General features: G+C 62.6%; 95 protein-coding genes and 2 pseudogenes (2 of these 97 cut by a window edge). 48 read left to right on the top strand and 49 right to left on the bottom strand.

Annotated elements, in window-relative coordinates; translation table 11 throughout:
- The 9 genes from IZU87_RS04790 to IZU87_RS04750 form a co-directional block, all read right to left on the bottom strand.
- Positions 1-442, bottom strand: the 5' portion of a protein-coding gene (locus IZU87_RS04790) for an Lrp/AsnC family transcriptional regulator (protein WP_043332694.1). 11 nt of this gene lie to the left of the window's left edge; only the first 442 of its 453 coding nucleotides appear in the window; the start codon lies at positions 440-442; its stop codon lies off the left edge, out of view.
- A 178-nt stretch (positions 443-620) separates the two neighbouring features.
- Positions 621-2,273 carry a bifunctional UDP-sugar hydrolase/5'-nucleotidase UshA gene (gene ushA / locus IZU87_RS04785; protein WP_213113857.1) on the bottom strand — a complete coding sequence of 551 codons (1,653 nt, stop codon included), beginning with the start codon at positions 2,271-2,273 and terminating at the stop codon, positions 621-623.
- 357 nt (positions 2,274-2,630) lie between these two features.
- Positions 2,631-4,061: a uracil-xanthine permease family protein gene (locus IZU87_RS04780; protein WP_213113840.1), complete on the bottom strand. Its 1,431-nt coding sequence runs from the start codon at positions 4,059-4,061 to the stop codon at positions 2,631-2,633.
- 269 nt (positions 4,062-4,330) lie between these two features.
- Entirely contained in the window at positions 4,331-4,639 is a 309-nt protein-coding gene (locus IZU87_RS04775) for a putative quinol monooxygenase (protein WP_131431992.1), read from the bottom strand.
- 173 nt (positions 4,640-4,812) lie between these two features.
- Positions 4,813-5,451, bottom strand: a complete 639-nt coding sequence (gene nfsB, locus IZU87_RS04770) for an oxygen-insensitive NAD(P)H nitroreductase (protein WP_213113839.1) — start codon at positions 5,449-5,451, stop codon at positions 4,813-4,815.
- 187 nt (positions 5,452-5,638) lie between these two features.
- Positions 5,639-7,225, bottom strand: coding sequence for a guanine deaminase (gene guaD / locus IZU87_RS04765; RefSeq protein WP_249330437.1), 1,587 nt, complete (start codon positions 7,223-7,225; stop codon positions 5,639-5,641).
- A complete protein-coding gene (gene xdhC, locus IZU87_RS04760; RefSeq protein WP_249330436.1) occupies positions 7,225-8,232 on the bottom strand; it encodes a xanthine dehydrogenase accessory protein XdhC in 1,008 nt (335 codons plus the stop codon). Before xdhC ends, guaD begins: the two co-directional genes overlap by 1 nt.
- The gene (gene xdhB, locus IZU87_RS04755; RefSeq protein ID WP_213113838.1) at positions 8,229-10,643 is read right to left on the bottom strand and encodes a xanthine dehydrogenase molybdopterin binding subunit; all 2,415 of its coding nucleotides are present in this window, start codon (positions 10,641-10,643) and stop codon (positions 8,229-8,231) included. The genes xdhC and xdhB overlap by 4 nt, the downstream gene beginning before the upstream one ends.
- Entirely contained in the window at positions 10,621-12,153 is a 1,533-nt protein-coding gene (locus IZU87_RS04750) for a xanthine dehydrogenase small subunit (RefSeq protein WP_213113837.1), read from the bottom strand. Before IZU87_RS04750 ends, xdhB begins: the two co-directional genes overlap by 23 nt.
- Positions 12,154-12,533: 380 nt before the next feature.
- Here IZU87_RS04750 and IZU87_RS04745 point away from each other — a divergent pair, with 380 nt between their 5' ends.
- Positions 12,534-13,217 (top strand): TetR family transcriptional regulator C-terminal domain-containing protein, encoded by a 684-nt coding sequence (locus IZU87_RS04745; RefSeq protein ID WP_054556074.1) that lies wholly within the window; start codon positions 12,534-12,536, stop codon positions 13,215-13,217.
- 238 nt (positions 13,218-13,455) lie between these two features.
- Here the strand turns inward: IZU87_RS04745 and IZU87_RS04740 are convergent, their stop codons facing one another.
- Positions 13,456-14,061, bottom strand: a complete 606-nt coding sequence (locus tag IZU87_RS04740; RefSeq protein ID WP_213113836.1) for a hypothetical protein — start codon at positions 14,059-14,061, stop codon at positions 13,456-13,458.
- A complete protein-coding gene (locus IZU87_RS04735) occupies positions 14,058-14,489 on the bottom strand; it encodes a hypothetical protein (RefSeq protein ID WP_213113835.1) in 432 nt (143 codons plus the stop codon). Before IZU87_RS04735 ends, IZU87_RS04740 begins: the two co-directional genes overlap by 4 nt.
- Before the next feature lie 373 nt (positions 14,490-14,862).
- Between IZU87_RS04735 and IZU87_RS04730 the strand changes: the two genes are divergently transcribed.
- The 6 genes from IZU87_RS04730 (at position 14,863) to IZU87_RS04705 (ending at position 20,886) form a co-directional block, all read left to right on the top strand.
- Positions 14,863-15,846 carry a MurR/RpiR family transcriptional regulator gene (locus IZU87_RS04730; RefSeq protein WP_213113834.1) on the top strand — a complete coding sequence of 328 codons (984 nt, stop codon included), beginning with the start codon at positions 14,863-14,865 and terminating at the stop codon, positions 15,844-15,846.
- Positions 15,847-16,454: 608 nt separating this feature from the next.
- The gene (locus tag IZU87_RS04725; RefSeq protein WP_213113833.1) at positions 16,455-17,309 is read left to right on the top strand and encodes a transporter substrate-binding domain-containing protein; all 855 of its coding nucleotides are present in this window, start codon (positions 16,455-16,457) and stop codon (positions 17,307-17,309) included.
- Between the two features lie 46 nt (positions 17,310-17,355).
- Positions 17,356-18,081, top strand: a complete 726-nt coding sequence (locus IZU87_RS04720; protein WP_107334855.1) for an amino acid ABC transporter permease — start codon at positions 17,356-17,358, stop codon at positions 18,079-18,081.
- Entirely contained in the window at positions 18,078-18,731 is a 654-nt protein-coding gene (locus tag IZU87_RS04715; protein ID WP_077376658.1) for an amino acid ABC transporter permease, read from the top strand. The genes IZU87_RS04720 and IZU87_RS04715 overlap by 4 nt, the downstream gene beginning before the upstream one ends.
- The gene (locus IZU87_RS04710; protein WP_213113832.1) at positions 18,715-19,533 is read left to right on the top strand and encodes an amino acid ABC transporter ATP-binding protein; all 819 of its coding nucleotides are present in this window, start codon (positions 18,715-18,717) and stop codon (positions 19,531-19,533) included. The genes IZU87_RS04715 and IZU87_RS04710 overlap by 17 nt, the downstream gene beginning before the upstream one ends.
- Before the next feature lie 60 nt (positions 19,534-19,593).
- Entirely contained in the window at positions 19,594-20,886 is a 1,293-nt protein-coding gene (locus IZU87_RS04705; RefSeq protein WP_349305160.1) for an amidase family protein, read from the top strand.
- Between the two features lie 131 nt (positions 20,887-21,017).
- Here IZU87_RS04705 and puuE read toward each other — a convergent pair whose 3' ends face one another.
- The 3 genes from puuE to IZU87_RS04690 all read right to left on the bottom strand — a co-directional run bounded on the left by puuE (position 21,018) and on the right by IZU87_RS04690 (position 26,829).
- Positions 21,018-21,971, bottom strand: coding sequence for an allantoinase PuuE (gene puuE / locus IZU87_RS04700; protein WP_213113830.1), 954 nt, complete (start codon positions 21,969-21,971; stop codon positions 21,018-21,020).
- Between the two features lie 137 nt (positions 21,972-22,108).
- Complete coding sequence (locus tag IZU87_RS04695; protein WP_213113829.1) at positions 22,109-24,946, bottom strand: ATP-dependent DNA helicase; 2,838 nt, start codon at positions 24,944-24,946, stop codon at positions 22,109-22,111.
- The gene (locus IZU87_RS04690) at positions 24,943-26,829 is read right to left on the bottom strand and encodes a VRR-NUC domain-containing protein (protein ID WP_213113828.1); all 1,887 of its coding nucleotides are present in this window, start codon (positions 26,827-26,829) and stop codon (positions 24,943-24,945) included. The genes IZU87_RS04695 and IZU87_RS04690 overlap by 4 nt, the downstream gene beginning before the upstream one ends.
- 291 nt (positions 26,830-27,120) lie before the next feature.
- On the opposite strand from IZU87_RS04690, the gene IZU87_RS04685 reads away from it, so the two are divergent.
- Positions 27,121-27,843 carry a DUF3581 family protein gene (locus tag IZU87_RS04685; protein ID WP_213113827.1) on the top strand — a complete coding sequence of 241 codons (723 nt, stop codon included), beginning with the start codon at positions 27,121-27,123 and terminating at the stop codon, positions 27,841-27,843.
- Between the two features lie 209 nt (positions 27,844-28,052).
- On the opposite strand, the gene selD is transcribed toward IZU87_RS04685, so the two are convergent.
- Positions 28,053-30,416, bottom strand: coding sequence for a selenide, water dikinase SelD (gene selD, locus IZU87_RS04680; RefSeq protein WP_213113826.1), 2,364 nt, complete (start codon positions 30,414-30,416; stop codon positions 28,053-28,055).
- A 145-nt stretch (positions 30,417-30,561) separates the two neighbouring features.
- On the opposite strand from selD, the gene IZU87_RS04675 reads away from it, so the two are divergent.
- Positions 30,562-31,203 (top strand): ACP phosphodiesterase, encoded by a 642-nt coding sequence (locus IZU87_RS04675; protein ID WP_213113825.1) that lies wholly within the window; start codon positions 30,562-30,564, stop codon positions 31,201-31,203.
- Positions 31,204-31,223: 20 nt separating this feature from the next.
- Here IZU87_RS04675 and IZU87_RS04670 read toward each other — a convergent pair whose 3' ends face one another.
- From IZU87_RS04670 to IZU87_RS04615, 12 genes are all read right to left on the bottom strand, one after another.
- A complete protein-coding gene (locus IZU87_RS04670) occupies positions 31,224-32,030 on the bottom strand; it encodes a carbonic anhydrase (RefSeq protein ID WP_213113824.1) in 807 nt (268 codons plus the stop codon).
- A gap of 205 nt (positions 32,031-32,235) precedes the next feature.
- Positions 32,236-33,555, bottom strand: coding sequence for a molybdopterin molybdotransferase MoeA (locus IZU87_RS04665; RefSeq protein ID WP_213113823.1), 1,320 nt, complete (start codon positions 33,553-33,555; stop codon positions 32,236-32,238).
- Positions 33,545-34,075 (bottom strand): molybdenum cofactor biosynthesis protein B, encoded by a 531-nt coding sequence (moaB, locus tag IZU87_RS04660; protein ID WP_043333541.1) that lies wholly within the window; start codon positions 34,073-34,075, stop codon positions 33,545-33,547. The genes IZU87_RS04665 and moaB overlap by 11 nt, the downstream gene beginning before the upstream one ends.
- Before the next feature lie 2 nt (positions 34,076-34,077).
- Complete coding sequence (locus IZU87_RS04655) at positions 34,078-34,422, bottom strand: DUF1244 domain-containing protein (RefSeq protein ID WP_213113822.1); 345 nt, start codon at positions 34,420-34,422, stop codon at positions 34,078-34,080.
- A gap of 279 nt (positions 34,423-34,701) precedes the next feature.
- Positions 34,702-35,748: a formate dehydrogenase subunit gamma gene (locus IZU87_RS04650; protein WP_213113821.1), complete on the bottom strand. Its 1,047-nt coding sequence runs from the start codon at positions 35,746-35,748 to the stop codon at positions 34,702-34,704.
- 9 nt (positions 35,749-35,757) lie between these two features.
- Positions 35,758-36,417, bottom strand: a complete 660-nt coding sequence (gene fdh3B, locus IZU87_RS04645; RefSeq protein WP_043333544.1) for a formate dehydrogenase FDH3 subunit beta — start codon at positions 36,415-36,417, stop codon at positions 35,758-35,760.
- Positions 36,418-36,547: 130 nt separating this feature from the next.
- Positions 36,548-39,394: a molybdopterin-dependent oxidoreductase gene (locus IZU87_RS04640; RefSeq protein WP_082388779.1), complete on the bottom strand. Its 2,847-nt coding sequence runs from the start codon at positions 39,392-39,394 to the stop codon at positions 36,548-36,550.
- Between the two features lie 214 nt (positions 39,395-39,608).
- Positions 39,609-39,836 (bottom strand): twin-arginine translocation pathway signal, encoded by a 228-nt coding sequence (locus IZU87_RS04635; protein ID WP_107334842.1) that lies wholly within the window; start codon positions 39,834-39,836, stop codon positions 39,609-39,611.
- Between the two features lie 85 nt (positions 39,837-39,921).
- Entirely contained in the window at positions 39,922-40,698 is a 777-nt protein-coding gene (locus IZU87_RS04630) for a TorD/DmsD family molecular chaperone (protein ID WP_213113820.1), read from the bottom strand.
- 4 nt (positions 40,699-40,702) lie between these two features.
- Positions 40,703-42,619 (bottom strand): 4Fe-4S dicluster domain-containing protein, encoded by a 1,917-nt coding sequence (locus tag IZU87_RS04625; RefSeq protein WP_213113819.1) that lies wholly within the window; start codon positions 42,617-42,619, stop codon positions 40,703-40,705.
- Between the two features lie 520 nt (positions 42,620-43,139).
- On the bottom strand, positions 43,140-43,937 hold the full coding sequence (locus IZU87_RS04620; protein WP_213113818.1) for a DUF3306 domain-containing protein: 798 nt from the start codon (positions 43,935-43,937) through the stop codon (positions 43,140-43,142).
- The gene (locus IZU87_RS04615; protein ID WP_175088729.1) at positions 43,934-44,491 is read right to left on the bottom strand and encodes a DUF3305 domain-containing protein; all 558 of its coding nucleotides are present in this window, start codon (positions 44,489-44,491) and stop codon (positions 43,934-43,936) included. Before IZU87_RS04615 ends, IZU87_RS04620 begins: the two co-directional genes overlap by 4 nt.
- 208 nt (positions 44,492-44,699) lie before the next feature.
- On the opposite strand from IZU87_RS04615, the gene IZU87_RS04610 reads away from it, so the two are divergent.
- A complete protein-coding gene (locus tag IZU87_RS04610) occupies positions 44,700-45,635 on the top strand; it encodes a formate dehydrogenase accessory sulfurtransferase FdhD (RefSeq protein WP_175088852.1) in 936 nt (311 codons plus the stop codon).
- The gene (locus IZU87_RS04605; RefSeq protein ID WP_175088730.1) at positions 45,635-46,684 is read left to right on the top strand and encodes a substrate-binding domain-containing protein; all 1,050 of its coding nucleotides are present in this window, start codon (positions 45,635-45,637) and stop codon (positions 46,682-46,684) included. Before IZU87_RS04610 ends, IZU87_RS04605 begins: the two co-directional genes overlap by 1 nt.
- A 308-nt stretch (positions 46,685-46,992) precedes the next feature.
- Here IZU87_RS04605 and IZU87_RS04600 read toward each other — a convergent pair whose 3' ends face one another.
- Positions 46,993-47,631, bottom strand: coding sequence for a helix-turn-helix domain-containing protein (locus IZU87_RS04600; protein ID WP_043333550.1), 639 nt, complete (start codon positions 47,629-47,631; stop codon positions 46,993-46,995).
- 572 nt (positions 47,632-48,203) lie between these two features.
- Positions 48,204-49,136, bottom strand: a pseudogene (locus IZU87_RS04595) (histone deacetylase family protein); the annotation flags it as partial.
- A gap of 201 nt (positions 49,137-49,337) precedes the next feature.
- On the opposite strand from IZU87_RS04595, the gene IZU87_RS04585 reads away from it, so the two are divergent.
- The 4 genes from IZU87_RS04585 (at position 49,338) to IZU87_RS04570 (ending at position 56,026) form a co-directional block, all read left to right on the top strand.
- Positions 49,338-52,427, top strand: a complete 3,090-nt coding sequence (locus tag IZU87_RS04585; RefSeq protein ID WP_249330435.1) for a bifunctional acetate--CoA ligase family protein/GNAT family N-acetyltransferase — start codon at positions 49,338-49,340, stop codon at positions 52,425-52,427.
- A gap of 464 nt (positions 52,428-52,891) precedes the next feature.
- A complete protein-coding gene (locus IZU87_RS04580; protein ID WP_043333554.1) occupies positions 52,892-54,100 on the top strand; it encodes a quaternary amine ABC transporter ATP-binding protein in 1,209 nt (402 codons plus the stop codon).
- Complete coding sequence (locus tag IZU87_RS04575; RefSeq protein WP_213113817.1) at positions 54,097-54,954, top strand: ABC transporter permease; 858 nt, start codon at positions 54,097-54,099, stop codon at positions 54,952-54,954. Before IZU87_RS04580 ends, IZU87_RS04575 begins: the two co-directional genes overlap by 4 nt.
- 151 nt (positions 54,955-55,105) lie before the next feature.
- Positions 55,106-56,026, top strand: a complete 921-nt coding sequence (locus IZU87_RS04570) for a glycine betaine ABC transporter substrate-binding protein (RefSeq protein ID WP_249330434.1) — start codon at positions 55,106-55,108, stop codon at positions 56,024-56,026.
- A gap of 170 nt (positions 56,027-56,196) precedes the next feature.
- On the opposite strand, the gene IZU87_RS04565 is transcribed toward IZU87_RS04570, so the two are convergent.
- From IZU87_RS04565 to IZU87_RS04545, 5 genes are all read right to left on the bottom strand, one after another.
- Positions 56,197-56,868 (bottom strand): RluA family pseudouridine synthase, encoded by a 672-nt coding sequence (locus tag IZU87_RS04565; protein WP_213113816.1) that lies wholly within the window; start codon positions 56,866-56,868, stop codon positions 56,197-56,199.
- Between the two features lie 82 nt (positions 56,869-56,950).
- Positions 56,951-57,478 carry a hypothetical protein gene (locus IZU87_RS04560; RefSeq protein ID WP_213113815.1) on the bottom strand — a complete coding sequence of 176 codons (528 nt, stop codon included), beginning with the start codon at positions 57,476-57,478 and terminating at the stop codon, positions 56,951-56,953.
- Between the two features lie 394 nt (positions 57,479-57,872).
- Positions 57,873-58,523 (bottom strand): pyridoxamine 5'-phosphate oxidase, encoded by a 651-nt coding sequence (pdxH, locus tag IZU87_RS04555; protein ID WP_043333565.1) that lies wholly within the window; start codon positions 58,521-58,523, stop codon positions 57,873-57,875.
- Positions 58,524-58,593: 70 nt separating this feature from the next.
- Positions 58,594-58,968, bottom strand: a complete 375-nt coding sequence (locus IZU87_RS04550; RefSeq protein WP_213113814.1) for a branched-chain amino acid transporter permease — start codon at positions 58,966-58,968, stop codon at positions 58,594-58,596.
- Positions 58,965-59,855 (bottom strand): AzlC family ABC transporter permease, encoded by an 891-nt coding sequence (locus tag IZU87_RS04545; protein ID WP_213113813.1) that lies wholly within the window; start codon positions 59,853-59,855, stop codon positions 58,965-58,967. Before IZU87_RS04545 ends, IZU87_RS04550 begins: the two co-directional genes overlap by 4 nt.
- A gap of 339 nt (positions 59,856-60,194) precedes the next feature.
- Between IZU87_RS04545 and IZU87_RS04540 the strand changes: the two genes are divergently transcribed.
- Positions 60,195-60,953: a cytochrome b/b6 domain-containing protein gene (locus IZU87_RS04540; RefSeq protein ID WP_213113812.1), complete on the top strand. Its 759-nt coding sequence runs from the start codon at positions 60,195-60,197 to the stop codon at positions 60,951-60,953.
- A gap of 124 nt (positions 60,954-61,077) precedes the next feature.
- On the opposite strand, the gene IZU87_RS04535 is transcribed toward IZU87_RS04540, so the two are convergent.
- The 4 genes from IZU87_RS04535 to IZU87_RS04520 all read right to left on the bottom strand — a co-directional run bounded on the left by IZU87_RS04535 (position 61,078) and on the right by IZU87_RS04520 (position 63,277).
- Entirely contained in the window at positions 61,078-61,566 is a 489-nt protein-coding gene (locus IZU87_RS04535) for a c-type cytochrome (protein WP_213113811.1), read from the bottom strand.
- A 234-nt stretch (positions 61,567-61,800) separates the two neighbouring features.
- Positions 61,801-62,208 carry a DUF2069 domain-containing protein gene (locus IZU87_RS04530; RefSeq protein ID WP_213113810.1) on the bottom strand — a complete coding sequence of 136 codons (408 nt, stop codon included), beginning with the start codon at positions 62,206-62,208 and terminating at the stop codon, positions 61,801-61,803.
- Positions 62,209-62,841, bottom strand: a complete 633-nt coding sequence (gene wrbA / locus IZU87_RS04525) for an NAD(P)H:quinone oxidoreductase (protein WP_043333572.1) — start codon at positions 62,839-62,841, stop codon at positions 62,209-62,211. It abuts the gene before it with no gap.
- A gap of 76 nt (positions 62,842-62,917) precedes the next feature.
- Positions 62,918-63,277, bottom strand: a complete 360-nt coding sequence (locus tag IZU87_RS04520; protein ID WP_043333573.1) for an arsenate reductase family protein — start codon at positions 63,275-63,277, stop codon at positions 62,918-62,920.
- A 105-nt stretch (positions 63,278-63,382) separates the two neighbouring features.
- On the opposite strand from IZU87_RS04520, the gene IZU87_RS04515 reads away from it, so the two are divergent.
- The 6 genes from IZU87_RS04515 (at position 63,383) to smrA (ending at position 69,899) form a co-directional block, all read left to right on the top strand.
- Positions 63,383-64,666 (top strand): YihY family inner membrane protein, encoded by a 1,284-nt coding sequence (locus tag IZU87_RS04515; RefSeq protein WP_213113809.1) that lies wholly within the window; start codon positions 63,383-63,385, stop codon positions 64,664-64,666.
- A gap of 567 nt (positions 64,667-65,233) precedes the next feature.
- On the top strand, positions 65,234-66,367 hold the full coding sequence (gene potA / locus IZU87_RS04510) for a spermidine/putrescine ABC transporter ATP-binding protein PotA (protein WP_213113808.1): 1,134 nt from the start codon (positions 65,234-65,236) through the stop codon (positions 66,365-66,367).
- Entirely contained in the window at positions 66,364-67,245 is an 882-nt protein-coding gene (gene potB, locus IZU87_RS04505; RefSeq protein ID WP_043333577.1) for a spermidine/putrescine ABC transporter permease PotB, read from the top strand. Before potA ends, potB begins: the two co-directional genes overlap by 4 nt.
- Positions 67,242-68,024 (top strand): spermidine/putrescine ABC transporter permease PotC, encoded by a 783-nt coding sequence (gene potC, locus IZU87_RS04500; RefSeq protein WP_043333579.1) that lies wholly within the window; start codon positions 67,242-67,244, stop codon positions 68,022-68,024. Before potB ends, potC begins: the two co-directional genes overlap by 4 nt.
- Position 68,025: 1 nt before the next feature.
- Positions 68,026-69,102: an extracellular solute-binding protein gene (locus IZU87_RS04495; RefSeq protein WP_197738736.1), complete on the top strand. Its 1,077-nt coding sequence runs from the start codon at positions 68,026-68,028 to the stop codon at positions 69,100-69,102.
- Between the two features lie 155 nt (positions 69,103-69,257).
- A complete protein-coding gene (gene smrA / locus IZU87_RS04490; protein ID WP_283248869.1) occupies positions 69,258-69,899 on the top strand; it encodes a DNA endonuclease SmrA in 642 nt (213 codons plus the stop codon).
- A gap of 193 nt (positions 69,900-70,092) precedes the next feature.
- Here smrA and IZU87_RS04485 read toward each other — a convergent pair whose 3' ends face one another.
- Complete coding sequence (locus tag IZU87_RS04485) at positions 70,093-70,650, bottom strand: hypothetical protein (protein WP_213113807.1); 558 nt, start codon at positions 70,648-70,650, stop codon at positions 70,093-70,095.
- A 267-nt stretch (positions 70,651-70,917) separates the two neighbouring features.
- Between IZU87_RS04485 and IZU87_RS04480 the strand changes: the two genes are divergently transcribed.
- The 3 genes from IZU87_RS04480 to IZU87_RS04470 all read left to right on the top strand — a co-directional run bounded on the left by IZU87_RS04480 (position 70,918) and on the right by IZU87_RS04470 (position 77,426).
- A complete protein-coding gene (locus tag IZU87_RS04480; RefSeq protein ID WP_213113806.1) occupies positions 70,918-72,945 on the top strand; it encodes a BCCT family transporter in 2,028 nt (675 codons plus the stop codon).
- A gap of 512 nt (positions 72,946-73,457) precedes the next feature.
- On the top strand, positions 73,458-75,173 hold the full coding sequence (locus IZU87_RS04475; protein WP_213113852.1) for a BCCT family transporter: 1,716 nt from the start codon (positions 73,458-73,460) through the stop codon (positions 75,171-75,173).
- Positions 75,174-75,761: 588 nt separating this feature from the next.
- Positions 75,762-77,426, top strand: a complete 1,665-nt coding sequence (locus IZU87_RS04470) for an AMP-binding protein (protein ID WP_213113851.1) — start codon at positions 75,762-75,764, stop codon at positions 77,424-77,426.
- Between the two features lie 154 nt (positions 77,427-77,580).
- On the opposite strand, the gene IZU87_RS04465 is transcribed toward IZU87_RS04470, so the two are convergent.
- Positions 77,581-78,837, bottom strand: coding sequence for a dicarboxylate/amino acid:cation symporter (locus IZU87_RS04465; protein WP_175088739.1), 1,257 nt, complete (start codon positions 78,835-78,837; stop codon positions 77,581-77,583).
- A gap of 558 nt (positions 78,838-79,395) precedes the next feature.
- On the opposite strand from IZU87_RS04465, the gene IZU87_RS04460 reads away from it, so the two are divergent.
- From IZU87_RS04460 to IZU87_RS04445, 5 genes and pseudogenes are all read left to right on the top strand, one after another.
- Positions 79,396-80,712, top strand: a complete 1,317-nt coding sequence (locus IZU87_RS04460; RefSeq protein ID WP_474373025.1) for a thiamine pyrophosphate-dependent dehydrogenase E1 component subunit alpha — start codon at positions 79,396-79,398, stop codon at positions 80,710-80,712.
- Positions 80,713-80,861: 149 nt separating this feature from the next.
- Positions 80,862-81,830: an alpha-ketoacid dehydrogenase subunit beta gene (locus IZU87_RS04455; RefSeq protein ID WP_213113805.1), complete on the top strand. Its 969-nt coding sequence runs from the start codon at positions 80,862-80,864 to the stop codon at positions 81,828-81,830.
- A 12-nt stretch (positions 81,831-81,842) separates the two neighbouring features.
- Positions 81,843-82,010: pseudogene (locus tag IZU87_RS18125) on the top strand (biotin/lipoyl-containing protein); the annotation flags it as partial.
- A gap of 306 nt (positions 82,011-82,316) precedes the next feature.
- Positions 82,317-83,669, top strand: a complete 1,353-nt coding sequence (locus IZU87_RS04450; RefSeq protein WP_474373024.1) for a 2-oxo acid dehydrogenase subunit E2 — start codon at positions 82,317-82,319, stop codon at positions 83,667-83,669.
- A 40-nt stretch (positions 83,670-83,709) separates the two neighbouring features.
- A complete protein-coding gene (locus IZU87_RS04445; RefSeq protein ID WP_213113803.1) occupies positions 83,710-85,620 on the top strand; it encodes a protein kinase domain-containing protein in 1,911 nt (636 codons plus the stop codon).
- 127 nt (positions 85,621-85,747) lie between these two features.
- Here the strand turns inward: IZU87_RS04445 and IZU87_RS04440 are convergent, their stop codons facing one another.
- Positions 85,748-87,157, bottom strand: a complete 1,410-nt coding sequence (locus IZU87_RS04440) for an aspartate ammonia-lyase (RefSeq protein WP_249330440.1) — start codon at positions 87,155-87,157, stop codon at positions 85,748-85,750.
- Between the two features lie 321 nt (positions 87,158-87,478).
- On the opposite strand from IZU87_RS04440, the gene IZU87_RS04435 reads away from it, so the two are divergent.
- Positions 87,479-88,411 carry a LysR substrate-binding domain-containing protein gene (locus IZU87_RS04435; RefSeq protein WP_054556694.1) on the top strand — a complete coding sequence of 311 codons (933 nt, stop codon included), beginning with the start codon at positions 87,479-87,481 and terminating at the stop codon, positions 88,409-88,411.
- Positions 88,412-88,567: 156 nt separating this feature from the next.
- On the opposite strand, the gene IZU87_RS04430 is transcribed toward IZU87_RS04435, so the two are convergent.
- From IZU87_RS04430 to IZU87_RS04420, 3 genes are all read right to left on the bottom strand, one after another.
- On the bottom strand, positions 88,568-89,722 hold the full coding sequence (locus IZU87_RS04430) for a bifunctional nicotinamide-nucleotide adenylyltransferase/Nudix hydroxylase (protein ID WP_107334817.1): 1,155 nt from the start codon (positions 89,720-89,722) through the stop codon (positions 88,568-88,570).
- A gap of 373 nt (positions 89,723-90,095) precedes the next feature.
- On the bottom strand, positions 90,096-91,049 hold the full coding sequence (locus IZU87_RS04425; RefSeq protein ID WP_131432025.1) for a nucleoside hydrolase: 954 nt from the start codon (positions 91,047-91,049) through the stop codon (positions 90,096-90,098).
- Positions 91,050-91,192: 143 nt separating this feature from the next.
- Positions 91,193-92,113: a ribokinase gene (locus tag IZU87_RS04420; RefSeq protein WP_213113801.1), complete on the bottom strand. Its 921-nt coding sequence runs from the start codon at positions 92,111-92,113 to the stop codon at positions 91,193-91,195.
- Between the two features lie 170 nt (positions 92,114-92,283).
- Between IZU87_RS04420 and IZU87_RS04415 the strand changes: the two genes are divergently transcribed.
- Entirely contained in the window at positions 92,284-94,116 is a 1,833-nt protein-coding gene (locus tag IZU87_RS04415; RefSeq protein WP_213113800.1) for a PDC sensor domain-containing protein, read from the top strand.
- Between the two features lie 217 nt (positions 94,117-94,333).
- Here IZU87_RS04415 and IZU87_RS04410 read toward each other — a convergent pair whose 3' ends face one another.
- Positions 94,334-95,386: a D-2-hydroxyacid dehydrogenase gene (locus IZU87_RS04410; protein WP_213113799.1), complete on the bottom strand. Its 1,053-nt coding sequence runs from the start codon at positions 95,384-95,386 to the stop codon at positions 94,334-94,336.
- A gap of 319 nt (positions 95,387-95,705) precedes the next feature.
- Between IZU87_RS04410 and IZU87_RS04405 the strand changes: the two genes are divergently transcribed.
- The 13 genes from IZU87_RS04405 (at position 95,706) to IZU87_RS04345 (ending at position 107,612) form a co-directional block, all read left to right on the top strand.
- The gene (locus tag IZU87_RS04405) at positions 95,706-95,930 is read left to right on the top strand and encodes an FmdB family zinc ribbon protein (protein WP_043333602.1); all 225 of its coding nucleotides are present in this window, start codon (positions 95,706-95,708) and stop codon (positions 95,928-95,930) included.
- Between the two features lie 147 nt (positions 95,931-96,077).
- Positions 96,078-97,865: an aspartate--tRNA ligase gene (aspS, locus tag IZU87_RS04400; protein ID WP_043333603.1), complete on the top strand. Its 1,788-nt coding sequence runs from the start codon at positions 96,078-96,080 to the stop codon at positions 97,863-97,865.
- A gap of 280 nt (positions 97,866-98,145) precedes the next feature.
- Positions 98,146-98,724 carry a crossover junction endodeoxyribonuclease RuvC gene (ruvC, locus tag IZU87_RS04395; RefSeq protein ID WP_213113798.1) on the top strand — a complete coding sequence of 193 codons (579 nt, stop codon included), beginning with the start codon at positions 98,146-98,148 and terminating at the stop codon, positions 98,722-98,724.
- A gap of 312 nt (positions 98,725-99,036) precedes the next feature.
- The gene (ruvA, locus tag IZU87_RS04390) at positions 99,037-99,651 is read left to right on the top strand and encodes a Holliday junction branch migration protein RuvA (RefSeq protein WP_043333607.1); all 615 of its coding nucleotides are present in this window, start codon (positions 99,037-99,039) and stop codon (positions 99,649-99,651) included.
- Positions 99,652-99,891: 240 nt separating this feature from the next.
- Positions 99,892-100,935, top strand: coding sequence for a Holliday junction branch migration DNA helicase RuvB (gene ruvB, locus IZU87_RS04385; RefSeq protein WP_043333609.1), 1,044 nt, complete (start codon positions 99,892-99,894; stop codon positions 100,933-100,935).
- Positions 100,932-101,366 carry a tol-pal system-associated acyl-CoA thioesterase gene (gene ybgC / locus IZU87_RS04380; protein WP_213113797.1) on the top strand — a complete coding sequence of 145 codons (435 nt, stop codon included), beginning with the start codon at positions 100,932-100,934 and terminating at the stop codon, positions 101,364-101,366. The genes ruvB and ybgC overlap by 4 nt, the downstream gene beginning before the upstream one ends.
- A gap of 135 nt (positions 101,367-101,501) precedes the next feature.
- On the top strand, positions 101,502-102,179 hold the full coding sequence (tolQ, locus tag IZU87_RS04375) for a protein TolQ (RefSeq protein WP_107336548.1): 678 nt from the start codon (positions 101,502-101,504) through the stop codon (positions 102,177-102,179).
- A 14-nt stretch (positions 102,180-102,193) separates the two neighbouring features.
- Entirely contained in the window at positions 102,194-102,640 is a 447-nt protein-coding gene (gene tolR, locus IZU87_RS04370; RefSeq protein WP_054556687.1) for a protein TolR, read from the top strand.
- Positions 102,641-102,643: 3 nt separating this feature from the next.
- Complete coding sequence (gene tolA / locus IZU87_RS04365) at positions 102,644-103,843, top strand: cell envelope integrity protein TolA (protein ID WP_213113796.1); 1,200 nt, start codon at positions 102,644-102,646, stop codon at positions 103,841-103,843.
- Positions 103,840-105,132, top strand: coding sequence for a Tol-Pal system beta propeller repeat protein TolB (gene tolB / locus IZU87_RS04360; RefSeq protein WP_213113795.1), 1,293 nt, complete (start codon positions 103,840-103,842; stop codon positions 105,130-105,132). Before tolA ends, tolB begins: the two co-directional genes overlap by 4 nt.
- 70 nt (positions 105,133-105,202) lie before the next feature.
- Complete coding sequence (pal, locus tag IZU87_RS04355; RefSeq protein ID WP_054556684.1) at positions 105,203-105,712, top strand: peptidoglycan-associated lipoprotein Pal; 510 nt, start codon at positions 105,203-105,205, stop codon at positions 105,710-105,712.
- A 138-nt stretch (positions 105,713-105,850) separates the two neighbouring features.
- The gene (gene ybgF / locus IZU87_RS04350; RefSeq protein ID WP_213113794.1) at positions 105,851-106,636 is read left to right on the top strand and encodes a tol-pal system protein YbgF; all 786 of its coding nucleotides are present in this window, start codon (positions 105,851-105,853) and stop codon (positions 106,634-106,636) included.
- 211 nt (positions 106,637-106,847) lie between these two features.
- The gene (locus tag IZU87_RS04345; RefSeq protein WP_213113793.1) at positions 106,848-107,612 is read left to right on the top strand and encodes a YciK family oxidoreductase; all 765 of its coding nucleotides are present in this window, start codon (positions 106,848-106,850) and stop codon (positions 107,610-107,612) included.
- A gap of 197 nt (positions 107,613-107,809) precedes the next feature.
- Here the strand turns inward: IZU87_RS04345 and IZU87_RS04340 are convergent, their stop codons facing one another.
- The gene (locus IZU87_RS04340; protein WP_213113849.1) at positions 107,810-108,490 is read right to left on the bottom strand and encodes an HAD-IA family hydrolase; all 681 of its coding nucleotides are present in this window, start codon (positions 108,488-108,490) and stop codon (positions 107,810-107,812) included.
- 2 nt (positions 108,491-108,492) lie between these two features.
- Positions 108,493-109,254, bottom strand: coding sequence for a bifunctional 2-polyprenyl-6-hydroxyphenol methylase/3-demethylubiquinol 3-O-methyltransferase UbiG (ubiG, locus tag IZU87_RS04335; RefSeq protein ID WP_197738737.1), 762 nt, complete (start codon positions 109,252-109,254; stop codon positions 108,493-108,495).
- A gap of 225 nt (positions 109,255-109,479) precedes the next feature.
- On the opposite strand from ubiG, the gene mtnA reads away from it, so the two are divergent.
- The 3 genes from mtnA to IZU87_RS04320 all read left to right on the top strand — a co-directional run bounded on the left by mtnA (position 109,480) and on the right by IZU87_RS04320 (position 113,024).
- Positions 109,480-110,664 (top strand): S-methyl-5-thioribose-1-phosphate isomerase, encoded by a 1,185-nt coding sequence (gene mtnA, locus IZU87_RS04330; RefSeq protein ID WP_213113792.1) that lies wholly within the window; start codon positions 109,480-109,482, stop codon positions 110,662-110,664.
- A 185-nt stretch (positions 110,665-110,849) separates the two neighbouring features.
- A complete protein-coding gene (galU, locus tag IZU87_RS04325) occupies positions 110,850-111,734 on the top strand; it encodes a UTP--glucose-1-phosphate uridylyltransferase GalU (protein WP_054556681.1) in 885 nt (294 codons plus the stop codon).
- A 3-nt stretch (positions 111,735-111,737) separates the two neighbouring features.
- On the top strand, positions 111,738-113,024 hold the full coding sequence (locus IZU87_RS04320) for a nucleotide sugar dehydrogenase (RefSeq protein ID WP_175088760.1): 1,287 nt from the start codon (positions 111,738-111,740) through the stop codon (positions 113,022-113,024).
- A 210-nt stretch (positions 113,025-113,234) separates the two neighbouring features.
- Here IZU87_RS04320 and IZU87_RS04315 read toward each other — a convergent pair whose 3' ends face one another.
- Positions 113,235-114,362 carry an alcohol dehydrogenase family protein gene (locus IZU87_RS04315; RefSeq protein WP_213113791.1) on the bottom strand — a complete coding sequence of 376 codons (1,128 nt, stop codon included), beginning with the start codon at positions 114,360-114,362 and terminating at the stop codon, positions 113,235-113,237.
- Between the two features lie 439 nt (positions 114,363-114,801).
- A protein-coding gene (locus tag IZU87_RS04310) for a superoxide dismutase (protein ID WP_043334256.1) crosses the window boundary here: on the bottom strand, positions 114,802-115,343 show its 3' portion. Its footprint extends 43 nt past the window's final position; 542 of the gene's 585 nt are visible here — the last part of the coding sequence; its start codon lies beyond the right edge, outside the window; its stop codon occupies positions 114,802-114,804.

Genomic DNA, 115,343 nt, shown 5'->3' with positions numbered 1-115,343 from the left:
CGCCGCCACGCCGGTGCTTCACGCGCGTCATCAGCGACTTGCAGTCGACGGAGAGAATCTCGTCGCGATTGAAGATATGCGCGCGCACGAAGGCATCGAAGGCCTCGTAGCTGTCGGTGAGGGTGTGGATGTGCAGGCTTTTCAGATCGCTCATGATATAGAGGCTGACCACCTCGACGCAGGCGGAAAGCTCCTCGGCGATGCGTTCGATGGCACTGGGGGCGACCGTCAGATCCACGAAGGTGGAGATGCCCTTGCCGAGCTTGTCGGGGTTGATGACGGCGGTGAACTGTTCGATCACGCCGCTCTCGACCAGCGCCTGGACGCGGCTGCGTGCATGGGCTCGCGAAATGCCGAGCTTGCGGGCGATATCGGCGTAGGACATGCGACCGTCCTTGATCAGCAGGTTGAGCAGCTCACTGTCGGTGCGGTTGAGGTTCATGGGCCAGGGTCTCGACGGTCTTTGTTGTAGTGGTGCGCATGCCTTATCAAACCTGTGCGATCCGCACTTGTATAGTCCGACTTCCACCTCTGGCGAGGATATTCCGGCTCTGGAAACCACAACGGGACGCCAAGGCGTCCCGTTGTTATGTGCATGTTTAGAGCAGAAGCCTCAAGCGTCACTGATAGACGATCTCGCCCTGGGGCGCGTATGCCGCGACGTCGATCGGGCTCTGCTCGGCAAGGTAGGCCTTGAGCACATCGGCATCGACGAAGCCGGTATCCAGGTAACCCGGCAGGTCAGTGACCTTCGGATAGCCATCCCCGCCGGCGGCATTGAAGCTCGGGACGGTGAAGCGATACTGCGCGTCCATGGCCAATGCCTGGCCCTGAATCATCACCTCGGAGACGCTGCCTTCCTCGCGATTGACGCGCAGGCTGACGCCGGCGAACTGGGCATAGGCGCCGGAGTCCACCGGTTGGGTGGCCACCGCCTCGAGATACTCGAGCACCTCGCTACCTGACATGGTCACGACCCCCACGGTGTTGCCGAAGGGCAGCACGGTCAGCACATCCTTGTAGGTGATCTCGCCCGCGGGCAGGGAGGCGCGCACGCCACCTGCGTTCATCACGCCGAAGTCGGCCTTGCCGGCCTGCATGGCGGCGGTGGCGATCAGACGTCCTAGGTTGGTCTGGGCAAAGCGCACCACATCGCGATCACCTTCCAGCTTGCCGTTGCTCTGTGCGACCGTGACGTTGAGCTGCGCCTGGCCCTTTTCCTGATAGGGGCGCAGGAATTCGCGCAGTTCGCTGTCCTCGGCAATTTCCTCCGCGACCAGCACCTTCCTGCGCTCGCCATTCTCCTCGACGGTCTTCTTGAGATTCACCGGAATCAGCTGATAGTTGACCATGGTCAGCTCGCCATTGCGGAACTCGTAATCGGCGCGTCCCACGTACTTGCCCCATTCATGCGCCTGCACGATGTAGGTGCCGTTCTGGCGGTCCGGCTGGCAATCATCGCCGGGCGCAAAGTCCGCCATCCGGTTGGCGCCCTCCATGCAGACCGGCTCCTGGGAGTGGCCTCCGACAATCATGTCCAGTTCGCCGTAGGGCAGATAGCGCGCCAGTGAGACATCGCCCGGCGCATTGATGCCATGCTCGGCATTCTGATAGTGGCCCATGTGGGTGACGGCGAAGATCAGGTCCGGCTGCTCATGCTCGTTGAGCTCCTCGATGGCCTTGCGCGCCTCTTCCTTGGGGTCACGGAAATCGAGATTGCTGAAGTATTCGGGATTGCCGATGCGCACGGTGTCTTCGGTGGTCAGGCCGATCACCGCGATCTGGATGCCATGCTCATCGAAGATCTTCCAGGGCTCGAACAGGCGCTCGCCGGTGGTCTTGTCATAGATGTTGGCGGCCAGCATCGGGAAGTCGGCCCAGTCGCGCTGCTTGAGCAGCACCTCCAGCGGGTTGTCGAATTCATGGTTGCCCACCGCCATGGCGTCGTAGCCGATGCGATTCATGCCCTTGAAGTCGGGTTCGGCCTGCTGGAGATCGGATTCCGGCACGCCGGTGTTGATGTCGCCACCCGACAGCAGCAGCACGCTGCCGCCTGCGGACTCCACCTCGGCGCGGATGCGGTCGACCAGCGTCTTGCGCGCCGACATGCCGTATTCGCCATCACTGCTCTGCCAGAAGCGACCGTGGTGGTCGTTGGTGTGCAGCACCGTCAGGTGGTAGGTGGTGTCGGCCTGCCATTCATGGCCCGCCTGGCTGGCACAGGCACTCAGGGTGCTGAGCAGTGCAGCCCCCAGCAGGGCCTTCAGCGCCATGCGCGAGCGAGGGGACGCGCACAAGCCCGGCGCATTTGATGAGGTGGGTCGAGTATTCAGCATGAGCGATACGTTCCTTGTGTCTGGCTCCGAGGCGCAATGGCGCGTTCCAACCTGTGAGTGCTGACTGTCAGGGTACTGATTGTAAGAGTACTGATTGTAAGGGTGTTGATGTGAAAGTGCTGATGTAAGGAAGACGGCAGGGTGACCGATGGCAAGGATCACCGCTGAGCGAGTCTGCCTTGCCATTGTGGAGATTGGATGACCGACACACGAAGTGAGAACTTTCTAGACCGACATGAAAAAACCGGCCAATGATGCGCCGGTTCTTTCATGTCTCATTGTTGTGCCTGTGGGTCAGGCGTGTTCCTGGTCCGCGTTGATGCTGTCGGTGGACTCACGCTCACTCGCTCTGGGATTGAACACCTCGGCGTCTTCCATCTTCGGCAGCAGCAGCTCGGCGATGATGGCGGTCAGGCCGCCCATGGTGATCGGCGAGCGCAGCGCATCGGCGAAGGCGCCCGGAATGGCGTTCAGCACATCCGGCACCATGCCGACGCCAAGCCCCAGCCCCAGGGCCAGCGCGATGATCATCATCTCGCGACGCCCGATGGGCTGCGCCATCAGGATGCGGATGCCGGACACCGCGATCAGCGCGAACATCAGCGTGGTGGTGGCACCGAGCACCGGGCGCGGCATCTGGGTCAGCAGGGTGGCGATGAAGGGCGACAGGCCCAGCAGCAGCAGGAAGCCGGCCACGTAGCGGCCCACATGGCGGCTGGCGATGCCGGTCAGCTGGATCACGCCGGTGTTCTGGCTGAAGGTGGTGTTGGGGAAGGTGCCGGCCAGCGCGCCGAGTGCGGAATTCAGGCCATCGCCCAGCACGCCGCCGCGCAGACGCTTCTGGTGCAGCTCATCATCCACGGCGAGACCCGAGGCGCGTGCGCTGCCGGTGAGGTCACCGACGGTCTCGATGGCGGTGATCATGAAGATGAAGGCCACCGGCAGGAAGGCGGCCAGCGAGAAATCGAAGCCGGTATTCAGGGTCGCCGGATGTGGCAGGGCCAGCAGGGCGGCATCGGCCAGCTGCGGCGAATCATAGAGGCCACCGATGGCGGCGATGATGCAGCCGACGGCCATGCCGATGAAGATGGAGGCGATTCTCAGCCACGGATGACGCGAGACCTGGCAGGCCAACACCGTGATCAGCACACAACCGGCCAGTGCCAGATTGGCAGGTGCACCGAAGTCCTCGGCGCCGAAGCCGCCGCCGATGTCCGTCATGCCGACCTGGATCAGGCTCAGGCCGATCAGCATCACCACCACGCCGGTGACTACGGGCGTGATGACCCGCTTGAGCCACGGCAGCACCGTACCCAGCGCCATCTCGATCAGGCTGCCCGCCAGGCAGGTGCCGAACAGCACCGCCAGTACCTGTTCGTCACTGGCATTCTGTGATCGAGCGATCAATCCGGCGGTGATCAGCGCGGACACGAAGCTGAAGCTGGTGCCCTGTATGCTCAACAGCCCTGAGCCGAACGGGCCGATGCGCTGGGACTGGATCCAGGTGGCGACACCGGAGACCACCAGTGCCATCGACAGCAGGCTGGCGGTGTAGGCATCGAGGCCCAGCGCGCTGGTGATGATCAATGTCGGTGCAATGATACCGGCCAGACTGGCCAATAGATGCTGGGCGCCGGCGAGTGCCGAGATGGGGACCGACGGGCAGCTTTCGAGGCCGAGCAGTGGTTCGTCGATCCCCTTGGAATCGGAAGAGGATTGGCTCATGTGACGCTCCTTGTTCTGCTCGCGGTGCAATGGCGGAAATGGTGTCGGGCACTGGAGTGTTCAGCGCGGGCAGTCAATTATAAGCAAGATGTGAACCAAGTTCAGTGCACGTATCGATTTTTCCATCACTTGTTGCGTGCCGCGCGGCCAGCCAGCGGATGAGCAAGCCCGTGTGCCACAAATGCAAGATCCCCGCCGGGCGTGAAGCCCGGCGGGGATCTATCTGCGCTCTCGCGGCGCCTTGTCTGAGCGAAAGTAAGCTCAGCGGCTCAGGGCGTCAGCAGGCGCTGGATCTTGAGGCCGATCTCGCCTTCCGAAAAGGCCCCCAGGAAGCCTTGGAAGTGCTCGGATGCCACGTGGGCTTCCAGCGCTTCTTCATCCCACCATTCCTCCAGTACCACGAAGTCGCCTTCCGGTACCGGCTCGCCTTCCTCGACCTGCTTGTCTACCGCGAAGAGTTCATATTGCAGACACCCCTTGTCGGACTGACTCTTTTCGACCAGGTCGGCGAGAATGTCACGGGCCTTTTCCTGCTGGTCGGCGGGGAAAGTCAGAGTCGCGATAAGCTTGAGAGACATGGCATGAATCCTTTAGTGAGCGAAAATGATGACGAGTGAAGCCGATGCCCCACGTGACCGGCAGACGATGGGACATGAGCAGAAACGGTGTCATGTCCGATGTGCGGTTGCAATGCGGCCGGCACGGGTCCCCTCGGGTGAATGCGATGGCCGCCGCTCGATGACACCTGCGCTTACAGGCGAGTGAAGATCTCGTCTGCCGGCAGACGGGACTTGGGCAGCTCGGCATTGAAGTCGTCAGCGGCGCGGTAACCCAGGCTCACGGCGACCAGGGCATTGAAGCCTTTCTCGCGCAGGCCGAATTCCGCATCCAGCGCTACCGGGTCGATGCCTTCCAGCGGCACCGCATCGATGTTCAGGCTGGAGGCTGCATACAGCAGGCTGCCGTAGTTGAGGTAAACCTGCTTGTCCATCCAGTGCTGCAGGTCCTTGAGGTCATGACGGTGCAGGTCGGTGAACAGACGACGCACGCCGTCCATCTTCTTGAAGCGGCCATCAGACGCTTCGGTGTCCAGCAGGTGGTTCAGGTAGTCGTCGTCCATGGTGGAGCGAGTGCAGAACAGCACGACGTGAGACGCATTGGTGATCTTCGGCGAGTTGAAGGCGTACTTGTCATCGGTACCCGCACGAGCGAAGCGCTGCTTGGCATCGTCAGATTCCAGCACCAGGAAGTGCCACGGCTGGGAGTTGACGCTGGAGGCGCTCAGGCGCATCACGTTTTCCAGTTCCTGCCAGTCGGCGGCGCTGATCTTGCGTGCCGGATCGAAGGCCTTGGTGGAATAACGACGTTGCATGATGGCGGTGGGAGTCATGATGATGGTCCTCGTAGTGGCAGGCCAGTCGCTGAGCGTCCATGACCTTTTGGAAGAAGATGTCGCCATCATAGCGAGTGGATTCAGCGTTGAGTATCCGCGTTGCGCGCATCTTTAAGATGAAAAAATGGCACCAATCCAGAGGATTGGTGCCATATGTCAATTACTTGTCATCGCTGTGATGCTTTCATGGCATTAATGCTGCGACAGGCTCTCTGGGTGGCGTATCAGAAGAAGCACTCAGCATGAGGCCGTTCAGTTTGCAGCACTGGCCCGCCACATGGACTTCGCGTATCACGCGGTCGTCGCCCAGCATCATCAGCGCGAACAGCACCTCCTGCAGCGACACCTGGCTGGGCTGACCCCAGCGAGTGCGCCGTGCCAGCAAGGGCGTGGCGGCGGGGTCGAGCACGATGACATCGGCTTCCATGCCCGGACGCAGGTTGCCGACCTTGTCTTGCAAACGCATGGCGCGCGCATTGCCCAGCGTCAGTTGATAGAAGCCCTGCCAGGGTGTCAGCGGTTGATTGGCGCGTGACGCGAGCCCCGTTACATCATGGGCGACCGCGCCGTGAAGCTGACCGACCTGATAGGCGGCCTTGAGGCTCTCCAGCTGACACAGGCTGGAGCCACCGCCGACATCGGTGGCGATGCTGATGTTCATACCCAGGGCGCGGGCACTGGCGCGATCGAAGAGTCCGCTGCCGAGAAACAGGTTGGAGGTCGGGCAGAAGGCGATGCTGGCGCCCTGATCCGCGATGCGCTGTCGCATGCCATCGTCTAGGTGGATACCGTGGGCGAAGGTGGTGCGCTCATGGCTCAGCCCGACATCCTCATAGACCGCCAGATAATCCCAAGCGTCGGGGAACAGCTCGGCGACCCACTTCACCTCATCGAGATTCTCGGCCAGGTGGGTCTGCAGGTGCAGGTCCGGCTGGCTCTTGAGCAGTTGGCCGGCAGCCTCGAGTTGCTTGGGCGTGGAGGTCGGCGCGAAGCGCGGCGTCAGCACATAGCCGAGGCGGTCACGCCCGTGCCAATCGGCGATCAGGCGCTCATCGTCCTTGAGCGCGGCGACTCCGGAGTCCAGCAGCTCGGGCGGGGCGTTGCGGTCCATCATCACGCGCCCGGCGTGTACGCGCATGTCGCGCGCCCGGGCAGCCCGGAACAGGGCATCGGCACTGCTGGCATGTGAGGTGGCGAACACCTGGGCGCTGGTCGAACCATGACACAGCAGCGCATCGAGGAAGGCATCGGCGACCTCGGCGGCATGTGCGGGGTCGGCGAAGCGCTGCTCGGCAGGGAAGGTGTAGGTATTCAGCCAATCGATCAGGCAGTGGCCGTAGCTTGCGATGATATCCAGCTGCGGGAAGTGCACATGGGTATCGATGAAGCCCGGCATCATCAGACCTTCGACATTGCGCGGCGGAGACAGGCGCATCAACTCGCCCACGGCCTCATGCCGGGCAAGCGAGTGATGATCCCCCACGGCGACCACATGGCCTGCATGCATCACCAGCAGCGCATCGGCGTAGTGTTCGACGGCGCGTGCCAGGGTCGCCGCCATGTCAGAGGCTCGTGTGTCTCCCTTATCGTTGCCATCGCTCGAGGCCGCCTCACTCAGCATGGCGTCTTCAGGGTCGGCGACGAAATGCAGCAGTGCTCCGCGCAGCAGGCTGACGCAGGAAGCGTCCTTGGCGGCCGAGCGCAGGGCTGCCGTCAGGCGCTGCTCGTCCAGGTGGCAGGCCGCAGTCTGCGACGTGTCTTGGTCAGTCATCATTCGGCCTTCTGTGTCGTTTCTGTCTGGTGCATCGCGTCAGGAGCAAAACGGGCGCGCAGCTGGCGGGCACCCTGACGCGTCAGTCCATGGCTGTCCAGTGACGCGCCATGTCCGGTGGCCTTGTCGGACGAGTTCAAGGCCGCTTCGTCACTGCGCCGCGCCTCGATCTGCAGCAGTTCCGCGACAACGCCAATCGCGATCTCCTCAGGGCGTTTGCCGGGAATGCCGGGCACGCCGATCGGGCAGCGAACGCGGGCGATCTGATGCTCCGCGAGATCGCCGCGCAGGCGCTGGCGAAAGCGCGCCCACTTGCTGCTGGAACCGATCAGCCCCAACGACGCCAGGTCATCTCGTGGTGCGAGCGCGGCGACCAGCGCCTGGTCCTCGACATGGTCATGGGTCAATACCAGCACATGGCTTCCCGCCATCACGGGTAGTGATTCACTGGCGGGCGCGGCTTTCGCGGTCGGCGGCTCGGTCAGGATATTGAACGCCTGACGCGCTACACGCCCCTCACAACCCGCGGGGGTCGTAGCGGCCGCGAGCTGCTCGGGGCGTGAGTCCCGCCAGTCGATCTGCCAGCCCAGAGGTGCCAGCAGCGTGACGATCGCTTGTCCGACATGGCCGGCGCCGAACAGGGCCAGCCGTGGCGCAAGCGCCGGGTAAAGCTCGATCAGCACCTGCACATGGCCGCCGCAGCATTGCTGGGCATGCTGGCCGAGCGCGATTTCCTCGAGCAGGCAACCTGACTGTCCTCGGGCCAGCCTCTCGCGGGCGCGCTCCACTACCAGCTGCTCCAGCCGACCACCGCCGAGGCTGTCGTGCAGTGTATCGGGGGTGATAAGCATCTTGCTGCCGGCACCACGCGGGGCAGAGCCCGCCACCGTCACCACGGTGGCCAGTGCATGTGCCGTCAGCGCTGCCTGAGCCTCGGCGAGCGCCTGATACCAGCGGCCGGTCGCGCCACTCTTTGCATTCATGACGGCACTCTTGTCGGCACTCATGACGGCACCTGCGTTGGCTCTGCGCCAGCAGTGTCGTGCTGCTCCTGCCAGTCACGCTGTTCGCGCGCCGCCAGCATCACCCGCTCCGGCGTAGCCGGGGTATCCAGGCGCACCGCGCGGCGATAGTCGGTCAGCGAGGCCAGTGCATCGCGCAACGCCGCCCACACGCTGATGGCGAGCATGAAGGGCGGCTCGCCGACCGCCTTGGAGCGGTAGATGCTGGCGGCCGAGTTGGGGTGCCCCTCCAGCAGGCGTACCTTGAGCGCGCCGGCCGGCACGTCACTGATCGTCGGAATCTTGTAGGTCGCCGGGCCATCGGTGAGCAGCCGGCCATCCTCGTTCCACTTGAGCTCCTCCGTCGTCAGCCAGCCCATGCCCTGCACGAAGCCGCCCTCGATCTGGCCGATGTCGATGGCCGGATTGAGCGAATCACCGACATCATGCAGGATCTCGGCGCTTTCCAGACGGTATTCACCACTCAGCGTATCGACGACCACTTCGCACAGCGCCGCGCCGAAGGCGTAGTAATAGAAGGGGTGACCGGTGCCGCTGGCGCGATCGTAATGGATATCCGGGGTGGCATAGAAGCCTTTCTCGGACAGTGAGATGCGTTCCAGATACGCCGCCTGGATCAGTTCTCCCCAGGTCATCAGCACACCACTCGGTCCATGCAGCTCGCCATCCGTGAGACTCAGGCTGACGCGTGGCTGGGCGAGATGCTCGGCGGCGAAGTCGAGCAGGCGCATCTTGAGGCGCAGGCAGGCATCACGCGTCGCCATGCCGTTGAGGTCCGCGCCGGAGCTTGCCGCCGTTGGTGAGGTGTTGGGCACCTTGTCGGTGCGGGTGGCGGTGATGCGCACCTTGTCCACGCTCAGCCCCAGTTCACGCGCCGCGACCTGGGTGATCTTGGTGTGCAGGCCCTGGCCCATCTCGGTGCCGCCGTGATTCACCTGCACGCTGCCATCGGTGTAGACATGCACCAGGGCGCCTGCCTGATTGAGGTGCTTGGCGGTGAAGGAGATGCCGAACTTGACCGGTGTCAGCGCCAGCCCCTTCCTGACCACCGGATTGGCGGCATTGAAGGCACGTATCTCGGCGCGGCGCGTCCAGTAGCGGCCACTGTCCTCGAGCTGATCGATCAGGGTCGCCAGCAGCGGGTGCTGATTGACGTGTTGGCCATAGTGCGTGGTCTCACGGCCTTCGCAGTAGAGATTGCGCTTGCGGATCTCCAGCGGGTCACGCCCCAGACGCCGGGCGATATCCTCCATCGCGGATTCGACCGCCAACATGCCCTGAGGGCCGCCAAAACCGCGGAAGGCGGTATTGGACGCCACATTGGTGCGTGCGCGAATGCCGCGCACGTGGGCATTGCCCAGGTAGTAGGCGTTGTCGGCATGGAACATGGCGCGATCGACGATGGCATCCGACAGGTCCGGCGAGTGGCCACAGTCGCCGGTCAGCTCGATGATGGCGGACTCGATGCGCCCGCTGTCATCGACTCCGAATTCATAGCGATGGTGGAAAGGGTGGCGCTTGCCGGTCAGGCGCATGTCATCTGCGCGTGCCAGTCGCAGGCGTGCCGCGCGGCCGGTGCGCCGGGCGATCATCGCGGCCAGACAGGCCACCGGCGCGGCCTGGGTTTCCTTGCCGCCGAAGCCGCCCCCCATGCGGCGGGTCTCCACCGTGATGGCGTGGAAGGGCACGCCGAGCACTTCGGCAATCAGCTTCTGAACTTCGCTGGGGTGCTGGGAGGAGCTGTGCACCAGCATCTCGTCATCTTCGCCGGGCAAGGCCAGTGCGGCCTGACTCTCCAGATAGAAGTGTTCCTGGCCGCCGCTTTCCAGCTCACCGCTCAATTGCCAGGCGGATTTGGCGAGTTTGGTGCTGATGCTGTCGAGATCGCCGGCGCGACCATTGGCAAGCCGTGCCTGGGTGTGGGTCGGGCGCACCAGATCACCGCGGCTGGCCGCCTCGCGCGGGTCCAGGCACACCGGCAGGGGCGTGGTGGCGACCTTGGCCAGTCGCGCGGCCTGACGTGCCGCGCGCTCGCTGTCGGCGGCGACCACGAAGAGTGCCTGACCATGATGGCTGATGATGTCACTGACCAGCAGTGGGTCGCCGGGGAAGACCGGTCCCACATCGCTGTGACCGGGGATGTCGGCGGCGCTGAGCACGCAGACCACGCCGGGGGCACGGCGTACCGCTTCGATATCCAGCGCATCCAGAGTGGCGTGCGCGACCTCACTCATGCCGATGGCCAGATGCAGCGTGCCGGTGGGCAGCGGCAGGTCATCCACATACCGCGCCGAACCGCTGACATGGCGCTGGGCGCTTTCATGCTGACGTGACTGGAGAATGGGGGCGGCCGGCGCGGCGCTGGCGTCGGACTCAAGGCTGTGCAAGGTACACATCGAGGCTCTCCAGTGGCGTGAGGGAGGTCGTGGGCTGGCGCTCATTCAGGATGCGCTGGGCCACGCGGGGAATCAGATGGCTGGCGGCCAGCAGGCGATATTCGCGTGAACCGCGCACGTCACTGAGCGGTGAGAAATCGGCCTGCACGGCCTGCTCGATCTGCTGGCGAGTCTGCGTCGTCAGTCTGGCGGGCGTGAGAGATTCCAGCGCTTGCAGCGTCAGCAGTGCTTCCAGGTGAGGGGCGCGGGCCGGAACCCCGGCCATGCCGCCGAAGGCCACCCGCCAGTATTGCGCGCGCCCGCTGGCATCACGCCGCCAGGCGAAGACGCCGAGCAGGGTGGAGATGTCGTCGTCACGCCGCTTGGACAGCTTGTGCACCGCCAGCCGCTGGTTGTGCAGCGGACGTGGCAGGAAGACGGAGTGGATGATCTCGTCCGGCATCAGCTGGGTGCGCTTGTAGTCGAGGAAGTAGTCCTCGAGCTTCAGAATGCGCTCATTGTCCTGGCTCATCAGCTGGATATAGGCGTCCAGCGCGATCAGCAGCGGCGGCATGTCCCCGATGGGCGAGGCATTGCCGATATTGCCACCCAGGGTGCCACGATGACGGATCTGTTCACTGCCCAGCCGCGTGAGCAGCTCCGCGCCATCCGGGTAATGTTCTTGCAGCAGTGGCATCAGCTGGTGATAGCTGACCGCGGCCCCGATCCACCAGCCTGCCTGACCGGCGTGCTCACCTTCCTCTATCTTGCCGAGCGCCGCGACCTGGGTGGTGTCGATCAAGGCCGGGAAGTCGCGCAGGCGCTGGGTGTGCTCCAGCATCAGGTCCGTGCCACCGGCGATCAGCGCGGCATCCGGGCGCTCGGCGCGCAGCGCCAGCAGGGCCTGCAAGGTGACCGGCCGATAGAAGCGGCCGGCGTCTCGCTCATCATCAGGGGCGGTGTCGTGCTGCGCCTCCTCTGTACTCACGCGAGCGTCCAGCAGGCTGGCTGGCCCGAATTCGCCTTGCAGCAGACGGTGAGCGGCCTCGCGGATCGGGCGATAGCCAGTGCAACGACACAGGTTGCCGCCCAGTGCATGGTCGATCATGGTATCGCGCTGTCTGGCATCGATCACTTCGCCCTGATCGACCTGGCGCTGATGGCGGACATGCAGCACCGCAAGGCTCATGGCGATGCCCGGGGTGCAGAAGCCACATTGACTGGCATGGGTGCTGACCAATGCCTGCTGCACCGCCGAGAGAGTTGGTGTCTGGCTGGCATCCGCCAGACCCTCGACGGTGATCAAGTCGCAGCCGGCCAGCTGGTGGGCGGGCATCAGGCAGGCATTGGCGGTGCTCACATTGTGGCCCGGCCCCTGCAAGGCAATGGTGCAGGCGCCGCAGTCGCCGGAGGCACAGCCTTCCTTGGTGCCGTCTTGCCCAAGTGAGGTGCGCAGCACTTCGAGTACGCTCGTTCCCGGTGCAGGTGAGGGCAGTCGGCACGCGCGCCCGTTCAAGGTGAAGTCGATCATGCGGGCATCCTGTCAGGTCGTATTGTCATTGTGGTGCCTTGTTGCGTACAGCGGGCTTCCAACGCTCAAGTCCTCTGTTCTACGCTGCCAGCGGGCCTGTTCTATCCAGGCGGCGAGCGTCGGTCTGCAGGCTGTTGTCTCTATCAATGTAACAGGTCGTATTGTGATTCCTGCAAGAATCTGACCAAATGGTCAGTGCATGTTGTGGTATTTTGTTCACCGGTGTCTCAACGGGCTGTTTTCACTGCTGTTCCAACGCCACGTGATAGTCGCTTGACCAGAGCCTCCTGCTTGCGTACATCGCCGCTGACAGGCGAGACAGACAGGGGGCTGTCGCCAAGAGACTCGAATGCTCTTTTCTGACCTGATGAGTGATGCCGATGCCCGCGGATTCTCCTTCTTCCCTTTACGCTGAAGTCCGTCGTACCCGTAGCGCGGAATTGAGCGTGCCGCCTGCCAGCTCTCCGCGTGAGCAAGCCGAGAGCCGCATTCTCGAGGCCGCCGAATGCGTATTCGCCTGTCACGGTTATCGCGGCAGCACCTTGAAGCAGATTGCGGAAGTGGCTGAGTTGCCCAAGGCCAATCTGCTCTATTACTTCGGCTCCAAGGAGAAGCTCTACGTTCACCTGCTGGAGCAGACCCTGACGCGCTGGAATGCTTCGCTCGAGGATATCTCGCCCGACGATGAGCCGCGTGAGGTGCTGGAAGCGCTGGTGCGCGTCAAGCTCAAGCTGGCACGCCAGGCACCGCAGGCCTCGCGCCTGTTCGCGGCGGAGGTGATCAGCGGGGCACCTTTCCTGCGCGATTATCTCAGTGGCGACCTGCGTGACTGGGTACAGGCGCGCTGTGATGTCATGAAGGCCTGGATGGCCGCGGGCAAACTGCGTGAGGCGGAGCCGATGTGGGTGATCTACCTCATCTGGTCCACCACTCAGCATTACGCGGATTTCGCCGCCCAGATCGATCAGCTGGGGGGAGCGCCGCAGAGCGATGAAGACTGGGAGCAGCTGGCGGATTTCGTGGCCAGCACGCTATGTGATGGTCTGTGCCCGCGACAGTCATGAGCGGCATGAGCGGCATGAGCGGCATGAGCGGCTGTGCGGCTGTGCGGCATGAGCGGCTGAGCGGCTGAGCGCTTGAACCGGCGGGTTCAGCGCTCTGCCAGTCGCCTGTTGTTTGTTGTCTGTTCTCACAGCCTCGCCGCACAGCAAAAAGCCCGCCCCGGATTCCGGGGCGGGCTTTTGGGTTGTTGCGTCGCTATTGCGTCATTCTGGAAATGTGAAGGATAAGGCCATCAGGCGATCAGCTTGCCATCTCCAAGGGCATGCTAGCATCGCGATCCAGCACGGCTTCTTCCTCTTGCTTGGCCCCCGACAACTCGGCTTTCTCCAATTGAGAGATGTCACAGTGTTGATGCATCTGCCAGCCATCGCGGGCATCGTCGGCCAGATAGATCAGCGCGGCATCGGCGCTGGCCCACAGACGCGCGAGGTCACGTTGGTGGCGGGTGCGGTTGGCCAGCGGCAGCGCATCGGCGGTGACCACCACCACCGGCGCCTTGCGCAGCCAGCGCGGCGCATGGCTCGGCCAGCTGTGGTGCACGGCGTCCAGCCAGGGCGCCTGGGGATGGCCGGGCGATGACTGCCAGCGCCAGCCACGCCCGACTTCGGTGATCCCGCGCGCCGTCCAGATCAGGCTGCGGCGCGGCAGCTGCGCCTCCAGGCTTTTCAGCAATGCATCGTCGCTATCCGTCAGCGGCTGGATGCCTCCTGACATCATGCTCAGGTACTCGCCAGCATGCTGGCCGGCGGTCAGTTCCAGCTTGATGCGAGGCGCCTGGGCGAGGGCGATGCTGTTCTCCAGCGGTATGTGCATGCCGCATTCCATGCCGATGGTATAGACGCTCATGCCAGCATTCCTCGACGCGTCATGCTCTGACGCAGCAGGGTGTGGTGACGGTGCATCGCCTCCCAGTCAGCGTGAGCCTTGTGATTGATATCAGGGTTGAAGACGGCTTTCTGCTGCGCGATGGGCGATGCTGTCGGAGTCAATGTCTCGGCTGAGGTCTGGGCTGCCACTGCCGAGGCGGCAATGTCAGCCTGGCTGCGCGTGTCATGGGCCGGTGAAGGCGTCGTGGGGGCCGCCGTTGTCTTCAGGCTCAGCGGCGGTGCCTCGTAGCCCATCGCCATCACGCCCAGCAATTGAGCGGACTGGGCATTGGCGACATCCTGGGTGGCGCTACCAGAGCGCGGCAAGAGGGTGAATGTCTGTGTCGTGACCTTGGCTGTCATGGCTCGGCAGGTATCGAGGAGGGCAGTCATCGTTGAGGTGGCCATGAGAATGCTCCTTGCGCATCGCGAGCGCTTTATCGGGAATATTGCAGTCCGGCAAGGGTCGTTGGCGTTACTGCGCGGCGTATGACCTGTCGGCTGGCTAGTCTTGATCAAGCGGCTTGCGTGCCGTTTTGATGTGATGAACAGTAAAAACAGTCGCTTGTGTCTGTTGCGCGGTGCGGATGGTTGGCGTCGTGCAGCGCTTGAGGGCGTCAGAGGCGTTCAGGATTAGGAAAAAGCGCTCATCGCGAGGGTTACGCCTTTCGTCTATGCACTGTCAGTCAGCACCTGGCCCAGGCTTTGCACTGTATTGATGCAATCGTTGATGCAATCGTTGCTCTGCGCTCACGCAGAATCTTTTCAGGAGTGTGTCTTCATGCCACGAGCGCCCATAGATCACAGCGCGCCCCCCGAGGATGACGTGGCCGGTGAATCCCGGGCAGTGCACCCGGATGGGGAAGCGCCTGCCCCCGTTGCCGATGCCGATGCCACCGTCAGTCTCGCTCGCCATGCCGCAAGGCAGGGCACCAGGAGCCTGAGTCTGCATCAGCGACTGACCCGTTCGCTTGAGGAGCTCACCCCGAATGAGCAGCGCATCGCGCGCTTTCTGCTCGCGCATCAGGATGAACTGGCGCTATACAACGCCGCGGAACTGTCACGTCTGACCGACGTTTCCAAGGCGACGGTCAGCCGCCTGTTCCGCCGCCTCGGCTATCAGGATTTCCGTGAGGCGCGGGACCAGGCGCGCAGTCTGCGCCAATCCGGTGTGCCGGTGGCGGCAGCGCCGACGGCAGACCATCACCAGCGTCACTATGAGCAGGAGTGTCGCAACCTGCGTCAGGCACTGGCGGCGCTGGACATGCTCGACATGGAGGCCTTGAGCAGCGCTCTGGCCAAGGCCGAGCGGCTGCAGATCATCGGCTTTCGCAATGCCTATCCACTGGCGCTGCACCTGCGCCAGCAGTTGCTGCAGCTACGCGAGCAGGTGGCGGTGCTGCCGCAACCCGGCCAATCGCTCGGCGAGGAGGTCGCACGCCTGGGCGCCGATGACGCCGTGGTGGTTTTCGCCATGCGCCGGCGACCGCAGGGGCTGGCACGATTGCTTGAATGGCTGGGGCAGGCGCCCTGTACGGTGCTGCTGGTCTGCGATGACAGCCTGAGCACCATCCCCGCCGGTATCGAGCATGTTCTGCGCTGCCCGTTGGACAGCGTCAGCGCCTTCGACAGCTACGCCGCAGCCATGAGCCAGATCAATCTGCTGGCCACGCAACTGCTGCATGACGATCTCGTCGGTGGGCGCAGTCAGATACGCCGCGTGACCGATACCTTCGATGCGCTGGAGGAACTGGGCGACGGCTGATCGTACAGCTTGAAGTGCTCCTGCCTTTCCTTTCTCCCTCTCTATCCCCCTGTGGGCCGCCAGCCTTGCTTCTGATCTGTGCGGCGGCCCGATTCGACTCGCCGCGCTCTGCGCACCCGCAGGGCGCATATGCCTGCCTGACTGCACCATCTGCTGCCATGTCGCTGGTGTCGGCGCCCTGATCTCGCCGCCCGTCGAGGCCACCATCCTCGATTTCGCCTCCCGCAGGTGTGTATCGCTTCTTCTCCTTTCCATTCGCTGTTTGGCTTGCATGCCTGTGCTCAAGCGCGTTCTCAGGCCCCTGCTCGGGCGTGTGAGCCGCAGGTGACTCTGCGCTGCCTGCAACTCGATCACCTGATTGAGCATCTAGCGCAAGCCTTTGGCACACCTGTTGCAAAGATTGATAAGGGAATCACTTGTTTCATTGGTCAGGTTCTGAAGGCGAATGGGACAGCGAGTCATTGGATCTGACTCGGCGAGACACTCGGCAAGAAGCACGGCGGGACGATCAACAACAACCAACAACAATCTACTGCCGCAAGGCACCAGGCGCATGACGAGTCGTTCTCGTATCAGCGCCTGGCATTGACGGATACCGGAGTCGACCGATGAGCAAGCGTCACGAGAGCAAGGCCCAGCAGCGCGCCACACGGACAGGCAACAAGCAGCGTCTTGGCAACTGGGTCCGCAAGGGAATATTGCTGGCCCTGTGGGGCACGTTGGCGTCTACCGCCCTGAGCGCACACGCGGATGCACTGAGTGACATCAAAGATAGCGGGGTGTTGAAAGTGGCGGTGCCCCAGGACTTCCCGCCCTTCGGCTCGGTCGGCCCGGACCTCAAGCCGCGTGGCTACGATATCGACATGGCGCGCTATCTGGCAGACGAGATGGATGTGAAGCTTGAGCTGGTGCCGGTCACCTCGGCCAATCGCATCCCTTATCTACAGACCCGCAAGGTCGATCTGGTGATCTCGAGCCTGGGCAAGAATCCCGAGCGTGAGAAGGCGATCGATTTTTCCGATGCCTATGCGCCGTTCTTCCTAGGCGTGTTCGGCGAGAAGGACAGTGAGGTGGACTCCGCGCAAGGACTGAGCGAGAAGACCATCGGCGTGACACGTGGCTCGGTGGAAGACATGGAGCTCAGCAAGGTGGCACCGGAATCGACCACCGTGAAGCGCTTCGAAGACAACAACACGACCTTGTCGGCCTTCCTGTCAGGGCAGGTCGAGATGATCGCCACCGGCAATCTCGTCACCGCCGCCATCGCCGAGCGCAATCCTGCCCGCGTGCCGGTCAGCGTGCTGCCGCTCAAAAATTCTCCCTGCTATGTGGGCATGCGTCATGACTCGCCGGCGCTCAAGGCGCGCGTGAATGAGCTGATCGCCCAGGGAATCGAGGATGGCACGCTCAATACGCTCTCCGAGATCTGGTTCAAGGCGCCGCTGCCGTCACTGGATGCCTGAATCGAGACGTCACACGTCTGATCCCTGTGCCCGTGAGGCTTGATCGATGAACTATCTCCCGGATTTCCCGCGCCTGTTGCCGTATCTGCCCGACCTGATGGCCGGGCTGATGACGACGGTCTGGCTGACGGCACTGACCACCACGCTGGGGATACTCGGCGCGGTGCTGTGTGTCTGGCAGCGCCATCGTGCGCCGACCAGCCTCTTCAGCCGGCTGCTGGGCATGCTGGTGGAGCTGCTGCGCAACACGCCCTTCATCGTCCAGCTGTTCTTCATCTTCTTCGGTCTGCCGGCGCTGGGGCTGTCACTCAGTGCCGAGATGGCTGCGGTAATCGCGATGACACTCAACCTGGCGGCCTACAGCAGTGAAATCCTGCGTGCCGGGGTCGATGCCACCGGTCGCGGCCAGTGGGAAGCCGGGCGGGCACTGGGGCTTACCCGCTGGCAGAGCTATCGCCATGTGGTGCTGATGCCGGCGCTGGAACGCATGTATCCGGCGCTGACCAGCCAGTGCGTGATCGTGATGCTGGGTTCCGCCGTGGTCTCCCAGATCAGCGTGGCGGACCTGACCTTCGCGGCCAACTTCATCCAGTCACGTACCTTCCTGAGCTTCGAGAGCTATGTGGTGACGGCAGGCATGTACCTGCTATTGGCCATCGCGATGCGCGCCTTGCTCAACCGCATCGGGCGTCGCCTGTTCGGCTTTCGCCACCTGACGCCGGCCCCGCGTAGCCGTCTGTCCTCCCCTGTCCTGAAAGAGGCCCACTCATGATCGACTTCACGCTGTGGGACATTCTGCGCAACCTGTTGCTGGCGGCGCGCTGGACACTGGCGCTGTCCCTGATCGCCTTCATCGGCGGCAGTCTGGTCGGGCTGGCGCTGACCTTTCTGCGCCTGACCCGCTGGCCGGGGGCGGCGCTCTTCTGTCGTCTCTATACCGAGCTGTTCCAGGGCACGCCGCTGTTGATGCAGTTGTTCCTGGCCTTCTTCGGCGTGGCGGTCTTCGGGCTGGATGTCTCGGCCTGGACGGCGGCGGCCGTGGCGCTGACGCTGTTCAGCAGTGCCTTCCTGCATGACATCTGGCGCGGCTGTGTCGAGGCGGTGCCCAAGGGGCAGTGGGAAGGGGCGCGGGTGCTGGGGCTCGGCTACCTGAAGACCATGCGCCACATCATCCTGCCGCAGGCGCTGCGCATGGCCATCGCGCCGACCGTCGGCTTCTCGGTACAGATCATCAAGGGTACTGCGCTTGCCTCGGTGATCGGCTTCGTCGAGCTGACCAAGGCCGGCACCATGCTCAACAACGCCACCCTGGAACCCTTCACCGTCTTCGCGCTGGTTGCGTTGCTGTATTTCGCCATGTGCTATCCGCTGTCGCGGCTGGCTCGCCACCTGGAGGCACGTCTCAATGTCACTGCTCGCTGAAGTTTCTGCGCTGGATAGCGCCTCATCCGACGTCTCAGTTACCGACAGCGCCCCTGTCTCCGAGAAGGCCAAGGCGCCTCTGGTCAGCCTGTCGGCGCTGACCAAGTCCTTCGGCGATCTGCCGGTCCTCAAGGGGATCGATCTCGAGGTGCGCCCGGGGGAGGTGGTGTCGATCATCGGGCGCAGCGGTTCCGGAAAGAGCACCTTGCTGCGCTGTATCAACCAGCTCGAACAGCATGACGGCGGCGCCATTCATGTCGCCGGCAAGTTGCTGGACGGTAGCGAGATGGACGCCGCCGCCCTGGCGCAGGATGTCGGCATGGTGTTCCAGAGCTTCAATCTGTTTCCCCACAAGCGCGTCGGCGAGAACGTGATGCTGGCACCGATGCTGGTCAAGGGCGTCGCCCGGGATGTCGCCGAGCGCGAGGCCCGCGAGATGCTGGCCAAGGTCGGGCTGGGGGAGAAATTCGATGCCTGGCCGAGTCAGCTCTCCGGTGGTCAGCAGCAGCGGGTGGCGATCGCGCGGGCCCTGGCGATGCACCCCAAGGTGCTGCTTTGCGATGAGATCACCTCGGCGCTGGATCCGGAACTGGTCGGCGATGTGCTCAAGGTGCTGGAACAGCTCAAGCGTGAGGGCATGACGCTGATTCTGGTCACCCATGAGATGAATTTCGCCCGCGATGTGGGTGATCGCGTGATCTTCATGCACCAGGGGCGTGTGCATGAGTCGGGCGACCCCGCGACACTGTTCGCCAATCCGGCCACGGAAGAGCTGCGCCAGTTCCTCGGCGCGGTGCTATGAGTGCAGCGTCTTGAGCGTGCAGCGGTGGACCACATCATGAGTCGAAAGGAGTCGCTCCCAGTGGACAAGCGTATCTATGTAGCGCCGGCACGTTTCTCGGGGCCGCGGGGACAGGGGGGGCAGGAAGAAGGCCCGCTGAATGGCCTGCGACTGGTGGTCAAGGACCTGTTCGCGATCAAGGGCGAGCGCATCGGCCAGGGCAATCCTGACCTGCTGGCCAGCGCCCCTATCGAGCGGCAGACGGCACCTGCTGTCCTCGCGCTTCAGCAGGCGGGGGCCGATTATCGGGCCCGCACTACCACCGATGAGCTGGCCTACAGCCTCAATGGCACCAACGGCCATTTCGGCACGCCGCAGAACCCACGTGCGCCGCTGAGATTGCCGGGCGGCTCGAGCGTGGGCTCTGCGGTGGCGGTGGCGCGCGGCGAGGCGGAGATCGGGCTGGGCACCGATACCGGCGGCTCCATCCGCGTGCCGTCCAGTTACTGCGGGCTTTACGGGCTGCGCCCGACCCATGGCCGTATCAGCATGACCGGGCTCAAGCCGCTGGCGTCGCGCTTCGACACCGTCGGCTGGATGACGCGGGATCTGGCGACGCTGACGCAGGTCAGTGAGGTGCTGATACCGGAAACGACAGCCACCCGACTGCCTGCGCGCATCATCCTGCTGGTACCGGAAGGGCTGGCCGCGGGGCCTTATCAGCGCCTGCTCGGGCCGCTGTCCCGGCGTCTTGAGTCGCTCGGCTTTCAGTGCGAGCGGCGCATGCTGAGCCAGGCCTTCATGGCACGCGCCAGTGAAGCCTTCCGGATTCTGCAGGGCTGCGAGATTCGGCGTACGCACCAGGCGTGGTTGAATACGCCAGAGCAGGGGCCCGAATCGCGTTGGCCGCGCCTCAACCCGGATATCGCGGCGCGTCTCAAATGGTGCATGACGCTCAGCGATAGCGACGAGCAGGCAGCAGAAGCCAAGGCAGATACCGTTCGCCGCTGGTATCGCCAGCAGCTGGCGGCCAGTCATGAGGGCGGAGAGACTGCCTGCGAAGATGGCAGTGCGGCTGCCCATACCCAGGCGGAGGCCACCAGCGAGGCGGTCTTCGTGCTGCCCACCACGCCGGGCGCCTCACCGCTGCTGGGTGCAAGCCTTGAGGTGATGGAGGCCTATCGTCATCGTCTGATGGGGCTCACCGCGCTGGCGGGCTTGAATGGTGCGCCGCAGCTGAGTCTGCCGTGGCTGACCGATGACGCTGCGCGCCTGCCGGAGGAGGCTGCACCACCGCCCTGGGGCGTCTCGTTGATGGGCCTGCCGGGCCGCGATGAGAGCCTGCTGGCATTGGCCCGCATGTTGGAAGACTGACCAGCATGTTGGAGAACTGACCAGCGCTGCCTTGCATGTGCGATGGCAGACATTGTCTGGAGTTGAACAGAAACGCCGCATCCCGAAAGGGCTGCGGCGTTTCTGGTGATGGCGCTTGAAGGGATGGTTAGTCAGCTGGCGGGGGTATAGGGATGCTCGCGTTGCCAGTGCTCGGCGATATCGATGCGTCGCGTGATCCATACCTTGTCATGCGATTGGACGTAGTCGAGGAAGCGCTTCAGTGCCGCGAAGCGTCCCGGGCGGCCGGCGATCCGACAGTGCAGCCCGACGGAGAGCATCTTGGGCGTGGTGTCGCCCTCGGCATAGAGCACATCGAAGGCATCGCGCAGGTACTGGAAGAAGTCCTCGCCGTTGTTGAAGCCCTGGGCGCTGGCGAAGCGCATGTCATTGGTATCCAGGGTGTAGGGCACGACCAGATGCGGCACCTGCTCGCCATTGGCGGTGGTCACCTCCATCCACAGTGGCAGGTCATCGCCGTAGTAATCACTGTCGTAGGTGAAACCTCCGTGTTCCACCACCAGCCGGCGGGTATTGGGGCTGTCACGTCCGGTATACCAGCCCTGCGGCGCATGGCCGACCAGCTCGCGATAGCTTTCCACCGCGCGTTCCAGGTGGGCGCGCTCATGGGCTTCATCCATGTGCTGATAATGAATCCAGCGCCAGCCATGACTGGCGATCTCGTGACCATCCGCCAGGAAGCGTGCGACCAGATCCGGATGGCGCGCCAACGCCATGCCGACCCCGAAGACGGTCAGCGGCAACTCGCGGCGCTTGAATTCATCCAGAATCCGCCACACGCCACTGCGCGAGCCATATTCGTAGATCGACTCCATACTCATGTGCCGCGCGGGGTAGGCCTCGGCACCGATGATCTCGGAGAGAAACTTCTCGCTCTCGCTATCGCCGTGCAGCAGGCAGTTCTCGCCGCCTTCCTCGTAGTTGAGCACGAACTGGACCGCGATCTTCGCGCCACCCGGCCAGTTGGCATGCGGTGGCGTGTCGGCATAACCGATCAGGTCACGCGGATACTCATCGCCCCACAGGGCATTGTCGGTGTCTGGCATCGTGCGGCTTCCTTGCGGGTGGATAACGAAGACAAGAGCGTAATGAAGAGCGAAATGAAGACCCAATCACTCTCCATTGATGTGCAGGCTTTGTGCCATCACGGCGCATGGTGGCGACGTCACGCTTCCAGCCCGGATCAATTCGTCGGTGTCCACCAGCGTGGCAGCAACCGTGCGACTTCCGGGCGCATGAAGCGGTCATCGATCAAGTGGATCACGCCCTGATCCTGCTCGCTGCGAATCACTCGGCCGGCAGCCTGCACCACTCTGGTGAGCCCCGGGTACAGATAGGTGCAGTCATCGGCATTCAAGGGCTGGATGACCGGGTGCGGTGTACGCGTATCGTCGCGTGAGTCGCCTTCAGCCTGTTGCGGTTGGCTACGCCGCTGAGCGTCGTTGTCGAGCCACGTGGCAAGACGCTGCTTGAGCGCTTCATTCTCGGGGCTGAAACCGGCCAGTCCCAGGGTGGCGATGAAGGCCCCGATCAGACGCGAGCCGGGCAGATCGATCCCTTCGCCGAAGACGCCACCCAGTACCGCGAAGCCGATGCCTTGGCCCTCGGGCGTGAAGCGCTGAATGAAGCCGGTGCGCTCAGCCTCCGTCATGGCGCGGGTCTGGCGCCATTGGGGAATCTCCGGCGCCAGCTGTTGCAGGGTGCTGGCGACCTGCTCCAGATAGACGAAGCTCGAGAAGAACGCCAGATAGTTGCCCGGGCGTTGCCGGTATTGGCCTGCCATCAGCTCGGCGATCGGCCGACAGGAGGCGTCGCGATCCCGCAGGCGTGTCGAGATCCGATGACGACTGACCTGGACCTGGGTCGCGGTGAAGGGGGAGTCGACACTCAGCCAGACGGCATCGTCCGCCAGACCCAGCAGGCGATGGTGATAGGCCGGTGGATTGAGCGTGGCCGAGAACAACAGGGTGGCGTGACTGGTGCGCAGGCGGGGTGCCAGCCACGGCGCCGGGCTGACGCAGCGCAGTCGCGGCTGGATCTGGCGCACGCTGCGCCCGCGGGCCTTGCGTGGCCGGGCTGCTGCCCCTGCTTCTGCTCCTGCATCCGATGCTGCGCCGGAACTCGAGCTTGAATCGCTGGCGAGTGATGCCTGCCGCGCGGGGGGCGTGGCGGCGAGTTCGACCTCGAACAGCGAGTGATCGCCGAAGCCTTCGGCGAGTCGCGCCAGAGTCAATGCCGCGAAGTAGGCCTCCATCATCTCGGCATCGGGTTCCACACGGCGCCTGGCCGTGGAGGGGGGCGAGCCGGAGTCTGTCGTTGCAGTGCCTGTATCGTCAGCACTCGGAGCAGTAGAGGAGGCATCGCTTGCGATCAGGCCCAACTGTTCGGGGGCTTGTGTGGCGGTGGCTCTCGCTGGCTGTTGCCTGACCGCAGCAGGGGATGCGGCCTTGTCAGGCTCTGCCAGCCAGTCACCCATCGCGCCGGCCCACTGGCTCAAGGCCTTGAGGAAGTCGCCGGGCAGAGCCTCCAGCGCAAGGCGCTGCGCCTTGCGGCCTTCGTCCTTGCTATCGACCTTGCTTGCCTGTGTAGCGCCGTCAGTACCCTGCTCGAGCTGCTCCAGCGCGCGCCATTGGCGAGCCAGCGCGCGTGAGGCCGAGCGCAGCGGGGCCGGATGGCCGGTGCGGCTCAACTGCTTGAGCAGAAAGTGGAACTGGCGCGCGTCGAGCTCGGTGCTGTACATGCCGCGTGCGCGCTCGATGAGATTGTGGCTCTCATCGACCAGTACCACCGTGCGCCAGTCATTTGCCTGGGTCAGGGCGAACAGAAGCGCATGACTGTCGAAGTAATGGTTGTGGTCACCGATGATGATATCCGCCCAGCGCGAGAGTTCCTGGGCGAGAAAATAGGGGCAGATGTCGTGGGCCAGGGCATGGCAGCGTGTCGTCGCCAGACTCAGTGGCCGTTGGTCGCCGAGCGCGGCGTCGCGCGCTGCGGGCAGGCGATCATAGAACCCGCGCGCCAGCGGGCATGACTCGCCATGACAGGCGAGGGTCGGGTGCTCGCAGGTCTTGCTGCGCGCGCCCAGTTCCAGAATGCGCAGCGGTGTCGTCGGTGTCTTTTCCTGGCCCTCGCTGTCATCAGCGGCTGGTGCCAAGGTGGCCAGCGCGTCGAGTGCCAACGCGCGCCCCGGGGTGCGGGCGGTGAGGTAGAAGAGCCTATCCGTGCCGCTTGCGGGCATCGCGCGCAGTGCCGGATACAGCGTCGCCAGCGTCTTGCCGGTGCCGGTCGGCGCTTCGGCCAGCAGCTCGCGGCCGGTCATCACCGCCTTGTAGGCATGCTCGGCCAGCTGGCGTTGGCCGGGGCGCCAACTGGACCACGGAAAGGCCAGGCGGCTCAGCGCGCTGTCGCGGGCGCTGCGATGGGCCAGCTCATTAGCGGCGAATTCGCTGAAGCGTGCCGCCAGACGTGTCAGCTCCGTCTCCAGCGCCTCTCGGCTCCACCAGGCTTCCAGACGCTGCTCATCATGCTGCGGCTGGCCTTTTTTGGGGCCAGTCTGCTCGTCCTGCTCATCCTTGTTGCCCTTGGTGCCCCTGGGCGCCTCCGCCGCGATGTCCAGATAGATCAGCGCCAGCGTGATGCCTTCGAGGTCTCGGCTGCGACACATCAGGGCACCGTAGACGCGCGCCTGGGCCCAGTGCAGGGCGCGATGGTGTGCGGGCTGACGGGAGAGGTCGCCGCGATGGGTCTTGATCTCCTCGAGGCAGTTGCGCTTGGGATCATAGCCATCGGCGCGCCCACGGATGGTCAGATTGCCGATGTCACCGCTGAGCGAGATCTCGCTTTCATAGTCCTTTCCGCGTCGGCGCACGACACGTTGGTGACCACGGATGCCCTGCTGGGCAGTGGGCGATGGCGTGAAGCGCAGGTCCAGATCGCCCTTGCGCGCGGCAAAGGCACACAGTTCACGCACCGCGATCCGGTAGCGTCCGGGCTCAGCGTGGGTCTCGTCTGCCTTGGTCATGATGCAGGAGGTGCCTTGTGCTCGGAGGATTTACCCTGCGAGGCTTCGGTCGCGCTCAGCCATTCGACTCGACATTCCAGCGCCGGCATCGCATGGCGTGCGAACAGGGCCAGCCATTGACGCTGGTTGTCCTGCAGGCGGTCAGTGGGCGCCTTTACCTCGATCAGTCGATAACGGTCGCTGTTGTGTTCGGGGAAGAACTGGATCAGGTCTGGCAGGCCGGCACGATGTTCGCGAGGGTTAGCCAACAGGTGGCGGAAACAAGCTTCCAGATGCGCGGGCGGGATGCAGTCCAGTGCGTGGTTCAGCAGTTCCTCGCTCAATAGCTCCCAGTGCACGAAGGGTGCTTGAATGCCCTGTTTCTGCTGATGGCGTTCACGGATCACCGTCCGGTAGCTGTCCTCCTTCAGACGCGCGAAGCAGGTTTCGAAAGCGGCCTGGCGGCGGCTTACGAAGTCAGGGCGATAAAGGTCCGCTGGGCCGGTATGGAAGGCGTGGAAGAAGGCCCCCGGCAAGGGGGCGAACAGCACCTCCCAGCACAGCAGGGTGAAGAGCGCGGGGATCAGGCCATTCTCGACATAAAAGACCGGTGCCTCGGGCGTGGCCAAGGCATGGGCGGCCGCGCGCTCGACGCCGTGGATGCCGGCCGCCGCAGAGGTGGCAAGATCGGGCACCGTGAGGGTGATCTGTGGCGTGGTCGGCGCCTTGGCGCGTCTGGGCGCGGGCAATCCGAGGCCACGACACAGACGCGGCAGGGCGCGTTCGAGGGCCAGCTGCTCGTCCAGCGTGATCTCGGCGCGCGCCAATCGCTCGCTGGCCAGCGCGTGGGCTGTGCTGATATCGCCAGACAGCTCCAGCGCTCTCACCCGGCGCGGCATGGCACGCGGGACATACGCGGAGTCCTCGAGACAGGCGTACTGGCGGGCAGCCGCCTGATGCCAGCCCTGACGCTCGGCGTCGCGGGCTAGCGAGAAGCGCAGGCGGTCACGCCGCTGCGCCAGCCAGGCATTGGCACGATCATCAATAGCGCGCCCGTCAGTGGCACGAGCGTCAGTGAGCTGATGAGACGCGGACGGCTCAGCGGGGATCTCGTCTGCCGCAGCAGACGGCGTCGCATCCAGCGCCACGACGATGCGCTGCCAGTGCCGCTCAAGTTCAGCGTTCGCCGGGCGGCCCAGCCGCTCGCGGGCTTGCTGCCAGTCCTCACGCAGTTGCTCCAGCGCCAGATAGCGATCCACCTCCCATCGATGGGTGAAGGCGCGCGAAGCCGGCGACAGGGCGACCGTCTCGCAACGCAGCAGTCCCAGCTCGCTGAGTACGAAATCCGACAGGTTCTGGCGCAGGTTGCCGAAGAACATCAGGCTCAGGCGTCGCGACAGCTCACCCAGCCCGACACTCAAGGTGTCGGCGGCGGGGTCGTTCAACCACGCTGGCAGTGGCCGTGGCGTGATGTCACCCAGCAGCTCGCTGATGGCATCATGCATGCGGCGCTTGGGCGTACTTCTGTGCAGCTCGGGAAAGGCTGCGCGGAGGCGCGGCAAGGTCACCAGTGCCAGCATCTCGTCCAGCGTCAGATCGGCATTGTGGCGGCACAGACCGTCAGGCGTGGCACTGTCGGCGAGCGGTGTGATCAATGGCTGGCTTGCGGCCTCGATCGCACCGATCTCGGCATAGTGCAGCTGCGAGCGCTCGAAATGATCGCCCTTGCGCATCAGCAGTCGCACCAGCAAGGCCCGCGACGCATCCGGCAGACGCGTGATGGCGTCCACCGTGGCACGCTCCGCCTCTGTCAGCAGATCGGCGTGACACTGGCAGACCCAGTCGATCAGGGTGTCGAAGTTGGCCAGGTAGTAGCGCGGATTGTCGAGGGGAGCGGCTTGCATGGCGACCTGTCGAAGTGGCGGGCAGTGCGGCGGTTTGCCCGAAAGCATGGGGTTATATACAGTATATGGCCATCTGTCGCGCTGCAATCTCTTGCAAAGCCTGTCACGAGTCACCACCTGACTGTCATCCAGTGGTAAAATCGTTTCATCTGCATGTCTTGAAAGCTTCATGACACGACAGGTGGGCAGGCGTGACAGCGCGTCGACCGCGATTCCTCCCCTCGGAGGCATTTCCGCGATGGTTCAGGATGGGCCATCGATCATCATTCAAGCAGGGCAGGAAGGCAGTCCATGTTTCTTGATCAGTTTCACCGGGTCGAAGATGGCCGCGTGCGGATCACCGCCGAGCAGGCAAGTCGTTTCGCCAAGCAGATGGCGGGGGATTACAACCCCATTCATGACCCGGACGCGCGACGCTTCTGTGTGCCCGGTGACCTGCTGTTCTCCCTGTTGCTGGCGAAGTTCGGTCTGTCGCAGTGCATGACCATCCGTTTCTGCGGCATGGTCGGCAACGATGTGCCCTTGACCTTCGAAGCGCTGGACGCCCCCGACGAGAATGGCGTGTCCCTGCTGGTGCGCGATGAAGCCGGCAAGGTCTATCTGACGGTCGAGCGCAGCGGCGATACCACCCATGATGAGGAAGTGGTCGCCAATTTCACCCGCCAGTACATCGCCTTCTCCGGGCGCAACTTCCCGCACTTCCTGCAGCCGTTGATGCTGGAGAAGGGCGTGATGTTCAACCCGGCGCGCCCGCTGGTGATCTACGACAGCATGGGCTTCTGTTTCGAGCGTCTGGATATCGCCGACCTGCACCTCGATTTCGTGGGGTCCTCGCTCGAGGTCAACGGCAAGCGTGGCGATACCCTGCTCGAGTTCAGCATCCATGATGGTGAGCAGTGCATCGGCAGTGGCTCCAAGAAGCTGGTCGTCAGCGGGCTGCGGGATTACTGTGCCGAGACCATGGATGCGTTCGTGGAGTCCTTCGAGGCGCTCAAGCGCGAAGCCGAAGCCTGAGACAGCCGGTCAGTCTGACGCTTGTCGCCAGACGCCCCGAGCATGAGTCGGCAGTCATCAAGACGCCCGCCAGAGAATTCTCTGGCGGGCGTCTTGGCATCTGAATGTCACAACGCTGAATGTCACAACGCTTGTGAAGCATCGCTGGGAGTCGCCGGTTATCATTAACCGCCAACTGGCTGGCTCGCCGTGTGACCGTCTAACCGCGCTCAGCGCTTGATGCTGATCGGCGCCAGTGCATCGCCCTGGGGCGTGATGCGCCCGATGATGGCGCTGGCGTGATAGCCGGCGGCCTTGAGCGCGGCCAGACAGGACTCGGCTTCCCCGGACGGCACACTGGCCAGCAGGCCACCGGCGGTCTGCGGATCGAACAGCAGCGGATAGCGCGGATGATCGATGACGCCGGCCTGATCCTTCAGGGCACGCTTGAGGCGCAGATTGGCCGGTTGCAGCGAGCTGACTACGCCGCGGGCGACACAGTCCTCGGCGCCCTCGAGCACCGGCAGGGCATCGATCTCGAGCTCGGCATCCACGCCACTGGCGCGGGTCATCTCCACCAGATGGCCGAGTAGACCGAAGCCGGTGACATCGGTGGAGGCGCTCGCCTGATGCGCGCGCAGAATATCCGCCGCACGCTGACTGGATTGCTGCATGCTGTCCAGCGCGGCGTCGATCCAGCGGCCGCGGGCTTCCAGGCGTGCGTGCGCCGCCAACAGCGTGCCGGTGCCGATGGCCTTGGTGAGCAGCAGCACATCGCCCGGTTGCATGCCGCCCTTGCAAGTGACGCCGGCCAGGCTTTCCTCCACCAGACCATTGAGCGCGAAGCCCAGCGCCAGCTCCTGACCTTCGCCGGTGTGGCCGCCGACCAGGCTGCAGCCCGCCTTATTGAGTACCTCGGTTGCACCTTGCATCAGCTCGCGCACCAGCGGTTCGACCTTGCGCTCGACCCCCTGTGGCACCGTGGCCACCGCCGTCGCCGTGTGCGGCGTCGCACCCATGGCGTAGAGATCGCCCAGCGCGTGATTGGCGGCGATGCGCCCGAACAGATATGGATCATCGATGAAGGCGCGGAAGAAGTCGACGCTGTGCACCAGCGCCTGTCCTTCGGGTACGCGCACGATGGCGGCATCATCCGGGGCATGCAGCCCGACCAGCACGTCCGGGTTCTCGCGTGGGGCGAGGCTCTGCAGCGCTCGCGACAGCACGCTGGCGCCGACCTTGGCGCCGCAGCCGCCGCAGCGCATCGCCAGTGCGGACAGAGCCTGATGCGCCTCCTGCTCATCCAGCTCAGCGGTCAGGCGCGGATGAAGCTTGCCATCGCTGCCCCTGAGCGCCTGCCAGGCAGCGCTGATGCGCTGGCGCACCCCGGAAAGACCGCCGGTATTCGTGGCCTCCTGCATGCTGGGCAGTTCATTGAAGCGTGCCAAGAACTGGCGGTCGATATGGTCCTTCCAGCGCCACAGCCACGGGCGCAGACGTGGCGCGACCAGCCCCAGCTTGCCGCGTGAGGCGATGGCATCGCGATCCCCGGTGCTGATCAGCGCCAGCCAGCGCGATTGCGGCACATGGTCCTTGAGTGGCTCGCCGCGCACGGCCCGTCGCAGATTGTCGGCCAGTGGTCGCGCCTGACGCACGGCAAACACGCCGGCCTTCTCGCGGGGATGATTCAGCTGATGCGCGATGTCGCCTGCGGCGAAGATGGCGTCATCCTCAAGCGTCTGCAGGCTATCGCGAACCTTGAGGAAACCATCCTCGTCCAGGCTCAGTTCGGTCTTCTCCAGCCAGCGCGCGCCACCGGCCCGTGTCACCCAGATGGCCTCATCGGCCTGATGGCAGGCACCGTTGGCACTGATCAGCTGGCGCTGGGTGGTCGAGGATGCACGTCTCACGGCCGTGATCTCCTCACCGAAATGTACCTGGATACCACGCTCGTGCAGGGTAGTGGCAAGTGCCTCACTGACCGTGTGCGCATGAGTGGGCAGCAGACGCTGACCGCGGGTGATCAGCGTCAGGTTCGGCTTGAGCGCATCGGGCAACTCGGCGGCGAGGCGCTGCTGAATGGCCAGCAGCAGCTCGACCCCGCCGGCACCGCCGCCGACCAGCACGATATCGAGCGGTCGCTCGGCGCCTCTGGCGCGCTCGAGCAGACTCAGCCAGCGCTGCTGGAAGGTGCTGATCGGCTTGACCGCCACCACGGGGGCGTCTGCGGCTTCAGGGTCACCGATACCGTCGATGTGGGACAGGCGAGGCGTGGAGCCGATGTTGATCGACAGCAGATCATAGTCGACCGCCGGGCGCTCGGCGCAGATCACGCGGCGTTCACGGCGGTCGATGTCGATCACCTGATCGCGATAGAAGCGGGCACCGGCGAACTGACACAGTCGGCGCAGGTCGATATGCACATCGTCGAACGTATAATGACCGGCGACGTAGCCCGGCAACATGCCGGAGTAGGGCGTGTCGGTGTCGCGACAGATGACGGTCAGGCGGACACCGGGCTCTGGCTGCATGGCAAAGCGCATCAGTACGCCGACGTGGCTGTGCCCACCGCCGATCAGGACGATATCACGCACGATAGGCGCTTTGACTGGCATGGAGGCGGACGGCATCGTGAATCTCGATAGTCAGTAGAGTAGGGAAACAGGAGCAGGGTATGCAGAGCCAGGGCGCGCCAGATGAGACTGGCGACAGGATTCGCAAAAGCAGGAGTCTAGCAACTTGAACTTTCTCGGTCATGCACGCCTGAGTCTGGCGGGCAGCGATAACTTCCTGTTTGGCAACTTGATTGCCGATGGCGTACGCGGCAGTGACCTGAGCGACTGGTCGCCGGAGGTTGAGGCGGGCATCCGCTTTCACCGCCGCTGCGACGCGGTGATCGACGCTCATCCCGAGACACGCTGGTTGTTGACCCAGGTGCCGCCTTCGTCGCGACGTGTCGCCGGCATTGCCCTCGACATGATGTGGGATCACCTGCTGGCCGCCGAGATGCACGATGACGATATCGAGCGCCTCTATCGTCTGCTGGCGCGTGAGGAGGTGCCGTCACGCCTGTCGAGCCTGATCGAATGGATTCAGGTGCGCGATGCGCTCAGGCGTTATCAGGAGCTGGAGTTCACGCTCGCAACGATTGCCAGCATCGGCGAGCGCATGACGGCCAGACGCCGCTTACGCCAGACAAGTGATACTTGCCAGACAAGTGAATCTCGCAATGGAAGGCTTACGAACAAGGTAGGGAATCTGGATGCAGGCGCCAATCCGCTGGCGGACATGACGCCGTGGCTGGCGGATAACCGCGCGATGCTCGAGGTCAGCTTCGCGCGGTTGTGGCCGGACATGCTGGCATTGCGCCAGCCGGCCTAAGTCGATGTGCTTTTTGTCAATCAGCGCTGAAGGGGGCGGGCATTCTCTCCGCCTTGCCACTCATGGTAGGCGTCGATCTGTGCCTGGGAGGCTTCGATCGGCGTCTGCATGACAAACCAGATGACGGGCTCAGAGCATGGTGGGGTGGTAAGCGAGCCGGAATACTGCCAGCCGGCGTGTTCGCGGGGCAGCAGCAGGTTGGCAGACAAGCCGCTTGTCAGAGTCTCGGAGAGGCCGCGCTGGGGCAGGCGACTCAACAGGCGGCTTAGGGCCAGGTTGTCATGTCCTTCCTCGACCAGAACGGCCAGCACAGCCAGCTTACCTTCCGGCGTGCTATGCACCAGATGGATTTCCATGGCGGCACGCTTGCCGTCGATGGCGTGCTCTGACGGCACATGCAGGTGCACCTGCGACAGAGTGTACTGGATGCCATCCAGCGACATGGTATTGCCGCTGGCCCCTTCGATCTGCAGGGTGTAGCCCGTATCGCGCGTGACGAGCAGCGGCGAGTGGTAGCCGAGTTTCGGGCCCGCTTCATTCAGCGTGCGTGATTGGCTATCGATGTCGATCGGCGACTGCTGGCTGCCGGCCGAGCACTCGGCATAACCCGGGGTGAGCTCTCCCCAATGCTCGGGGCCATTGGCTCCGGCATTGGTGCCATCAGCTGATTCACCCGCATAGCTCCACTCAGTGACCGATGTGCCCGGGGCGGGCGATGTAGTAGTGTCATCGGCGAGCGCCGGCAAGGATGACGAGGTGGTGGCAAGCAGCACAGCCACGGCAAGTGGGCGTAACAGCGCGCGGGGCGACGAGGAAGAGGCTGGCATTGAGTTGTCCTTGCTCAAGAGTCCGTAACCGATCAGTGCCCTGAGCCGCCGAAGGCAGTCAGAGCTCAGATGAATGAAGGCAATCAGTGTGCCGGACTCAGGGGCGAGGTCAAGATGACGCTGGAGTGTCACTAGGGCGTCGCATTCCAGCGTCAGTCTTCGCGTCAGTAGTAAAGACAGTTGTCAAACATGGTGGAGAGCGGTGTCAACGCTCGAGCCACAGGCATTCCACGTCGTCACCATGGTTGATCTGTGCATGGGGCGGAATCACGGCCAGTGCCTGAGCGCCGGCGCAGGAGGAAAGCACCGCCGAGTTCTGGTCCGGGAAGGCATGTGCCTCAAGCTGTCCATCACTGCCGGGCGACAGGGTGATGCGCAGATGATCCTGACGAATGGCAGTGCGGGCTGAGAAGGCCGCGCGTACCCTGAGACGTTTCAGTTCGCGCAATGCCGTGCAGTCGGTCATCTCGCCCAGTAGCGGACGAAGGAACAACCAGCCACCGACCCAGCTGGAGACCGGATTGCCCGGCAGGCCCACGACACGCACCGCGTTACCCCGGGGACTGGTGATGCGCCCCAGCGCCAGCGGTTTGCCCGGTTTGATAGCCAGACGCCACAGATCCAGACTGCCGAGCGCTTCGATGGCGGGACGGACGTGGTCTTCCTCACCGACGCTGACCCCACCGCAGGTGACGATCAGGTCAGCCTGTTGCGCCGCCGAAGCGAGGGCGTCACGAGTGGCCTCGAAGGTATCGGCCACATTGAGCGGTGCCAGCACCACCTCAGCCCCGAAGTCGCTGAGCATCTGGCTGAGCATCACGCGGTTGGAGTTGTAGATCTGGCCGGGCTTGAGCGGCTGGCCGGGTTCGATCAGTTCATCGCCGGTCGCGAACAAGGCCACTCGTACTTTGCGGCGCACCATCACGTGACTTGCCCCCTGGCCATACAGAAGGCCCAGCGCGGCAGCGTCCAGTCGCGTGCCCGCCGCGAGCAAGCGATTGCCCTTGCTGACATCCCGGCCTTGAACGCGAATGTTGTCGCCGCGGGTGCGAGGCCCGGGCAGCCAGGCCAGGGTGGTGCCATCTTCGCCTTCACGCAGTGTCACCTCTTCCTGCATGACCACCACGTCGGCGCCGTCGGGGATTTCCGCCCCGGTGAACAGGCGCGCACAACTCGCCACGGCCAATGGCGTGGCAGGCTGACCTGCCGCGATACGCTGACTGATCGGCAGCCAGGCACCGTCACCGATGTCTGTCACGCGGGCGCAATAGCCATCCATCTGGGAATTGTCGGCAGGCGGTACGTCAAGCTCGGCATGCACGTCCTCGGCGAGCACACGTCCTGCTGCGTCACTGACTGCCATGCGCTCGGCTGGCATCAGCGGACAGCTGTCACGTAGCGCGGCGAGTGCACTGGCCAGGGGCGCCAGCCCCTTGGTGCCGACAGGCACGGCGTCGCAGCCACATTCTGCCGCCGCGGAAGGCGACGGGCGAGAATGCGGGTCTTTACTGGCGTCAGTGGGCATGGGTTCCGCGCTCCGGGATCACCAGGTTGGCGAAGTTGCAGGGGCGGTGGCGGCTGTCGAGCTGCTCCTTCAGGATGCCGTTCCAGGCCGTCTTGCAGGCGCCGGTGGAGCCGGGCAGGCAGAACACCACGGTACGGTTGGCCAACCCCCCAAGACAGCGGCTCTGGATCGTCGAGCTACCGACTTCCTGGTGGGAAAGCTGACGGAAGAGTTCGCCGAAGCCCTGGATTTCCTTGTCGAGTAGCACGCGAATGGCTTCCGGCGTGGAATCACGTCCGGTGAAGCCTGTGCCGCCCGTCGTCAGGATGACCTGCACGGCCGGGTCCGCGATCCACTCGCTGACCACGGCGCGCAGCTGGTAGACGTCATCGGGCACGATACGCTTTTCATGCAGCGTATGGCCAGCCGCCGTCAGGTTGTCGACCAGTGCGTCCCCGGAGCGGTCATTTTCTGCGGTGCGTGTATCGGAGACGGTCAATACTGCGATGGTGAGGCCGATCTGTTCGTCATTGCCGCTCATGATCAGTCCTTCTTGCCTTGTTGACGTGCCTCGAGCGCTGCCAGCTGCTCAGGGGTCGCCTTGGCTTGGTGATGTGTCTTCCACTCGGAATAGGGCATGCCGTAGACATGCTCGCGCGCCGCGTCGTAATCGAAGCTCACGCCACGCTCCTCGCCAGCGGCCATCAGCCACTTGGAGAGGCAGTTGCGGCAGAAGTCGGCGAGGATCATCAGATCGATGTTCTGGACATCCTTGTTGTCATCCAGATGCTTGAGCAGACGACGGAACGCGGCCGCTTCCAGTTCGGTGCGGGTCTGTTCGTCCAGTTCGCTCAGGTCTTGTACGGCTTGAGGGGTCGGGTCGCTCATCGAAATCTCCTGAGAAGGCGCAGCCAAGCGCCAGCCTTCATGCTGTCGGGGCGCCTGGTGGGCCCAGGCGGGATATCTGAAACTTTACGCAACTAATGCAGAGCTGTGAACCAGCGCTGCACGCCTGTGGTTTGGTCTGTGGTTTGGCAGGCGGGTTGGCCGGTGGAGTGCCAGTGGGTGGCAGAGTCGCGAAAGAGTGTGCGCTGGCAAGCGAAAACGCCCGGCAGGCGAACCTGTCCGGGCGTATCTTTACTCATCCAGCGGATGTCTGGCGCCGCGCTAATTCGGACGTTGCTGACGTGCCAGGCTATCGTCAGGTGCCGTGGCGGGATCTGCTGCCGGGTCCGCCGCTTCGGCCTGCTTGACCTCGTCGTACCACAGATTGTGGTGCTGCTTGGCCCAGGTCTCATCGACATAACCGGTCTTCATGCCCTCGAAGGCACCCTCGGTACCGGCGGTGCCGATATAGATGTGGCCGAAGGACACCGCGATCAGCATCAGCGAGGCGATGCCGTGGAAGACATTGGCCCACTGCATGTTGTCCCGCGTCTGGCCGAAGATCGGGAAGTCCAGCACCAGCCCGCTGGCAATCACTACCAGGCCGACCGTCGCCAGAATCCAGTACCAGGCCTTTTCCCCGCCGTTGGCGAAGCCGGCGTCCGGATGCTTGCCCTTCATCATGCCGCCACCCTGACGGAACCAGTCAAGGTCATGCCTCCGGGGAAGATTGAGCTTCAGCCACTTGGCCAGCACCAGGATCAGCATGATCGAGAACAGGGGCCCCACATAGTTGTGGATCACCTTGGTCGCCATGATCATGTTGGCCCAGAACACGTCCCCGAACACATTGCGGAACACGAACTTGCCCCACAGCAGATTGATGCCGGTGATGGCCAGCGTCAGGAACAGCGTCGCCAGCGTCCAGTGCATGGCACGCTCCAGCGCCGTCCAGCGCAGCATCAGCTTGCCGCTGCGCGGGTGGTCCAGATTGTTGCGTCCCACCAGCAGGTAGAAGATCACCAGCACGGCCAGCATGCCACCCAGTGCGATCAGGCCACCCGGTGAGATCCAGCGATTGCGGATCTGACGCCAGGTCTCGCCGCTCTGGTTGATCAGGCTGTAGTTGGAGTCATGTCGGCTGTCGATGGAGTTGCCCCCATCCTTGACCTGCCGCCAGGTATCGGCGTCCACCGTGCCCACCGCCTGACCGATCTCGCCGTCAGGGTTCGCGGCCAGTGCCTGAGGAGCCAGCCAGAGACTGGCCAGCATCAGGCACAGGAACATGGCGACCACGGTCAACCGTGAAGCTGTAAAGTGCGCGCGCATGTCGCCTCCTTACCCCTTGCGGGCTGCGTCGTAGGCCAGGTGGTCCGCCTGCTGAACGCTGCTGGTGGTCAGGTTGGCAGAGGTTTCCGGGTGGCTGGCCTTGTCGACCGGCGACCAGGCGCCGTCTTCATGGCCACGGTAGACCACGCGCTGACGGAAGATGTCGGAGACGGTCTCGGCATCGCCGGCCAGCAGGGCCTTGGTGGAGCACATCTCGGCGCATAGCGGCAGCTTGCCTTCGCTGATGCGGTTGGCGCCGTACTTCTCGAACTCTTCTTCCGGGCTCTCGGCCGGGCCGCCGGCACAGAAGGTGCACTTGTCCATCTTGCCGCGCTCGCCGAAGGCGCCTTGCTGCGGGAACTGCGGGGCGCCGAACGGGCAGGCGTACAGGCAGTAGCCGCAGCCGATGCAGATGTCCTTGTCGTGCAGGACGATGCCGTCATCGGTCTTGTAGAAGCAGTCGGTGGGGCAGACCGCCATGCACGGCGCGTCATCGCAATGCATGCACGCCACCGAGATGGATACTTCACTCGGCTTGCCGTCGTCCAGGGTCACCACGCGGCGACGCTGAACGCCCCATTCGGTCTCGTTGGCGTTCTTGCAGGCTGTCACGCAGCCATTGCACTCGATGCAACGCTCTGCATCACACAAAAATTTCATCTGGGCCATGGTGCTTCTCCTTCACGGCCTGTCGCCGGGTTCCTCGGTCAACAGGCCGGATGATTCTGGTAACGGATACGTCCGATCGTGTCTTGCGCTGCGTCCGGGCCGCGTCACTCGGACGCGGCCGTCACTCGAGTCAGGCGAGGCTGACGCGGCACAAGGTGACCTTGGTTTCCTGCATCAGGGTCACGGGGTCGTAGCCGTAGGTGGTCGCGGTATTGGCCGATTCACCGAGCACATAGGGCACGGTGCCTTCCGGATAGCGGGACTCGAGGGATTCGCCTTCGTAATGCCCGCCGAAGTGGAAGGGCATGAAGACGACATCCGGGCCGACACGCTCGGTGACCATCGCCATCACCTTGACGCGGCCGCCCTCGGCGCCCTCGACCCACACCATGTCGCCGTCCTTGATGCCCTGGTCATTGGCCAGAGCCGGATTAATCTCGACGAACATCTCCTGCTGCAGCTCGGCCAGCCACGGAATGGAGCGTGTCTCTTCGCCACCCCCTTCGTATTCCACCAGGCGGCCCGAGGTCAGGGTGATCGGGTACTTGGCGCTGACGTCCTTCTCCTGGATGGAGGCGTAGAGCGTCGGCAGGCGATAGATGGACTCGGAATCCGGCCAGGTCGGGTAGTCCTTCACCAGATCGCGACGCGCGGTGTACAGCGGCTCGCGGTGCTTGGGGATCGGGTCCGGGAAGGTCCACACCAGGGCACGCGCCTTGGCGTTGCCATACGGCATGCAGCCATGCTTGATGCACACGCGCTGGATGCCGCCGGAGAGATCGGTCTTCCAGTTCTTGCCTTCCGCCGCCTGCTTTTCCTCGGCCGTCAGGTCATCCCACCAGCCCAGCTGCTTGAGCAGCTTGTCGGTGAACTCCGGATAGCCATCCTCGATCTCGGCGCCCTTGGACCAGGAGCCTTCCGCGAGGATGTTGGTGCCGTTGTGCTCCACGCCATAACGCGCGCGGAAGTTGCCGCCACCCTCGGCCACCGTCTTGGAGGTGTCATACAGGATGGGCGAGCCCGGGTGACCCATCTCCGGCGTGCCCCAGCACGGCCACGGCAGGCCGTAGAAGTCGCCGTTGGCCGGGCCGCCACGGGCCTTGAGCGTCTCGAAGTCGAAGGTGTGCCAGTTCTGCTGGTGGGCCTTCAGGCGCTCAGGGCTCTGGGCGGTGTAACCCACCGTCCACATGCCGGCATTGAACTCGCGCGTGATGTCCTCGACGACAGGCACGCTGCCCTCGACCTTGATGTTGCGGAACAGCTCGTCGGCGAAGCCCAGCTTGCGAGACAGCAGGTACATGATCTCGTGGTCAGGCTTGGACTCGAACATCGGCTCGATGACCTGATCGCGCCACTGCAGGGAGCGACTGGAGTTGGTCACGCTGCCGGTGGTCTCGAACTGGGTCGCGGCCGGCAGCAGGTAGACGCCGTCGGTACGGTCGTGCATGACGGCGGCGATGGTCGGGTAGGGGTCGACCACCACCATCATGTCCAGCTTGGCCATCGCCTTCTTCATCTCCGGCCCGCGGGTCTGGGAGTTGACGGCATGGCCCCAGTAGAACATCGCCTTGAGTGCGGTCCGCTGGGAGATGCGGTCCGGGTTCTCGAGCACGCCATCGACCCAGCGCGAGACGGTGATGCCGTTGGTGTGCATCGGCTTGCCGTCGTGATATTCGGTCTGGTCGTAGCGGTTCTGGATCCACTCGAAGTCGACGTTCCAGACCTTGGACCAGTGCTTCCACGCGCCTTCGGAGAGGCCGTAGTAGCCCGGCAGGGAGTGGGACATCAGGCCCAGGTCCGTGGCGCCCTGGACGTTGTCGTGGCCACGGAAGATGTTGGCGCCGCCACCAGACTTGCCGATGTTGCCCAGCGCCAGTTCCAGGATGCAGTAGGCGCGGGTGTTGTTGTTGCCCGTGGTGTGCTGGGTACCGCCCATGCACCACACGACACTGCCCGGACGGTTCTGGGACAGGCGGCGTGCGACGTCGAGCATGTCGGCCTCGGCTACGCCGGTGATGCGCTCGACTTCCGCCGGCGGGAACTTGGCGACTTCAGCACGCACTTCATCCATGCCGTAGACACGCTGCTGGATGTAGGCCTCATCTTCCCAGCCGTTCTCGAAGATGTGCCACAGCAGGCCCCAGATATAGGCGACATCGGTGCCCGGACGCAGGCGCACGTACTTGTTGGCCTTGGCGGCGGTCCGCGTGAAGCGCGGGTCGACGACGATGATCTCGGCGTTGGAGCGTTCCTTGGCCAGCAGGATGTGCTGCATGGCCACTGGGTGCGCTTCGGACGGGTTGGAACCGATGAACAGGATCGAACGACAGTTGTGCATGTCGTTGAAGGAGTTGGTCATCGCCCCGTAGCCCCAGGTATTCGCGACCCCGGCCACCGTGGTGGAGTGACAGATACGCGCCTGGTGATCGACGTTGTTGGTGCCGAACAGGGCCGCGAACTTGCGCATCAGGTAGGCCTGTTCATTGCTGAACTTGGCCGAACCCAGCCAGTAGATGCTATCGGGGCCATGCTCCTTGGTGAGCTCGAGCACCTTGTCGCCGACTTCCTCGATGGCCTGCTCCCAGGAGAGCTTCTTCCACTTGCCGCCTTCGAGCTTCATCGGGTACTTGAGGCGACGGTCAGAGTGGCCATGCTCACGCAGCGATGCGCCCTTGGCGCAGTGTGCGCCACGGTTGAAGGGGTGATCGAAGGCGGGTTCCTGCTTGGTCCAGACACCTTCCTGGACCTCGGCATAGACGCCGCAGCCCACGGAGCAGTGTGAGCAGATGGTGCGCTTCGTCTCGACCGGCGCGTCAGACACTTCGGTCTTGGCTTCGGCGCGTTTCATCATCGGGGCGGCCATGAAGCTCGCGGCGGCAAGGCCGCCGGTGGCGACACCGCTGCGTTTCAGGAACTGGCGGCGGTTGATGCCGAGTCCTGAGGTCTCTTTGGCAGAGGGGGTGGGGGTCAGTCGCATGACATCATCTCTCCTCGTCACCCGAATCATTGCCCGGGCCGCGTGAGCGGGTCAGGGGGCAATGTCGGGAGCGGCGGTCTTTCAGATCAGGGGCAGTCCTGATCCGTGCCGACTTGTCACTGTCGATGGCGGGCGGAAACCTCTCCGCGCTGCCCGTTGTTCAGGCCGCTGGCCGCGCGCATGGCGCAGGCTCAGGGCACTGTCTGTCTAGCGTTCAGTCACGCAGCGTGGCGTAGAAGGCCTTGACGTGATCACTCTCGCGATAGTTGTCAGTGCCCTTGTCCTTGACGGGGGCCTCTGGGGCGGCCTGGTCCGGAATCACGGCACCGGCCAATGACCCTGCTGCGGCAACCCCTACGGTGCTGGCGCCCAGTACGCGCAGGAATTTACGGCGCCCCTGGCGCGCCTGGTTATGGCTGTCTTTTGCGTCATCAGTCTTCATGCTGATCTCCTGTCGGCAATGCTGCTGGGTGATGCGAGATGGTTAGCGTTGCAGTCTCGAATGTTGCTTCACGTCATGCGTGACATCAGTGTCTTGCGTCGGGCGCCACACTGGCTGGCGTGACGAGCTGGACGGCCTCGGCCGTCACCTGCTCGCTAGAGTTGTTTTCGGTCGCCGCATGCAGCGGGATCGAGTCACCGAGGTTCAGGCGCTCTGCCCGCAGGAAAGCCTGGCCCAGGTAGCCGACGGCGGCATAGAAGGGGCTCTCGCGTCCCGCGAGGTCGGCGCAGCAGCGCTCGCCCCAGCTGGCCACATGGCGGCGGAAGAAATTGACCTGCTCGCCGGGCACCTCATCGATCAGCATGGCCATCACCTCACACAGTGCGCCGAGGTGATCCTCGGGCTCATGCACATCGCTCTGGCGTTCGAAGCCGAGACGTTTCAGGTCCTGGCGCAGGGCGACCAGCGGCATCTCCATCAGCGAGCCGGTGAGGTACCAGCTGGCGTAGGGCACTACCTCGCCCTGCACCACGCCTACCAGGCTCTGGAAGAAGTCGTCTTCCAGACGGCGCGCGTCGCTGACGCGGGCGGCCAATGACAGCGACGCCAGCGCGCGCGGCAGTTGTTGCTCGGCGGCCCCGGGCAGGCTGATGGCGTCATGGTCGAGTTCGGCCAGAAAGTCGATCAGCTCCGCATCCGGCGCCGCGCGCAACAGACGCGCCAGCAGCCGGTAGAGGTCGGCGCGCAATGCCTGCTGTTCTTCACTATGGCTTATCAGAGAGTCGGCCGCAGTGGTGTCAGGTGCACGATCGTCAGTCCCACCTGCTGCAAAGTCGTCGGGAGTCGACGTGGGTGATGTCATTGGCTCAAACCTTGAGTTGGGCATCGGGATTACGTGCCATTTCGTGCCAGATGTCCTTGACGCGGCAGTCGCTGCACATCTTCAGGCGCAGTGCGCCATCGCCCTGGAAGTAGGCATGCGAGGCCAGTTTGGTCTGCATCGCCGTGATGGTAGCGGTGGAGCCGAACGGCGTGCCACAGCTGATGCAGGGGAAGGGCACATCCTGCTTGATGAGCTGCGGTTCGCGGCGCACGTCTGGCTGCGGAGCAAAGCCTGGTGTCAGGGTGATGACCTGCTCCGGGCATGCCTGCTCGCACAGGCCACACTGCACGCAGTCACCTTGAGTGAAGGATAGTGCAGGCGAGGTGCGATTGGCCGAGAGGGCGCTGGTCGGGCAGACGGCGACGCATCCCTGACACAGTGTGCAGTTGTCGCTGTCGACGTTCACCACGCCGAAGGGCGCGCCTGTCGGCACGGCGACGCTGTCCTGCGCAAGGTCCGCGACCGACAGGGTCGCCAGGTGATCGAGCACCCGATTGAGGCGTTCGCGCTTGCCGGGGCGTGCCTGCGGCTGACCCAGCAGCCAGTCACGGGCGATCGGCTGGCTGGGCTGCTGCTCTTCTTCACTGTCCGCGCCCGGTGCCAGAGCGACACACAGCGGCGTGATCAGGGGTAAGGCTTCAGCCTCGTAGCTATCCATTTGTGGCAGGGCGGATGGCAAAGAGACGAAGCGGATGCGCGGCTCGCCACCGTCCGCATTGGCAAGCCCCATGCTGTCGAGCAGGGTCAGTGCCAGGCGACGTTCGCTATCGAGCTGCTGGTGTTGGCCTGCGGGCAGGTCGTGGGGCAGTTCGACGATGACCTGCGTCGCGCCGAGTGCGAGAGCGGCCAGCCACTCGTCGTGCCCGGTGGCGGAGATTTCCTCGAGGGTGATGTCGAGGCAGCGCTCCTGGTCGACACTCGCCAGGGCAGTCTGCGAGGCAGGGGATTGCTCCAGGCGATAGCGCAGCAGCGGGTAGAGGCCACCGCCATCCTGATAGCGCTCCAGCAGGCGCTGAATCTGCTCCATGCGCTGCTCGGCCGGGGGCTGGGTAAAGCTCAGCGCGCCGGTCGGACAGGCGCTGACGCAGCTGGCTGCGCCGTGGCACAGGTAAGGGTCGATCTCGATATGCGCATTGCGACGACCGGCTACCGAGAAGATAGCATCAGCGCTGCACGACGAAAGGCAACGCGTACAGCCGATATTGCCGGCACTGGAATGCGCGCAGGTATCGAGATTGACGGTCACGTAATTCGGTTTGTCGAAATTGCCGATCAGGCCTGCGAACTGCATCGCCCAGGCGGTCAGCTGTGACAGTGATTCGTGAGAGGCCTCAGTATCGGCGACCAGCTGATCCAGCTCGGCGATGACGTCCGCGCCGGCTTGCAGATAACCGGGCGGTGGCAGTTCCGCCTGGTTGAGCGGCTGGCTGGACAGGTCGGCGATCAGGTCGAAATGGGTCGCGCTGCCGGCACCTGCCGGCACCAGCGCGGCGGCCAGATTGACGCCATCACTGGCAAGGCTGAACTGGCCGAGGTGACCGCTCAGCGCGAGCATGTCACGCGGAGCACTGTGCGCAGGCAGCGACTCACTGGCGGCGTGATGCTGTTCATCCATCGTCACCAGCGCACTGTTGTCCTGCTCACTGATCAAGAGTGCCACCGGCAGCTGAGCGGTAGCCGGCAGGCGGGTCAGCAGACTCGCCAGTGCTCGCACTCGTGCTTCGCTGCCGATGATCACGGTGCGTCCCTGACTGTGATAGCGGATGGGGGCGCTACCGGCATCCGTCGCCAACAGCGGCAGACTGGAGGCAGGCGAGCCACCCATGGCGGATGACAGGGCGCGTTGGCGTGCTTGTTGATTGAGGGCGCGCTGAGCGCTCTCGAGGCTTGAGCTGAGCATCCTCATCCTTATTCGGTCGTGGCGGACCTTGCATGCAAGCTGCCGTCAGGTGGCAGGCGGATGATGCAGGTCCCGGTCGTCGCTGATTCTCGCGGTCTTTCGCGGTCTTTCGCGGTTAGGGCCGGGTCGGCGATCGACAGTCGTTCAGTGGGGGATTCATGACAGGCCAACCATCTTTGCATGCTGTTGATGACATTGCTGTTTTCACGCCCGGCGAGAAGAGGGGCGCGGTCAGGTCGCGCAGGCACTCATCAGCGCAGGCGGTTGACGTCAGTCATCATCTTCAAGGGTTGGCATGTCATGCTGAATCTTGCATGTGCGTTGCAGTCAGTGCGCCTTGATGAGGCGCGTCAGGGTGACCCATGAGGCATCAGGATGACCTCGGTCAGGCGTATCCGGCTTTCTCGTGGGTCATAATGACGCATTTTGATTGTGCGGCGCGTCATCCTGACGCCCTGGTGTCCTGAGCCCTGACGCGCTCAGCCCTGGCGCTGGAGGCGTTTATGGGGCCAGCCCCGGGTCACGGCTTGTGGCGGATCCCGCTGTCATCATCTGACGCGGGAGCTGGCTCGCGCGAGTCTTCTGCTGGTATTGCTTGCGGGTCAGGCGACTCGACTATCTCGTCGCTGGGCGTCGCGTGTGACTCGCCCACTGGCACCTCACCGTCAGGCGCCTGCTCAGCGATCTGGTCGTCTGTCTCCTGCGCCGTATCCGCCGTGGGTGTCTCGCTTGCCTCATCAAGCTTTTCCAGGCCTTCTTCGACCTTGCGGGTCCAGCTGCGCAGCGTGTCGGCGACACCTTCGGCGAGCGGGCGCATCTGGGAGAAGTCCTGGTCGTAGTCATCCAGCCCATCGCGCACCGAGTGCTCGCCACCCATGAAGATACGTCGCAGCGCACGCTGGCGTAGCGTCGGGTCCACGCCGCTCTGCATGAAGGCGCTGATGTCGGCGTCTGGAGTCAGGGTGTCGGGGTCTGGCAGCTCGATGACTGGCGCTTCAGCGTTGTCAGCGTCTGCTGCCTGCTGATCGCTCTCGGTTGATGCCTGTTCTGCTGGCTGTTCGGCTGACTGCTCTGCTGCCGAGGAGGGGCTGTCGCCGCCCAGGGCTTCGTGCTGCGAGCCACTCGCTGCAGGGGCGTCAGCGCTGTGGTCAGAGGCGACTCCCACCTGTGACGGCGGGAGGCTGTCGCCCTTGGTCACCTCGGCGCTGTCCGGCTGTGCCAGTTGGTCTTCACGGCGGCTGTCGCCTTGCTTGCGGCGTGACCAGCGCGAGAACAGGCCTTCATTGGCAGGGCTTGCGTTATCGTCGTGCTGGCTCATGACGTGCTTTCCGTACCATCACCGGGCTGATGCGTCTTGTTGGGCGTCGCGGCGAGCTGCTCTGCCTGACTGGCGCGCCCGGCGCCCTTGCGTTTCTTCTTCTTGCCCTCGTCGAGTCGTTCGCCGTGACGCGCGAGGTAGGCTTCCAGCCACACCATCAAGGCAGGGGGCATCGGCACGTCCAGCACCAGCTGGTCGCCATCCATCCAATGCGATGCTACCTCCTGACAGGCCGTCACCACGCGGGGCTGCATGCCGTCGGCTTCGCGCTCGTCGCATTGGACGAACAGACGCGGCTGCTCACAGCGCAGGTTGTAGCGGTAATCGGTGCGCTCGGTGAGGTGAAGCTGCAGCGGCAGGATGCGGCGATGCGCTACTTCATCAGCGGTGGCAGGCTCTGCTACGTGCGATTCCGTCTCTGGCGTTGCAGAGGGCGAGAGGTCGGCAATCCGCCAGGTGTCGATGCTGAAACGCCCCAGCTTCTGCGTGGTGGGTGCCAGGGTGACGCTCAACCAGCGGGTGTCGTCACTGCGGGGAGGGATGGATTCAGACATGGCTTCCTTGTTCACTGCTGTACCCGCAAGCGGGTCTGAAAAGAATGCTGCGATGGTGCTAGTGTGCAAGATACATGCCGGCGCATGCGATATCAGGGTCACCGTGAGTCAGTGCGGGGACAGCTCTGCCATCAGACTGGTACTCTACGGCGATTCAGCGCAAGAATTGCCATTCCAACCGGCTCGATCAGGGAGACCCGAGTTCATGATGCCCTCTGCACGGCCAGCGATCAGTCGCGCCACACTACCCACTACGCTGGACATCGAAGTCATGGATGAGCGCGGTGAGCGCCATCGGCAGTCCATTGCCGCCGAGCGCTCGCTGACCATCTATCTCAATCGGCGCGAGATCGTCACCTTGATGACCCTGGGTGCCGAACCTGAGGCGCTGGTGGCCGGTTATCTGCGCAATCAGGGACTGCTGGGTGAGCTTGAGGACCTCGAAGCGCTGCAGGTGGACTGGGAAGTCGAGAGCGCCTCGGTGGTGACGCGTCATCTGCCTGAGGATATCGAGCAGCGCCTCGGCAAGCGCACCGTGACCACCGGCTGTGGGCAGGGCACGGTATTCGGCAATCTGCTGGAGCGCCAATCACTGGCCGCGCTGGACGCAGGCCCCTTCAGTCAGGCCCTGTTGTATCGCCTGCTGGAGGCGCTGGCGGCGCACAACGCGACCTACCGCAAGGCTGGTGCGGTTCACGGTTGCGCCCTGTGTCGAGATGATGAGGTATTGGCGTTCATCGAGGATGTCGGCCGCCACAACGCCGTCGATACGCTGGCGGGGCTGAGCTGGTTGGCGCCCTTGAGTGATGATGACAGTGATTATCAAGGGGCCAATATCTTCTACACCACCGGCCGCCTGACCTCCGAGATGGTACTGAAGGTGGCTCAGGCGGGGATCTCGGTGCTGGTCTCACGCTCCGGCGTCACGCAGAAGGGGGTGGAGCTGGCGGAACGCTTTGGCGTGTTGTTGATCGCGCGCGCCAAGGGGCGCCACTTCCAGGCGGTGGACCCTGCCGGGCGGCTGGTGCTGGACGCCATCCCGCCGCTGCGTGCCGGCGACGCTCTCAAGTCATCGCGCCATGATGCGTCAGGCAAGCCATCTTCAGCAGACGGCGCAGCCGGATATGACAAGGGGGCGCAGTGATGAGTCGTCTTTCTTCGCCGCTGGGCGTCATACCCTCACAGGGATTTTCCTCTGAACTCGGCGCGCCTTCAGGTGGCTCTGTCGCTGAGTCTTCAGGCGAGCCCCTGAATGCGGCCACCGGCCGGCAGGCTCCCGTCCCCCACGACAACCCCTTTCTGACGGTGCAGGAAGTCGCGCGCCTGCTGCACCTCAACGAGAAGAAGATCTATCAGCTGGCCAGTGACGGGACCATGCCGGCGACCAAGGTGACCGGCAAGTGGTTGTTTCCGCGGCGCCTGGTGGAGCAATGGATTCTCGAGTCCAGCCATCATGGTGTGCTGGCGGATCGCCTAATGATCACCGGCAGTGATGACCCGCTGCTGGCTGCGCTCTCCATGCGCCTCAATCAGCAGCATGCCGGTAGCTCCTTCTATGGCATGAGCGTCACCGGCACGCGTCTGGGGCTTGATCTGCTCAGCCAGGGGCGTGCTGACGTCTGCGCCATTCACTGGGGGCGCGCGGAGGAGGCGGCGCTGCGTCACCCGGCGCTGATTCGTGGTCACGATGGCTATCGCCAATGGGTGATGGTGCGGCTTGCGCGCCGTACCCAGGGGCTGATCATCCGCAATGATGATCGCCATCTGTCCATCGACCCAAGCGGCCTGTTCGGTTCGCAGCGGCGTTGGGCGGTGCGACAGGAGGGGGCGGGTTCGCAGCGCTTCCTGCAGGAGTGGCTGTCTGGCCATCAGATGCGTGCCGAGCAGCTCAATACTCTGGCGATCGCCTATTCCGAGCGTGAAGTGGCCTCGATGGTGGCGCGGGGCGAGGTGGACGTCGGCCCCGGTACGCTGTCGGCCGCCAATGAGTTCGGCCTCGGCTTCGTTCCGGTCTGTGAAGAGGCCTTCGATCTGGTGGTGCCGCGCAATGTCTATTTCCGCGATCTATTCCAGGGGTTACTGGACTATCTGGCGACGCCGAATGGTATCCAGCTGGCGCAATCCCTCGGCGGCTATGATCTGCGCGAATGCGGTCAGTTGATCTGGCGCGGCGATGCCGCACAGCACGATTGAGGCGCTCTGTAATGAGACGCTCGATAAACTGAACGCCCAGCGAGTGCTGGTGGTCAGGACTCGGCAGAAGCCATAAGTGCGACATCCAAAAAAAATCGCCCATTAGCGCATGGCTAGTGGGCGATTTTTTTATTTCGGGCTGACGGCGAGCATGGTAAAGCAAGTCATTGTTTCGAATGGACCGGCCAGGTGGCGCTCGCGTTAAGGCTATCTTTCCGGTTTAGCTTCTTGCCAGCGCGTTACTTGGTTTATTTCACTTCAACACAGCCCAGCTCACTTCAACACAGCCCAGCTCACTTCAAATCAGCTCAGCTCGGATCCGAATCATTGCGAGTGCACACCGACAGCACGATGGCATCTTCTTCGCTGGTAGAAACCAGGGCATGACCCATGTCGGAGTCGAAATAGATGCTGTCGCCATCGCCCAGCGGCAAGGGTTCATAGAATTCCGAATAGAGCAGAATGCTGCCCGCCAAGACCATCAGGAACTCCTCGCCGTCGTGACGCACCCAGTCGGGGAAGTCATCGAAGCTGCGCGCGCGCACGCGAGTCTTGAAGGGAATCATGCGTTTCTGCGCCAGCTGCCAGGACAGCAGCTCGTGCTCGTAGGTCGGTGTCGGGTGTGACTTGCCATCACCGACGCGCGTCAGGTCGCGACGCCCGAGAGTGCCACTCTGGCGCTTGGGCGGGCTCAGCAGCTGTGGCAGGTCGATGTTCAGACCATGAATCAGCTTCTGGACCGCCGTAAAGGTCGGCGAGATCTGCTCGTTCTCGATCTTGGACAATGTCGAGCGTGCCAGCCCCGTGCGCTGGCTGACATCTTCCAGCGTCCAATGATGGGAGAGGCGGATCTGCTTCACGCGTTCGCCAAGCTTCAGGGGCTCAACGAAGGGTTTGCGGCCGGAGGCGATCCGGACGGCGGCGTCCTTGTCTGTCGGTGTGCTCATGTGAGTGGCTTCGCTATGGGCGTGATATTGGCGGCGCACGATATCGGGTGTCGCAGCGCTGTCAGCTGGCGATAAAGTTTACTATCGGAAACTTTATCGCCAGCTTATCACAGCATGGCAAGAGCGCATCATCCCGACACGTAGCCAACATGGCTGTCCGCGACATGGCTGTTCGCGATACCTAAGGCTCGCTGGTACTCCCTTGATGCAGCGACAGGTTTCCTGGCTGCGGGAAACCTGTCGTGAGGTGTGATGTGCGCCAGGAGTGAAAGTCACCGGTGCGGGGGATGCCCAGCGCTAGAACAGCCGGGCACTAGAACAGCCAGGCGCTAGAATAGCGGGTGATCACGCTCATCCTCGGCGGGCTTGGAAAGCGGCGGCTGTACGCTGTCTGGTGTGCCAGAGGCGGAGCGGGGTGGTAGGGCATCCACGGTGGGAGGCGCGAGATCGAGCTGGTCTGGTTCGGGTTTCTTTGACTCGGGTCGCTCTGACGTGGGTTGCTCAGAAGCCGGTGGCTCTGAAGGGAGCTGGGCTGATGGGTGCTGGCTGCCGGCACGTGCATCGAGGCCATCCTGCATCGGCAAGCCCGCCAGCGCCTTGAGATGCGCCTCCGTGCTGCGCCCTAGCGCCTCCAGGCAATACCCGCCCTCCAGCACGGAGACGATACGCCCGTGGCAGTGACGCCGCGCGACATCCATTGCCAGCAGGGTGACCCAGTAATAGTCGTCATCTTCCAGGCACAGTTCCGCCATCGGGTCTTCACGGTGCGCGTCAAAGCCCGCCGAGATCAGGATCAACTCCGGCTTGAAGTCATCGAGCTTCTTCAGCCATTGGGCTTCAATGGCGCGCCGGAAGGCCAGTGAGCCGCTGCCTTCGCTCAGGGGCGTGTTGTGTATGTGCTCCCAGCGGCTCTCCAGGTAGCGCCACGGGTACATGGCGTCCTGAAAGGAGGAGCACACCAGGGTATCGGGATCATGCTTGAAGATATCGACGGTGCCGTTGCCCTGGTGCACATCGAAATCGAGGATCGCGATCCGCTTCACGCCGTAATGCTGGCGGGCGTGCAGGGCACCCACCGCCACGTTGTTGTAGAAGCAGAAGCCCATCGCATCGGCGCGTTCGGCATGGTGGCCCGGTGGGCGCACGGCGCAGAAGACGTTGTCGGCCTGATCGCGCATCACCTGGTCGACTCCGCGTACCACCGCGCCGGCGGCCAGCCGCGCCGCGACCAGGCTATCGGCACACATCACGGTGTCTTCGTTGATGGTCAGCAGCTGCCCGGCCTGGGGCGGGCATTTCTCCAACGCCTGCAGGTGGCGCATGGGGTGCACGCGCGCCAGCTGCTCAAGCGTTGCCGCTCGCGCACTGTATTGCTGGACATGCTGAATCACGCCGCTCAGCGCCAGCTGACGCTCGATGGCCTGCAGACGCAGTGGGCTCTCGGGATGGGTGGGGCCCATGAAATGCTGACCGCAGTCGCGATGGGATATGTAGGAGGTGATCATCGGCATGCCTGCGTGAGTGTGCGGGTCATAATGGTCTGCACTATGACGTAACAGTAAGAGTCGTCAATGGCATGAGCCAGTCGCCGATGGTCTACCTTGTTTCACGCATGAAGGGCGCGAGGATGGCTGTTCAGACCTGCGCTTTCGCGGCATGCTGCTCATATCGCGCTGACGAGGCGCAACCGCTGACAGGACAAGCCTATGGGAACGCGATTTCTGCGCAATTTCTTCGAGCCCGCCAGTATCGTGGTGATCGGCGCCTCGGAAAAGCCGCATTCACTGGGCGGGCAGGTACTGCGCAATCTGCTTGAAGGGGGCTTCAAGGGCGCCCTGACGGTGGTCAACCCCAAGGGATATGAGACGGTGCATGGCGTGGCGTGCGTCAAGCGGGTCAGTGAGCTGGAGCAGGTGCCGGACCTGGCCATTCTGTGCTCACCCCCGGATACCTTGCCGCGTGTGGTCGAGAAGCTGGGCCGGCGCGGCGTCAAGGCGGCGCTGCTGATTTCGGGAGGTGTCGCGCCGACGCCGGTCAGCTCGCTGGCCCGCGTCACCGGCAAGGGGCTTGAGATGCTGTCACGCCGCGACGGGCTGAACTTCTCTGCCCCGCGTCTGCCCGGCATTCACAGATCCAGTACGGGCAAGCCAGGCCCCGATCCCTTCGCCACCGAGTCGTCGCCTTTGGATGAGGCCGGCGAGCCTGCCGCGTCGAGCGCCGAGCGCTACCCGCGGATCGCCGACAGCACGGACGACGTGCTGGATGCCTCGCAGGCACGAGAGCCGGGTGTCGAAGTCCCGCGTACCCACCGTGACCAGGAAAGCCTCAACAGTCGGTTGCTCAAGGCCGCCCGTGGCAGTGGGATTCGCCTGCTCGGGCCGGAATGCATGGGCATCTGCGTGCCCAACCGCCACCTGAATGCCTCCTTCAGCGGGCAGCCAGTGGCCAAGGGAAAGGTCGCCTATCTCGGCCAGTCGGGGATGCTGGGCAATGCGATGATCGACTGGGCGGCGGGGCGCGGCATCGGCTTCTCGCATCTGGTGACCCTGGGCGACAGCGTCGATGTGATGCTGCCCGATCTGATCGACTATCTGAACCAGTACGGGCCGTCACAGGCCTTGCTGTTGCACCTGGAGCGCATTCACGACCCGATGCACTTCATGACCGCGCTGCGCGAGGCGTCCCGCAATCGGCTGGTGCTGGCGATCAAGAGCGGTCGTACCCCGGAAGCCGACCTGTTCGGCACACATGTCACACGTGGCGTGCCCAATCGCGACCGGATCGTCGATGTTGCCCTCGCGCGTGCCGGGGTGGTGCGCGTCAATGACAGCGAAGACATGTTCGATGCGCTGGAGACGCTGAATCGCATGAAGCCGTTGCGCGGTGATCGACTGGCGATCGTCTCCAATGGGTTGGGCCCGGCCTTGCTGGCCATCGACAAGCTGATGGCGGGCGGCGGCAAGCTGGCCGAGCTGAGCGAGGAGAGCCGCCAGGCGCTGCTCAAGGCCGAGCTGGATGTCAGCCTGCCGGGCCGCAATCCGGTGGATCTGGGCGGCAATGCCACGCCGGAAGATTTCCTGGCCGCGGTCAACATCGTGGCCAATGACCGTGGCGTGGACGCCGTGCTGGTCGTGCATGCGCCGACACGCCTTGCTCCCTCACGGGCGACGGCCGAGGCGCTGGTGGCGCATCGCAAGCAATTCCGACGCAACCTGCTGACCAGCTGGATGGGACTCGAACAGGCACTTTCGGCCCGCCATGAATGCCATCTGGCCGGCATCCCGACCTATCTGTCACCAGAGAAGGGCGTCAAGGCCTTCCTGCAGATGGTCGATTACCACCGTGTGCAGACACTGTTGCAGCAGACGCCGCCGAGCCTGGCCTTCTCGACCAGCGCCGAGATCCGCGCCCGCGCCCATGACCTGGTGCACAGCGCGCGGCGTGCCGGCCGGGAATGGTTGACCCACTCGGAGACGGCGCAGGTGCTCGATACCTACGGCATCGCGACCGCGCCCAGTCGCTATGTGCTCGACGCTGCCGAAGGCGCGCGTGCCATCGTCGAGTTGCAGCGTTCTGCCACGGATGACGACAAGCCTTCTCGCCAGGGCCCCTATGCGCTGCGCGTGGTGCATGAACACAACAGCCAGCCGTTCCGCTATCGCCGCTACCCACAGCGGCTGTCTTCCGGCGTGGTGCAGGACCTTTCCGGTCCGGAGGATATCGCGTTGGCGATTCGCCGCATCACCCAGAAGGTGGCGGAGGGCGATGCCGAGCGCGGCCGCAGTGACCACGAGCGCACGCGCATTCATGAGTTCTGCCTGCAGCCGATGCAGCGTGGCAAACACTCGCTGCAGTTGAGCGCAGGCATCACGCGCGATGACGAATTCGGCCCGGTGATCGTGTTCGGCATCGGCGGTTACAAGGTCAATGTGCTGGCGGACCGCCAGGTCGCCTTGCCGCCTCTCAACATGACACTGGCGCGTGAGCTGATCTCGCGCAGCCATGCCTCCCGCCTGATCGCCGAGCACTCGCCGGACCCGGAGCGCGATTTCGAGCGCGTCAGCACGCTGTTGATCAAGCTCTCACAGTTGGCATCGGATTTGCCTGACATAAGAGGGTTGGAAATCAATCCGTTGTTGCTCAACCGCGAGGAAGCCGTGGCGGTGGATTTCGCGCTGGATCTCGGCAAACCGGCTCGTTTCGCGATCATGCCGTACCCGGAGGAGCTGCGTGAATGGGTGTCGCTGGACAATGGCATGCACGTCGAGGTGCGCCCGATACGCGGCGAGGATGCGCCCTTGATCACGGCCTTCCATGCGCGGCTCTCCGAGGAAAGCATTCGTTTCCGCTATTTCCACCACAAGGCGGCGCTGACGCAGCGAGATCTCGCGTTGCTCGCCCAGATCAATTACGACCGCCAGATGGCCTTCATCGCCGAGCGTGAAGTGGAAGCCCAGTCAGGCGAGTCGCCGCAGCGCGAGATGCTGGGGGTGGTACGGGTATGGAATGACCCGGACAACATTCGCACCGAGTTCTCCGTCATCATCCGGGATGACATGCAGGGCGAGGGAATCGGCAGCCTGCTGATGGAGAAGATGCTGCGCTATTGCCGCTCGCTGGGCACGCTGGAGATGGTCGGCAAGATCATGATCGACAACCACCCGATGCGCGCCTTGATGAAGCACCTTGGCTTCACCTGTCGCTACAACATGGAGGAGCAGGTCATTGATGCCAGCATCCGTCTCAACGAGCCGGTAAGTGATTGGCAGAGCCTGAGGCTGGAAGCCAAGGCCTGACGCACCTTGTTGGTGCATGGGCTTATTTGATAGGCGTGTGCCTGGGCTTGTTGATAGGTGTGTGCGGAGGTTGTTCATGTGCGCATGCGCAGACTTGCCAGGCGGTTCTCGGCAACACGCAATGCGTCAGGGGAGGGAGAGCAATAGATCAATAACAACATGCAATATCGTGATTCAGGGAGGTATCAGCAAGAAGCGTCAAGGGCATACCACCTTGGTCGTATAAACGTCTGTTCGTGTTTGAGCGCTTATCAATAAAACTGTATTGTAATTACAAATATAAGAATCCTTTATGGATAATGGCGCAGGGGATGATACAGTATTCTGTCAGCAGGTCGGCAAGCGATGCTTGCGGCGCAGATTGCGCGATGTCAGCGGCAGGGCGAGCCATTCTCCCTGCCGGATTGAGTGCGTAATTGACAGAATCCGTGGATATTTCCTGCCCGCTGACGACAGGAAAGCCAATGACTGACACTCGCGACGTGAAGATTCGAGTGCGCAATCTGAGCAAGGTGTTCGGCAATCAGCCCGACAAGGCGCTCAAATTGCGTGATGAGGGCATGAAACGCCCCGAGATTCTCGAGAAGACTGGCCAGACGTTGGGGCTTTCCAACGTGGACTTTGATGTGATGGAAGGCGAGTTGCTGGTCATCATGGGGCTGTCCGGCTCCGGGAAATCGACCCTGATCCGCTGCCTGAACCGGTTGATCGAGCCGACGGAGGGCGAGATCCTCATCGACGGCGATGATGTCGCCAAGCTGGATGACAAGTCGCTGCTGCGCTGTCGTCGCAAGCATTTCTCGATGGTGTTCCAGAATTTCGCGCTCTTCCCGCACCGCACCGTGCAGCAGAATGCCGAGTTCGGGCTTGAGGTGCGCGGCGAGGAGAAGGAAGTCTGTTATCAGCGCGGTCGCGATGCGCTCAAGCAGGTCGGCCTTGATGGCTGGGAAGATGCCTACCCCAGCCAGCTCTCCGGCGGCATGCAACAACGTGTCGGCCTGGCGCGAGCGCTGGCCAACGACTCCACGGTGCTGTTGATGGATGAGGCCTTCTCGGCGCTTGATCCCCTGATCCGCAAGGACATGCAGCAGGAATTGCTGGCACTGCAACACAAGATGAAGAAGACCACCATCTTCATCACCCACGATCTTGATGAAGCCCTCTCCATCGGCGACCGCATCATCCTGCTCAAGGATGGCGAGATTGTGCAGATCGGCTCCCCCGAAAGCATCCTCACTTCCCCGGCCAATGATTATGTGGCGCGCTTCGTCGAAGGCGTCGACATGTCGCGCATCCTCACTGCCCGCTCGGCGATGACCGATGTGCGAGCCACCGCACGCGATGATGATGGCCCGCGCACGGCGCTGCGCAAGATGGGCGACAACGGCCTCGACAGCCTGTTCGTGGTGCGTCGTGATCGCACCGTGCTCGGGATCATCACCGCCGAGGATACCGAACGTGCCGTGCGCGAGAATCTCACCGATCTCTCGAGCATCATCCACTCCGATTGCTGTCAGGTCTCGCCGGAAGAACCGCTGCACAACCTGTTCGCGATGTTTGCCGGTCATCACCATCCGCTGGCGGTGGTCGATGAGCAATCCCGCCTGTTGGGCGTGGTGATCAAAGGGTCCGTACTCGCGGAACTGGCGGAAGCAGGGGAGGCACACGCATGAGCGACGCAACCGGTTTTAGCATCCCGAAGATAGAGCTGGGTGACTGGATCGAGACGGGGCTTGATTACCTGACGACCAACTACTCCAGCATCACGCGCGGCATCTCCAAGTTCACCGAGACCGGCATCGACGTCCTGAACGATGCGCTGATGTGGCTGCCCGAGTGGGCGCTGATCGCCCTGGTGACGCTGCTGTGCTGGCGGCTAGCCGGCACGCGCCTGGCCATCGGTTCCGTACTGGGGTTGGGACTGATCTGGAACCTGGATCTGTGGGACCCGATGATCGAATCGCTGACCCTGGTGGTGATCGCCACCCTGGTCGCCGTGGTCATCGCGGTACCGCTGGGGATACTGGCGGCACTCTCGGACCGCTTCTACAAGGTCATCATGCCGGTGCTGGACTTCATGCAGACCATGCCGGCCTTCGTCTACCTGATTCCGGCGATTCCCTTCTTCGGCATCGGCTCGGTCTCCGCCATCTTCGCCACCGTGATCTTCTCGATGCCGCCGGCGATTCGCTTCACCACGCTGGGCATCCGTCAGGTGCCCAATGACCTGATCGAAGCGGCCGATGCCTTCGGTGCCACCCGCAGCCAGAAGCTCTTCAAGCTGCAGCTGCCGCTTTCGCTGCCCACCGTGATGGCCGGCATCAACCAGACCATCATGCTGGCACTGTCGATGGTGGTGATCGCGGCCATGATCGGCGCCGATGGCCTGGGGAATGAGGTCTGGAAAGCCATCCAGCGCCTGCGTCCGGGAGATGGTTTCGAAGCGGGCATCGCGGTGGTCATCCTGGCCATGCTGCTCGACCGCCTGACCCAGACCTTCAGCAAGGAAAAGAAGCCCCGTTCATAAGGGGATTCACCAGTGGCCTCCGTGCGCTTTGTGGCTATGCGGAGGCCGCTTCGAGCACTTCCATACCCGACTCAACGTTGGCCGTCGACACGCGTTTTTCGACAGGCGTGCTTCGATAAACAATGAGTAAATTCGAATAAAGGGGAAAATGATGAACAATCAAGATGCCTCCCGCACTACCTTGAACGTCACCGCGAAGATGAATGCCGCCACCAAGGCATTGCTGCTCGGCGCTGTCATGTCCTCCTCACTGGCCGGCGCAAGCGCCGTGTATGCCGCCGGTGACAAGGGCGATGTGACGCTGGCCTACGTCGAATGGTCCTCTGAAGTCGCCTCCACCAATGTGGTCAAGGCGGTGCTCGAATCACAGGGCTACAACGTCGAACTCAAGGCGCTGTCTGCGGCGGCGATGTTCCAGGCAGTCGCCTTCGGCGATGCCGATGGCATGGTCGGTGCGTGGCTCCCCACCACCCACGAAGACTACATGGCCAAGATCGCCGACAAGGTCGACGACCTGGGCGTCAATCTCGAAGGCACCAAGCTGGGGCTGGTCGTGCCGTCCTATAGCAAGCTCGAGACCATCGACGACATCAAGACCCACGCCGAGGATATCGATGAGCGCATCGTCGGCATCGAGCCGGGCGCAGGTCTGACGCGTCTGACCGAGCAGGTGCTTGAGGACTACGATCTCGAGGACATCGACCTGACCACCGGCAGCGGCGCGACCATGACCGCCGCGCTGAGCAATGCGATCAAGGGTGAGCGTGAGATCGTCGTTACCGGCTGGACACCGCATTGGATGTTCGCCCGCTGGGACCTCAAGTACCTGGATGACCCGAAGGGCGTCTACGGCGGTGCCGAGGAGATTCACACCCTGGCGCGCAAGGGACTCGAGGAAGACATGCCGGAGGTCTACGCGATTCTCGACAACTTCGCCTGGACGCCGGCTGACATGGGCGAAGTGATGCTCAACAATCAGGAAGATGACGCCGACCCCTACGAAACCGCCAAGGCGTGGGTGGAAAGCCATCAGGATATCGTCAAGGAATGGCTGCCGGCCGCGGCTGAGTGATGCCTGACGCATGACTCGCTGAGTCATGAATGACGAAACGCCCCCACAGGGTCTCCTGTGGGGGCGTTTCGTTGTGTGCCTGCAAAAGACGCGTCGCTCACCCCGGGCGAGCGGGAGCGGAATGGCTCAGAACGGACTGGCTCAGCCTGACCTGATCAGAACGGGCAGGCTCAGAAAGGACAGGGACTGCGCACTTCCATGCGCTCACCACTCACCGGGTGATCGAAGCTGATCATCTCGGCATGCAGCATCAGGCGCTCGGCCATGAAGAAGGCCTCATCCGTCGCATAGAGATCGCAGCCCAGGATCGGGTGGCCGATCTGTTGGCTATGGATGCGCAACTGATGCGTGCGACCTGACACCGGCGTGAATTCGACTCGCGTGCGCGCCGGATTCTCCAGGCGCTCGATGACGCGGAAATCGCTGATGGCGGTCTTGCCGGTCTCGTGGCAGATCTTCTGCAGCGGGAACTGGTCGACGTCCTTGGCGATGGGCAGCGAAATGCGCCCGCTGTCCTCCGCAAGGTGGCCATGCAGGATCGCAGTGTAGGACTTGCCGATGTTGCGGTCCTGAAACTGGCGGGTCAGGTTGCCGTTGGCCGGCTTGTTGAGCGCGACCAGCATGATGCCCGAGGTGCCGAAATCCAGCCGATGCAGCAACTTGGCGCTGGGATATTCCTTGACCAGGCGATGATGCAGCGAATCCAGATTGAGCGGATGCTTGCCGGAAAGGCTGAGCAGGCCACTGGGCTTGTGGATCAGCAGGATGTCATCGTCGGCGTACAGCACCGCGTAGGTTTCGTGGCAGACGGGAACGATGAACGGGTCGGCTTGTGGCTGCATAAGGGCTCGTCAGTGACGTCAGGGAATCGGGGCGAAACGGCAAGGGCGCAAGCGCTGGCGCGGTCTAGAGCACCAAAGTGGTCTAGAGCGAGATATCCTGCCAGTGATATTCGTACTCATCGTCCTCACCATCCTCTGGCGCACGACCGATGAAGAGGCTGGCGGTGAAGGCGCGCACGAAGATCACCTGGCTGCCATCCAGCGCGGTCAGCAGCTCACCCTTCTTGAGCTTCTTGATCTTGCGCTTGCGCGCCGCGGCAGCATCACGCGCCGCGCGGGTGTCGGCGCGCCACTGGGCGGCAATCTCACCGGGCGCTGTCGACTGATCGAGCAGCTCCTCGGGGCATTGCAGCGGAATGTCTGGCGTGCCTTCGTCACGGATATGGTATTCCCAGCGGCTGGGGTCACCATTTTTGGGGGCCTGCATCAGGTGCTGGCGAATGAAGGTATGGCCGTGAGGATGTTCCAGCACGGTATACAGCACATTGCCGACCACGGCGTGATCGACCAGCGAGATGCCATGACTGTCGGACGGCGTATAGCCGGCCAGCAGACGGTCTACCAGTGTCTGACGTGCCACCTTGGGGGTGCCGCTGTCATCCCAGGCCATGAAGCCTCCAATCTGAGCGTGTCTGGCATCGCAGGCCATGTCGGGTGCACTGGTGAAGGGCGCAGGCCGACTGGCGTTCGAGAGGCCGAAAGGGCGGCCATTGTCCGGTTTGTGTCCAGCGAGGGCAAGCCGCTGACCGCGCGAAACTGCACCGTGGGGTCTCAAGGAATAGCGCAAGCGATAACACAAGCGGCAACCCGAACGGCAACGCAAGAGGCCCCGCATGAGCGGAGCCTCGAGAAGAGCGCCTGTTGTGGCGCAGACTGGCTATCGGCACAGACTGGCTATCGGCACAGACTGGCTATCGGCACAGACTGGCTAGCGGCACAGACTGGCTAGCGGCAGAGACTGGCTAGCGGCAGAGACTGGCTAGCGGCAGAGACTGGCTAGCGGTTCAGGGCGCCAGCAGTTGCTTGTGCCATTCGCCGTCTTCGGTGTCCAGGCGCTGGTAGCGCACGCGATCGTGCAGGCGCGAGGGCTGCCCCTGCCAGAATTCGATCATCTCAGGCACTACGCGATAGCCGCCCCAATGCTCCGGACGCGGCACCTCGGTGGTGGCATAGACCTGCTCGAAGCGACCCTGACGCTCGCTGAGCCATTCACGATCGGGAATCTCGACACTCTGCTGGGAGACCCAGGCGCCCAGCTGGCTTTCCTTGGGGCGTGAGGCGAAGTACTGATCGGAGGTGGCATCCGCGACCTTCTCGACGCTGCCTTCGATACGCACCTGGCGCTCCAGCGCGGGCCACCAGAAGGTCAGCGCGGCGAAGGGCACATTGGCCAGTTCGCTGCCCTTGTGGCTCTGATAGTTGGTATAGAAGATGAAGCCTTCACTGTCGCAGCCCTTGAGCAGCACGATGCGCGCATGCGGCTTGCCCTGGCTGTCGACGGTGGAGAGCGTCATGACATTGGCGTCGTTGTCATCGGCGGACAGGGCGCTGGTCAACCACTCCTGAAACAGCTCGAAGGGCTCCAGCGGTGTGTTCGCAAGGCTCAGGCCATCACCGGAATAGGTTCTGCGCACATCGGCGATATCGCGGTTCATGGTGGGCTCCCTTGATGAATTGCTCATGTAATGACATGACTGTGACCGCTCACGTGCTGGATCGCAAGCCTCAGACACCGCCCAGCTGCAGCCACGCCATGTAAAGCCCGGTACCGACGGCAATCGAGAGCAGCGCATTGCGTCGCCACAGATGCAGTCCCGCCACGCAGAGGGCCGCGACCAGCATGCCGGCGCCCTCGGCGCTCTCAAGCCAACTCCGCCAGGCCGAGATGCGGTGCGCGGACTCTGACATGTCAGGCAGTTGCATGGCCGACAGCGAGACGATGATCAGCACGACCATGACGATGGCCGGCAGATAGCGGCCCATATGCAGAATCAGCGGATGGGCCGAATGGCGGGACAGAAAAACGAAGGGCAGCGCGCGCGTGGCGAAGGTCGCACCGGCTGACACGGCGATCAACAGCAAGGCCTGCAGGGTCGTCATGGGGTGGTGTGCTCCGAGGCTTGATTGTGCTCAGTCTGGCACGCGCCAGACTTGCCTTGATGGTGATGATCGTCACGCGAGGCGTGCTTGCCGTGTGGCTGTTGTTTGCCACGCTGGTAATGATATTGCCCGAGCAGGAGAGCGCAGGCTGCCGCGATGCTGCCCAGCAACAGCTGGTCTTCCGGCAGCAGCCACAGGCCCGCGAGCGTGACCAGCAGGCCGAGCATGAAGGGCCAGCGCTCGCGCAGGGCGAACCACTGTTCGATGCCCAGCACCACGAACAGCGCCGTCAACGCGAACTCGATACCGCTGCTGTCAAAGCTGAGCTGTCCGGCTGCCAGACCCAGCAGCGTCCCCAGTACCCACCAGGATTGGTTGAGGAAGGTGATGCGTAACATCAGGCGCTGGTCATCACGGCGCGCCACGGGATCCTCGCGCTCGCCGCTGCGCGGCAGGCTGGCCAGCAGTGAGTAGGTTTCATCGGTCAGCCCGAAGATGAGGTAGAGCTTGCCAAGGCCCGCCGCGCGGAAGCGCTCCAGCAGCGACAGGCCGTAGAAGAGGTGGCGCGAATTGAGCAGTAGCGTGGCCACGAAGACCTCGGTGATGCCGGCGCCTGCACCGAGCAACGCTACCGCCAGGAACTGGCCGGCTCCGGCCAGGATGACTAATGACATGAGCAGGCCCAGCCAGGGGCTCAACGGCAGCTGGGTGAACAGCACGCCGAAGGCAGCGCCCAGCGGGATATAGCCGAACATCACCGGCAGGGTCTGGTTGAGTGCCTGTTGCCATAAGTGGCGACCGCTGACTGGCTGCCGGGGAGGCGAGCCCGCACCGGGGGTGTCGCCCCGAGAGGCATGCGAGGTACTGGCCGTGGAAGGCGATGACATGGCGAGAGTTCCGTTCTGCGCAGGCGAGGTGAAGACGGGCGGCACATGCAGGGGGCCTTCAAGAGGCCGAGTCCCCACAAGCTGCAGACAATCTACGCAGCATATAATGTCATCAAGCGTCAGGCGATGCTGCCAAGGTGGCAGCTGGCAGTGGAAAGTGCTGAATCAGCGCTTCATTACTGATATTTCACATGTCTCATGGCGCCACGGCCGATTGATTTACCGTGGGTCGCCAGGTCACGGCCACCTATACTGGCCTGTAGTCGCTCGTTGGCTGCCTATCGCTGCCTGATCACGTGTCGTGCCATCAAAGGTTCATTCGCTGAGGGAGTCATCAGGATGAGTTCGAACCGATTCCGCAAGTCCTCGTCTGAGACGGTGCTTCATGATCAGGGTGAGCCTTCGCCGCTGCGCAGAGTCGTGATCTGGGGGCTGGCCATCCGGCTGTTTCACCTGCTGCTGATCCTGGCGATCATCGGCATGTGGTACACCGCCGAGGTGGGCGCAGGGCTCGATTTTCCGATGGTCTGGCATGCACGGCTGGGATATTGCGTGATCGGGCTGGTGGTGTTTCGCGTCATCTGGGGGCTGGTGGGCAGCGGGCATGCTCGCTTCAGCCGCTTCGTGGCGTCACCGCGCACGACCTGGCGCTACGCCGGTGACTTTCTGGCGGGGCGCGCGCCACGCCATGCAGGCCATAACCCCCTGGGTGGCTGGATGACGCTGGCCATGTTGCTGGTACTGGCGATTCAGGGATCGAGCGGTCTGTTTCTGACCGATGATCTGCTGTTCGAAGGGCCCCTGCATGATCGAGTCCCAGCGAGTGTCGCCGAGGGGCTGGCCTGGGTGCATCACACCAATATCACGCTGCTGTGGGGGCTGATCGCCCTGCATCTGATGGCCATCGTCTGGCATGGTCTGCGCGGTGAGTGGTTGATCTGGGCGATGGTGCATGGCCGCAAGCATTTCAGGCGCGATGAATCGGTAGTGGATGAGGGCGAGCCAGTATCACCTTCAGGGACACGCAGGTGGCTCGCACTGGGGTTGGCGATCGGCATTGCCGTTCTGGTCATCTGGCAGGGGGCGCAGTTGCCGTAAGCTCTGCTCGTTCTCACTCATGCTTTCGCTCTCACTTTCGCCCTCAAGTATGCCAAGACGCAAAAGCGCCGCCACGAGCAATCTCATGGCGGCGCTTTTGCGTCTTGACGGAGCTTTGGCTATATCAGTCAGCGCGATACTGCTGATGACAGCCCTTGCAGGTCTTGGCTGTCTCGACGAACTGGCTGCGCAGGGCGTCAAGGTCCTGACTGGCGGCGGCGTCGGCCAATGCCCGGCTCTGGGTCATCAGCGCCTCTGCACGCTCGTCGAAGCCTGCACGGTCACTCTCTATCTTGCTCAGCGCGTCGGTATCACCGTCATAGGAACCGGCGATGAAGCCCTCCCATGGCATCTGAGCCAGCAGCGCCAGTCGCTCGGCGCGGGTGCGAAACTCCTCGGCATCATAGTCCTGCTTGCCCTTGACCATCGCACCCATCGGACTGAACTGCCACGCCAGCGTCTGGAAGACTGCCTGGCGATACTGGATGGCATCTTCCGTCTTGTCAGCCAGTGCCGCAGGCGACGCCAACAGGCTGGCAAGCACCGCGCCAGCCGCCAGCACGCCAGTGGTCAGGCGGTTGCGCGAAATGCCCGCAGGGCGCGGAAAAGACAAGTGTGTTGTCAGGCTGATCATGGCAAAGCCTCGCTGTGGTCAACTCGCAAAGCCGATACAGCATGGGCGGCTCGCGATGGTTGAGGAGACACGCTGGGAAAAGCAGTGGGTAGCGGCGGGGAAAGCGGCAAGCCGCCGTGGGAAGGCGCAAACCGATACCCGCCATTCTAGTCGGCTATTTAAGTCGAACAAGGCGCGACGAGAAGGGCGGGCAATGGAGAGGCCAGGGCTTGATCAGACCTGCGGCTGACGCTTGAGGTTGCGTGAGCGGAAACGGGCGTAAGCCATGCTGGAAATGAACAGTCCCAGTGCCGCCAGTGCTTCCAGAACGCCGATGACGGCGTGGCCAGGCACACCGGCCAGCATCACGCCCTGCATGATGTAGAGCAGGCTGACGAAGGCCAGCCAGACATGGCCACGTGCCCGGCGGGTGAAGATGGCGGGCAGAAACAGTGCGATGGGCAGCAGGCGGATCAACAGCGGCAGCAGGCCGCTGTTCTCGCTCTGCGCCATCAGCTGAATGCCGCCGATCAGCAGCAGCAGGGCGACGGCCGCAAAACTTGCGATCACACCGCGACGGCTCTTGGCTTCGAGCGTATCGAGGCCCTGCTCACGTTCCAGTCGTTCAAGCCAGGCGCGCATCTATTTCGTCTCCCTGAGAGGTTGCATTGCCAGTGCCAGGCGAGCGATACGCTTGCCTTGCGCCAGTGCCAGGCGCTGTTCGTTGTCATCGACATCGTTGTCGCCACGCTTGCCGCTGACGTGGGTCGTGCCGTAGGGCGTGCCGCCCTGGGTGGTCTCGAGCAACTCGGTGGCGCTGTAGGGCACACCGGCATACACCATGCCATGATGCAGCAGCGGGATCAGCATGGTGATCAGCGTGGTTTCCTGACCGCCATGCAGAGAGCTTGAGGCACTGAAGGCGGTGGCAGGCTTGTCGATCAAGGCGCCGTTCATCCACAGTTCACTGGTGGAATCCAGGAAGTACTTGAGCGGCGCCGCCATGTTGCCGAAGCGGGTCGGGCTGCCCAGGGCGAGGCCCGAACAGTGACGCAGGTCGTCCAGCTCGACGTACATGGCCCCGCTGTCGGGGATTTCCGGCTCGGTCTGCTCGCAGGTGGCCGAGATCTCGGGCACCCGGCGCAGGCGTGCCTCGACACCGCTGATGGACTCGATGCCGGCGGCGATCTGCTCGGCCAGCGTGCGGGTCGCACCATGGCGCGAGTAATAGAGGACGAGGACGTACGGCGTCGCGTCGGGGGTCGTTGCGGACATGAGCTTCCTCAGGTGGATGACAATCTATCGAAAGGGGCAAGCGGGGCTTGCGTGAGCACACCCTGTCATCAGGGGATCAGGCGTCGCTCAACAGCACCAGCACATCTTCGGGCGGGCGACCGATGACGGCACGCGTGCCATCATCGAGAATCGGCCGCTGCATCAATTTCGGCGTTGCGGCAATCGCGTCAAGGCGTTGCGCATCGCTGGGGTCTACAAGGCCCAGTGCCTTCCACTCGGCTTCGTTCTCACGAGTCAGAGCCCGCGCGCCGCCTTCCACTCGGGCGGCCAGGGCCTCGAGCTGCTCACGATCGAGGGGATCTTCCAGGTAGCGGACGGTCTCGAAGGCATCGCCCTCGAGGCGCGCGGTCAAAAGCGCCAGTGTTTCCCGTGACTTGGAGCAGCGTGGGTTATGGTAGAGTTTCAATATTGACATGACTGTCTCCGTTTCCGGACAGGTGATGGGTTTCACGCAAGCGCTACTGACCATGGCCGGCGGTGGCGAATGAATCAGGCACGCATTGTAGAGGGGCGCACAAGAATGCCACAACTGCCAGGGATCTCGCGGGTCATGCCCGCCATCGGCGTCATCCTCAAGCTGGTATCACGTTTCAACTATCACGACGGCAAGAAGACCGCGTCGGCACTGACCTATACGACGCTGTTCGCCATCGTGCCCTTGATGACGGTCATCTATGCGATGTTCGCCGTCATTCCGAGTTTTGACGGCGTGGGCGATCAACTGCAGACCACGGTGTTCTCCCAGTTTCTGCCCTCGACCGGCGCCACGGTGCTCGAGTATCTCAACGAATTCTCCGATCAGGCGCGCAATCTGACCTCGGTGGGTCTGATCTTCCTGTTCGTGACCTCGGTGATGATGATGATCACCATCGAAGGCGCCTTCAATGCCATCTGGCAGGTGCCGAAAGGGCGCAAGGGACTGTCGAGCTTCCTGATGTACTGGGCCGTCCTGACGCTGGGGCCGCTGATGCTGGGCTCGGGCTTTTTGCTGTCGTCCTTTCTGACCTCGCTGTCCTTCTTCGACTCGGCCGCCGAGATGCTGGGCGGCAAGGCCCTGTTGCTGCGTCTGTTGCCGCCGCTGTTGAGCGCTGCGGCCTTCACCTTCATCTATGCCGCGGTGCCCAACTGCAAGGTTCGCCTGCGTGACGCCGCGGTCGGCGCGCTGACCACGGCGCTGGCGCTGGAGCTGGCCAAGGCGGGCTTCTCACTGTACGTGACGCATTTCCCGTCCTATCAGGCCATCTACGGTGCCTTCGCGGCCGTGCCGCTCTTCCTGCTGTGGGTGTTCCTGTCCTGGTGCATCGTGCTACTGGGGGCGGAAGTCGCGGCCTGGATGGGCGAGCGCTCCAATGCTGACTGGCATCGCTGGCCGCCGTTCTGGCAGACCCTCGGCGCCGTGATGCTGCTCAAGGATGCCCATGAGCGCGGTGAGCCGCTGTCCGATGATCGCCTCACGGAAGTGCTGGGCAGTCGTTACCGTCGTGTGCTCAAGCCGCTGATCGCCGAGAACATCGCCAGCCAGACCCAGGATGGCCAATGGGTGCTCGGGCGTGATCTCAGTCAATACTCGCTGTGGGAGATGGCGCACGCCTTGCCATGGGAATTGCCGGCCGGCGAGGCGGGCGAAGCGCCGCATCCTCGTCTGGAACCCCTGCGTGAGGCGCTGGCGCGTGCGCGTGCCGCCGAGAAGGAGCGCATGACCTGCGGTCTGGTCGAGGTGCTGCCCAGTGTCGGTGAGGTGGGTGATGAGGCCATGACTCAAGAAGAAAAAGACCCGCAAGATCCGCAACTTGCGACTTCCTGAGCGGCACTGGAACGCGATTGCAAGGTGACAGTCTGATGCCGAATGGGCAGAATGCGCACCCTGTGCCGTCTGCTCGCCCCGACGGGGGGTTGAGGCGGATGCCGATGCCCCGATGCCGATGCCCCGATATCGAAAGCGATGACGGCAATGAAAAGGCCCGACACCTGTTCGGGCCTTTTCCTTTGTCTCTCGCACATCAACCTCGCACATCAACCGGAAGCGCTCGCCTGTCTTGCATGAATTCGGCCTGCACGCTGGAGAGCCTGACTGAGGGATGAGCGAGGTAAGGGTGAGGCATGAGTGATTCAGGTCAACTGGCGACTGCCCGCCGGGCAGACACGCAAGTGAAAGGTTGGCATGCCAGACTGGCGACGGCGCCTTGCCCGCTGTCTGATGTGATCTTTGCGCGACCTGTGCGCCAGCGCCAAAGCGAGCGGCGAGGCGAGAGCTGGCAGTCAGCCGGTGGCCAGGCACGATGGAATTGACGATGTGGCGTGCCAGTCCCTGGCGCGCCTGACATGCATGAGGGTGCCGTTCGCGGCGCCCGCTGGAGGTGACAACCCGCCGATGAAAAGCTCTGCTCCTGAGAAGGCCCCGCTGGTCAAGCTGCGTGGCATTTCCAAGACCTTTGGTGATCGCAAGGTGTTGGACAGCCTTGACCTGGATTTGAACGATGGTGAGTTCGTCACGCTGCTGGGCCCGTCCGGTTGCGGCAAGACCACCGTGCTGAGAATGATCGCCGGCTTCGCATCGCCGGATAGCGGCACCATCACGCTCGAGTCGACGGCCTTGCATGAGCGTCCCGCTCACCAGCGCCCGGTCAATACCGTCTTCCAGAGCTATGCGCTGTTTCCGCACATGAACCTCTATGACAACGTGGCCTTTGGCCTGCGCATGGAAAAGGTCGCCAAGGCCGAGATTCATGAGCGGGTGCGCGAAGCGCTGGAGATGGTGCAACTGGCCCATCTGTCGGACCGCCGCCCGGACCAGCTCTCCGGCGGGCAGCAGCAGCGCGTCGCGATTGCCCGCGCCGTGGTCAAGCGGCCCCGCGTCCTGCTGCTCGATGAGCCACTCTCGGCGCTGGATTACAAGCTGCGCAAGCAGATGCAGAACGAGCTCAAGCGCCTGCAGCGTCGCCTGGGCATCACCTTCGTGTTCGTCACCCACGATCAGGAAGAGGCGCTGTCGATGTCCGATCGCGTGGTGGTGATGCGCGAAGGCGGCATCGAGCAGATCGGCACGCCGCGTGAGGTCTATGAATCGCCGAGCACGCTGTTCGTGGCGCGTTTCGTCGGTGAGATCAACCAGCTGGCGGCGCAGGTCGTGCGCCCCGCGGCGACGGCCGGGCGCATCGAGATCACGCTGCTCGGTCAGACGCTGGAACTCAGCAGCCATGGCCGCACCTATCAGGGCGGAGAGGCGGTGCAGGTGTTGCTGCGCCCGGAAGACATGCGACTCAAGGGTGCCGAGGACAGCGAAGGTTTCCCGGCGCGTGTCATCGAGCGCAACTACAAGGGCATGACCCTGGACACGGTGCTGGAGCTCGACAACGGTCAGCAGTTGCTGGCCAGCGAGTTCTTCGACGAGGATGACCCTGACTTCGATTACCGCCTCGGCGAGCGTGTGCGCGTCAGCTGGGTGCCGGACTGGGAGATCATCCTGCCCGATGATGAGCCGGCCGTGACGGGGGCGGGTGCATGAGTCTGGTGCGCAATCCCTTCAAGACCGCCACCCTGACCATCATCTGGGGCTGGCTGATCGTGCTGGTGCTGGCCCCGACGCTGCTGGTGGTACTGGTCAGTCTGATGCCGGAAAACACCGGCCAGCTGCTGGGCGGTGAGCTGTCGCTGAGCACGCTGTGGCAGGGCTTTCTGACCAACTATGGCCAGATGATCAGCCCGGTGTACCTGAGTGTCTTCGGCCATTCGCTGTGGATCGGCCTGATCACGACGCTGATCTGTCTGCTGCTCGGTTATCCCTTCGCGTGGATGATCTCGCGGGCCAGCCCGCGCCTGCAGCCCTTGCTGCTGCTGTTGGTGATCATTCCGTTCTGGACCAACTCGCTGATCCGCATCTATGCCCTGCGCACGCTGATCGCGACGCGCGGCCTGCTCAACGATGTGCTGATGAATCTCGGCCTGATCGATGCGCCGTTGCGCCTGCTGTATACCGAGGAGGCGGTGATCGTGGGGCTGGTCTACATGCTGCTGCCGTTCATGATCCTGCCGCTGTACGCCGTCTTCGAGCAGCTGAGCCGCCCGACGCTGGAGGCGGCCCGCGACCTTGGTGCCAATGGCCTGGCCACCTTCCGACATATCGTGCTGCCGCTGACCATGCCGGGCATCATCGCGGGCGTGCTGCTGGTGTTCCTGCCGGCGATGGGCATGTTCTATGTCTCGGATCTGCTGGGTGGCTCGCGCCATCCGCTGATCGGCAACATCATCAAGGGCCAGTTCCTGGAGGCCAACAACTGGACCTTCGGCGCGGCGATCAGCGTGATGCTGACACTGGTGATGGCGTTCCTGCTGCTGGCCTATTACCGCAGCGTCAAGCTCTTCAAGCGTGAGGTGACCCTATGAAGGCGAGCGCCGCGCTGCGTTGGTTCAGCCGCTGTTACCTGACGCTGATCTTCACGCTGTTGTATGTGCCGATCCTGGTGTTGATCGGCATCTCGTTCAATGACTCACGCAATCCCTTCGTGTGGGGCGGCTTCAGCCTGCGCTGGTACGACAAGCTGCTGGGCAATGGCAATCTGATGGAGGCTGCGCTCAATACGCTGTGGCTCGGGGTGACGGCGGCGACGCTGGCGACCCTGATCGGCACGCTGACGGCCACTGCGCTTTATCGCTATCGCTTCCGCGGCAAGCCGCTGCTCAATGGCATGCTGTTCACGGTGATGATGATGCCGGACATCGTGATGGCGATCGCCTTCCTAGCGCTGTTCATTGCGTTGGGTATCCAGCTGGGCTATTTCTCGCTGCTGGTCTCGCACGCCACCTTCTGTCTGCCGTTCGTGGTGATCACCGTCTATTCCCGCCTGACGGGCATCAACCCGCAGTTGCTGGAAGCGGCGCGTGATCTCGGTGCCAGTGAAGCCCGCGCCGTCTGGCACGTGCTGGTACCGGCGCTGATGCCGGCGATCGCCTCCGGCTGGCTGCTGAGCTTCACCCTGTCGCTGGATGATGTGGTGATCTCGACCTTCGTCACTGGGCCGACCTTCGAGGTGCTGCCGCTGCGCATCTACTCGATGGTGCGACTGGGGCTCAAACCTGAAGTGAATGCATTGGCAACCCTGCTGTTGGGGCTGTCGCTCTGTCTGCTGTTGATTTCACAGTTGTTGCTCAAGGAGAAAAAATAACATGCAAGGTACCCGTTTCCCGCTGCGCGCCGCTGGCCTGATGGCTGCCGTCAGCCTGGCTTCCGTGGCCACATCCGCCCCCGTTCTGGCCGCGGATGACAGCGACAAGGTCCTCTACGTCTACAACTGGACCGAGTACATGCCCGATGAAGTCATCGAGCGCTTCGAAGAGCAGACCGGCATCGATGTCGTCTACTCCACCTTCGATTCCAACGAAGCGATGTATGCCAAGCTCAAGCTGCTGGACAGCGACAACAGCTACGACCTCGTCTTCCCGTCGACCTATTACATCGACAAGATGGCGCGTGAAGGCCTGTTGCAGAAGCTGGATGTCAGCAAGCTCGACCATTTCGAGGACCTCGACCCCAACCTGGTCGATCGTGACTTCGACAAGGGCAACCAGTACAGCGTGCCTTACATGTGGGGCAGCGCCGGTATCGGTTACAACCCGGACTATGTCGAAGAGGGCGCGCTGACCAGCTGGAACGATCTGTGGAACGACAAGTATCGTGACAAGCTGCTGCTCTCCAACGACATGCGCGAAGTCTTCCATGTCGCACTGGCAAGCCTCGGCTTCAGTGGCAACACCACGGACCCGGACGAGATCAAGGCGGCCTACGAGAAGCTGACCCAGCTGATGCCCAACGTGCGTGCCTTCAACTCAGACGCGGCGCGCGTGCCCTTCATGCAGGGTGAGGTCGATGCCGGCCTGATCTGGAACGGTGAGGTCTATCAGGCCAACCAGGAAGGCGTGCCGGTCGAGTATGTCTATCCCAAGGAAGGCATCATCCTGTGGATGGACACCATGGCGATTCCGTCCAACGCGCGTCACGTCGATGCGGCCTATCAGTTCATCGATTACCTGATCAGCCCGGAAGTCAGCAAGGAAATCAGCGAGTACGTGGGTTACACCACGCCGAGCCTGGCGGCCAAGAACATGATGGACCCGGAAGTGCGTGACAACCCGGTGGTCTTCCCGACTCAGCAGGATCTCGCCCGCGGCGAATTCCAGACTGATGTCGGTGATGCGCTGTCGATCTATCAGAAGTACTGGGAGCAGCTCAAGACCGGGCATTGATCCGTCCTTGAGGCGTGATGACGCAAGAAATCACGTCAGCGACTTGAGCTGAACCGACGCCCCGAGGCATGCTCTGTCTCGGGGCGTCGTCGTTTGTCGACCTTGGCTGCGCGCTCCACGTAATTGACACGTCCTGGTGAAGACTGGAGGGTGCCATGTCACGTTTTTCCCCTGCAATGATGTCGGCGGCGCATGCCCGTGAGTTGAGCAGTACCGAGGCGGATGATCTGTTCAGTCGTGAGATGCAAGGCGTTGCTCCCCTGAGGCGCGGCAAGGACCGCGCCGATGTCACCACGGCCCGCAAGGGCCCCAGCGAGGCTCAGCTGGCTCGGCGTGAAGACGCACAGAAGACCCTGGGCAATGAGCTGGACGGACTGTCCGACAGCTACGTGGAGCATCTCTCGCCGCATGACCCGGTCGAGTTTCGCCGCGATGGCATCCAGACCGGTGTGCTGGAGCGCTTACGCCAGGGCGGCTACCCACCCGAGGCGCAGCTCAATCTGATGCGTCGTCCGCTCATCGAGTGTCGGCGTGAGGTGCATCGCTTCATCCAGGACGCCTGGCGCAGCGAGTTGCGTTGCCTGCTGGTGATTCATGGCAAGGGGCGTGACAGCGAATCGCATGCCGCCTTGATTCGTGCCTACCTGGTGCACTGGCTGGAGCAGATGCCCGAGGTGCAGGCCTGGAGCAGTGCCACGCCGCGCCACGGTGGGCTGGGGGCGACGCTGGTGATGTTGCGCAAATCCCGCGCGGCGCGTGACAACAACCGCGAACGACACCAGAAACGGCGCGGCTGATCGGTGCGAGCCGCAACCCCCGCAAGCAGCCAAATCAGACAACTGAAAGCCGACAATGGATACAAGAAAGCCCCGCCAGACCGCGATCATCGCGAGCTGGCGGGGCTTTTTCATGCTCATGGTTTCCAGTTCTCAGACCTCAGCCTTGACCTGAGAGCCATGAACTCCAGCGAAGCCTCATGCCTCGGGCTGCCTATTGCACGCTGTAACCGCGACCGGTGAAGCAGGCACTCAGCGCGCGGCGATAGGTGTCTGCGTTGCTGGCGGTCACGGGCGGCGCCGCGGAATTGGCTTCGGCGCCACCCTGCTGATTGGCCCAGCGATGGCACTCATAGCGATCACGCGATTGCTGGTCTTCGCTCTGGCCCTTGGTGGGGTAGGCGATGACATCGACCGCCGCGGCCGTGAGTGTCGCCTGAGCGGGGGCCTGGACCGGCAGATACTGCTGCTGGCTCTCTTCCCACAGGTAATAGGTGCCCGCCGCCAGGAAATACAGCGTAGCGCCTACCCAGACACCGCGCGCCCCTGCGGGCAGACCATGACCGTGCCCCGGGCCACCCGGAGCCCAGCGAATCAGACGACCGGGCTCACCATGCCGGATCACGATATCGGGGCCTATGTAGCCCGGCCCATCGAAGCGCCCATGCCCCGGGCCCGCCATGGCGGACGTGGTCGGCAGGGCACTCAACAGTGCGAGAGACAGCGCGAGCGCGCGCTGGGGGCCCTTGCCGGAAAGACGATTGCGACTCATGCGTTTACTCCTGTGTGACCAGCATGGCATTTGAGTGTGCCGATGACGTTGGGTGCCAGCGCGCAAGCATCAAGAAAACAAATGGCATCCTGCGCCATGTGTGCGCCGAGAAGTTGGACGGTAGTTGGACAAGACATTGGTCATGTAGGCATTAGGTGATATTATCCGCGCGCAATCTGATCATGTTTTTTCATTATAGTGTTGTTTGCCAGCAGGGCGCCGAGACAGCTCACGGCGTCTCTCCCGGACACTCACAAGGAAATCTCCATGCGCAATACCCCTGCAGCGGGCGGTGGCGAAGATGCCAGTGCCGAGCCGCGCACCGGCTTGTTTGCCAAGGTCAACCCGCCGGTCTTCTTCGGCGCGAATGCCATCATCCTGTTATTGGTGATCTTCACCGCGGTGTTCTCGGATACGGCCATGTCCGTGTTCGAGTCGGTCCAGCATTGGATCACCAACACCGTGAGCTGGTTCTACATCCTGTGCGTGGCCATCGTGCTGATCTCGGTGGTGTATGTCGGCTTCTCACGCCATGGCGAGATTCGCCTGGGGCCGGACCACTCACTGCCGGACTACAGCAACGTCACCTGGTTCGCGATGCTGTTCTCGGCGGGCATGGGCATCGGTCTGATGTTCTTCGGCGTGGCCGAGCCGGTGATGCACTTCCTCAATCCGCCGACGGGCACCCCGGAGCAGGTCGAGACCGCACGTGAAGCGATGAAGCTGACCTTCTTCCACTGGGGGCTGCATGCCTGGTCGATCTACGCCATCGTCGCGCTGATTCTGGCCTACTTCAGCTATCGCCATGACCTGCCGCTGACGCTGCGCAGTGCCTTGTATCCCCTGATCGGCAAGCGCATCTACGGCCCGATCGGCCATGCGGTGGACATCTTCGCCATCGTCGGCACCGTCTGTGGCGTCGCCACTACGCTGGGCTACGGCGTGGCACAGGTCAATGCCGGGCTCTCGCACCTGACCGGCATGCCGAACAATGACTGGACCCAGGTCGCGATCATCGTCGTGATCACCGGCCTTGCCACCATCTCGGTCGTGACCGGACTGGACAAGGGCATCCGCATCCTGTCCGAGATCAACCTCGGCCTGGCCGTGGTGCTGTTGCTGTTCGTGCTGCTGCTCGGCCCGACCGCCTTCCTGCTCAAGGCGTTCGTCCAGAATTCCGGCTTCTACATGGCGGATATCGTCGGCAAGACCTTCGAGCTCTACGCCTACGAACCCAATGACTGGATCGGTGGCTGGACGCTGCTCTACTGGGGTTGGTGGATGTCCTGGTCTCCGTTCGTCGGCATGTTCATCGCGCGTGTCTCGCGCGGCCGTACCATCCGGGAATTCGTGATCGGCGTGCTGTTCGTACCGGCCGGTTTCACCCTTCTGTGGATGACCATCTTCGGCAACACCGCCATCTCGATGATTCTGGAGCAGAACGTCACGGCGCTGGTCGATACCGTCAACGACAACTATTCGCTGGCCCTGTTCACCTTCCTCGAGCAGCTGCCGCTGTCGTCCATCACCTCGATGATCGCGCTGGTGATGGTCATCGTGTTCTTCGTCACCTCGGCGGACTCCGGCTCGATGGTGGTCGACATGCTGGCCTCCGGTGGTCGTGACGACACCCCGATTTGGCAGCGTATCTACTGGGCCTTCGCGGTGGGTCTTCTGGCTGTCGTACTGATGCTGGCCGGTGGTCTGGGGGCGCTGCAGACAGCCACCATCGCCACCGCCTTGCCGTTCGGCATGATCCTGCTGGCCGCGATATTCGGGCTGCTGCGTCAGCTTAATCTCGAGTCCGTCAAGCGCCGCTCCCTGTCGGTCAATACCGCAGCCGCGACGCCGATGGGCGAGAAGGGCAACTGGCGCAAGCGCGCCCAGCACCTGATGAGCTTTCCGACGCGGGCCATGGTACGTGGTTTCCTGCGCGGCACTGTCGTGGAAGGCATGCAGGAGCTGGCCGAAGAGCTGCGCGGCCAGGGGCTGGAGGTCGAAGTCACCACCAGCCGTGACCGCGTCTACTTCAATGCGCGCCACGGTGAGGAAGACGACTTCATCTATGGCGTACGCATTCGCTCTCACTTGCGTCCGGACCTCAATCTGGATCAGGAAGACGAGGGCGATGAAGAGGATTACTGTCGTGCCGAAGTCTTCCTCAAGGAAGGCGGTCAGTCCTATGACCTGATGGGCTACAGCAAGGACCAGGTCATCAATGATCTGCTCGAGCAGTACGAGCGTCATATGCATTACCTGCACCAGCTGCGTCTGAGCCAGTCCGTCGGTCAATGACCTGACGGGCAGTCAGTGACGCTTCACGCGTCGTCGTGATACAGAAGCCCCTTGTGGAGAAATCCGCCAGGGGCTTTTGCCTGTCTGGATGAGGCTCCTTGCGAGAACCGGCCTGGACATTGCCTCTGTCGAAAGACGCAGGAATGGGAGGCCTCTATTTCTCGGCTCAGTCATTAGCTCTGCTTATCCAGGCGACGTCGAGATCTTATTTGTCTCGCAAGCAGGGGGCTCTAGCATGGGTTCTTCCCACAAAATCGCCTATCGGCAGGGGCCTGATGACATGCCGCGGTGTTGTCGCCTGCCAGGGTTCCCGCCCATGACTGACCGAAGGTGAACGCGATCTGCCCGCAATGTCTCCATGACGGCTGAGGTTCCTTGAGTCTCGGCATCCGCAGTCATGAACGACGTAACCGCTGTCATGAACGACGGTACCAATGTCACGAACGACGTCAGCGGCATCATGAAACATGACAATAAAAACCTGTCACGAGGTAGGAACATGTTGAAAGGAACTGGATGCACTCATCGAGCAGCGAGGTGTCCTGAAGGGGCCCAACTCGACGCTCGGAATCACCGCGATCACCATGACCGTGTTCTTCATTCTCTACGCGATTCTGCTGGGAAAGACGGCCAGTGATCAGTTTCTGGGCATCAAGTCCTGGATAGAGAGCACCTTGGGCTGGTACTACGTGCTGGTGATGTTCTCGACCTTCGTGGTCTGTCTTTACGTGATGTGTTCGCGTGTCGGCAAGATTCGGCTGGGGCGCGACGATGAGCGTCGCGAGTTCAGCAATTTTGCCTGGTTCTCGATGCTGTTCGGCTGCGGGACCGGCGCAGGCATGCTGTTCTTCTCGATGTCCGAGCCCATGATCCATCTCGCGAGTGACTGGAGCGGTGGCAATCCGTTTTTGAGTGCTGACGTCAAGGCGGCCGTCGCCGCCTTCTTCGAGGCCAAGCAGGCCGCCCTGGCGAGTGGTCTCATGCCGGGGGACGAAGGCTTCCCGGTGCCTGACAGCCGCGTCGCGGAAGCGGCCGCCGGGGGTATCAAGCTCACCGTCTTCCACTGGGGCACGATCGCCTGGGCCATGTACGCCATCGTCGGGCTGTCTCTGGCCTATTTCGCCTTCCGCAAGGGCCTCCCACTCTCGATGCGCTCGGCTCTCTATCCGCTGATCGGCAACCGGATCTACGGGCCCATTGGGCACACCGTCGATATCCTGACTGTGTTCGGTACCATTTTCGGCATCGCCACCACGCTGGGGCTGGGCGTCGAGCAGATCGGCTCCGGCCTGATGTCACTGGGTCTCATCGAAGAGAAGTCGCGCATGGTGACCGTGGTCTCCATCGTGCTGATCAGCGTCATCGCTACCTTGTCAGCGACCAGCGGCGTGGCACGTGGCATCAAGCTGCTTTCCACCTTCAATACCTGGGTTTGCCTCGGCATCCTTGCCTACTTCCTGCTGGTGAGCGACGCCAACTATCTGATCGCGAGCTCCATCACCTCGCTTGGCGATTACCTCACCGATGGCGTCTCGATGACACTGTGGACGGCGCGCACGCCGGACGAGCAAGTGTGGCAGGGCGGCTGGACCATCTTCTACTGGGGCTGGTGGATCGCCTGGGCCGGTTTCGTCGGCATGTTCATTGCCCGCATCTCGCGCGGCCGGACCATCCGGGAATTCATTCTCGGGGTGATGGTCATCCCCTCCATCGTCGCGCTGGTCTGGTTCGGCGTCATCGGCTCGGCGGGCATCCATCAGTCCCTGTACGGGGCCGACATGGGCATCTATACGGCTGCGGTCACCAACTGGGACTACGCCGGCACCCTCTACCACTCGTTCGAGGTGCTCACTCCCGGCATCGCCGCGACCGTGGCCAAGGTGGCAGCGCTGGTCGTGGTGATCATCTTCTTCGTCACGTCTGCGGATTCCGGCACCCTGGTGCTGGGGCGCCTGCTGGCCTTCGGTCGTCGCCCCCCAGTTCAGCAACGCATCATCTGGGGCATGATGCTGGGCGCCGTGACCTTGATCCTGCTGTTGCTGGGAGGCGATCAGGCGCTCAAGTCCCTGCAGGCTGCCTCGATCGCCGGCGCCTTGCAGTTCACCTTCGTGCTGATCGCCATGATGATCGGGCTGTTGAAATCGCTGCGCGAGGACGGCGAATCGATGATCGAGAACGAGGAGCATATCCGCAAGATGATCGAGAACGAGGTCCGCGACCTCTCCTGAGTTGCCGTTTGCCAGACGTATGCGCCTGACGTATGCGTTCGGTGTGCAAGACATGAGGCCTCTGCCCCCTGGGCAGGGGCCTCGTTGTTTCTCGCTTTCGGGACAGGGCTGTTTACCTCCTTGGGCTCAGGGCTGTTTTCCTGCTCCAGAGCAGGCCTGCGCATGTCACCAAGGTCGCAAGGCAATATCAAACGTACGTATGTTCCAATGTTGGGAAGTCCATCGATTCCGCCAACGGCGCGCAGCATCGGTTTGCGGCTATGCTGTCGACAGTGCAGGGCCCACAGGCTGACACCCACCCGACGGAGACCCGACAGCGCCTCACCGCGCATCTCACCACGATGTCTTTTGACCTAGTCTCACGACGACGTCTTGCAACGACGTCTACAACAACAAGGTAGCGGGGGCAGTGACGCCGAGCGCCCCACGTACTGATCAAGGAGCAACGCCATGCATGATCCCCTAGCGGCTCGACCCGATGAGTCAGGCAAGTCCACTCCCGATTCCACTCTCGACTCCACGACAGAACCTTCCCACATGGCAGGTGCCTCGCCCGACGCTTCGAGAGCACAGCCAGCGGCAGGCGACATGAGCGGCATGTCGTGCCTGCGGTCTTCCCTGGAGGTGGATTTCAGCGGCTACGATTCCCTGATGGACATGCTGGAGAAGGCCTGCTCGGCGCATGGCGAGCGTCCTGCCTTTACCTGCATGGACCGCACCATGTCGTTTGCGGAGCTGGATGCCACCAGTCGCCAGCTGGCGGACTGGTTCCAACATGAGACCGACCTGAAACCGGGCGATCGGGTCGCCATCCAGCTGCCCAATACGCTGATGTTTCCGGTGGTGGCCTTCGCCGTACTGCGGGCAGGCCTGGTGCTGGTGAATACCAATCCGCTGTATACCGAACGTGAGATGGAGCATCAGTTCAATGATTCCGGCGCGCGGGCATTGGTGGTGCTGGCCAACATGGCGGACAAGGTCGAACGCGTGCGGGAGCGCACTGGCCTCGAGTACGTGCTGGTCTGTGAATTGGGCGACATGCATTCGGCCTTCAAGCGACTGTTGATCAATACCGTGGTCAAGCACGTCAAGAAGCTGGTGCCGAGTTACCACCTGCCTGACGCCATTCCGCTGCGCACGGCCATCTCGCAGGGCAAGGCCGAGCGCTGGGAACGGCCGACACTGGCACTCGATGATATCTCTGTGCTGCAGTACACCGGCGGCACCACCGGGGTCGCCAAGGGCGCGATGCTGACTCACCGCAACCTGCTCGCCAACATGCTGCAAGGCAAGATGGCCCTGACGCAGGATTTGAACCCCGGCCACGAGACGCTGGTGGCGCCGTTGCCGCTCTATCACATCTACGCTTTCACCATTCATCTGGCGTGCATGCTCAGTGAAGGCAATCACACCCTGTTGATTCCCAATCCGCGCGATATCCCGGGCTTCGTCAAGACGCTGCAAAAGCACGACTTCACGATGTTCGTCGGTCTCAATACGCTGTTCGTGGCGCTGTGCAACAACCCCGGCTTCCAGGCACTGGACTTCTCGAAGCTCAAGATCACCACCTCAGGAGGCGTGGCGCTGACGCGCAAGGCAGCAGAAGAGTGGAAGCGGGTCACTGGCAGTGATATCTCCGAGGGCTACGGCATGACCGAGACCTCGCCGATCGTGTCGTTCAATCCGCTGGATGCCATTCAGCTCGGCACCATCGGGCGGCCGATGCCCTCCACCGAGGTGCGTCTGTATGACGATGAAGGCGCGCTGGTCGCCATGGGGGAGCCGGGCGAGCTGTGCGTGAAGGGGCCGCAGGTGATGAAGGGGTATTGGCAGCTTGAGCAGGCCACGAAAGACAGCTTTACTGCCGATGGCTTCCTGCGCACCGGTGACATCGCGGTCTTCCAGGAGGATGGCTATATGCGCATCGTCGATCGCAAGAAGGACATGATCATCGTCTCCGGGTTCAACGTGTATCCCAATGAGGTCGAGGACGTCATCGTGCGTCACCCGGATGTGCTCGAGGCTGCCGCCGTCTCCGTGGTGGATGAGCGCAGTGGTGAAGCAATCAAGTTGTATGTCTTGCTCAAGGACGGCGCAGAGCTCGAGGCGGATGCGCTGCGAGACTGGTCGCGCAAGGAACTGGCCAGCTACAAGGTGCCGCGTCAGGTGGTCTTCATCGACGAGTTGCCCAAGACCAACGTCGGCAAGGTGCTCAGACGTGAACTGCGCGACTCGCCGCCGGAATCTGCCTGACCTTGCCGTTGATTTCTCCCTGTTGGTGACAGCCTGAAATACGGAGCCTAAACACAGCCCTTGAAACACGAACGCCCCGCTCATTGAGCGGGGCGTTCGTGTTTACGATACGTATTGCAAGGCCAGGCGCTGGGGAGAGCGCCTGAGCCTGCCGTCAGGCGTCCTTCTTGTGCTGGGGCGCGTTGTAGATCTCGAGATCCAGCTCGTTCTCGGACTTGCCGACCAGGGTGGTGACCATCAAATCGCCCGCGACATTCACGGTAGTACGTGCCATGTCGAGGATACGGTCGATGCCGGCGATCACCGCGATGGCTTCCAGCGGCAGGCCTACCTGGCTCAATACGATGGAGAGCATGATCAGGCCGGCGCCCGGTACACCGGCGGTGCCGATGGAGGCCAGCGTGCCGGTCAGCACGATCATGCCGTAATCCATCATCGACAGCTCGATGCCGGTCATCTGGGCAATGAACAGTGCCACCACGCCCTGGTAGATGGCGGTGCCATCCATGTTGATGGTCGCACCGACCGGCAGCACGAAGCCGGAGACACCTTCCGAGACGCCGAGGTTCTTCTGGGCGCAGCGGATGGAGATCGGCAGGGTACCGGAGCTTGAGGCCGAGGAGAAAGCCACGACCAGTGCATCGACGATACCGCGCAGATAGCGCACCGGGTTCAGCTTGCCCAGCGTCGCCAGCAGGCCGGAGTAGACCACCAGCACGTGCACGATACTCGCCAGGTAGGCCACGCCGATCACCTTGGCCAGCGGCAGCAGCACATCCAGGCCGTAGTTGCCGGAGACATGCGCCATCAGGCCGAAGACACCGAACGGCGCGAAGGCCATCACGAACTCGGTCAGCTTGTACATCACTTCAGCGAAGCTATCGAAGACGCGCACGACCGGCTCGCCCTTGTCGCCGATCATGATCAGCGAGATGCCGATCCCGATGGCGAAGACGATGATCTGCATGATGTTGCCGTTGGCCAGCGCATCGATCGGGTTGCTCGGCACCAGGTCGACCAGAATCTGCACCAGCGAAGGCGCATCCTTGGTTTCCATCGCCTTGTCGAAGTTGAACTCGAAGCCGGCACCCGGCTGGAAGATGCTGGAGGCCAGCATGCCGATGGCGATCGCGAAGGCGGTCGTCAGCAGGTAGAGGGCGATGGTCTTGCCGCCGATGCGGCCCATCTTCTGCGGGTCACGCATCGAGGTGATACCGACCACCAGGGTGCTGAAGACCAACGGCACGATCAGCATCTTGATCGCATTGATGAAGATATCGCCCAGCGGCTTGAACATGCTGGCGCTTTCTCCCATCAGGGCGCCAGCGAGTATCCCCAGGGCGAGGCCGCCCAGGATCTTCTGCCACAACGGCAAACGGCGCCACAGGTTAGGGCGGGAGGAATCACTCATGGAACTGTCCTTAGGTGTCTAGCGATGATCATCGCTGATGATGCTCAGGGCGCGCCCGAGTCTGTCGTCTCGATGCCTTGTCACGATTGCGCACTGCATTAAGCACTTTTTTGGTGCGGGAAGATTAACAGTCAGCCTTCACTCACCCTCTGCACCTTTAGTCGCAAAAAAGCGTTCTTACACGCGAATTCAGCTTTCCATGCAGAACGCGCATGAGCCCATGCCGCAAAAGGTTCCACCAAAGAAGTAGTTGTCAGGCAGGCATATCGTCTGTCTTTGCGATACCTTGACGTTAACGTTAACTGTTAAGCCGCCAGAGCGACTTTCCACTAGTCTGATGGTAGGCACTGTTGCCATCGTCGAATCGACAGCTTCCGGTTCGACATTCCTGAAGGTACGTCATTGCCTGCCCGGCCTCACGAGGGCTGGGTAATCCCTCAAACGCCTGATCGGTAAGAGAGGACGCTGAGCATGTCCGATACAACAACACGCGGACCCGCCTCCCCGGGGACCGCGCCGTCCGATGGCTTACAGCCAGAGCTGAATGACCTGACCGCCATGCCGACGGCAGGCCAGATCGCGCCGCAGGGGCCGACGGTGCTGCATCATCTGGCCTTCATGACCGGCGATGAACTCTGCATCCCGATCTTCAAGCGCCTGCGTCAGGACGGCACCCTTTATCCCGTCGATGAGTCGCAGGTACAGGAAGAGCCGTCACAGGACGCTTCACCTAACGAACGCGACCCGATCGAGCGCGACACGGCGCTGAAGATCTACCGCACGATGCTGTTCACCCGGGTGTTGGATGAGCGCATGCTGGCTGCCCAGCGCCAGGGGCGCTTGAGCTTCTACATGCAATGCACCGGCGAGGAAGCCACGGTGATCGGCAGTGTGGCGGCGCTTCAGGACGATGACATGATCATGGCGCAATACCGTGAGCAGGGTGCGCTTGCCTGGCGTGGCTTCAGCTGTGACGAATTCATGAACCAGATGTTCGGCAACGAGCGCGACTACGGCAAGGGCCGTCAGATGCCGATCCACTATGGGTCGCGTGACCTGCACTACATGACCATCTCTTCACCGCTGGCGACCCAGATCCCCCAGGCCACCGGCTATGCCTACGGCCAGAAGCTGGCGGGCAAGGGGCAGTGCACCATCACCATCTTCGGTGAAGGGGCCGCCTCCGAGGGCGATTTTCATGCCGCCCTCAACATGGCCTCCGTGCATCGGGTGCCGTGCATCTTCCTGTGTCGCAACAATGGTTATGCCATTTCCACCCCGTCATGCGAGCAATTCGCCGCCGATGGCATCGCACCACGTGCCTTCGGCTATCACATGCAGAGCATCCGGGTGGATGGCAATGACGTGATCGCCGTCTACGAAGCCACCCTGGCGGCGCGCAAGATCGCGGTCGAGACCAATCAGCCTGTATTGATCGAGGCGATGACCTACCGTCTGGCGGCTCACTCCTCTTCGGATGATCCCTCCGGGTATCGCAGCAAGAAGGAGGAGGCCATCTGGCGCGACAAGGACCCCATTCTGCGCATGCGCAACTGGCTGGAGGCACAAGGCTGGTGGAGCGAGGAGGAGGAAAAGGCCACTGGCGATCAACTGCGTCGCGAAGTGCTTGAGTCCATGAAGCGCGCCGAGAAACTGGCGCCACCGGCGCTGGACACGCTGATCAGTGATGTCTACGACACGCCGACGCCGTTGCTCACACAGCAGCTCGAAGACGTGAAACAACATATTCGCAAGTACCCGCACGCCTACCCCAAGGGCGCCGCCAGCATGGGATTCACTGCGCAGGAGCTGGAAGATAGCCGCAAGGTGTATCAGGAACGCCATCAGCGTCTAGATGGAGGCCAGACATCATGAGCGAGCAGATGAGTGAACAGCCGTTGGAGAAAACGCCAGTGACAGACTCAGCTACAAGCGACTCAGCTGGGGCGGGTTCAGCGGCGAAAGAAGCGTCTGCTGCGCCTGGCAGCAAGGATGCAGCGGTCTCGGCCTCGGGCAAGAAACAGATGAACATGCTGCAGGCGATCAACAATGCGTTGGATATTGCCATGGCCGCCAATCCCCGTGTGGTGTTGTTCGGGGAGGATGTCGGGGTGTTCGGTGGTGTCTTCCGAGCTACCAGCCACCTGCAGGACAAATACGGTCGAGAGCGCTGCTTCAATACGCCACTCACCGAGCAGGGCATCATCGGGTTCGCCAACGGGCTGGCGGCACAGGGGGCGACGCCGGTGGCCGAGATCCAGTTCGCCGACTACATCTTCCCCGCCTTTGATCAGATCGTGAACGAGGCGGCCAAGTTCCGCTATCGCTCCGGTGATCTGTTCGATGTCGGCGGCCTGACGATTCGCACGCCCTATGGTGGCGGCATCGCAGGCGGGCTCTATCACTCCCAGTCGCCCGAGGCGTATTTCGCGCATACCCCGGGCCTCAAGATCGTGATCCCACGCAACCCCCACCAGGCCAAGGGCCTTCTGCTGGCAGCGATTCGTGATCCCAATCCGGTGCTGTTCATGGAGCCCAAGCGGCTCTATCGCGCCTCGGTGGGCGAGGTGCCAGAAGCCGATTATGAACTGCCCCTGGGCGTGGCCGATGTCATTCGTGAAGGCCGCGATATCACGCTGCTCGGCTGGGGCGCTCAGATGGAAGTCATCGAGAAGGCCGCTGCGCTTGCCGAGCAGGATGGCATCGACTGCGAGATAATCGACCTGCGCAGCATTCTGCCCTGGGACATCGAGACGGTGTGTGACTCGGTGCTCAAGACGGGACGTCTGGTAGTCAGTCATGAAGCGCCGCTGACGGGAGGCTTTGCCAGCGAGATTGCCGCCACCGTGCAGGAGCGTTGCTTCTTGTATCTCGAGGCGCCGATCCGACGCGTCACTGGCCTTGATACGCCGTTCCCGCTGGTGCTCGAGAAGGAGCATCTGCCGGACGAGCTCAAGATCTACGAGGCCATCAAGCAAAGCTTGAATTACTGATGACAGGGAGTGATGCGCGCCATGAATGATTTCATCCTGCCCGATATCGGCGAAGGCATCGTCGAGTGCGAGCTGGTCAAGTGGTTGATCAAGGAAGGCGACGTGATCGAGGAAGATCAGCCGGTGGCCGAGGTCATGACAGACAAGGCGTTGGTGGAAATCCCCGCGCCCCACGCCGGTACCGTGGTCAAGCTTTACTGTCAGGAAGGTGAGATTGCCCGTGTCCATGCGCCGCTGTTTGCGGTGGATGATGGCAGTGACAGTAATAGTGACAAGACCGGACACGGCGAGCGTGAGGATGACCACGCCGGCGATGTCATGACGGTTGCAGCGCCTGCTCGCTCGACGGCACAGACTCAGTCAGCCGCCAGCCAGGCGACCAGCAGTCAGTCGGATGTCACAACGTCAGCACCCGCGGCGGCAGCTACCAATGGTGCAGCCGCCACACCGACAGCCGCGGCCCTTGAGCGACGCTCGCGTGATTTCATCCTGCCGGATATCGGCGAAGGCATCGTCGAATGTGAGGTGGTCACCTGGCACGTCGCGGAAGGCGACACGGTGGAAGAAGACCAGACGATCGTGGATGTGATGACCGACAAGGCACTGGTCGAGATCACCGCCTCGGAGCCCGGGCGTATCGTGCGCTTCCATTACGCCCAGGGCGAAAATGCCCGAGTGCATACGCCGCTGTATGCCTATGTGCCTGATGAGGAGACAGAGGCTGAAAGCGCTGAGAGCACTGAGAGCGACGTCACCGCGCCTGAACACAAGCAGGTTCAGCCAGAGCGTCTGGCGGAGCACCGCCAGGAGGGCGACGACAAGAGCGACAAAAAGAGTGGGCAAGACGGGCGTCACCAGGAGAGCCGGCCTCGCATACCCGCGACCCCTGCCGTGCGCCGCCTATTGCGCGAACATCAGCTCGATATTCAGGCCATCGCAGGCTCGGGGCGTAATGGCCGGGTGCTGAAGGAAGATGTGTTGGCATATCTCAAGCAATCCGAGGCTCACGAGACTGACGTGACACCTGATGACTCTCACAAGGTCGGCGCGGCCGCCGAGACCGACAAGGCAGCTGCCGAAGCGTGTGCTGTGGTCAGTGACGTGGCAAGTGACGAGGAGAGGTCGTCACGCCTTGAGTCGAAAGCGGTACCGCTCAAGGGTGTCGCGGCGGTGATGGCTCGGCGCATGGTGCAGGCCAGCACGCAGATCCCGCATTTCCATTACGGCGATGAGCTCGATATCACCGACCTGTTGGCGTTGCGGGCCCGCCTCAAGGTACGCGCCGAGCAGCAGGGCATTCGCCTGACCCTGATGCCGTTCATCATGAAGGCCATGGCGCTGGCGGTCATCGAGGAGCCGATTCTCAATGCGCGCCTCAGTGAGGATGAGAGCGAGATTCTCTATCAGGGCGCCTGCAACATCGGCATGGCGGTGGACAGTGCCAGCGGGCTGATGGTGCCGAACGTGAAGGGCGTCGAACGTCTGAGCATTCTCGAGATCGCGCGTGAGGTCGGGCGGCTGACCGAGGCTGCACGCAGCGGGCGCGTTGCCCAGGCGGACCTCAAGGGCGGCACCCTGTCGATCTCCAATATCGGGGCGCTGGGTGGCACCTATGCCGCGCCGATCATCAACCAGCCGGAGGTCGCCATCGTCGCGCTGGGGCGCACTCAGCGTCTGCCGCGCTTCGATGGCGAGGGCAATGTCTGTGCGCGTGACATCATGACCATCACCTGGGCGGGGGATCATCGCATCATCGATGGCGGGACCATCGCGCGCTTCAGCAATCTGTGGAAGCACTATCTCGAGCACCCTGACGAAATGCTGCTGTCGCTGTCATGAGGCGCTGTCTGATCCAGGGTCCGGCTAGAGAGCATCCTGCATGAGTGATGCGCGCGCTCACGAGCGCCTGCAACAGTTCTATATCCCGGAAGAGCAGTCGATCTATCTGCTCTCGCATCATGATGCCAAGAAGCTCAAGGACTGGGTGGCGCTGTGCATCGCCCAGCTCGAGGGGCTTGGCTACCGGGATATCCATCTGGTCGGCAAGGGCGCCTACGGTTTCGTCTTCGCGGGCTGGCGCCTGGGCGAAGACCGGCGCACGCGTGAAGAACACGTCTTCAAGTTCACGCGGGTGACTCTGCCCCAGGCACTGCAGGACCGCCTGGAGGAAGAGGCCTATATGCTCGACCAGGTCGCTCACCCGCTGATCCCGCGTCTGGTCAGCTATCAGCGGGTACGGCGGCAGTCGATTCTGGTCATGCAGCGCGCGCCGGGCATCAATCTCGAGGAGTATTCACTGCGTCACGGGCGCATGTCGCCGCGTCTGGTGGTCAAGATCGCCAGTCAGCTGGCCGACATTCTCAAGTCGCTGCGCGGGTCATCGACAGGGGCAGGCACGCCACCGGTCGTGCATGGCGACATCAAGCCGTCGAATCTGGTCTTCGATGTCGAGCGGGAACAGGTGGCATTGATCGACTGGGGCAGTTCGGTATTCGCTCAGCTCGATGAGCATCAACAGTTCATCACCACCAACGTGATGCAGCTGATGTCGGACAACCTGCAACAGACCAATGCGCGTCTGGGCGATGTCTACTTCATCGGCGAGGAGCAGCTCAATGGTGCGCTGTCCTCGCCGCGCTTCGATGAGCAGGGCGTGGCCGCCACACTCTATGCGCTGGCTTCTGGTCAGTCGTGTCGCTTTGGCGTGCGTGCCATCCCGGCGGTGTCATTGGGGTTGCCCCGAGAATTCGCGCGTCTGCTCGATAGCATGCTGGCGGCTGACCCGCAGCTGCGCATGCAGGCCGGCGACTACTTCCTGCGCGAGATGGGCAGGATCGCGCGGCTGGTGATGCCGGAATTGCCTCTCGAGCCGCCACAGTCTCTGCTGCCGGTCTGGGTGAGGCCGGCAACGCGAGAGATCGACACGGTCGTCTATACCTCGCGCAAATCCTTCCTGCGTGAGGCCTTCGAGGCGGACGAGACCGGCGAACATGCTGGCAACGCGCTGGACGCCGTCAATGATGTCCAGCTGGATCGTTACTACAAGAACTTCATGCAAGGCATGGGCGGCACCGAAAAAGCCTTCCTGGCCGCGGTCAGTCGTCTGGGCAGATACCCGATCGTCGGCGGTCTGGCGATTCGCTGGGAGCCACAGGGCATCTTCGTGGATACTGCGCTGCACCTGCATGACCCTGACTTGAAGGCCGCCTTCGTCGTCGCGATCAACAACATGGTTGCTCTGGCGCGTGCCATCTATCGCCAGGGCGTGTTCAAGGCGTGTCTGTTCAATGCTCGCGATACCCTGCATCTGGAGCGAGAAGACCCGGAGGCTGCCTTCGTCTTCGCGCCGACGGCAGGCGGGGAGGCCAGGCCCCGCTTGAGCTATGAGGTCAGCGCGGTGCCGGAGCTTGAGGATGACTCGCGTGTGCACTCCTACTTCGAGGACGGCCCGGACCCTGAAGAACTGCTGGTGCTGCCCGAGAAGATATTGAAGGCACTGGAGTCACTCAATGCCATCCATCACACCGGCATGCTGATCTTCGAAGCCCTGCCTCACCACCTCAAGATTCACAGTTATTACCGACTGCTGGACCCCTCGCGAGAGCAGGAATTCGCGCGTCTGCTGGCGGAGATTCTCGATGCCGTGCCGCTGATCTCCGGGCTGGGAATCTCCGGCTTCATGAAGATGCCCTACAAGAACACCAAGCATTTCGATCATATCGAGGCGCAACCCGAACGCTTCTATCCGCGGGACCCGCGTGCCTGGCCGCGTGGTCCGCATGCGGTGTGAAGGCAAAGAAAAACCCGCCTGAGTCAGGCTCAGGCGGGTATCTTCACTTAGGTGGCTCACTTGGGTGGCTCACTTAGGTGGCTTCACTGAAGGTCCAACGCACTGCTGGCCCTGCTTCAGCGAGCTGTCAGTCCTTCATCTGACGCGGGCGCGTCATGGCCTGCGGGGACAGCAGTGCCTCCAGGCGTGCTTCATCCAGCAGGCCTTCCTCACGTACCAGTTCCAGCACGCTGCGACCGCTGACCAGGGCTTCCTTGGCGATGCGGGTGGCATTGTCATAGCCGATATACGGGTTGAGCGCGGTGATCAGGCCGATGGAGTTGTTGACCAGCTCGGCGCAGCGATCACGGTTGGCGGTGATGCCGATCACGCAGCGATTCTTGAGCATGGTCATGGCACGGCTCAGCTGGCGGATGGAGTCGAGCAGCTTGTAGGCGATCAGCGGTTCCATCACGTTGAGCTGCAGCTGGCCGGCTTCCGCCGCCATGGTCAGCGCGGTGTCGTTGCCGATGACATCGAAGGCGACCTGATTGACGGCTTCCGGAATCACCGGGTTGACCTTGCCCGGCATGATCGAGCTGCCCGGCTGCTGAGGCGGCAGGTTGATCTCGTTGAAGCCGGTGCGCGGGCCTGAGGACAGCAGGCGCAGGTCGTTGCAGATCTTGGACAGCTTGACCGCCAGGCGCTTGAGCATGCCGTGGAACAGCACGAAGGCACCCATGTCGCTGGTGGCCTCGACCAGGTCCGATGCCGGGCGGAAGTCGATGCCGGAACGACGTGCCAGAGCCTCGATCGCCAGAGCGCTGTAGCGCGGGTCGGCATTGATGCCGGTGCCGATCGCGGTCCCGCCCAGATTGACCTCCTTGAGCAACTCATTGAGGTTGGCGATGCGATCGACGTCTTCACGCAGGGTGTTGGCGAAGGCGCGGAATTCCTGGCCCAGCGTCATCGGCACCGCGTCCTGCAGCTGGGTGCGACCCATCTTGACCACGTCATCGAATTCCAGCGCCTTGGTGGCGAAGGCATTGGCCAGTTCGCTCAGCGCGTCCACCAGTACCGAATGGCTGCGTAGCAGGCCGACACGGATGGCGGTCGGGTAGGCGTCGTTGGTGGACTGCGCCATGTTGACGTGATTGTTGGGGTGCAGCTGCTGGTAATCGCCTTTCTCGTAGCCGAGGAATTCCAGGCCAAGATTGGCGATCACTTCGTTGGCATTCATGTTGGTCGAGGTGCCGGCGCCGCCCTGGATCATGTCGACCACGAACTGATCGTGATGATCGCCATTCATCAGACGCGCGCAGGCGTGCTGAATGGCGTCATGCTCGCGTGTCTCGAGATAGCCCAGCGCATGGTTGGCTTCGGCGGCGGCGGCCTTGACCAGCGCGAGCCCTTCGACGAGACGCGGGAAGTGCGACAACGGCACGCCGGAGAGGTGGAAGTTGTTCAGCGCGCGCTGGGTCTGGACACCGTAGTAGGCGTCAGCGGGCACCGGCTCGCGCCCGAGGAGATCCTTTTCAAGCCGGAAGCCGTTGGCCAGTGCCTCACGCTCGGCATGGCTCAGGTCGGCCGGCGTGGAAGTTGCCGGGGTGGCATTGGCGGCGATGGGGGTTTCCGAGAGATGGTTCACTTGGGCGGAACTCCTGGCTGAAGTACACTGTGGCGCTTGAATGGCGGCTAGGTGGACAAGGGTAACCAGCGCAGCCCCTCGGCGGCCAATGCCATTCAACGCTGCCGTATACGTCAAACGCATAAGACGAAGGTGGTGGTGCGCCGCGACGCACCATTCTCCATGACAAGACCCTGCATGACCGGCCAGGCAAGCCTCGCTTGGGCATGTTCGACATTTTTGGGAGTTCGGGTGAACCTGGAAACTAAGTGGTTGGAAGATTTCGTTGCGCTGTCCAATACCCGCAGCTTCTCCACCTCGGCTCGCCTGCGACACGTTACCCAGCCTGCGTTCAGTCGCCGCATCCGTGCGCTTGAACAGGCCGTGGGCACTACGCTGGTCGACCGCTCGACGACCCCGGTCAGTCTGACGCCGGAGGGCCAGCTGTTCCTGGTCACCGCGCGCAACCTGACAGAGCAGCTGTCAGAGTGTCTCGCCCACCTGCGCGGGCTGGGCATGGCCAACGAAACCCTGGATATCGCGGCCGCGCATTCGCTGGCGCTGGCCTTCTTCCCCAAGTGGATCTCGCGTCTCCAGCAGGGCCTGGGGGAATTGCCGACACGCCTGTCCGCGATGAATGTCGGCGACGCCATTCACTCGCTGCGCGAAGGCAACTGTGACTTGATGCTCGCCTATTACGACCCTTACGCCAGCATGCAGCTGGACGCCGAGGCCTTTCCGTCCTTCTCGGTCGCCAAGGTCAACATGCTGCCGGTGTGCGTGCCGCTAGAGAATGGCGAGCCCCGCTTCCCGCTGACCGGGCAGAGCGAGACCAGCCAGGATGCGATTCCCTTGCTGTCCTATACCCAAGGGGCATTTCTGGGTCGCAGCGTGAAGATGCTTTTGAAGAATGATCCACTGCGCCTGCGCCTGCGCACCGTCTATGAGATGGCGATGGCCGAGGGACTCAAGGGCATGGCTCTGCAGGGCGTCGGCATGGCGTGGATTCCGGATTTCTGCATTCGCGATGAGCTGGAAAGCGGCAAGCTGGTGCGCGCAGGCAACGAGGCGTGGGATATCCCGCTGGAGATTCGTCTCTATCGTTGCTCACTGGTCCACAAGCCCGGCATCGACAAGCTGTGGAAGCAGCTGATGAATCTGCCGCGAGATTTCCTCGAAGCCTGAGCCTGAGTGTTGCAGGCGAAGACAAAAGGCAAAGACAAAAGGCAAAGACAAAAAAAGCCAGGTGTCTTGTGACGAAAACGGCAGCCCCGCGGGGCTGCCGTTTTCGTTGTGCTGATGCAGGGAAGTGTGCGCGCCTGCATAGGCCGTTCCGGGTAGTCAGAAACTGCTTTGGCCTGCATGCAGGCCGAGGAAATTCTGAATGATGAAGAAGTGGTCCTCGAAGAGGGTGTCGGGCTCCAGATCCGCCAGTGCGACCCAGCGTGCCTGCTCCTCGTTCTCGCCGCCGCCGCTTCTGAGCTTGGGAAGCTGCTGCTCCGGGCGCAGAGCGAAGTAGAAGGCCTCTGCCAGGGTGCGTCCGCGCCAGCTGCGATGCGGCGCGTCAAACAGACGCTGTCCGCGCAGAGAGCCACGCAGGACTGGTTCCGGCACCTTGAGGCGCACACGCTCCTTGAGCTCACGCAGGCAGGCATCCAGCAGGCGCTCCTGGGGTTGCACGAAGCCGCCGGGCAGGGCGTAAAGCCCCTTGCCGGGTGCCGCGCGCCGCGTGGTGAGCAGCACATGACCGGACTGCACCACCACGGCGTTGACCGTGATGAACAGTGGCGGGTAGGGCGCATCGCTCCAGGCGGCGCGATATTGCTCCAGCAGGCGACGCTCCTCGACCAGCCCTTGCCACGCGGTCTCATCCAGGAAGCCATGCAAGTGCTGAGCCACCGGCGGTGGCAGCAGCTCCAATCCCTCGTTGTCCAGCCAATCCTCCGCACGGGCGCGCTCGGTGAAGATGACCTCACGAATACGGCTGGCCTCCATCCCCTCGCGCAGTGGCACCGCCACCGACTCCCACTGCGGGAAGAGGCTCAGGTAGTAGCTTGACTGACTGTTGCTGTCACGACGATTGGCACCGATCAGCGCGATTCTCGGCATCCGGTTGGCCTGCGGGCGCGCGATATCGCGTACCTTGCGCTGCACATCACGTACCCAGACATCGTCGTTGTAGAGGGCATCCAGCAACGGCACGATTTCCAGGCGCGCATTGTCGGCATCGTCAAAGCAACTGCGGATCATGCGCGTGCGTTCAGAGAAGGTGAACGGGTTGCGCAGTGAACGTGCCTGCCAGGCAGAACCGACCAGCACGATGACCTGCCGCGCGAGGCGCAGGGCTTCTTCCATCACGGCAACATGGCCATGGTGCATGGGTTGGAAGCGACCGATGAAGACCAGGCAATCGTACTGGGTGTCGGCGATCGCGGGAGAATCCTGAGTGCGAAGCGTTGCAGCGGGTGCAGAGGGCAACGTTGTCGTCGAAGGCATGATGAGCTCCGTGGCAGGCAGGATGGGGCGGCGTATGAGGCGCTTGCCCAGTGAGATTCCGCTAGCGTATCAGATTATGTGCATGCGCCGAACGGCTCGCCATTCACTCTCGTCTGGTAAGGGGTAGTCAAAAGTTTATCCCGTTATCTTGCTGAAGAAATCTATATTACCCAGCAATTTCTCGGCCTTCGGGGGCATGGGGAGGCCGTTGCGGTAAAGGAGAGACGCCAAAGAGGAGAAGAGGGAAGGAGGAAGGAAAGGGGAAAGTGAACAAGCGCGAATGCACAAACCGAGACAACGCCCGCCAGCAATGACGCTGACGGGCGTTGTCTCGGTTTGTAGCAAGGCCCAGGCGGGCCTGCCGAGCGTCGGATCAGGACGCCTTGGCGGTCAATACGTCGGTGATCCACTCGACGACCTTGTCGCCCTGGGCATTGACGCAGACGTCGACCAGCGGCGTCTGGGACCACTGGTTGCCGAGGAATTCGCGACCCTCAGGGGCGAACAGCGTCTGACCTTCGGCCAGGCCTTCGACTTCGACATTCAGGTGGCCGCGCTCGGTGGTGAACAGCTCCGGCTTCATCAGCCAGGCGAGGGCGCAGCTGTCGTGCGGGCAGCAACCATCGATGCCGCGCGCTTCCTGATAGAAGGCCTTGTAGAACTGATAACTGCCGGACAGCACTTCGCCGAGTGCGCCTTGCGCGACACGGATGCGCTCGACATGGGCCGGAGACAGCACGCAGCGGTGCGTCGCATCGAGACCGACCATGGTCAGCGGCCAGCCGGCGGTCAGCACCTTGGCGGCGGCATGCGGGTCATTGAAGATGTTGGCTTCGGCGACCGGTGAGACGTTGCCGCCTTCACGGATGGAGCCGCCCATGATGACGACCTGCTTGACCTTGCTGATGATGCTCGGGTCCAGCTGCAGTGCGGTGGCCAGATTGCCCAGCGGGCCGACGGCGACGAGGGTGATCTCGCCCGGACGCGCATTGACCTGCTCGACGATGAACTGCGGTGCGCTGATGGACAGTGCCTTGCCCTTGGGTTCCGGGATCTCCATGTTGCCCAGGCCATTGGCGCCGTGGATGTGCGCCGGCGCCGGGAACTTGTCCTTGACCAGTGGCTGGGCAGCGCCCTGGGCGACCGGAATCTCCTGACCCGCCAGTTCGCCCAGCAGCAGGGCGTTGGAGGTGGCTGTCTCGATGGTGACGTTGCCGAAGGTGGTGGTCATGCCGAGGAATTCGATGTCCGGATGCGCCAGACAGATGGCAATCGCCTGGGCATCATCCACGCCCGGATCGGTATCAAAGATAATCGGTGTTTTCATGCTGACCTCGTGAAAGAAGTGACCTGCAATAGAGGGCGTTACGCCGACAAGGTGCCCATGAGATGACACGGGCACGGCACGGGCCACATAGTAGTGCCCCGTGCAGGTAGTTCAGTTGCTGAAAGGCTCAGTTGCCCAGAAAGTCAGTTGCTCAGGACGTCGAGCGTCGGCCATTCGGCCAGGGCAGCGGCGACATCACTGGCCAGCGGAATGCTCGGCGCTGCGCCTTCGCGGCTCACGCACAGGGCAGAGGCGGTGCTGGCACGACGCAGGCTTTCCTCGATGCTCTGGCCTTCGATCTGGCTTGCCAGGTAATAGCCGATGAAGGTATCGCCCGCCGCGGTGGTGTCCACGGCATTGACGCGGTGCGCCGGCAGCTGGATGCGCTGTTCCCCCAGCTGGTAGCAGACGCCTTCGCTGCCCAGGGTCATGACCACTTCGGTGTCAGGCAGGCGAGTGTGCAGCGCGGCGAGCAGGGTGGCGACAGGCGCGCTTTCTTCCAGCTCGACCAGCTGTGCCGCTTCACCGCGATTGAGGAACAGCACCTGGCAATGCTCCAGCGGCAGGCGCAGGACGTCAGCCCCCATCGGGGCGGGGTTGAAGGCGATCTTCATGCCCTTGGCATGTGCCAGCTCGATGACCTTGCCCAGTGCGTTGCACTCATTTTGCAGCAGCAGCCAATCTCCCTGCGTCACGTCGGAGAACAGCGTCGCCAGATGCTCATCGGTGAAACCGTGGTTGGCACCCGGATGCAGAATGATGCTGTTCTCGGCGTGGTCGTCCACCTGGATGATGGCGTGGCCACTGGCGCTGGCGCTGAGCTCGACCTGCGAGGTGATCACTCCGGCGCTTTCCAGCGGCTCAAGTGCCCAGCGATCACTGTTGCCAAGGCGGCCCCAGTGCGTGACGTCGCCTCCGGCGCGCGCAAGCGCGAGCGACTGGTTGGCACCCTTGCCACCCAGTACCTGACGGTAGGAGAGACTCGCCAGGGTTTCACCCGGTCGTACCAGGTGAGGTACCCGATAGACGTGATCGATATTGATAGAACCGTAGTTGTAAAGCATGCAGCCTCCTTGGGGTCGAGCATCCTAGCAAAGCCTTGGCCGCCTGTCCCCAGTCGTATCACCAAGGTCTGACCTTTAGGTCATGTTTAAGCGTTGAAGCTATTAGCCTCTTGGAACGCAAGAGAAAGTGCATACTTCCTGTCATCTCGCTGGATTCAGGATAGTCGCCCATGTCGGAGTCGAAGCAACCCGCCGTCACGATCAAGAAGTGGGTCTGGCGAGCGCTCTTCACCAGTACCATGATTCCGTTGCTGTTGGTCGAGACCGCCCTGGTGGCGGTGTATTTCGTATCCAATGACGAGATTCGTGATGCCAACCTCAATTACCTGCAATCCCAGTCGAGCAGCGAGCTCAATCTGGCGATGCTGCGGGAGGCCAAGTCACTCAGCCAGCAACTGGAGCATGTCCAGAACCTGTCGCGCGGGCTCGGTGCCCAGGCAGGCGAACTGGCCATGGGCGACGCCGGTACCGGGGTAGCGGCGCGCGAGGTTGCCCGTCACGCAAGCCTGCCCAGCGGTGTCTGGGCCAGTCAGCAGACGGCGGACAATCAGGGCAGCGGCTTCTACCCCGCCTTGCCAGGCCTCGAGCAGGACATCCCCACGGCGCTGCGCATGGCGGCAGTCGACCCGATCATGCGCAGTGTCGTGTCCTCGCACTCGGCCGTGGTGCAGTCCTTCGTCACGATGGCCGATTGCTATGTCCGTCTTTTCCCCTATGTCGATCTGGCCGCTCTGGTGCCAGCCGACCATGACTGTCGTGATTTCTCCTTCTTCTATCTGGCCGCGCCAGAAGCGAACCCCTCTCGCGACACCATCTGGACCGATATCTATGAAGACCCGGCCGGTAATGGCTGGATGACGTCTGCCGTCAGTCCCTTCTATTCCGAGCAAGGCGAGTTTCTCGGTGTCGCTGGCGTCGACATGACCCTGGATGTGATCGTCAATCAGGTGCTGGCGATGGAGCTGCCCTGGCAAGGCTTCGCGATGCTGTTCGATGCCGAGGGGCGCTCACTCGCCGTACCACGTGCCGGTGAGCAGTTGTTGTCGCTGCTGCCGCTGGAAATTCCCGATGCCAATGACCTGCAGGAAGAGGATGTCATTCGGCCCGCCCAGCTGGACCTGAACGGTCATGATGTCTTCAATAAACTGGCGCCCCGTATCCTGGAGCAGCGGCGCGGTCTGGAGAGCGTCATTGTAGCGGGAGCGCCCTACAAGGTGGCGTGGGAGCGCTTGCCGGGCAATGGCTGGATCATGTTGAGCATGGTCGAGGAGAGTGCCGTCTTCTTCCGTACCGCAGAGATCGGGCGTAATTTCCAGCTGGTGGGTATGGCATTGATTGGTGGCTTGATCCTGTTCTATTTCACTTTCTTCATTCTCATGAGCTGGCGCACGCATCATATCAGCCGTCGCCTTTCGGTGCCGCTGGCCGAGCTGCGCGAACGACTGCATCGCATCGGCATGGGCGCTGAAGTCGAATCGGCGGGCGGCAGTGGTATCGTCGAGCTGGATGATGCCAACGCCACCGCCGAAGAGATGTACCAGCGGCTGCGCCAGACCCAGAAGGAATTGCATTCCAGCGAGCGTCGCTTGCTGGATTCCCTCGAAGCCAGTGGCGATAGCCTGTGGGAAATGGACATTCCTGAGCGCATCGTCCAGATCCATCCCAATCTCTGGAAGATGCTCGGCGCTTCGGGCCACGAGCCGTTGGCGATGCGCGAAATGGACTTCGATCGCTTGATTCACCCGGAGGATCTTGAACAGGTACATGCGCTCAGACACAAGATCATCACCACCTATGGCGAAAGCTGTGAGTGCCAGTACCGGATGCGTGCGCCGCAGGAAGAGGACCTACAGCAGATCGAGGCGATGGGAATGAACGAGGCAGGCATGGCGGACGCCACAGGCAAGGCTGGCGACAAGCTTCTGCAACAGCGGGGCCTGAGCGCTGACGATGACGGTGAGCATGAGGACGGCGAGCGAGCGGCACCCGATGGGTATTGTTGAGCTCACGCGGTCGTGTAGTGTCGTGGGACGCTGAAGGAAACGCCCTCAAGGCGGCAGGCATGCATATCCGCATCCGCTGATGCCGGCCATTGACAAAAAAGCCCCCGACTCGGCGCATATGCCGGTTCGGGGGCTTTTTCGTGACGTGCCGCTCACACCTGCCACTCGGCGTCAGTGGCTATCATCGCGAGGTTGAGGCCGCGAGGCTGTGGCCGTGTCAGGCGTGTTCGCTCAGGAATGTCTCGATATTGGCCAGACTGAGATCGAGCATGTTCTGGCGCGCCTCCTGGCTGATCCAGGCATTGTGCGGCGTGACGATCAGGTTCAAGGGGGCACTCGCCGAATGGTGCTGGCTTTCCAGGGCCGAGAGCAGCGAGTGGCCTTCACGTGGCGGCTCCTCCGGCAGGCTATCCACCGCCAGGCCGCCGAGTTGTCCGGTGGCCAGTGCCTCCAGCGCTGCGTCCTCGTCGATGATGCCCCCGCGGGCGCAATTGACCAGCAGTGCACCGGGCTTCATGGCGGCGAGCGCCTGCTCATCGATCAGATGCTGCGTCTCTGGGGTCAGCGGGCAGTGCAGGCTGATGGCGTCAGCCTGAGGCAGCAGGCTTTCCAGCGCGGGGCGCTCGGCAGTGGGGGCGGTGCCCGGACGAGCGGCAAAGGTCACGCGCATGCCGAACGCCTCGGCCAGCCTGCCCACCGCAGTGCCCAGCTCTCCCTTGCCGATGATGACCAGATGCTTGCCGGACAGCTGCACCACGGGGCGGCCCATCAGGCAGAAGGTCGCGCTGCGTTGCCACTCGCCCGCGGCGATGTCGGTCTGGTATTCCGGCAGGCGGCCTGCCAGTGCCAGCAGCAGCATCCAGGTGTGCTGCGCCACCGAGTGAGTGCCGTAGGCATTGACGTTCATGACTCGAATGCCGCGTGCTTCGGCGGCCGCCATGTCGATATTGTTGGTGCCGGTCGCCATCACCGCGATCAGCTTGAGGGTCGGCAGCTCATCCATGTGGTGCGCCTCGATGCGTACCTTGTTGACCAGCACGATGGAGGCACCGCTCAGCCGTGGCACCACTTCCTCGGGCGCGGTCGCGTCATGACAGACCAATCCTTCCAGACGGGCCTCGAGACGCGAGAAGTCCAGCCCGTCACCGACGGAGCCGGCATCGAGCATGACGGCCTGCGGAGCGCCGGTGGACGAGGCAGGCTCGCACTGAGAGGAAGCGGGCGTGGAAGAATGAGAGGGAGACTGCGCAGTACGATCGTGATCGGACATAGGTGCCTCATGATGGCGTAGGAAGATAGACAGGAAGACAGAAAGGCTGGCCCGGAAATGACGAGTACGTAGCGTCTGGGCCGGTTTGTGCTTGGGTGTTGCCCCGCACGGGGCCGAGCACGCTATAATGTGCCCCTTTCGCTTTGACTTGAAAGCCGCTCAACTGGCCTTATTGTAGGCGTCTCTTGCTGGTGCTTGCGAAAGCTCTCATGTTGGGGCCGCAGGTGCGCTGAACGCAAGACGCGCCGCAAGGCATAACATTGTCATGGTTCACGGTGCTCAGACAGCCCCGTGACCAGTATTGTCAGGAAAGAAAACCATGCCGATCTATGAATACCACTGCAAGGCCTGTGGCCATCGGATGGACAAGTTGCAGAAGATCAGCGCTGCGCCGCTGACGGAGTGCCCGGAATGCAAGACGGACCAGCTCGAGAAGCTGGTCTCCGCCGCCGGGTTCCGTCTGGCAGGCAGTGGCTGGTACGAGACGGATTTCAAGTCCGGCAGCAAGAAGAATCTGGCCGGTGGTAGCGACAGCACCGCCTGACACAGCTGGGATAGTGCGTCAGGCATCAGCGTGATGAGGGTCAAGGGCGCCCAGCGGGTACCCTTGACCCTCATCGCCAACGGCAGGCCCTCTGAGACAGATGCGCATCAGCGCGTCGATCATGAATTTGAGCAACAAGGAATCAACATGCGCAGCCACTATTGCGGCAAACTGAACGAGACCCTGATCGATCAGGATGTCACTCTGTGCGGGTGGGTGCACCGCCGTCGCGACCACGGTGGCGTCATCTTCCTCGACATGCGCGACCGTGATGGCATCGCCCAGATCGTCGTCGATCCGGACACCGTCGATGCCTTCGCCACTGCCGACAAGGCGCGCAGCGAGTTCGTGCTGCGTATCAAGGGCCGTATCCGTCTGCGCCCGGAAGGCACCCAGAATCCGAACATGCCGACAGGCATGATCGAAGTGCTGGCCAAGGACGTCGAAGTGCTCAACACCGCACAGACGCCGCCGTTCCAGCTCGACGACCACAACAAGGTCGGTGAGGAAGTTCGCCTCAAGTATCGTTATGTCGACCTGCGTCGTCCCGACATGATCGAGAAGCTGCGTCTGCGCTCGCGTATCACTCACAGCGTGCGCGCCCAGCTCGAAGCCCTGGGCTTCCTCGACATCGAAACTCCGATCCTGACACGTGCCACGCCGGAAGGCGCACGTGACTATCTGGTGCCGAGCCGCACCTACGCCGGCAGCTTCTTCGCACTGCCGCAGTCTCCGCAGCTGTTCAAGCAGCTGCTGATGGTCGCCGGTGTCGATCGTTACTACCAGATCGCCAAATGCTTCCGTGATGAAGACCTGCGTGCTGACCGTCAGCCGGAGTTCACCCAGATCGACCTCGAAGCCAGCTTCGTCGACGAGCAGGACATCATGGGCATGACCGAGACCATGATCCGTGGCCTCTACAAGGAAGTGCTCGATGTCGAGCTGGGCGACTTCCCGACCATGCCGTACTCCGAGGCCATCAGCCGTTTCGGTTCCGACAAGCCGGACCTGCGTATCCCGCTGGAACTGGTCGATGTCGATGACCTGATGAGCGGCGTGGACTTCAAGGTCTTCTCCGGTCCGGCCAAGGACGACAAGGGCCGTGTCGCCGCACTGCGTGTGCCGGGCGGTGCCAGCCTGTCACGCAAGGAAATCGACGCCTACACCAAGTTCGTCGGCATCTACGGTGCCAAGGGCCTGGCGTGGATCAAGGTCAACGAACGTGCCAAGGGCATCGAGGGGCTGCAGTCGCCGATCGTCAAGTTCATGGAAGACGTCGTGGATGAAGTGCTGGACCGCTGTGGCGCCGTCGATGGCGACATCGTGTTCTTCGGTGCTGACAAGGCCAACATCGTGGCCGAGGCCATCGGTGCGCTGCGCGTCAAGCTGGGTGAAGACCTCAACCTCTACACCCGCGAGTGGGCACCGCTGTGGGTCGTCGACTTCCCGATGTTCGAAGCCGATGCCAACGGCCGCCTGAGCGCGCTGCACCACCCGTTCACCGCGCCGTCCTGCACGCCGGAAGAGCTCAAGGCCAACCCGGAAGCGGCACTGTCTCGCGCCTACGACATGGTCATCAACGGCACCGAGCTGGGTGGCGGCTCCATCCGTATCCACGATCAGGCCATGCAGCGTACCGTGTTCGAGGTGCTGGGCATCGGTGAAGAAGAAGCGGAAGAGAAGTTCGGCTTCCTGCTCGACGCCCTGAAGTTCGGCGCGCCGCCCCATGGTGGTCTGGCCTTCGGTCTCGACCGTCTGGTGATGCTGATGACCGGCGCCAAGACCATTCGTGAAGTGATTGCCTTCCCGAAAACCCAGAGCGCCGGCTGCATGATGACCGACGCCCCGGGCGTGGTCAGCGGTGAGCAGCTCAAGGAGCTGAACATCCGTCTGCGTCAGAAGGTCAAGGTCGAAGACGAAAGCGGTCAGGCCTGATTCAGCGGCGCATGACCGAGAGAGTGACTGGTGGGGCCGTCTGGACTGATTCGATCAGACAAGGGCGGTCCCGCGGTGGCAGGTTTGCCCCTTTGGCCTGGTAGGCAAAGGGGCGAGCAAGCCCGACAAGGCGGTGCGAGACTGTTTGCTGGCGTTCACGTCAGGCAATGACAGTGTCGCACCGCCTTTTTTGTGGCATGGTGGCTGGTTATATACACAGTAAGAGCGATGGCGCGATGACGACAGCGAAGAGGCAAGGTGTGAGAAGCGAGGCGGCAGCATGATCATTCTTGGCATCGACCCGGGCTCACGTCTGACCGGGTATGGGGTATTGGATGTCTCTGCGGCTCAGCCTCGCTATGTGGACAGTGGCTGCATTCGCATGTCACAGGTCAGCCTGGATCAGCGCCTGGCGCAGATCTATGCCGGTATCAGCGAGGTGATCGCCCTGCATCGCCCCGCGGAATTCGCCATCGAGCAGGTCTTCATGTCCAAGAACGCCGATTCGGCGCTCAAGCTGGGCCAGGCGCGCGGAGCTGCCATCGTGTGTGCGGCCAATCACGGCTTGCCGGTGTTCGAATATGGGCCGCGGCAGATCAAGCAGGCCGTGACCGGTACCGGTGCCGCCGAGAAGTCTCAGGTGCAGCATATGGTCACGCATACGCTCAAGCTCTCCGCCACGCCGCAGGCCGATGCCGCCGATGCGCTGGCCATTGCCCTGACGCATTGTTTCGCGCGTCGACGCCTGACGCCCGGCAATGATCAGCTGGAAGCCTTGGGGCTGGGGAATACCAGTCGACGCAAGGGAACCCGCGTGCGGCGTAGCAGCAGCTGGCGAGACTTCGAGTCCGACGCCTGACATGCCGTTGAGCGACAAATGCGGTATTGTGCTCAATTAATAGCGATTTTTCAGTCACTTGTAGAGTGTCTGCCGAGCCTGGCAGCAGCCGATTGCGTGATGCGCCAAGCCGCGTGGCATCAGGCTTCGTGCCATCACCCAAGGTATGACTGTCAGAAAGATGCGACAAATTCGTCGTGACACTGGGACATGCCGCCTACGCTTCATCTTTGGTAGGCTTGCCCGCATTGTAACAATCCGTGCAGAGAATCGGGTCTGCGAGCAGCACGATCCCACCGAACACGTTCTCTGCCGAGCAAGGACAGCCGCAACATGATTGGACGCCTGACCGGGACATTGCTGGAAAAACAACCGCCGCAGCTGGTGCTTGACGTACAGGGTGTCGGTTATGAACTGGAAGCTTCGATGAACACCCTGTTGGGCTTGCCGGCCGTGGGCGAACATTGCCAGCTTTACACCCACCTGGTGGTGCGCGAAGACGCGCAGTTGCTGTATGGCTTCGGCAAGGAGCCCGAGCGTCGTCTGTTCCGTGAATTGATCAAGATCTCCGGTGTCGGTCCGCGACTGGCGCTGGCGATTCTGTCGGGAATGGAGCAGTCCGATTTCATTCGCTGTGTTCACGATGAAGATAGCCGGGCGCTGACACGTCTGCCGGGCGTCGGCAAGAAGACGGCGGATCGCCTGATCATCGAGATGCGTGATCGCCTCAAGCATTGGACGCTGCCGGCGGATGATGGGCTGGATGAAATGGCGCGTGCCTCCCAGCCGCAACCGCCGGTCACGCATCCTCTGGCGGATGCCGAAGCCGCGCTGGTGTCTCTGGGCTACAAGCCTGTCGAGGCGGCCAAGATGCTCTCCGGGCTCGAGACCGGCGCCTCCACGGAAGCGCTCATCAAGGCGGCGCTGGCGCGCAAGATGGCCAGCTGAAGCTCCGCCAGGGCAGCAAACATGCGCCCTATAGTTTCCGTGAAGGAAACGGCGCATCGTGATTGGATTTATTGACTAGGGGTTGGCAGGTTACTGGGGTAGAAAGTGCGCGCTTGAACGTAGATGCGCTAGATCGTTGCACCGCCCTGGCAAACCTTGCCACCTGCCACTGACGCACGTTCATGGCCCATGACCCGCGTCATGTGCGTGACCTGCGTCATCAGGAGTTGAGCAAGCATCATGATGGAGTCGGACCGACTGATCTCCGCGGCGACGCATGATCCGGAAGAGCGGATCGATCGCGCCAACCGGCCACGCACGCTGAGTGACTACATCGGACAGCCCATCGTCCGCGAGCAGATGGAAATCTTCATCAGTGCCGCGCGAGGACGAGGCGATAGTCTGGATCACACCCTGGTCTTCGGCCCGCCCGGCCTCGGCAAGACGACGCTGGCGCATATCATCGCCAGCGAGATGAGTGTCGATATCAAGTCGACCTCGGGGCCGGTGCTGGAGCGGGCAGGGGACCTGGCAGCGATGCTGACCAACCTGCAGGAAGGCGATGTCCTTTTCATCGACGAGATTCACCGCCTGTCACCGGCCGTCGAGGAAGTGCTCTATCCGGCGATGGAAGATTACCAGCTCGACATCATGATCGGTGAAGGCCCCGCGGCCCGCTCGATCAAGCTTGAGCTGCCACGATTCACCCTGGTCGGCGCGACGACGCGCGCGGGGCTGCTGACGGCGCCGCTGCGCGATCGCTTCGGCATCGTCCAGCGCCTCGAGTTCTACGATATCGAGTCACTCACCGACATCGTGGCGCGCAGTGCCAGGCTCTCCGGCATGGAAGTCGAGATGGAAGGGGCGCTGGAGATTGCGCGTCGTTCCCGCGGCACGCCGCGTATCGCCAATCGCCTGCTGCGCCGGGTGCGTGACTTCGCCGAAGTGCGCTCGGATGGTCGCTTGACGCTGGAAGTGGCCGACAAGGCGCTCAACATGCTCAATGTCGACAGCCACGGCCTGGATCACATGGACCGTCGACTGCTGTTGGCGATGATCGAGAAGTTCGATGGCGGGCCGGTCGGGGTCGATTCACTGGCGGCGGCCATCGGGGAAGAGCGCGATACCATCGAGGATGTGCTGGAGCCCTACCTGATTCAGCAGGGCTTCATGATGCGCACGGCGCGTGGGCGACTGGTTACACGCTCGGCCTATCTGCACTTCGGGATCACCCCACGTGAAGAGCAGGCGCGGCTGGGGCAGGAAGGAAATGACGCGTCATGACATCTGAAGGCGCAGGAAATACGTTGAAGGGTGAAGCTGCATGTTTTCACCACACTGTGCGCGTCTACATCGAGGATACTGATGCCGGTGGCATCGTCTACTACGTGAATTATCTGCGCTTCATGGAGCGCGCACGCAGTGAATGGTTGCGAGCGAAGGGCTTCACGCAGCAAGCCTTGCTTGAAAAAGGCATTCAGTTGGTAGTACACAGTGTAACAAATCGTTATCTTCGTCCTGCGCATCTGGATGACCTGCTGACCGTGACGGCAACGGCAAGCGCCTTGCGCGGTGCACGCTTGACGTTCACCCAGAAGGCGCTGCGCGGTGAGCAGATATTGAGCGAAGCGGAAGTCGTGATCGCTTGCGTCGATGCCACGACCTTGCGCCCCAGACGCTGGCCCGGGGAATTGCTTGCGGCTCTTGAGGTCTGAGATCACAAGGCGCAGATGAGGCCGCTGCCAGCCAGGTGCCGAGACGCCAGGCTGATGAACAGATTATTTATCGTGTCACTGATTGACGGTGGCACAGACTGAACCAAGTAAAGAGGGATTTCCGTGGAAGATTCGATGTCGATCATTTCGCTGTTCGTGAACGCCAGTCTGGTCGTTCAGGCAGTCATGTTGCTGTTGCTGGCAGCTTCCATTGCATCCTGGGTGGTGATCTTTCAGCGCGGGATGGCATTGTCCCGTGCCAAGCAGGCTTACGCGGCCTTTGAGAAGCGCTTCTGGTCCGGGGTCGACCTCAATCACCTCTATCGTGAATTGCCGACGGATGAAGAATCCACTCCGGGCGCCTCTGGCGTCTTCCGTGCCGGCTTCCGCGAGTACAGCCGCCTCAAGCCCAAGTCCAGCAATGCCGATGCGGTGATGGATGGTGTGCAACGCAGCATGCGCGTCACGCTGTCACGTGAAGAAGAGCGCCTCAACGTTCATCTCCCGTTCCTGGCCACGGTCAGCTCCGTCAGCCCCTATGTCGGCCTGTTCGGTACCGTGTGGGGCATCATGGGCTCCTTCCAGGCACTGGGTACGGCTCAACAGGCAACTCTGACCACCGTCGCCCCCTGGATTGCCGAAGCACTGGTCGCGACTGCCATGGGCCTGTTCGCGGCAATTCCGGCCGTCATCTTCTACAACCGTCTGGCCAGCCGTGCTGATCAGCTGCTGGGTCGCTATGAAGACTTCGCCGAAGAGCTTCACTCCATTCTGCATCGTAATCTGCACGGTCGTGGCAGCAACGACGCTTGAAGGGAGGCGAGTCAATGAAAGGACCGTATAGCAGAGGCCACAAGCGCAAGCTGTCCTCCGAGATCAATGTGGTGCCCTTCATCGACGTCATGTTGGTGTTGCTGGTCATCTTCATGATCACCGCGCCGATGATGACGCAGGGGGTTCAGGTCGAATTGCCCAAGGTCACCTCCAAGCCGATCGACAATCCCGATGATGTGACGCCATTGATCGTCTCGCTGGACGACAGCGGCAATTACTACATCGATCTGGGGTCGGATGAAGACAAGCGCACGCCGGTGGCACTGGATGAACTGGGCAGCAAGGTCGCATCCATCGTGGCCGAGAAGCCCAAGACGCCCGTGCTGGTAAAGGGTGCCAAAACGGCGCCCTACGGCGATGTCATGGGGTTGATGAGCACGTTGCAGGGTGCCGGTGTCCCCAATGTCGGGCTGATTTCAGAACCACCGACCGAGGGCTGATGGATGAGTCAGCCAGAGATAGAACAGCGGGTCGGGTTGGGGTTGCCTGTGGTGCTGGCTGTTGGTCTGCACCTGGGCATCCTGATTCTGACTCTGGTGAGTTGGCCAGAATCCGAACCGGAAAAGACCAACACCACCATCGTCAACGCGACACTGGTCAGCACCGAGACCACGACCAATCAGGCCCAGCAGGCGAAGTCCAGCAAGGCGCGTGATGCGGCCGAAGAATCCGATCAGCGCCAGAGCGCCAAGGAAGAGGCGGCCAGAGAGGCAGAGCTTGCAGCGGAACAGCAGCGCAGCGCCGCCGAGGAAAAGGCGGCTGCCCAGAAGGCGCAACAACAAAAGGCGGCTGAGCAGGCCAAGGCGGCGGAGCAGTTGAAGGCTGAGCAGGCGGCGGCCGACAAGGCCAAGGCAGAAGCGGCCAGGCGTGCAGAGGAAGCCAAGGCGATTGCCCTTGATCGCAAGAAAGCCGAAGCGGAAAAGCAGGCCAAGGCCGATGCCTTGAAGAAGGCGGAAGCCGAGAAGGCTGCCAAGGCCAAGGCGGAAGCCGAAAAGGCCGCCAAGGAAAAAGCCGCAGAAGAAGCGCGCAAGAAAGCCGAAGCGGAGAAGGCGGCCAAGGCCAAGGCAGACGCTGAAGCCAAGAAAGCGGAAGCCGAAAAGGCAGCTAAGGCCAAGGCAGCAGCGGAGAAGGCCGAGAAGGAAAAGGCGGCCAAGGCGGCAGCTGACAAGGCCGCCAAGGAGAAGGCAGCCAAGGCCAAGGCGGCGGAAGAAGCGCGCAAGAAGGCGGCCGCTGAAGCCGCACGCCAGAAGGCACTTGCCGAGAAAGCGGCGCAGGCCTCTGCCGGCTCGCTGGATAGCCTGATAGACAATGAAAGCGACGCCATCAGCGGCGCCAAACAGGCCGCTCAGGCTGCCAACAGCTTCGAGAACCTGCTCAAGAAGTATGTCGGACAGAATTGGAATCGGCCCTCGGGCTCCGTTCCCGGTATGACGGTCACGCTGAGAGTGTCATTGTTGCCGACAGGCGAATTGGTAACGGCAGCGGTCAGCAAGAGCAGTGGTAACGCCGCCTTTGATCGCTCCGCGATTCAGGCGATCCAGAAAGCAGCGCCGTTTACCGAGATGCAGGACCTGCCGGCTGGTGCCAAGAGCCAGTTCCGAAACTTCAACCTGTACTTCAATCCAGAGGACCTGGGCCGATGAGACGATTGACCGCATGGATGATGGCAGCCGCCTTGCTGGCAGTGACCAGCCTGGCAAGAGCTGACCTGACCATCGAGATCACCAAGGGCAATGACAGCGCCACACCTATCGCTGTCGTGCCGTTCGAGAATCTGACCGGGGGAAGTCTGCCGCAGGACCTCGCACGCATCATCTCCGATGACCTGGCGCGCAGTGGCCAGTTCGACCCGATCAAGCGCGACAATCTGATTGCGTTGCCGGGCACGACGCAGGACGTCTTCGTCAATGACTGGAAGCGTCTGGGGGCCAGTTACCTCGTGGTGGGTCAGGTAAAGACGGCCAGCAATGGCGGTTATAGCATCCAGTATGAGCTGATGGATGTGCTGGGCAACAAGCGCATGCTTGGCGAAGTCATCACCGGAAGCAATGGTGAGCTGCGCGCGCGTGGCCATTATATGAGTGATGAAATATTTGAGGAAATCACTGGAATTCGCGGTGCTTTCTCGACAAAAATTGCATACATTACCGCCAATGGTGTTGGCGACAATATTAGTTTTGCCCTGTACGTGGCGGATTCAGATGGCCACAATAGTCAGGAGATTCTGGCGTCCGATGAGCCGATCATGTCACCGGCATGGTCGCCGGATGGCAAGAAGCTGGCCTATGTCAGTTTTGAAGCCGAACGTCCCGCTATCTATGTGCAGGAATTGGGCAGTGGTCGTCGTGCAAAACTGACAGGTTTCCGAGGCATCAATGGTGCCCCGGCCTGGTCGCCGGATGGACGTAAACTGGCAATGGCATTGTCAAAGGATGGCCAGCCGGAAATCTATGTGATGGATATTGCCAGCCGTCAGTTCCAGCGTCTAACCAACAATCCTGCGATCGATACCGAGCCGGATTGGTTGCCGGATGGCAGCGGTATGGTGTTCACCTCTGATCGTGCTGGCTCCCCACAGATCTATCGTCTTGATCTGTCCGGCGGCACGGAACGTGTGACATATACCGGCAATTACAACTCCCGCGGGCGCATCTCACCCGATGGAGAGAACCTGTTCATGATCAACCGCGCAGGCAACGGTTATCAGGTTGCCAAGCAAGATCTGAAGAGCGGTCGGGTTACCTCCCTGACCGATACTCAGTGGGATGAATCACCAAGTGTTGCGCCGAATGGCACTATGGTGATATATGCCACTCAGCAAGGAACCCGCGGGGTCCTGGGCCAGGTGTCGGCAGACGGAAGGGCACAATTCTCCCTGCCGTCAGCACAAGGCGACGTGCGTGAACCTGCGTGGTCGCCGTTCCTGAACTAAACCACTAGAATGCAACTGAGCCACCAAGAAAGGCTTGGCATTCGTACCCATTAGAGCAAGGAGTTTCACAATGCAGTTCACCCCGTATGCAAAAGGTCTGTTGGTTGCCCTGTCCCTGAGCGTCATGGCAGGTTGTTCCAGCAGCGGCGGCGCTCAGGACGGCGACATGGATTCAGCCAACAGCGGTGCGAACACTGCCGGCATGAACACTGGTGCCAACAGCAACGCCAACCAGATGAGCAACGCCACCATGCCTGACGTGCGTACCATCTACTTCGCCTTCAACAAGGACACCATCCGTCCTGAGTTCGAAAGCGTCCTGATGGGTCACGCTCAGTACCTGAAAGCCAACACCAGCGCCAATGTCGTTCTGGAAGGCCACGCTGATGAGCGCGGTACTCGTGAATACAACCTGGGTCTGGGCGAGCGTCGTGCCAAGTCTGTCGCACGCTTCCTGACTGTCCAGGGCGTGTCTCCGTCACAGATCGAGATCGTCTCCTACGGTGAAGAGCGTCCGGCAGTCCAGGGCCACGGCGAGTCTTCCTACGCCAAGAATCGTCGTGTGGTCTTCGACTACTAAGTACGGTTCATCTTCGCGATTCCCTGAGGAGGCGCGGAGACGCTAGAAACTTGTGTTGAGCTGGCCCGGGCAAGAGGCGTGTCCTTGAACCCCGGGCTTGCTTGCGCGATACCATGATGATTCGGCGGAGCCGACAGCATGAAACACAGCCTGAAAGGGTTGTTCGGTGCGGGAGCCTTGTTGCTCCCGTTGTCCGTTTTGGCCGCACCGACGGTCGAGGACCTCACTGGGCAATCAAACTCGCTCTATCAGCAGGCCAATACTCGTTTGAGTGGCGGCGGCACCCTGACCCTTCTCAATCAACTCGACGAACAGGCACAGGAAATTGCCCGACTTCGCGGCCGGATCGATGAGCTGGAATACCAGTTCAAGCGTCTGACCGAGATGTCGCAGCAACGCTACCTGGATCTGGAGCAGCGAGTTTCTGGCGGCGCTTCCGCCGGGGAGAACGGTCAGGTTGTCGATTCACAGGCAGCAACGGCAGTCACTGGCGGCGCAAGTGCCGGTGGTGCAGCCAGCACCAATGGCGCCAGCAATGCTGACAGCGGTGCAACTGCCCAGAAGGATTACGAGAATGCCTTCGCTAAGGTGCAGTCTCGCGACTTCGACGGTGCCATTGTCGCCTTTGAAGCCTTCGTGGTGGACCATGGGGATTCCAATCTCGCAGCCAATGCCCATTACTGGCTGGGCGAGCTGTATTCGGCCAAGAACCAGCTGGATGCTTCTGCCCAGGCCTTCGACACCGTGATCAGCGAATTCTCGCAATCCAGCAAGGTGCCGGATGCGATGTACAAGCTGGGTCTGGTCAAGGCGCGTCAAGGCAAGGCGCAGGAAAGTCGCTCCTTGCTCGAGAAGCTGGTCCAGCAGTATCCGGACAGCAAGGCTGGCACCATGGCCAAGGACTTCCTGTCCTCCGGCGCCTGAGTGCCCGTGGCCATTGGCCACCTGTATTCTCCAAAGCCTGCGCTTGGTATTCTACCAGGTGCGGGCTTTGTGTTATGTGGCGCTCGGCACGTCATGCCATCGGCAGGCGACCCGGGCGCGCTTCATGTGGCCGAGCAAGTAATGGAATGTCGATGAAGAGACAGTGACTCTCATCGGCGGTTGACGACAGATCTCAGACAGGGATATCACCATGGCAGAGTGCAAGATCGACTATCAGGCCCCGGACGACATACTGAAAGGGCGAATCATTCTGGTGACTGGGGCGGGGTCCGGCATTGGGCGTGAAGCGGCAGTCGAATATGCGCGTCATGGAGCGACGGTGATATTGCTGGGCAGAACCATTGCCAAGCTGGAAGAAGTCTACGACGAGATCGAGGCATTGGGGGCGCCACAACCGGCTATCTATCCGCTCAACTTCGAAGGGGCATCGCTCAAGGATTATCAGCAGATGGCTGATACCCTGCACAGCGAGTTCGAACGTCTGGATGGCCTTCTGCACAATGCGAGCCTGCTGGGCAAGATCACTCCGTTCGAGCAGTATGATCCTGCGCTGTGGGAGCAGGTCATGCAGGTCAATATCAATGGCCCCATCTGGATGGTCCAGGCATTGCTGCCGTTGCTGAAGGCCTCGAAGGACGCCTCCGTCGTGCTGACAAGTTCCAGTGTCGGGCGCAAGGGGCGTGCCTTCTGGGGCGCCTACAGTGTCTCCAAGTTCGCTACGGAAGGCTTCTCGCAGATGCTGGCACAGGAACTGGAGAATACCAGCCAGGTGCGCGTCAATACGCTCAATCCCGGTGGGACGCGGACCCCGATGCGCAAGTCGGCGTTCCCGGCCGAAGACCCCGATACCTTGCGTACGCCCGCCGACATCATGCCGACCTATCTGTGGTTGATGGGGCCGGACAGTCGTGGTCATACCGGCGAGATGTTCGACGCCCAGCCGCCGAAAGTTTGAGCCATTGTCAGCTGTCATCTCCTCACTGGATGGCGAGTGACGCCGCCAGGCGGGTCATTCGCGATACCCTGCAACAAGAGCGCCGACGATTGGCCGTCGGCGCTCTTGTGTCTAGCTGTTTGTGTCTATCTTCTGATGTTCATCTACGGATCACCCGCTCGTGTGAGCTTTGTGCGAGCTGTATCCGTGTCGCTCGGTCAGCGCAGGTCCGCTGCCCGTAGCGCGGCATTGATGACTTCTTCCGAGGTGTCAAACCACACATCGGCAGGCCAGGCGTCCACATCGTCGCCCTCGCGGACATAGCCGTAGCGCACCGCGACCGCCAGCATGCCCGCCGCACGCGCCGCCTGCATGTCACGGTCGTGATCCCCCAGATACCAGCATTCGGAGGCGTCGACACCGAGGCAGCGTGCCGCCTCCCACAGAGGCTCTGGATGCGGCTTCTTGACCGGCAGGTCATCGGCACACAGCAGACAGCCGGGCGTGAGCTTGAGTGCGGCGATCAGCGGCTCGGCGAACTGACGGGGCTTGTTGGTCACGATGCCCCACGGCAGGCCTGCGCGCTGACAGACCTCGATCAAGGCGTCATAGCCCGGGAACAGCACGCTGTGAGCCGCGACATCGCGGGCATAGAACTCCAGTAGGCGAGTGCGCTCGCTGGCGTGCTCGGGGTGATCGAGCTCATGGCCCAGGGCCAGGGTCACCAGAGCGCTGCCACCATGCGAGACTTCGGCGCGAATCACGTCGTAGTCCAGCGCCGGCAGGGTGTGATGCTGACGCAGCTCATTGGTGGCGCGCGCCAGGTCTGGCGCGGTGTCCACTAGGGTGCCATCGAGATCGAAGATCAAGGCGGCGGGACGAGGTAGCGCTGCCGGCAGGCTCACGCAAGCTCTTCCTCGGTCGGGCGACGCGTGTGCATCAGGTAGTTGACGGTAAGGTCGGAGGAATTCAGGCGATATTTGCGCGTCAGCGGGTTGTAGGTCATGCCGGTGGAGCCTTCCATCTTGAGGCCCGCATCGCGTGTCCAGCGACCCAGCTCGGCCGGACGGATGAACTTGCGATACTCGTGGGTGCCACGCGGCAGCATCTGCAGCACATATTCCGCGCCGAGAATCGCGAAGGCATACGCCTTGGGATTGCGGTTGATGGTCGAGAAGAACACCATGCCGCCGGGCTTGACCAACCGTGCGCAGGCCGCGATCACCGAGGATGGGTCCGGCACGTGCTCGAGCATTTCCAGACAGGTGACGACGTCGAACTGGCCGGCCATCTCTTCTGCAGCGGCTTCGGCGGTGGTCTGGCGATAGTCCACTTCGACACCGGACTCCAGCTGGTGCAGGCGGGCAACGGAAAGTGGCGCCTCACCCATGTCGATACCCGTCACCTGGGCACCACGATGCGCCATGGCTTCGGAGAGAATGCCGCCGCCGCAGCCGACGTCGATCACGCGCTTGCCTGCCAGGCCAGCGTGGGTGTCGATATAGTCGACCCGCAACGGATTGATGTCATGCAGCGGCTTGAATTCACTGTCACGGTCCCACCAGCGACTGGCCAATGCCGAGAACTTGGCGATCTCGCTGGCATCGACATTGCCCAGATGGTCCTGGGGCTGGGCATCTTGCTGGGTGTCGTTATCGCTCATCTTTGCATCCTTACCGTTACGGAAGTGCTGTTCGGGAAGTGGCAGGCCTGTACAGGCACCTTACCCTCGGGCACGATTCCACCATTCTAATCCGACTGCCGTCGCGGGTCAGCGTCCAGCGCAAAAAACTCATCATGACGGGCACTTGCGTTACGATGGGGCGGGACGTCGCGCCACGCGCGATGACCAGTCGTCATTATTGTCATGTAGCAACGGGGAGTGGTCATGAGCCTGGTTCCGATTCGCTGGGTAAGCCAGCAAGAGTGTGCGTCGCGGGAAGAAGACACGGCAGGCACCCCGCCCGATGCCAGCGCTGACGTCACTCATGATGTCACTTCTGATGTCACTCAGCCGGCGGTGAAGCTTGCGCTGCTCGACCAGCGTCTGCTGCCGGGTGAGACCCGCGAGGTGCTGCTCGAGGATGCACGCGGGGTCGCGACTGCCATTACCGACATGGTGGTCCGCGGTGCACCGGCCATCGGGATCGCCGCCGCCTATGGCGTGGCGCTGGAGGCTTTCGTCATCAACCGCGAGGGCGGCGACTGGCAGTCACGCCTGGCCAGTGCCTGTGATGTGCTGGCTGCCTCGCGCCCGACAGCGGTCAACCTGTTCTGGGCGTTGGATCGCATGCGCAAGGTGATTGCCGCACACGCCACCCGGTCGCAGGCCCCGTATGAGGCGTTGCTGAAGGAGGCCGTACGCATTCACGAGCAGGATCTGGATGACAATCTGCGCATGGCCGAGTTTGGCGCCCAGGTGATTGCGGCCTCTCTCGCGCAGGGCGAGACGCGGTGCGAGGTCATGACCCACTGCAATACCGGCGCGCTGGCCACCGGCGGCCATGGCACGGCGTTGGGCGTGATCCGTACCGCCTATGCCCAGGGCATTCTCGGCCGTGTGCATGTCAACGAGACGCGTCCCTGGTGGCAAGGCTCTCGCCTGACGGCATGGGAGCTGGTGCAGGAGAAGATTCCCGCGCGGCTGGCCGTGGAAGGCGCAGCCTCGTTGATCATGCAGCAGGGGGCCCAGACGCCGGAAGGGGTGCGCTGGTTGATCGTCGGTGCGGACCGCATTGCAGCCAACGGTGACACGGCCAACAAGATCGGCACCTTCTCGCTGGCCGTTCAGGCGCGCGCCCACGGCATCAAGGTCATGGTCGTGGCCCCTCTGGCCACGTTCGATGGCACCCTAGCCAGTGGCGCGGACATCCCCATCGAGACGCGCGGCGCCGACGAGCTGCGTGAGGCGGGTGGTCGCCAGATCGCGCCGCAGGACATCGATGTCTTCAACCCGGTCTTTGATGTCACACCGCATGAGTATATTGATGCCATCGTCACGGAACATGGCGTGGTAGAGTCGCCCGATAGTGACAGTGTTGGTGCGCTGCTCGGCCGCGCCATGCGCCGTTGATGGCGATCCAGTAAGTGGTAGCGCTTGGCAAGCCTCGGATAGTGCAGGAATTTCGTACTCCTTGATCAAACTGGCATAATCCCTGCCTATGATGAAGGATGGTCGTTGATTGGCTTCGACGGCAGTAACCCGGTGGAGGCCCTTCGACGGGCTTCACCACGACATAGACACAAGGAAGACGCTACATGATACGCAAGGCTGTTCTGCCTGTTGCCGGTCTCGGCACACGTTGCCTCCCGGCCTCCAAGGCCATCCCCAAGGAAATGATCACCATCGTCGACAAGCCGGTGATCCAATATGTGGTGGAAGAAGCGGTCGCAGCCGGTATCAAGGAAATCGTGCTGGTTACCCATTCCAGCAAGAATGCCATCGAGAACCACTTCGACAAGCACTTCGAGCTGGAAACCACCCTGGAAGCCAAGGGCAAGCTCGAGCTGCTCGAACAGCTGCGTAATATCATCCCGGATGACGTCAAGATCATCAGCGTGCGCCAGCCGGAGCCGCTGGGTCTGGGTCACGCCGTGTTGTGCGCCAAGCCGATCGTCGGTGATGAGCCGTTCATCGTCATGCTGCCGGATGTGCTGGTAGATGGCGAAGGGCTCGAAAAGAATGACCTGGCGCGCATGATGGAGGCCTATGAAGCCACCAACGCCGCCCAGATCATGGTCGAGAATGTTCCGCAGGACATGGCCTACAAGTACGGTATCGTCGCGATCGACGGTGACACGCCGGAAGCCGGCAAGTCCGCCTTGATCAATGGCATGGTCGAAAAACCGGCCCCGGGCACCGAGCCGTCGACCCTGGCGGTCATCGGCCGTTATCTGCTGCCGGGCCGTATCTTCGAGCTTCTGGAGAACACTCCGCCGGGCGCGGGTGGTGAGATCCAGCTGACCGATGCCATCGACACCCTGCGTGACGACAAGGCCGTCGCGGCCTACCGCATGGCCGGCGATACCTACGATTGCGGCCACCAGCTGGGCTATCTTGAAGCGACTCTTTCCTTCGCCAAGCGTCACCCGACCTTCGGTGAAGGCTTCCGCGAGCTGCTGACTCGCTACCAGGAGAAATAAGCCATGCAGGTGCTGGTGCACGGAAGCGAACTGGCGGCGGCAACGGCCAGCGCCGCTCTGGCGAGCGTGGGTCACCGTGTCTGGTGGTGGCCGCATGAGGATATGGACTGGGCTGCCCTGGAACACGTCGACTGGTTGAACAGTGAGCCAGGCCTGCGTGAACGCCTTGATCGCCATCGGGAGCGCGGCGATCTCACTCTCATTGAGGACCTCGAGTCACTGCGGCGCATCGATATCCACTGGATCGCCGTCTCGCCGGACCAGCGCGAAAGTGCGCTGAGTCGTGTCGAGCAGCTGGTGGCGACCCTGGATGAGCCGCTGGTGCTGGTCAACAACTCGACTTTCCCGGTGGGCACGACCGAGCGTTTCGAGGCGTTGCTGCCGCGTGACGACCAGTACGCCGTCGCCTTGCCGGACATGCTGGAAGAGGGCCGTTCACTGGCCACCTTCGAGCGTCCGGCCCGCTGGTTGCTGGGCAGCGAAGCGGAACCTGCCACCCTGCGGGTGCAGGAGTTGCTGCGTGCCTTCAACCGACGTGAAGATGTCTTCCAGATCATGCCGCGCCGCGCCGCCGAACTGACCAAGCTGGCCATCAACGGCATGCTCGCGACGCGTATCAGCTACATGAACGAAGTGGCGGGTCTCTCCGACTCCCTCGGCGTCGATGTGGAATATGTGCGTCAGGGCATGGGCGCCGACCCGCGTATCGGCTTCGGGTACCTCTATCCGGGCTGTGGATTCGGTGGCCCGAACTTCTCGCGTGACCTGATGCGTCTGGCCGATGTCCAGCACCAGACAGGGCGTGAATCAATGCTGCTCGAGCATGTGCTCGACATCAACGAGGCCAAGAAGGAGACGCTGTTCCGCAAGCTGTGGCAGCACTTCGATGGTGAATTGCGCGGCCGCACCGTGGCGATCTGGGGCGCGGCCTTCAAGCCGGGTACCGCACGTATCGACCATGCGCCGGTGTTGACCTTGCTGGAAGCGCTGTGGGCCCAGGGCGTGCGCGTTCGCGTACATGATCCCGCGGCCTTGTCGGCGCTGGGTGAGGCCTGTGGCGCGCATCCGTTGCTGGAGCTGGTCGATGGCAACATGTATGACGCCCTGGAGGGGGCTGATGCCTTGATGCTGGTCACCGAGTGGAAGTGTTACTGGAACCCGGACTGGCAGCGCCTGAAGCGTGAGCTGGGTGCGGGCCTGGTGCTCGATGGCCGCAACATCTTCGACCCACGTTACGTGGCAAGCCAGGGGTTGGTCTATCGCGGCATCGGCCGCCGCGCCAGTCCCTGACGGGCATCTCCAAGGGTCAGGCTGACGCGTTCTGAAGCTGATGTTCTCTCGGACTGATGCTCTCACAGGCTGACTCTATCGTGCTCGACACGCAAAGCCCTCATCCGGTCCCGGATGAGGGCTTTTGTCGTGGGCATTAGGCTATCTATCATGAGGCCCAAGCTTTTCATACAGACCGCCAGGCTTTTCATGATGACCGCCAGGCTGACTTCAGGCCCAGGGCTCGAGCACGAATTTGCCCACATGGCCCTTGCTGAGAAACTGCTGTTGCGCACTGACGATCTCGGTCAACGGGAAGCTGGCCGCGATCAGCGGGCGAATCTCGCCTTGCTCTACATAGCGAATCAGATTGGGGAAGGTGGCTTCACACCAGGCAGTGGTGCCTAGCAGTCGCAGATTCTTGAGGTACAGGTCGCGCAGGTCCAGCGTCACCATCGGGCCGGCGATGGCGCCGGTGGTCACCAGGCGGCCGCCACGCGCGAGCAGCTTCATCATGATCGGGAAGTTGTCGCCCGCGACATTGTCGACCACCAGGTCGACGCTTTCGTGGCCCAGCAGTTCGAGCAGGTCGGCCTTGCGGTCCAGAAGTCGGTCGGCGCCGAGTTCGGCAAGGGCCTCATGCTTGGCGGCGCCCGCCACGGCATACACCGTTGCGCCGCGGCGCTTGGCTAGCTGCAACGCGGCGGAACCGACTCCGCCCGAGGCGCCCAGAATCAGCACACGCTCGCCCGCCTTGAGCTCTGCCTGTTCGAGCATGTTTTCCGCCGTGCCATAGGCGCAGGGCAGGGAGCCAAGTTCGACATCACTCCAGTCACAGTCCACCGCGAACACTTCACTGGCGCGCACGCTGACGAATTGCGCGAAGGCGCCGTCGAAGTCCGAGCCCATCCATTCATTTTCCAATGAGTCCCAGCCCTCGCTGCGCATGCAGGAGCGTACCAGCACGCGCTTGCCCAGCAGGCTGGCACCCGCATTCGGGCCCAATGCCACCACCTCGCCACAGCAATCCGTACCCTGTATCAGGGGGAAGGGCGTTTCTCCCTTCCAGCCACCTTCCGGCGGCGCCGGCTTGTCAGTCGTCGCCTCTGCATCCGCGTTGTCATGCACGCTGCTGGCCTGTTGGGTCGCGGTAGTGATCGTGGAGGAATACCAGCCCAGACGCGTATTGATCTCGGTGTTGTTCATGCCAGCCGCCAGCACCTTGATCAGCACCTCGCCCTCACCGGGTGTCGGCACCGGGCGCTGCTGCGTCTCGAGGCATTCATAGCCCCCATGGCCGGTAGTCACGATCGCCAGCATGGAGTCGGGCAGTGAGGAGGTCGAGGTGTCAGTGGGCATCGGTATTCCCTTTTTTCAAAGTATGTATTTCGCGCAGACAAAGAATGCATTTCAAGCAGTGTGTGCCAACAATGTCGTCGAGTCTCTTGTCGTCGAGCCCATGTGAGCGATCAAGGATACGCAGCGAGGTAGAGCATACGTTCTACTTGTCAGTTATTAGATAGGGGCACCGCCGTCATTTGCAAGTCGACAGACGGGATTCTTCTCCTGGTGGTGCATTCAGCGTAGCCAAGCCTTGCGTGTAGCAGGCTCGCGGCTGGGCGACGTTGTCTTGAACGAAAAAAACCCCGCCAAGTGGCGGGGTTTTCCGAGCAGGGCATCCAAGCGTCATATCAGGGTGACGTTGAATGCCTTGGCTCAGCTGGAGTTCCGAGCGGTAAACGACTCGGCTTCCTGAGGCTAGCTAAGCTCGGTCTAGCCAAACTCAATCTGGAAAAGCTCAGGCTGCGAAGTTCTGTGCAGCGAATTCCCAGTTGATGATGTTCCAGATGCTTTCCAGGTACTTCGGACGCGCATTGCGGTAGTCGACGTAGTAGGCGTGCTCCCAGACGTCGACGGTCAGCAGCGGAGTCTGACCAGACTTGGCGATCGGGGTGTCAGCGTCGTCAGTGTTGACGATTTCCAGCTCGCCCTGGGCGTTCTTGACCAGCCAGGTCCAACCGGAACCGAAGTTGCCAGCGGCGGAAGTGTTGAAGGCTTCCTTGAAGTCAGCAACGGAGCCCCACTTGGCCACGATGGCGTCTGCCAGCGGGCCGGACGGCTCGCCACCACCATTCGGGGACAGGCAGTGCCAGTAGAAGGTGTGGTTCCACACCTGAGCTGCCTGGTTGAACAGACCACCCTGGGCGCTCTGGATGATCTCTTCGAGAGATTTTTCTGCGTCAGCAGTGCCTTCGACCATGCTGTTCAGCTTGGTGACGTAGGCTTGGTGATGCTTGCCGTAATGGTACTCAAGGGTCTCGGCAGAGATGGTCGGCTCGA

The organism is Cobetia sp. MC34 (assembly GCF_018340035.1).
Classification (GTDB): domain Bacteria; phylum Pseudomonadota; class Gammaproteobacteria; order Pseudomonadales; family Halomonadaceae; genus Cobetia; species Cobetia amphilecti.
The sequence above is the reverse complement of the archived record's forward strand: the minus strand, read 5'-3'. Positions and strand labels throughout refer to the sequence as shown.

Coding starts and splice junctions, on each gene's coding strand:
- IZU87_RS04460 (WP_474373025.1), top strand. CDS start 79,396: ATGCCGACGGCAGGCCAGATCGCGCCGCAGGGGCCGACGGTGCTGCAT.
- IZU87_RS04665 (WP_213113823.1), bottom strand. CDS start 33,555: ATGCCCACTGACGCCAGTAAAGACCCGCATTCTCGCCCGTCGCCTTCC.
- IZU87_RS04420 (WP_213113801.1), bottom strand. CDS start 92,113: ATGCTTTACAACTACGGTTCTATCAATATCGATCACGTCTATCGGGTA.
- IZU87_RS04575 (WP_213113817.1), top strand. CDS start 54,097: ATGAGCGACGCAACCGGTTTTAGCATCCCGAAGATAGAGCTGGGTGAC.
- IZU87_RS04735 (WP_213113835.1), bottom strand. CDS start 14,489: ATGGCCACCTCAACGATGACTGCCCTCCTCGATACCTGCCGAGCCATG.
- ubiG (WP_197738737.1), bottom strand. CDS start 109,254: ATGAGCGATAACGACACCCAGCAAGATGCCCAGCCCCAGGACCATCTG.
- IZU87_RS04750 (WP_213113837.1), bottom strand. CDS start 12,153: ATGATCGACTTCACCTTGAACGGGCGCGCGTGCCGACTGCCCTCACCT.
- IZU87_RS04495 (WP_197738736.1), top strand. CDS start 68,026: ATGCAAGGTACCCGTTTCCCGCTGCGCGCCGCTGGCCTGATGGCTGCC.
- IZU87_RS04530 (WP_213113810.1), bottom strand. CDS start 62,208: ATGCGCGCCTGGCTTGAACGACTGGAACGTGAGCAGGGCCTCGATACG.
- IZU87_RS04620 (WP_213113818.1), bottom strand. CDS start 43,937: ATGAGCCAGCACGACGATAACGCAAGCCCTGCCAATGAAGGCCTGTTC.
- IZU87_RS04710 (WP_213113832.1), top strand. CDS start 18,715: ATGTCACTGCTCGCTGAAGTTTCTGCGCTGGATAGCGCCTCATCCGAC.
- IZU87_RS04650 (WP_213113821.1), bottom strand. CDS start 35,748: ATGCGCGCGCACTTTACAGCTTCACGGTTGACCGTGGTCGCCATGTTC.
- pdxH (WP_043333565.1), bottom strand. CDS start 58,523: ATGAACCGCGATATCGCCGATGTGCGCAGAACCTATTCCGGTGATGGC.
- IZU87_RS04585 (WP_249330435.1), top strand. CDS start 49,338: ATGGGAACGCGATTTCTGCGCAATTTCTTCGAGCCCGCCAGTATCGTG.
- IZU87_RS04565 (WP_213113816.1), bottom strand. CDS start 56,868: ATGCAGCCACAAGCCGACCCGTTCATCGTTCCCGTCTGCCACGAAACC.
- IZU87_RS04685 (WP_213113827.1), top strand. CDS start 27,121: ATGTTTCTTGATCAGTTTCACCGGGTCGAAGATGGCCGCGTGCGGATC.
- mtnA (WP_213113792.1), top strand. CDS start 109,480: ATGAGCCTGGTTCCGATTCGCTGGGTAAGCCAGCAAGAGTGTGCGTCG.
- IZU87_RS04720 (WP_107334855.1), top strand. CDS start 17,356: ATGAACTATCTCCCGGATTTCCCGCGCCTGTTGCCGTATCTGCCCGAC.
- smrA (WP_283248869.1), top strand. CDS start 69,258: ATGTCACGTTTTTCCCCTGCAATGATGTCGGCGGCGCATGCCCGTGAG.
- IZU87_RS04540 (WP_213113812.1), top strand. CDS start 60,195: ATGAGTTCGAACCGATTCCGCAAGTCCTCGTCTGAGACGGTGCTTCAT.
- IZU87_RS04580 (WP_043333554.1), top strand. CDS start 52,892: ATGACTGACACTCGCGACGTGAAGATTCGAGTGCGCAATCTGAGCAAG.
- galU (WP_054556681.1), top strand. CDS start 110,850: ATGATACGCAAGGCTGTTCTGCCTGTTGCCGGTCTCGGCACACGTTGC.
- puuE (WP_213113830.1), bottom strand. CDS start 21,971: ATGCCAGACACCGACAATGCCCTGTGGGGCGATGAGTATCCGCGTGAC.
- xdhB (WP_213113838.1), bottom strand. CDS start 10,643: ATGTGTACCTTGCACAGCCTTGAGTCCGACGCCAGCGCCGCGCCGGCC.
- IZU87_RS04640 (WP_082388779.1), bottom strand. CDS start 39,394: ATGCGACTGACCCCCACCCCCTCTGCCAAAGAGACCTCAGGACTCGGC.
- IZU87_RS04730 (WP_213113834.1), top strand. CDS start 14,863: ATGCCACGAGCGCCCATAGATCACAGCGCGCCCCCCGAGGATGACGTG.
- IZU87_RS04445 (WP_213113803.1), top strand. CDS start 83,710: ATGAGTGATGCGCGCGCTCACGAGCGCCTGCAACAGTTCTATATCCCG.
- ruvC (WP_213113798.1), top strand. CDS start 98,146: ATGATCATTCTTGGCATCGACCCGGGCTCACGTCTGACCGGGTATGGG.
- IZU87_RS04520 (WP_043333573.1), bottom strand. CDS start 63,277: ATGTCAATATTGAAACTCTACCATAACCCACGCTGCTCCAAGTCACGG.
- IZU87_RS04320 (WP_175088760.1), top strand. CDS start 111,738: ATGCAGGTGCTGGTGCACGGAAGCGAACTGGCGGCGGCAACGGCCAGC.
- fdh3B (WP_043333544.1), bottom strand. CDS start 36,417: ATGGCCCAGATGAAATTTTTGTGTGATGCAGAGCGTTGCATCGAGTGC.
- IZU87_RS04615 (WP_175088729.1), bottom strand. CDS start 44,491: ATGTCTGAATCCATCCCTCCCCGCAGTGACGACACCCGCTGGTTGAGC.
- IZU87_RS04470 (WP_213113851.1), top strand. CDS start 75,762: ATGAGCGGCATGTCGTGCCTGCGGTCTTCCCTGGAGGTGGATTTCAGC.
- IZU87_RS04415 (WP_213113800.1), top strand. CDS start 92,284: ATGTCGGAGTCGAAGCAACCCGCCGTCACGATCAAGAAGTGGGTCTGG.
- tolR (WP_054556687.1), top strand. CDS start 102,194: ATGAAAGGACCGTATAGCAGAGGCCACAAGCGCAAGCTGTCCTCCGAG.
- IZU87_RS04670 (WP_213113824.1), bottom strand. CDS start 32,030: ATGCCAGCCTCTTCCTCGTCGCCCCGCGCGCTGTTACGCCCACTTGCC.
- tolA (WP_213113796.1), top strand. CDS start 102,644: ATGAGTCAGCCAGAGATAGAACAGCGGGTCGGGTTGGGGTTGCCTGTG.
- IZU87_RS04690 (WP_213113828.1), bottom strand. CDS start 26,829: ATGCAAGCCGCTCCCCTCGACAATCCGCGCTACTACCTGGCCAACTTC.
- ushA (WP_213113857.1), bottom strand. CDS start 2,273: ATGGCGCTGAAGGCCCTGCTGGGGGCTGCACTGCTCAGCACCCTGAGT.
- IZU87_RS04455 (WP_213113805.1), top strand. CDS start 80,862: ATGAACATGCTGCAGGCGATCAACAATGCGTTGGATATTGCCATGGCC.
- IZU87_RS04715 (WP_077376658.1), top strand. CDS start 18,078: ATGATCGACTTCACGCTGTGGGACATTCTGCGCAACCTGTTGCTGGCG.
- IZU87_RS04570 (WP_249330434.1), top strand. CDS start 55,106: ATGAACAATCAAGATGCCTCCCGCACTACCTTGAACGTCACCGCGAAG.
- IZU87_RS04725 (WP_213113833.1), top strand. CDS start 16,455: ATGAGCAAGCGTCACGAGAGCAAGGCCCAGCAGCGCGCCACACGGACA.
- ruvB (WP_043333609.1), top strand. CDS start 99,892: ATGATGGAGTCGGACCGACTGATCTCCGCGGCGACGCATGATCCGGAA.
- xdhC (WP_249330436.1), bottom strand. CDS start 8,232: ATGAGTGCCGACAAGAGTGCCGTCATGAATGCAAAGAGTGGCGCGACC.
- IZU87_RS04605 (WP_175088730.1), top strand. CDS start 45,635: ATGAGTCGTCTTTCTTCGCCGCTGGGCGTCATACCCTCACAGGGATTT.
- IZU87_RS04345 (WP_213113793.1), top strand. CDS start 106,848: ATGGCAGAGTGCAAGATCGACTATCAGGCCCCGGACGACATACTGAAA.
- wrbA (WP_043333572.1), bottom strand. CDS start 62,841: ATGTCCGCAACGACCCCCGACGCGACGCCGTACGTCCTCGTCCTCTAT.
- IZU87_RS04405 (WP_043333602.1), top strand. CDS start 95,706: ATGCCGATCTATGAATACCACTGCAAGGCCTGTGGCCATCGGATGGAC.
- IZU87_RS04780 (WP_213113840.1), bottom strand. CDS start 4,061: ATGAGCCAATCCTCTTCCGATTCCAAGGGGATCGACGAACCACTGCTC.
- IZU87_RS04775 (WP_131431992.1), bottom strand. CDS start 4,639: ATGTCTCTCAAGCTTATCGCGACTCTGACTTTCCCCGCCGACCAGCAG.
- potC (WP_043333579.1), top strand. CDS start 67,242: ATGAAGGCGAGCGCCGCGCTGCGTTGGTTCAGCCGCTGTTACCTGACG.
- ybgF (WP_213113794.1), top strand. CDS start 105,851: ATGAAACACAGCCTGAAAGGGTTGTTCGGTGCGGGAGCCTTGTTGCTC.
- pal (WP_054556684.1), top strand. CDS start 105,203: ATGCAGTTCACCCCGTATGCAAAAGGTCTGTTGGTTGCCCTGTCCCTG.
- potA (WP_213113808.1), top strand. CDS start 65,234: ATGAAAAGCTCTGCTCCTGAGAAGGCCCCGCTGGTCAAGCTGCGTGGC.
- IZU87_RS04630 (WP_213113820.1), bottom strand. CDS start 40,698: ATGACATCACCCACGTCGACTCCCGACGACTTTGCAGCAGGTGGGACT.
- ybgC (WP_213113797.1), top strand. CDS start 100,932: ATGACATCTGAAGGCGCAGGAAATACGTTGAAGGGTGAAGCTGCATGT.
- IZU87_RS04545 (WP_213113813.1), bottom strand. CDS start 59,855: ATGTCATCGCCTTCCACGGCCAGTACCTCGCATGCCTCTCGGGGCGAC.
- IZU87_RS04610 (WP_175088852.1), top strand. CDS start 44,700: ATGCCCTCTGCACGGCCAGCGATCAGTCGCGCCACACTACCCACTACG.
- ruvA (WP_043333607.1), top strand. CDS start 99,037: ATGATTGGACGCCTGACCGGGACATTGCTGGAAAAACAACCGCCGCAG.
- IZU87_RS04485 (WP_213113807.1), bottom strand. CDS start 70,650: ATGAGTCGCAATCGTCTTTCCGGCAAGGGCCCCCAGCGCGCGCTCGCG.
- IZU87_RS04480 (WP_213113806.1), top strand. CDS start 70,918: ATGCGCAATACCCCTGCAGCGGGCGGTGGCGAAGATGCCAGTGCCGAG.
- IZU87_RS04550 (WP_213113814.1), bottom strand. CDS start 58,968: ATGACGACCCTGCAGGCCTTGCTGTTGATCGCCGTGTCAGCCGGTGCG.
- tolQ (WP_107336548.1), top strand. CDS start 101,502: ATGTCGATCATTTCGCTGTTCGTGAACGCCAGTCTGGTCGTTCAGGCA.
- IZU87_RS04465 (WP_175088739.1), bottom strand. CDS start 78,837: ATGAGTGATTCCTCCCGCCCTAACCTGTGGCGCCGTTTGCCGTTGTGG.
- IZU87_RS04315 (WP_213113791.1), bottom strand. CDS start 114,362: ATGCCCACTGACACCTCGACCTCCTCACTGCCCGACTCCATGCTGGCG.
- IZU87_RS04515 (WP_213113809.1), top strand. CDS start 63,383: ATGCCACAACTGCCAGGGATCTCGCGGGTCATGCCCGCCATCGGCGTC.
- nfsB (WP_213113839.1), bottom strand. CDS start 5,451: ATGACTCCCACCGCCATCATGCAACGTCGTTATTCCACCAAGGCCTTC.
- moaB (WP_043333541.1), bottom strand. CDS start 34,075: ATGAGCGGCAATGACGAACAGATCGGCCTCACCATCGCAGTATTGACC.
- IZU87_RS04560 (WP_213113815.1), bottom strand. CDS start 57,478: ATGGCCTGGGATGACAGCGGCACCCCCAAGGTGGCACGTCAGACACTG.
- IZU87_RS04695 (WP_213113829.1), bottom strand. CDS start 24,946: ATGACCAAGGCAGACGAGACCCACGCTGAGCCCGGACGCTACCGGATC.
- IZU87_RS04410 (WP_213113799.1), bottom strand. CDS start 95,386: ATGTCCGATCACGATCGTACTGCGCAGTCTCCCTCTCATTCTTCCACG.
- guaD (WP_249330437.1), bottom strand. CDS start 7,225: ATGACTGACCAAGACACGTCGCAGACTGCGGCCTGCCACCTGGACGAG.
- aspS (WP_043333603.1), top strand. CDS start 96,078: ATGCGCAGCCACTATTGCGGCAAACTGAACGAGACCCTGATCGATCAG.
- IZU87_RS04745 (WP_054556074.1), top strand. CDS start 12,534: ATGCCCGCGGATTCTCCTTCTTCCCTTTACGCTGAAGTCCGTCGTACC.
- tolB (WP_213113795.1), top strand. CDS start 103,840: ATGAGACGATTGACCGCATGGATGATGGCAGCCGCCTTGCTGGCAGTG.
- IZU87_RS04425 (WP_131432025.1), bottom strand. CDS start 91,049: ATGAAAACACCGATTATCTTTGATACCGATCCGGGCGTGGATGATGCC.
- potB (WP_043333577.1), top strand. CDS start 66,364: ATGAGTCTGGTGCGCAATCCCTTCAAGACCGCCACCCTGACCATCATC.
- IZU87_RS04635 (WP_107334842.1), bottom strand. CDS start 39,836: ATGAAGACTGATGACGCAAAAGACAGCCATAACCAGGCGCGCCAGGGG.
- IZU87_RS04600 (WP_043333550.1), bottom strand. CDS start 47,631: ATGAGCACACCGACAGACAAGGACGCCGCCGTCCGGATCGCCTCCGGC.
- IZU87_RS04740 (WP_213113836.1), bottom strand. CDS start 14,061: ATGAGCGTCTATACCATCGGCATGGAATGCGGCATGCACATACCGCTG.
- IZU87_RS04430 (WP_107334817.1), bottom strand. CDS start 89,722: ATGCCTTCGACGACAACGTTGCCCTCTGCACCCGCTGCAACGCTTCGC.
- IZU87_RS04655 (WP_213113822.1), bottom strand. CDS start 34,422: ATGAGCGACCCGACCCCTCAAGCCGTACAAGACCTGAGCGAACTGGAC.
- IZU87_RS04625 (WP_213113819.1), bottom strand. CDS start 42,619: ATGCTCAGCTCAAGCCTCGAGAGCGCTCAGCGCGCCCTCAATCAACAA.